This is a genomic window from Rhodococcus sp. PBTS 1 (assembly GCF_001620025.1).
GTDB classification, from domain to species: domain Bacteria; phylum Actinomycetota; class Actinomycetes; order Mycobacteriales; family Mycobacteriaceae; genus Rhodococcoides; species Rhodococcoides kroppenstedtii.
Map to the genome: position 1 here is coordinate 3,376,002 of NZ_CP015219.1, position 112,105 is coordinate 3,488,106.

Genomic DNA, 112,105 nt, shown 5'->3' on the forward strand with positions numbered 1-112,105 from the left:
GTTCCTCCTGTTCCAGAAGCTGAACGGGCGAGTGCGGATCGGCGTGATCGGCGCATCGCTCTGCGCAGCACTGGCTGTGGCGAGAGTGCCGACGGTCACCGCACGTCTGGCCGGGTCGTTCGGGGCGTCCGACGCCGGCAGCAGCGACCGCGCTCGCGCGCTCGCCGATTTCGTTCCCTCGATGGAGGGTCGATGGTGGTTCGGGCGAGGGTGGGGCGCGAAGGAACTGCTCGACGAGATCGCCGGGTTCCAAGCCAACTACGTGGCCAACGCTCCATTGCTGGCCGTCTATCGCGGCGGCGTCCTGGTGGGAATCGTCTTCACTGCCCTCCTCGTCGTCGGATCCGTCGCGGCGTACCGACGCCTCCGAACGCCACTCTGGACCAACGGGATCATCGGGGCGTCGTTCCTGGCCTTCGTCCTGGTCGCGATGCAACTCGACTTTCCCGTGGTGACCAGTCCGCCGGTCACCATGGCTTTCGGTGTCCTACTGGCTGCCGTAGTGAGCGCACCAGCAGTGGCGGACGAGCCCGAACGCCACCCACAGCCCGTGACAACCGGAGGCGCCTCATGACGGAAACCGGACGAAGTGCTCCCGTGACCGCGCCGCCCACTCAACGAAAGGCGTGGATTGCCGGACTCGAGGGTCCTCGGGGGTTCGGAGCCCTGTGCGTGGTCCTCGGGCACGTGGCCGTGGTCTTCGCGCCCTGGATCGTGGCCGACGCCCGCATCGACTATCTCGGTCAGGCCCTGACGTTCTTCTTCGTCCTGTCGGGGTTCCTGCTCTATCTCCCCTATGTGACCCGCGCGGACAACGGGCGCGGCAAACCGGTGGCGTCCACGTACTTCGCCAGTCGAGTGCGACGGGTCTTCCCTGCGTACCTCGTCATCTTCTGCATAGTGAATTTCGGGCTGGGCGCGGCGTACACGGTGAATCCCGTCATGACGGGCTGGGAACGAGCAGACGACGGAACCGGCACCATTACCGAGCCGGCTCGATTGCTCACTCACCTGACCCTGACCCAGAGCCTCTTTCCGGAGACTTTGCAGACGGGTATCAACCCGGCGTGGTCGCTGACGACCGAATGGGGCTTCTATCTCGTTCTTCCCGTGGCAGGTTGGCTGTTGTTCGCCCTCCGCGGCACCCGACCGATTGTCGCAGCCATACTCCCACCGGGAATTCTCCTGGTGGTCGGATGGGCCGGCAATGCGGCCGTGTCCTTGCTCCAGTCCTCGAGCGGGCTCCCGGTCCAACAGCAGAATTGGGGGCCGAACTGGTACGCGATCCTGGCGCGAAGCTTCTTCGCATTCGCCGACACGTTCGCGTGGGGCATGATAGCTGCAGTCCTGTACGCGGCGATCCTGCGCGGCGCGTTCCCCGGAGTGAGCACTGCACGTTTGCAATTGGCGTTCGGCACACTGTGCATGTCGGCCGTGGCCGTGTCCATGGTTCTGTTCCTGCACGCACCCCGCTGGACGGCCTCGGTCTTCGCGGTGGCCTCGCTCGGTTTCATTCTCACCATCGTGTCCCCTTTGGGGCGAGGCGAGCAGTCGAGGCTCGCGGTGATCACCGACTGGTTGCCCTTCCGCTACATCGGGACCATCTCCCTGTCCGTGTATCTCTGGCACTACCCGGTCATCATCGTGACGGCGCGACTCGACGTCCCCATACCGGCCACTGTGTTCGGTCTGCTCTGGGGTACCGCCTTGATTCTGGGCGTCTCCGTGCTGCTGGGAACGATCACCTACTACACGATCGAACGCCCGGCCATGCGATGGCGAGCCTGACCACCTGATATCCCGGTGAGCCGTCCTCCTCGGATCGGGCGCGGGCCGGTGCAGCCGGGATGCTCTTGCCTTGATGTGGCACCCCTGTACCACCGGTGTCGGGATCGACCCGGTTCACCGACGCGGTGTCACCGCTCGAAAACAGGGTGTGAGCGGTAGTGGTTCAGTGACGATTCAATTCCTGATCGGTGATCCATTCGTTTCGAGCGACCGGCGCGCGTAATTGCGAATCGGGGTGTCGTGCGAACGGACTACCTGGACCGCGAAACTGGGCAGGGCGACCACCTGGTTGCTAACGTTCGCCGACTCGATACACGGACCACAGGAAGTGAAATTGTGAGATCGTCTAGGTGGCTTACATTGATTGCCGCATTTGTCACAACAACTGCGGTTTGCGTCACTCAACCGGCAGTGGCGAATGCGGATGCAGTCAGCCCCTTCGAGCTGGCCGCAGGAACTGGATATAACGGCTACGGCGGACTGAACGTCTGGACCGAGCAGGGTGGAGTCGTGAAGGTTCAGTTCATCGGACGCTCGGTTTCGGTCAACTCCGGTATGCCGGGCGACGGAACCTGCGCGCTTCGACTTTCCGGACCCGACGACTACGGCGCAACGGTACCGCTCGATTCGTTCGGAAACGGGGGGCACACTTTCCCTCCCGCTCAGAACGGCGACTACCTTCTCGAAGGATCGTGCGCCGACCTGGCGAACGGGAGATCGAAGGTCACGAGTCAGCCGATACGTATCACTATCGATGGCTCGGGAACCGCTGCCAGTCCTCGATACTCACCACCCGAAGGTGTCGAACAGTCTTTGTCCGCTTACTGCGATGAGCAAGTCGCCGCAATCGGCGTCGTTGGGCTGAGTGCAATGCTGGTACCCGCGGCAGGGCCTCTGATCACCGCACTCACCTTTGCTGCCGCTGCATTCATTCGCGGCACCTGCATTTTAGTCGGTGACTCCTCGACCAAAGCAAATCAAATTTGTCGCACTGTTCAGGACACCGTAGTCGGCGTAGCGGAGGCCGCCACGAAAACCGCGCCCTTGGGCCTGGCGGTTCCCTCATTCTGCGGTGCGGCTTAGCAGCGGAGCCCGGAGTTCGTTCGAGAACGCATGACGACACGCCGCAGCGGCCGTGTGGTGAGCGGAGGCCTCCTGTCGGGGAAACCCGGTGACGACCCCGGCAGCGTACGACCGCGCTCTGGTGCTGTCTCGGCATGACCGGATTCTGAAAGGGTCGCCAGTCCTGTGACCGCACGAGAAGTGGCGTCGATGATGGTGTCGACGTCCCTCCGCCGGGCTCGAACCGGTCGGTAGGTATTGTGACCGAGTACGAACGCCCCGCCGCGAGAGGTCCCCCGTGCTCGACACCGCACTCCGCCTGTTCGTCCCGGAGGGCTACCGCCTCCGCGTGTTCCGAAAACTGGTCGAGTCCGGGCGAGTAGAGGTGGGGGCACACACGTACGGGACCCCGGAAGTCCGTCTGTTCGAGCACGACGACACCCGCATCAGAATCGGTCGCTACTGCTCCATCGCCGAGGACGTCCGATTGATCGCGGGTGGAAACCATCCGACCGACAGGCTCTCCACCTTCCCGGTCCGGATGCGTCGAGGCCTCCCCGGTGCAGGGTCGGACGGGCACCCCTCGTCGAAGGGCGACATCGTCATCGAACACGACGTGTGGATCGCCACCGGGGTGACCATCGTGTCCGGTGTGACGATCGGTACGGGCGCCGTGGTCGGCGCTGGGAGTGTGGTCACGCGGGATGTTGCTCCGTACACCATCGTGGCCGGCAACCCGGCTCGGCTGGTTCGACCGAGACTGGATCCCGACGTTGCACAGGAGATGCTCGACATCGCCTGGTGGAACTGGCCGGACGCGGACGTCGAACGGTTCGCCGACGAGCTCGTCGCGAAAGACACACGCACAGCGTTGGTTTCGTTGCGCCGGCACGCCGCCTCACTGTCGTCCTAGTCTCCACCACCCGAGGCAGTCGGGCGTCGTAACCCCCTACCCCACCAACCCCCGCCCGTTCTCCCGCACCACGTCCCGCGCCCAGTCGTCACCGAGCCCGAGTTCCATGACGGCCCGGAGGGCGTCGGCGTAGGGGTACGGGATGTTGGGGAAGTCGCTGCCGAACAGGATGCGCTTCTGCAGGTCGAGCAGCCTCGGGCGCAGATCCACCGGGAAGGGCGCGAGCCGCTCGGTGAACGCGGTGAACACCATGGTGGTGTCCAGCCGCACCCTCTCGTACCGGTCGGCGAGGTCCAGGAACTGCGCGTACTCCGGCATGCCCATGTGCGCGATCACCAACGGCAGGCGCGGGTAACGACGCATCAGGGCTTCGACGGGGTCGGGACCGGTGAAGCGACCCGGCTCGGGGCCGGACCCGCAATGGATCACCACCGGGATGCCGGCGTCCTGGATCGCGCCCCACACGTCGTCGAGAAGCGGGTCGTGGACGTCGTAATCCCCCACCTGCACATGGCATTTCAAGATGCCCACGCCGTCGTCGATCGCGGCCCGGACGTACGACGCCGCCTCGGCCTCCGGATAGAACGTGCCGGTGCGGACGCAGTCCGGCGTTCGATCCGCGAACTCCCCCGCCCAGCCGTTGAGCCACTGCGCCATGCCCGGCTTGTGGGGGTAGAGCAGGGAGGTGAACCGCTCGACGCCGTAGGCGCGGAGCCGCTGGGTCCGCGCGTCCTCCTCGGTGCGGTACTCGATGGGCCAGGGCTGACCCAGCCGCGGCTCGACCGCGTCGAAGTAGCCCCACACCTTGGCCAGCACGTTGTGCGGCATGAAGTGGGTGTGGATGTCCACCATCGACTCCAGCCCCAGGTCGCCGAGGAGCGCGCGGACGCGGGCGACGTCGTGATCGAGTTCCGGCACGCCCCCACTATGGCACCCGCGACCGAACCGACCCCAGGGGTGCTCCGATGGCCTCGGAGGAGTAGAGACATACGCATGAAAGCAACGTTCATGTACGCAGCCGGGGACGTCCGTGTCGAGACCGTGCCCGACCCTCGGATCCTCGAACCGACCGACGCCATCGTCCGCGTGGTCCGCGCGTGCGTGTGCGGCTCCGACCTGCACCCCTACCACTCGCTGAAACCCCGCACCGAGGGAAGGCCCATGGGCCACGAGCTGATCGGCGTCATCGAGGACCTCGGCACCGAGGTGACCGGACTGCGCAAGGGCGACTTCGTCATCACCCCGTTCACGTACTCCGACAACACGTGTGCGTTCTGCCGGGAAGGGCTGCACACCTCGTGCGTCCACGGCGGCGGCTGGGGCAGCGTCGAGACCGGCGGACTGCAGGCCGAATACGCCCGCATCCCGCAAGCGTCGGGAACGTTGGTGGCGGTGCCGGGTGTCGACGAGCACTCGGACCTGCTGCCGTCGCTGCTCACGCTCTCCGACGTCTACCTCACCGGCTACCACGCCGCCGTCATGGGCCGCGTCGAGCAGGGCAAGACCGTCACGGTGATCGGCGACGGCGCGGTGGGGCTGTCCGCGGTGCTGGCCTCCCGGCAGCTCGGCGCCGAGCGCATCATCCTCATGGGCCGGCACACCTCCCGCACCGACCTCGGCCGCGAGTTCGGGGCCACCGACGTGGTGGCCGAGCGCGGCGACGAGGGCATCGAGAAGGTCAAGGAACTCACCGGCGGGGAGGGCAGCCACGTGGTGCTCGAAGCCGTCGGGCACATGCCGGCGTACGAGCAGGCCTACGGCATCGTCCGTCCCGGCGGCGTCATCTCGCGCGTGGGTGTACCGCAGTACCAGGACGCGCCCGTGGGGTGGGCCTCGCTGTTCGGCCACAACGTGACGCTGACGGGCGGCGTCGCTCCCGTCCGCGCCTACCTCGAGCAGGCAATCCCGCAGGTGCTCGACGGGACCATCACGCCCGGCAAGGTGTTCGACCGGTCCGTGCGTATCGACGACGTCCCGGACGCGTATCGCGCCATGGACGACCGTGAGGCCCTGAAGGTGATGATCGACTTCGGATGATTCGTCCATTCCGGGCCAATCCCCCGTGTCGTTCGTTCGAAGGACAACGGTTCCGCTGTTCTTGCGACCGAAACCGGGATACGGAACACTCCCGGTATGGCGAAGAGGACCTCCACTGTTCGTGACCCCCGGAAACCGCGACCGCTCGAGGCCGCGCTGCTCGGTGTGAGCGGCGTGGTCCTCGTCGGTCTGCTTGCGCTCTGCGCGGCGAAGGGCCTGCTGTAACCACGCGCGCTACACGCGCGTGAGCAGCGTGTTCTCGGTCTTGGACTCGAACCACACCAGCTCGAGGTAGGCGCCGGCGCGATCGGTCTCGGACCGCTCGTCGGCCCGGCGAATGGCGTAGCCCATCTTGACGCCGAGCACGACGGCCCCGACGGTCCACACCGCGAGAACGGCCACCGCGACGATCAGCCACATCATGTGACCCATTCGACACCGGTGCGGGAATGGATCGCCCGGCCCGGAATCCGGATCACGTGCGCCGTGCCGCAGGTCCCCACAGCTGATACGCCGACCCGACGGCCACGATGGGCCAGCACACGATCGCGATCCACACGCTCGCGGCGCGCTCACCGATCGACAGGTCGTAGATCGCGAGGATGGTGAGCGCGGCTCCCACCACGAACGTGAACACGTTCAGCTTTCTGCGGTTTTCCTCCGAGATGGCCATGACCGGGAAACTACGACACCCCTGCGGTGCCCGCTACTCGAGTTTTCCCCGCATTGTTGGATTTCGTCACCGCTGGACGTCGAAAACCTGCTTCTGAATTCCGTTCGAATACACCTCGTGCTCCACCAGAGTGAGCTTCTGCAGATCCTTGTCCGTCTCGCTGAACAGCCGCCGGCCCGCGCCGAGCAACACCGGGAAGACCAGCAGGTGATACCGATCCACCAGTCCCGCGTCGGCGAGCGACTTGCCCAGCGTCGCGCTGCCGTGGACCGCGATGGGCCCGCCGTCGCCCTCCTTGAGCGCGGCCACGTCGTCGACGGAGCGGAGCACGGTGGCCGGCCACCGCTCGTCGTCACGCTCCAGAGTCGTCGACACCACGTACCGCGGCATCGCGTTGTACTCGGCGAAGTCCTCCATGGTCGGCCAGACCGGCGCGAACGCCTCGTACGACGTGCGACCCAGCAGCAGGGCCGTCGTTTCCGACTGCTCCCGGCCCTTGATCTCGTACGCGGCCTCGTCGAATTCCACGGCCTGGAACGTCCACCCGGAGTTGCGGTAGCCGGGCTCGCCGCCCGGCGCCTCCATCACTCCGTCGACGGACACGAACGCGGTGACGATCAACTGGCGCATGACTTCTCCTCCATGAACGGGCTGGTACCTCTTCCGACTCGCGTCGTCACGAAAACTCACCGCGGCGCGCGTCAGGGCGCGGCGAACCCGGCATTCTCCAGCACCGCACGACCCTCCGGGCCGGTCAGCAACTCCTCGAATGCCCGTGCCGCCGCGGCGTTTCGCGACTCCTCGAGCACCGCGACGGGGTAGGTGTTGACGGCCTGCGTCGACTCCGGGAACGGGACGGTCGTGACGGACTCCCCCGCGCCCGACGCGTCGGTGACGTAGACCAGACCGGCGTCGGCCTCGCCCGCGGTGACCTTGCCCAACACGTCGGTGACGGCCGACTCCTCGCTGACCGGGGTGATGTCGACCCCTGTGGCCGACTCGAGCTTGGCCGTCGCGGACCCGCACGGCACCTGCGGCGCACAGACGACGACCTTGGCGCCGGGGGTCGCGAGGTCGGCGAACGACGTGATGCCCGCCGGGTTGTCCGGCGGGGTGACGATGGTGAGGGTGTTGGTGGCGAAATTCGTCGGCTCACCGGAGATCAGCCCGGCGTCGACCGCCTTCGTCATGTTGGCGGTATCCGCGGAGGCGAACACGTCCCCCGGTGCGCCCTGGGTCAGCTGGGTGACCAGATCCGACGACCCGGCGAACGTGAAGGTGACCGTGGTGCCGGGGTGCGCGGCCTCGAACTGCGCCCCGAGCTCGGTGAACGTCGCCTTCAGCGACGCGGCCGCGAACACCGTGATCTCCCCGGTGATCGCGCCGTCCGCGCTTCCGGTGGCGCCGTCGGTGTCCGACGACGAACAGCCGGCCAGAACGAGGGACGCGGCGGACAGTGACGCCGCAGCGACGCGGAACGTAGTGGTCACGGCAAGAAGGCCTTTCGGGTGAGGAGCGGGCTCTCCCGCCGTCGGCGACGATACGGGGCGCGGGGAGCCTCAGCGCGCCCCGTCCACCATGCGTCGCAACGCGACGGCGTCCCACGGCGCGTGACCCCGCGCGTCGTTGTCGAAGTACACGTACACCGCCGCGCCGCCCGCAGCCCACGCCTCGACGCGCACGGCCCACTCCGCCAATGCCTCGTCGGAGTATCCGCTGGTGTAGAGCTCGGTGTCCCCGTGCAGGCGCACGTAGACGACGTCGCTGGTGACCTCCGCGAGCATCGGGAACCGGCCCGCGGTGTCCGCGACGACGCACCCGACGTCGAACTCCCGCAGCAGCGCGTACGCCTCCGGCGAGTCGAAGCTGGGATGCCGTGCCTCCAGGCAGTGCCGCAGCGGCGCGTCGTGCTCCACGCCCAGGAACACGCGGTCCGCGGCCAGCTTCTCGTCGTGACGGGCCCCGAGCGCCGCCGCCTCCGCCGTGGACCGCGGGAGGGAGGCGAAGAACGTCGCCAGCCGGCCCGCGTCGAACGCCGAGACCGCCGGCAGCTGCCACAGGATCGGGCCGAGCGTCGGACCCAGCGCCAACAAGCCCGACGCGACGAAGTTGGCCACCGCCGTCTCCGTCCCCACCAGTTTCTTCAGGTGCGTGACGTAGCGCGGCCCCTTGACCGCGAACACATAGTCCTCGGGCACCGACGCCCGCCAGCGCGCGTAGCTGCTCGGCCGCTGCAGCGAGTAGAACGAGCCGTTGATCTCGACCGACGACGACGCCCGCGCCAGGAATTCGAGTTCTCGGCGCTGCACCAGGTCGTCCGGGTAGAAATTCCCCCGCCACGCCCGGTAGCGCCACCCGGAGGTGCCGATTCTCGGTGGGATCATCGGCCCGCCTTTCCGCACTTCGGCGTCCGTACCGACCGGAACGACGACGCTATTCGGACCCCATATCCACCACGGGCTCTGGTAAACGTTTTGTCGTCCGAATATGCTTGCGTCAACGAATCGGCATCACCTGTTGGATGCCACCCGGGGTCGGGCCGGGTGGCCCCGGCGATGGAGCGTGGAATCGATGTTGCGCACCCCGGCACCCGTGCCGACCCGCGATCGGATCACCCGATCGTCGCGTCGTGCCGTCGTGATGCTCATCGTCGTCGTGGGATCCGCCGGAACCTTCTCCGCTCTGTCCGGCGAACTGCGCCCCGGCGGGCTCTGGGTCGTCGCCGCGGCATCCGCGACCACCATTCCCGTCGCGTACGCCTGGCGGCGGTGGTTCCGACGGTGGGACGCCATGGCACCCCTCTTCATCCTGTACTCCGACATCGGCATCACCGCGGTGCTGTTCAGCTTCGAGTCCTCCTGGGACGCCCTGCCCGGAGCCGTGCTGCTGATCCTCGTCTCGCTGTTCGGCGTGGTGTTCACGACCAGCCGGGTCCTCCGGATGCACATCGTGTTCTCCGTGGTGGTCACCCTGGTCCTGGCCGCCATGGCCGCCGACGAGGCCGACCCCATGCTGCTCGCCGCCCGCACCGTCACCATCCTGGGCGCCAGCACCACCCCGTTCCTGGTGCAGCTCTACGTCGCGTACCTGCGCGATCAGGTGTCGACCTCGCGCCGCGACACCACGACCGGTCTGCTGAACCGCCGCGGCCTCGAAGCCGCCATCGGCCAGGTCCAACAGTTGCGGACCGCCGACCTCACCATGGGCGTCGCCCTGATCCACGTCGCCCTCGAGGACATCGACGCCCGTCACGGGCGCACCACCGCCAAGGAAGTGGTCGCCGAACTGACCGGGGCCTTGCGCGAGAGCGCCCCCGGCGCGCTGATCGCCCGCATTCGGCACGCCGAGTTCGCGTGCGTCGTGCTGGGCGGCGCCGACCGCGTGGCCGAGGACCTCGATGCCCTGCGTGACGACGTCGAATCCCTCCGGCTGCGCAGCGCGCCCACTCCGCTGACATGCACGACGTCCCGCGCGCACCTCGGCGACGGCGCCTCGCGCCTGGTGGTCCTGGGCCGGCTGATCGCCTCGGCCTCCCTGGCGCGGTACTCCGGCACGCTCGAAGGCGACGAACGACGCCCCGAGCACGACCACCTCGTCGACCTCCTCGCCGACGGCGGCCCGACCATCGTGTTCCAACCCGTCGTCCGCGTGGCCGACGGGACCGTGGCCGGGTACGAGGCCCTCTCCCGCTTCCCCGCCGGCCACGGCACCCCGCAGACGTGGTTCGCCGACGCCGCCGCGGCCGGTCTGCAGACCCCCCTCGAGCTGGCAGCCGTGCAGCGCGCCGTGCTCGCCTCCCACCACCTCGAGCCGGACGCGTTCCTCGCCATCAACGTCTCCGCCGGCACCATCATGGCGGCGGACCTCACTCGGCTGCTGCTGCCCCTGGCCACGCAGCGGCGGGTGATCGTCGAGATCACCGAACACGACCTGGTGCGCGACTACCACCAGCTCACCCTCGCCCTCGACGACCTACGCGCCGCGGGCCTGTCCATCTCCGTCGACGACGTCGGCGCCGGCCATTCGGGCCTACGTCAGCTGGTCGAGATCAAGCCGGACGTGGTCAAGCTCGACGCCTCCATCGTCCGCGGCCTCGACCACGACCCCATGCGCCGCGCCGCCGCGAAGGCCCTGACCTCCTTCGCGAACGACATCGGCGCGGAGTGCATCTACGAGGGCATCGAGACCGAGGACGAACTCGAGGCGGCCCGCGCCCTCGGCGCTGCCCTCGTGCAGGGCTTCCTCCTCGGCCGGCCCACCGCCGTCCCCCTGTCCGTCGAACACACTGCCTGACCCGCACCTACGCTGACCGTCGTGACCTCCCGAGTGGCCGCGCAATACGACGCCATCGCCCACGACTACGCCGCCGCCTTCCCCACCCTCGCGCCGTTCGATCGCGGGGTGCTCGCGTCGTTCGCCCGCTCGGTGACCGCGGCCGGCGGCCGGACGGTGCTCGACGTGGGCTGCGGCCCGGGCACCGCGGCGCGCGAGCTGGCGGCTGCGGGGCTCTCGCCGGTGGGGCTGGACCGGTCGGCGGCGATGGTGCGGCTGGCCTCGCTGGAGCGCGCGGTGATCGGGGATCTGGGGGCGCTGCCCGTGCGGGACGGAGCCGTGGACGCCGTCTGTGCCTGGTACTCGCTGGTGCACACCCCGACGGCCGAGCTGCCCGCCGTGCTCACCGAGGTCCGCCGGGTGCTGCGCGACGACGGGTGGCTGCTCCTGGCGTTCCAGACCGCCGCGCCGACACTAGAAGTGCGCGAGGCGTGGGGGCACGAGGTTTCGCTGGACTTCCTGCGTCACGACGTCGACGAGGTGCAGGAGATGCTCATGGACTGCGGGTACGTGCTGCACCGGGACGCCCTGCGCTCCGCCGACAAGCGGGCAGGGGAGAGCGCGGCGCAGGCGTTCGTGGTGGCGCGGTCGCGGGATCACCTGGAGCTGCGGCCGGGGCGGGGGTGTTGAGCGGGCGCCAGTGCACACAGGTCGCCGGATTCGGCGGGATCCCGTCGAATCCGGCGAGTTGTGGGCAACCAGGCCCGGTCTACCGCGCCGCCACCAGGCGCGGGGCGCTGCGCACCCGACGCCCCCACCGTTGACCGCGCAGCAGGATCGCGGCAAAGGCGGGGACTCCCACGAGCGCGGTGACCACCCCCACGGGGATCTCCTGCGGGCTGAAGATGCTGCGCGCCAGCGTGTCCGCCCACACCATGAACACCGCACCCATCGCCATGGTGGTGGGCAGCAAGCGGCTGTGCCGGGGCCCCACCAGCAGCCGCGCGGCGTGCGGAAGAACCAGCCCGACGAAGCCGATGGCCCCCGCCGCGGCGACGATGGTGGCGGTCATCAGCGCCGTCACCCCCAGCAGGATCACCTTCAACCGCAGGATGGGCACGCCGAGGGCGGTGGCGGTGTCGGACCCCAGGGTCATCGCGTCGAGGGAGGGCGCCGCGATCACGCACACCACCATGCCGAGTCCCACGGCCCCGGCGCAGGCCCACACGTCGGCCCAGTCCGCGCCGGCGAGGGAGCCGAGCAACCAGAACAGCACTCCCCTGGTCTGCTCCGCGTCCGCCGAGGACAGCACGATGAACGACGTGAGCGCCGAGAACAGTTGCGTCCCGGCCACTCCCGCGAGGATGACCGGTCCGGTGCCGCCGCCCGCACCGGTCGCCAGCATCATCACCAACACGAAGGACACCAACGCCCCGACGAACGCTCCGGATGACAGGGACAGCACGCCGGCGCCGATCCCCAGCACCGCCACCGTGACCGCACCCGTCGAGGCCCCGGACGAGATGCCGAGCACGAACGGATCCGCCAGCCGGTTGCGCAGCATCGACTGCATCACCGCCCCGCACAGGGCCAGGCCCGTCCCGCACAGTGCCGCGAGAACCGCACGGGGCAAGCGCATCTCCCACACGATGCCGTCCTGGATACGGCTCACCTCGGCGGCCGGGCCCCCGAGGTGAGCAACGACGACGGCCACCACGTCGGCGGTGGTGAGGTTCGCCGGGCCCACCGTGATCGACACCGCGATCGACGCTAGGACGGCCCCCAGCACACCGATAATCACTGCGGCGTGCATCACGCCGTGCCCCACTCCTTCAGTGCCGCAGCCACTTTCTCGATCCCGTCGACGGTGCGGATCGACGGGTTCAGATCCGCACCGTTGACGACGACGTAGCGACGGTCGATCACCGCCCGCATCCGGCTGGTGACGGGGTTGGCTTCGAGGAACGCGATCTTGCTCTCCAGCGCATCCCCGTCGATGGTGCGGCGGGACAGGTCGGCGAGGACCAACACGTCGGGATCGCGGTCGGCGACGGCCTCCCACCCGATCTGCGGCCACTCGTCGGTGGTGTCGGCGAAGACGTTGCGCGCCCCCACCGCCGACGAGATGACGCCCGACGCCCCGCAGCACCCCGCCATGTACGGCGCGGCGACGTCCGAGAACCAGTACGCGACGGTGGGGTCGCCGGGCGGGACGCCGTCCGCGGCGCGCTGCGCACGCTCGGTGAGGTCGGCGACCAGCTGCTCGCCGCGCTCCCGAACGTCGAAGATGGCGGCCAGGTCCCGGATCTCCTGGTACACCGTCTCGAGACGCAGCGGCTCGGCGCGGGCGCCGTCGGCGTTGACGCTCGTGGCCGCCATGCCGACGCAGTCCGTCGGCGACAGGTAGGTGGGAATGCCGAACTGATCGAACCGATCTCGATCGGCCACTCCGCCCGGGCCGAGCGTGCCGCCGAAGGAGGCGCTCACGAAATCGGGGTCGGCGTCGGACACCACCTCGAGCGAGGGCTTGTCGTCGGCGAGGCGGGGAACGCGGGCGTTGTCCTCGGCGAGGTTCTCGCGGACGGGGTCGGTCCACGTGGCGGTGCCCACCAGTCGGTCCGCCAGTCCGAGGGACAACAGGATCTCGGTGGAGCCCTGGTTGAGCGACACCGCGCGTTGCGGCGGGGCGTCGACGGTGACCGTGCGGCCACAGTTCTCGAGGGTGAGGGGGAAGCCGTCCACGGTGGGAGCGGCGGCGTCGGAGGTGGACGCGGAGCACCCCGCGGCCAGCACCAGGGCTGCCGCAGCGGTGAGTGCGGTGAGTCGTGACATGTTCTGTTGTGCCGTCCTGCTACGGGCCCGTGCGCGGAGCCCCGAGGGTGGTGTCGGCCGGCGAGCGATCGGACTTCGGACCCCACCCGGGGTCCGTCACCGTTGCGCGCCAGTCCCGGATTCCCACCGGGTTCCCTCGCCGGACGACGCGTGCCCGCTCACCCTAACCCGGACAGCTCAGCTCACGAACGGCACGTTCACGAAGCTCGGCCGGGTCGGGTCCAGCTGGATGTGCTGCGGCGCGAGACCCGAATCGGCGAGCATGGGCCCCAGCGGGAGGTAGCGGGGAACGGATGCCGCCATGACGTCGAGACGCAGCCGGTGGCCGGGTTGGATCACGGCGTCGGTGGGCAGCAGGCCGATGTCGACGGTGGTGGGCTCGCCCGGCACGACCGTGCGGCGGGTCTCCAACGTGAGCGCGGGCGTCGCGTCGACGTAGTCCCCGTTGGCGCTGCGGGTGCTCCGTGCGTCGTCGATCGCGCGCAGCGATGCGGTGATCGCACCGTGCGTGAGCGGGGTGGACGTGCCGTCGGGGGCGACGTCGTTCAGCGTGGCCACCCAGAACCCGTCCGGGCGATCGAGGACGGTGTTCAGCCGGACGTTGGTGGCCCCCGAGATCTGCGTCGGCGCGGTCACCGGTGCCCCGGTGAACGTCAACGCCTCGGCCTCGGCGAACCGTGAGTCGCGGGTACATACCGACCCCAGAATGGCGGCGGCTCCGGCGGTTCCGAGCGCGGCGTCGCGGGAGCACAGCCCACGCAGACCCGGCGCGACGGTGAGGCGGGCGGTGTCCGGCACCGGCGCCTCGGTGAGGCTGCCGTCGTACCGCGCGTGACCGGCGGTGCCGCTGGGCGCGGCCGAGAGATACACCCTCTGCGACTCCGCGCCCGCCCGCGGGAACTGCGAGGTGGTGGTCCAGCCGCCGCCCTGCTGGAAGAGCGTGACGGGGCCGTAGTTCTCGATTCCGTTGTCGATTCCCTTGAGCCAGCGGTCGAACCACGCGCGCTGCAGGGCGTCGAGCCGCGGCGGGTTGCCCGGGCGACCGAAGCCGGCACCGGGGTTCACGTGGTAGCCGTCGCCCATGACGAGTTGCTTGCTGCCCGGCTGGAGCGAGATGTCGTTGTAAATGCGCGGAACCGAGCCGGTGAAGATGTCGTGCCAGCCGCCGTAGAGCAGGGTGGGCACGGTGACGGCCGTCGCGTCGGCGCTGCGGTCCGCGTAGAACTGCCCGTCCTGCGCCACGGACAGCGTCTCGGGCCGAACCTGATCGATGGTCGGCGCAGTCAGTGCGTTGATCAGCTCCGGCACGAGAATCGCGGGGTCGTCCAGCCGGGACTGCAGCCAGGCCGGATCGAACCGGCCCTGCAGGATGGACTGCACGTCCGGCACGAACTTCAGCGCGTTGACGAGCACCAGCCAGAGCGGCATGAACCCCACGCCGAGCGCACCGCCGGTGCCGACGATGTCGCGCAGCAGGTCGGTACTGGGCTCGACGGGGAAGATCGCCTTCAGGGCCGGCGGTTGCAGCGCGGCGGCCTGCACGGAGTTGATGGCGGAGTAGGAGATTCCGCTCATCCCGACCTTGCCGTCGGACCACGGCTGCCGGGAGATCCAGTCGATGATCTCCACCGAGTCCTGCTGCTCACGCGGGCCGAGGACGTCCCACGTGCCCTGCGAGAAGCCGGTGCCGCGAGCGTCGACCACCACCTGCGCGTAGCCGTTCTGCACGAGGTTGCGGTTCACGCCGAAGATGCGGAGCCCGCCGCCGTCGACGGCCTGCGTGAGCTCGCTGATGCCGTCGAAGGGCGTGCCCGCGAAGTTCAACCCGGCCAGGAAGTCGAGCACCGGCTCGCTGACCCCGGGGATCTGCTGGATCGAGTCGATCAGATTGCCGGCGAGCTTGGTGTAGGGCGTGATGTTGAGAACCGTCGGCAGATCGGTCTCCACCGGGCGGCCTTGCGCATCGGCCGGACGATAGACGTTGACCTTCAACACCGTTCCGTCGCTCATGGTGACGGGGACGTCCCAGTCGATGGCCACCTGCGGGTACTGGGGCGGCGCGTCGGCGGCGGCGGTCCACGCGACGGCGGCCGCTCCACCCGTGGGATCGGCGGCGACGGGGGTGGCCGCCGCTCCGATCAGGACCGTGAGTGCGGTGCCGAGCACCGCAGCGGCCCGAACGACACGCGAGAACCCCACCGAAACCCCCTGATGGTCCGTGCCCGACCCCCGAGCACCCGCCGGCGAGAGCGGTGCCCGGGAGCCTAGCCCAGCGGTCCGACACTCACGCTCCGAACAGCAGATACAGCCCGAGGAAGGTGTAGAGCACCATCACCATCATCAGCGCCAACTCGCCCGTCAGCACGTGGCGCTTCGGCAGGATGCGCAGCGACGCGTCGTGCGCCAGGGTGACGCCGACGATGTGGCCGATCACCACCGCGAGCACCGTGATGCTCGCGAGGACCGACGGGTGCGAGGACAGGGTGTAGTTCACCGACGCGTCGGCGATGCCGAGGGGATTCCAGCCGCGGTCGAACGGGTCGAACAGCGTGAAGACGCTCTGCTGCCCCTTCTCGACCAGATAGGTCAGGTAGTGGGCCACGAAGTAGCCCACCACGATCGGGATCAGCGAATGTGCCAGCAGGCCCGGTAGTTTCGCACGCTCCTCGCGGGTGACGCCGCCGGTGGCGCGTGCCGCGAGCCAGAACGCCGTGCCCACGATCGCGATGCAGGCGAGCAGGCCCAGCGTGCGGGCGACCACCGGGTCACCGGCTCCGCGGGCCAGGTCCTTCCAGAACGGTGTCTGCGCCAGGGAATCGAACGCCGTCGACCCGAGCAGCGTCGCGATCACGGCGACGGTGCCGCGACGGACCGGCAGCGACGAGGCGTTGTCCAGCGGGCTCACCGCCGCGAGCTGCCCCGACTCCCGGTCACGGCGGAGCCAGGACAGGCGGGCCACGACGCCGGAGAACACCTCGAACGGATCGGCCGCAGCGAACCACCGATCACCGAACACCAGCGCACCGACCAGCAGGACCAGCACGTAGACCAGGCACCAGAGCCGCACCGCCGCAACCAAACCCGGATCCGACGACGCCAGTTCGAGCCACACGAAGGCGAACAACCCCACGACCGCGGGCACCACCCCGACGGCGGGCAACGTCGCCACCCCGCGAGAGGAGTTGCGGCGCAGCAGGACACACACCCCGCGGTGCAGGGCGCGCACCGGCGAGACCACCCGCCACACCGGGCCGGCGATCAGCGAGGCCGGTACCAACCCCACCCAGACGAGGACGTAGAACACCCCCATCAGGGCGTTCGACGAGTCCTGCGGACCGAGCACGGACGCCGCGCCCACCCAGGCGGCGAGGGCGACCGACAGGACGCCGACGACGCCCCGGACCACCGGGGAATCGACCACCCGCGTGAGACCCGGCAGCACGCGGCGGACCCGACTCGCGTCGAGACGCGGAGTCTTCCACGCCACCAACAGGATCGCGAACGACGCGGCGAGCGCCCACGCCCCGCCGATGAGCGCGTAGGTGACGGGGATCGGCAGGTCGGTCGACCCGCCGAGGCCGTGCGCGAGAAGGTCGGTACGGCCCTGCGTCACGGCCGCGGTGTGGCTCGGTGTCACGGCCGCGGTGTGGCCGAACGTCACGGCCGGACGAGCACCGTGGCGACGGTGACGCCCGCGTCGTGCAGTTCGATGTCCACCGAGCCGGGAACGTCGACGGTGAAGCGGAACTCCTGGTCCTCACCGACCGCGACGGGGAAGGTGTACTCGGGCACGGAATGCACGTGGAGCTCGTCGACCGCGTCGCTGTCGACGGTCAGCACGATCTCCCGGCCCACGGTGCCCTCGACCCGCTCGTCGGTGGGCGTGACCTCCCCGCCGGCGATGCTGACGTCGATGTCGGTGGAGTCCGTGTCGGTGGCCTGCTCGCTGTCGCTCTGGACGACGGTCGTGTCCACGGTGGACGAGACGTCGTCGGGTGCGCTCGGCGTCTCGCTCTCCGAGCCGCAGCCCGCCACCACCAGTCCCACGGCGGCCAGCGTCGTCAGCAGTCGGCGCGTCCTCGTCGTCACACGTCCCCCTCGTCGGACTTCTCGGGCCGTCCCCGGCCTTCTTCTCGGTCGTTGGCGGCGGCGAGGTCGTCCTGCGCCGCGGCCTCCTCGTTTTCGGCACGCTCCGCACGTCGGTCGCGCACCACGATGAAACCCACGACCCCCGCGATGATCAACGCGGGGACGAACGCCGGCACCGCCAGAATCAGCGGGTGGTCCGCCATCCAGACGGTGCCGGGCGGTGGTTCTGTGACCGTCATACGCGCGTCCGGGGCCGCTCGTCGGTGCTCGCGGTGTTGCCGGGCGAGCGCAGGCTGATGCGCGCCGCACCCCAGGCCAGCGCCCACAGCAGGGCGAGGGAGCAGGCGAGCACCACCAGCGAGGCCGCGGTGAACAGCCAGGCCGGGTGATCGAAACTGCGCTCGCGCTGGAGCAGCTTGGTCTCGTACTCGAGGGGGCGCGTGAACTCCGCGAGCGCGGGCACCTCCTCGGCACCGATGCCCTCGTCGGCAGCCATGAAGATGGGCGCGCCGGCCATGGTGCGGCCGTCCTGCACGCGCAGGAAGGTCTTCCACGTGCCGTCGACGGGCATCGGACGGGTGGAGCGGTACTCGCCCGGTCCGGTGCGTTCGAGGTTGTCGACGACCAGTCCGTTCAGCGTGTCGCCCGCACCCTGCCACGCGAGGAGCGAGACCCACTCGGGGTCGTCGGAGATCAGGTCGGACGGGGAGATCTGCACGGTGGCGTTCACCATGCGGAAGCCGTCCTCCCGCGGGGCGTCGGTGAGCTGCACGGTGGCCTGCGCGTTCTGCGGCACGTCGATCATGAGTCCGTTGGCGACGCTCGCCGAGCAGACCACCACCATGCCGAGCACGATGGAGCGGCGAATCGCGGGGCGGGGCAGTCCGTCTCCGCTGAGGGCCTGCGCGAACAGTCCGGCGGTGAGGCCGACCAGCACGCCCGTCGGGATCGTGGTGGCGAGGGCCTCGAGCCACATGCTCGTCGGCCACGGGTAGAGGTACATGGCCTCGACCCACAGCGATTCGAGGTAGACGCCGACGGTGCCGACGGCGAGACCCGCGACGGCGCCGAAGAGCAGACGGCGCTTGGTGAGGGCGGTCAGGCCCAGGATCTCGACCACGAGGGCCATGCCGAGGTAGAGCGCGAACGTGCTGTGCGGCTCGCCGAGCACGGGCCCGACGATCAGCGCGGTGATCCAGCGGACGACCGCGGCGAACGCGACGGCGAACAGCGCGGCGCCCCGGCCGACCATGAGCACGGCGGCGATCAGGGCGAACGCACCGGCGGCCGTGATGAGCAGTGGCTGGAACACGAGGCGGAACTGTTCGACCCCGAAGTCGTACTCGATCTGGAACACCGAGAGACCGATGACGAGGCCGCCGAACGCCGACGCCCGCATGAACCAGGTGATGACCGCCCGTCGACCGGATTCGACGCCGACGGCGGGACGGGTCTCGGTGTCGCCGGTGGGATCGCCGGCGGACTCGGGATCGGTGGCGACGTTGCCGGCCATCGCGACCCGGCCCTCGTGCTCGAGCAGCAGCACGCCGACGAGGGAGAGCCCGGCACCGCCGATGAGCATGAGGTGCGTCGGGCCCCAGAGGGTGACGTCCTGTCCGAAGATGCGGTGCCAGATGTCGTCGAGCGGGAAGCCGATGAGCGCGTACAGGCCCGCGCCGGCGATGAGCAGACCGCCGGTGGGGGCGTACCAGGTACGGGTGATCTTCACGGCCGACGGGCCGGGCTTCTCGTCCAGCGGCAGGATGATCGCGAGACAGCCGGCGATGAAGAGGAAGAAGAGCCCGACGAGGATGAAGTAGTGCGCCGGGTTGGCCAGCGGGCCCTCGTCGCGGCCGCGGCCGATGTGCAGGCTGACGTCCCAGATGAACCCGAAGAACGCCGTGAGGATCGTCGAGATGAACATGACGATCGGCAGCGCCACCCAGCCGGGGCGGTTGGTCTTCTCCCCCGCGAAGTCCGCGAGGCGCTGCAGCCACGTGATGCGGCGGGTGCGATGCATGACCGCGAGATACAGCAGGAAGAGCGAGATCACGCCGGCCGCGGCACTCATGCCGATGACCTGATCCAGCGCGGCTCCGCCGCCCTGTTGTGCGGCAGCGATCAGGTTACTCGAGGTAACACCTACATCGTTCACGACTCGGATTATGTCGGTAACCGGCCCCGAGCACCAGACCCTTCGTCGATTCCACGGCACGAGAACGCCGGCCTCGTAGCCGACCAACGGGTTCTCGTGTGCACACGTGCGAACATATGGGTACTGTCGCGTCCATGTGGACTGTCCTCGGCAACCCGCGATTCCGCCCGCTCTTCGCCGCTCAGGTGGTGGCCCTCGTCGCCACCGGGCTGCTCACCGTCGCCCTCGGCCTGCTCGCCTACGACCTCGCGGGCACCGACGCCGGAGTCGTCCTCGGCCTCGCACTCGCCATCAAGATGGTCGCGTACGTCGTCGTCGCGCCGATCATGTCCGCTGCGGCGCACCGGGTTCCGCGACGCACACTCATGGTGAGCGCGGACGCGGTGCGCGCCGCCGTCGCCCTCGCCCTCCCGTTCGTCGACCAGGTCTGGCAGATCTACGTCCTGATCGCCGTCCTGCAATCCGCCTCCGCGACCTTCACGCCCGCGTTCCAGGCCGTCATCCCCACCGTCCTGCCCGACGAGCGTGACTACACCCACGCCCTGTCCCTCTCCCGCCTCGCCTACGACCTGGAATCCGTCCTCAGCCCCGCCCTCGCCGCGGCCGCGCTCCTGGTGACGAGTTATCACTCGCTGTTCGTCGGCACGCTCGTGGGATTCCTCGGATCGGGACTGCTGGTGTGGCGTGGTCTCGCCCGGCGGGCCGACGCACCCACCGACCCCGCCGACGCCCCGAACCGCCGCGCCCGCGTCACCGCGGGAGCCCGCCTCATGCTGGCCGACCCCGTGCTCCGCGGGCTGCTCTGGCTGAACGCCGTGGTGGCGTCGGGAACCGCCGTGGTGCTCGTCGCCACGGTCACGATCGTCCGCGACGAGCTCGGCGGCGGCGAGACCGCCGTCGCGCTCGCCCTGGCCTGCTTCGGTGCGGGCTCGATGGTCACGGCCCTCGCCCTCCCGCGCCTGCTCGATCGGGTGCACGACGTCCGGCCGGTCATGATCGTCGGCGCCGTCGCGGTGGCGACCGTTCTCGCGCTCGTCGCGGTCGGTTTCACCGTTGGCGGCGGCTGGGCCGTCCTGGCGACCGGCTGGACGCTGCTCGGCGCCGCGACGTCGGCGATCTCCACCCCGACCGGCCGCGTCCTGCGCGATCGCACCGCCGAGGCCGACCGGCCCCTCGTCTTCGCCGCCCAGTTCTCCCTCTCCCACGCCTGCTTCCTCGTCACCTATCCCCTGGCGGGCGTGCTCGCGTCGACACCCGTCGCTGCCCCGGCCACGGCGGCGGTGCTCGCTACACTCACCGCAGCAGCAGCGGCGCGGACCTGGCCGCGCACGGTGGCCGAGCCGGTCCCCGTGTGACTCCGACGAGCAGGGTGGTGACGGCGATGGCCGGCGAGCAGGACCGCACCCGTCCACCGTCGCTGGTTCATCCCGTCGACCCCGACACCGCGCGACTCGACGCCGCCACCAACACCTTTCGCATGCTGGCCGACCCCACCCGCCTGCACATCCTGTGGACTCTGACCGACGGCGAAGCCGACGTGACCGCCCTCGTCGACGCGTGCGGCGCGTCACGCACGGCCGTCAGCCAGCACCTGGCGAAGCTGCGCTTCACCGGACTGGTGGACACGCGCCGGGAGGGACGACGCGTGGTCTACCGCATCCGCGACGGGCACCTCGCACGGTTGGTGCGGGAAGGCATCAACCACGCCGACCACGTCGTCACCGGCGAGCCGCCGCACGAGTGACCGGCGGGCCGCCGCACGAACGACACTGCGTCACCAGCGTTCCCAGTGCACCGCGTCTGTCAACGGTCGCCGGGGCCGCCAGCCGAACCGCTCGAGATCGGGCACGTCCTGCAGCCTCTCGACGGGCCCGACGCACAGCCACGCGACCGGACGCGACGACCCGCCGACACCGATCAGATCGGCTAGGAACGGCTCGTCGTAGAACGACACCCACCCGACCCCGATCCCCTCGGCCGTCGCCGCGAGCCACAGGTTCTCGATCGCCAGCGCCACCGACAGCAAGCCGGTCTCCCGCACCGTCGCTCGGCCGAGCACGTGCTCACCGCCGCGCGCGTCGTCGTAGGTGACGACGACGCCCGTCCCGCTCGTCTCGATGCCCTCGATGCGGATCGGGTCGAACGTCGCCGCCCGCTCCGGCGGCAACGACGCCGCGAAGTCCGCCCGACGCGCGGCGACGTGCTCGGCGAACCGGCGCAACGTGGCCCGCTCCCGCACGACGACGAAGTCCCACGGTTGGGTGTTGCCGACGCTCGGCGCCCGGTGGGCGGCCTCCAGAACGCGCCACAGCACGTCGTCGGGAACGACGTCGCCGGTGAATTCGCGACGCACGTCACGCCGTCGGGCGATCGCCTCGAACACGTCCATGTCCGAAACGGTGCCAGACGGGGCATACAGTGTCGGCAATCGTCTCGAGAAAAGGGGCAAGGTGGTGTCTTCGGCGACGCCCGGACGCGGTCAGCTGACCCGTACGGTCATTCTCCGCGCCGGTATCGACTTCATCGATCGCCACGGTGCGCGCGATCTGACCATGCGTCGGCTCGGATCCAGCCTCGGCGTCGAGGCGATGGCGCTCTACCACTACTTCGCCGGCAAGGACGATCTGCTGGACGGCATCGTCGAGCAGGTCATCGACGATCTGGACAGCGACCCGCACGTGCTCGCGGAGGGCGCGGACGGGTGGCGGGACTATCTGACCCGGCTGGCCCACGGAGTACGCCGCATGGCCCTGGCCCACCCGCAGGTCTTCCCCCTCATCGCGACCCGCCCGCCCGCGGCCCCGTGGGTGCGGCCGCCACTGCGCAGTGTGCGATGGCTCGAGAACTTCCTCGCCAGTCTCATGGGCTTCGGGTTCGACGCTCCGGCGGCGGCATCGGCCTACCGCTCGTACACCAGCTTCCTGCTCGGTCACCTCTTGCTCGAGGTCGCTGGAACCGGCGACGTCGACTCCGCCGAGTCCGGTTCCCTGGATCCAACGGAGTTCCCGACGGTGGTCCGGTTGAAGACCGAACTGTCGCGCGATCCGGGCACCGCCGACTTCGACGCCGGGCTGCAGAGCCTGCTGACCCGACTGGATCCGTTCGTGCACGGACACAGATCCCGTGGCGGTGAAACAGTTCGCCGACGTGAGGGCTCGCCATGACCGCAGGACACGAGTTCAGCGCCACCGGTGAGGTGCTCACCGCTCTCGCCGAGGCGATCAAGGACCTCGACGCCGTGGTCCGGTCCTTCGACTCGCCCGAGGCGAAACTCGCGTCGATCTGCACTCGCGTCGTCGCTGCTGTGCCCGGCGCGGACGCTGCGGGGGTGACCGTTCTGCGTGCCGGGTCCACCACCACCGCCGCCACCACCGAGGCGTTCGTCCTGGCCATCGACGCAGCGCAGTACGAGCAGCAGGAGGGTCCCTGCATCGACGCGGCGGTCACCCGCACCATCGTGCGCGCCGACCGCACGCAGGCCGCCGAGCGGTGGCCTGCCTTCGCCCGCGCCATCGAGCTCGTGGACGTCACGAGCTTCCTGTCCGCCCCCATCACCGCCGGCGAAGAGTACGTCGGCGCCCTCAACCTCTACGGCCACCACGGGCATGATTTCGACACCGTGGACGAACAGGCCCTGCGCGTCTACGTCCGGGCCGCGCAGTCCGTCCTGTCGGCCGACGAGCGCGCCGTGCGGGCCGCTCGACGCGTCGAGGGGTATGCCGCCGCCATGGAATCGCGCGCCGCGATCGAGCAGGCCAAGGGCGCGTTGATGGTCACTCTCGGCGTCACCGCCGACACGGCGTTCGACCTACTGCTCTGGCGGTCCCAGACCACCAACGTGAAGGTGCGCGACCTGGCCGAGCAGTTCGTCACCGACCTGGCGAAGCTGGACACGGCGCCCGGCGCGTTCGCCGACGAACTCGGCAAGCTGCTCATGACGGTCCACCAGCGCGTGCTCGAGCAATAGACGGGTCCTCGCCGCGTCGGAGCACTCAACCGCCGGTGGAGTCCGAGGTGTCCTGCCCGCGGTGGAAGCGCGCCCGCCGCTCGGTGACCTCGACGGCCAGGTCCTCGACGGGCCGGCGCGCCGCGTAGGCGGCCGCGCGCAGACGCGAGAGGGCCTCGTCCGGCGACACCGACAACTGCACCATGATCATGCCCACGGCCATGTCGACGTGCGGGCGCAGCCGGGGGAAGCCCGGATCACCGGACTCGCTGCGGGCCACCATGTCGAGCAGGGTCCGGGCGATCTGGGCGGCACAGTGGTCCACTGCGTCGAGCTGCCGCGCCGTCAACGCCCCTGCCCCTTGGCGGTGCAGCTCCAGCACCCCGATGGGCGCCCGCGCCGCGGAGAGCGGCACGGCGACGATGCTGCCCACGCCGATGCGCGTCGCGTCACCGGAGAATCCCGGCCAGCGGCTGTCCGCTCCCCGCGCCACGTCGTCGACGAGGACGGGCGACCCCGTGCGCAACGCGTCGAAACACGGGCCGTGACCGGTGGCGAATTGCAGATCGTCGAGGGCCAGCGCGACCTCGTCGGTGGCGTAGAGAAGGTCGTGCGCGGCATTGCTGATCAAGGCCACCGACGCACCGTCACAGGCGGTGTAGCGCACCAACGGCCGACAGAGATCGGCGAGCGCACGGACCGCGTGGGCCCCGTCGGTGCGCCACATAACCGTGCTCCCAGTCCTCGACCGCCTCGTCGACCATCGAGTGCCCCCACGGCGACCTTCTCAACCGGGACGACGGCATCCGATCGACCGGCAGTCGACGACGCCGGGTCAGTACGCACCGTCGCTGGATGCGACCGCCTTGATGGTCTTGAGCACGATGAGCAGGTCGCCGGTCATCGACCAGTTCTCGACGTAGCTCAGGTCGAGGCGAACCGCTTCCTCCCAGGACAAGTCCGACCGACCGCTGACCTGCCAGAGGCCGGTGAGGCCCGGCTTGACCAACAGGCGTCGTCGCACGTCGCCGTCGTACGTCTCGACCTCGCGGCGCAGCGGCGGACGGGGACCGACGATGGACATCTCGCGTCGCAGAACGTTGAACAGCTGCGGCAGCTCGTCGATGCTCAGCCGACGCAGGACGCGTCCGACCGCGGTGACCCGCGGGTCCTCTCGCATCTTGAACAGCACTCCGCCGTCGCTGTCGTTGAGGGCGAGCAGATCCTCGATCCGCGCGTCCGCGTCCTGCACCATCGAGCGGAACTTGATCATCTGGAACGGCGTGCCGTCGAGGCCCATGCGCTCGGACCGGTAGAAGACCGGACCGCGGCTGGTGACCTTGATCAGCACCGCGACCACCAGGAACAACGGCAGGACCGCGAGCAGCGCGGCGCAGGCGAACACCAGGTCGAACGCCGTCTTCCCGAACCGGCTGGCGCCGTTGTACTGCGGCTTCTCGACGTGGATCAGCGGCAGGCCGGCCACCGGCCGCATGTGCAGGCGCGGACCCGCCACGTCGACCACGCCGGGCGCGACCACCAGGTCGACGTTCTTCTTCTCGAGGTCCCACACCATGCGACGGATGCCCTCGTGGCCGATGTGGTCGGTCGCGGTGACGGCAACGGTGTCCGCGCCCGACGCCTCGATGGCCGCCAGCACGTCGTTCTCGTCGCCGAGGATCGGCAGCGACAGCCCGTCCACCGACAGCTGCTCGTCCGCCACCTGCTGGGTGCGCGGGAGGCAGACGCCGACCACGGCGTAGCCGGCCGACGCGTCGCGAGCGAAGGACCGGGCCATCGCATGGGCGGACGCGTGACTGCCGACGATGACCACCGACGTCGTGAACCGGCCCTCGCGCCGCTGCCGGGCGAGGTGACGGCGGAACAGCCAGCGGGAGACCAGCAGGCCGGCCAGGCCGAAGGGCAGCGCGATCGCGAGATACCCACGGGCGAACTCGATGCGCAGAAGCAGCGAGACGATGGCGACGAGGCCGAACAAGCGGAACGTGGCCGAGAGAATGCGCCGGTACTCCTCGGCGCCACTGCCCAGCACGCGCGGCGATCGCGTCCGGAAGATGGACAGGAACGCGAGCCACGTCCCGGCGAGCACGACGGACACCACCGTGTAGTCGATCGATGCGATGGACGCGAGGTGGGGTGCGCCGAACCGCACCACCTGCGCGCAGACGACAGCCGCGATCACCACCACGGTGTCGATCAGTCGCACGCGGTCGATCAGGCCGCGTTCCCACTCACGGCGCGACGTCACTCGGCGGGGGCGGCGAATTCGTCCGGAGGTCGACGAATTCTCGCGCGAAGTGTCGCCGAGCGACACACTTTCCGCGAAGTTGGGTGCAGACACGCGCGAACCTTTCGAGCCGAGAACGGGCACGGCCGGTTCATCGATCCGACTCGTCAGTCCGTTACCTTATTGCCTGTTCGCAGGACCTGCACAGTGGAGCACAGTGGTCGCGCTCACATAGTTGGATCTCACGAAAAGCAACCGATCGAACGACGCGATCGCCCAATTCAGTTCTTTCGCCCGCTGACGAAGAAAACGATTCGGGAGGCGACATCCACGATTTGATCGGCATATCGCTCGAAATACCGTCCCAGTAACGCCACGTCGACCGCATTGACGACGTCCGGTCCGTCCTCGGCCACCACCCGATCCACGACGACCGACTTCAGTTCGTCCACCCGATCGTCCATCCGATCGAGGTCCTCGACGTGTTCGAGTTCGCTCGACTGCAGCGCCGCCACGATGCGCTCGCACATCTCCAGACACAGCCGCGCCATTTCCTCGAACGGCTCGATCAGATCGGTGGGAACAATCGGCTCGGGAAAGCGGCGGCGCGCCGCCTCCGCGATGTGAACGGACAAACCGACCATTCTCGCGAGGTCGCTGCTGATTCGGACCGCGGAGAAGACCCGGCGAAGATCCGCGGCCACCGGCGCCTGAAGGGCGAGCACCTTGACGGCCTCGTCCTCGCACCGCGTGCCGAGTTCGGCCAGCGCCTCTCCGCGCGCGATGACCTCCTCCGCGGCCCGCAGATCCGCGTCGAGCAGCGCCCGACTGGCCTGCCGCATCGCCTCCTCGGCGCCGATGGCCAGTTCGCACAGATCGGCGTTCAGGTTGCCCAACTGGGCGGTGTACGCATTTCTCATCGTCGACTCCCGACTGTCGAGACCACGACTCCTCGCCCGGCGTGGGATACGCCCGGCTCGGGTCCGCGGTGCCCGTTCACGCGGCAGCCACGTTTCCTCGAGCCGCTGACGTCTGTCCGTTCCGCACGCCGAGGCGCGCCCCGATCACACGAGACCGAGAGCGCGCACGTCGGCCGCGGGCACAGCGCGAGAGTAGAGGAAACCCTGGACCAGCGTGCACCCATTGTGCCGCGCCGACCTCGCCTGTTCCTCCGTCTCGATCCCCTCGACCACCACGCTGCGCTCGGTCACCGAGGCGAAGCCCGTCAACGCGCCCACCAAAGTGTCGCCGTCCGGCGAGCCCATGCGGTGGCTCAGGGCCTTGTCCACCTTGAATCCGTCGACGGGCAGCTCCATCAGACGCTCGAGGCTCGAATGACCGGTCCCCAGATCGTCCAACACCACGCGATAACCCCGCAGTCGGAGATCCCGCACGAAGGCCACCGCCCGCGGCGAGTCCGTGTAGGACCGGGTCTCGGTCAATTCGAAGACGACGCGCTGCGGCGGCACCGCCGACGCGGCGACGATCTCGTCGAGCTGCTCGACGGACCTGGCCACCCCGAGATGCCGAGCGCAGAGGTTGACGTGGAGATCGAGCGTCGGCACGTCGGTCAGCCATTCAGCGAACGCCGCCAGCGCGCCGGCGAGCACCGTGTGATCGACGTCGATCTCGAGGTCGGTGTCGGCGACGGCGGAGAAGAAATCCTCCGGCGGCACCACGTCGACACCGGTACGCGTCGGCCGCAGCAGACGCGCCAGCGCCTCGAACGCGACGACGTCCCCGGAGTCGAGATCGACGATGGGCTGGAACCACGGGACGATCTCGCCCTCGCCCAGGACCGCGCCGGGACCTCGGGGCGCCCACGTCGACCGACCGTGCCCGCGGATCGCGTCGAGGTGCGACTCCACCAGGCGCGCGAAGTCGGACAACGTCGACAGGACGTAGTCACCGGCGGGATGCGGCTCGGTGTCGACGACGCACAGCGTCCCGATCACCAACCCCTCCCGCCCCACGAGCGGTACGGCGACGTAGGACCGGTACTCGAGTCGCACCAGGTTGGCCGCCGCGGCGGCGGCCAACGGGTCCGTCGACCGCGCCTCCCGACGGCTGTCACTGATCGCGACGGACCGACCCGCGTCGACGACGAGGGCGCAGGTGGCGTCGTCACGGGGCATCACGGTCGGACCTCGATCGCCGTGCTGGGCGACGGTGTACTGCCGGTCCTCGTCGATGATGTTCACCATGGCGGTGGCGAAGCCCAGGGTGGTGGCCGCCAGCGACAGCAGGGTGTCGAGCGAGGGGTCTTCGACGGAGAAGTCGACGTAGTTTCGTGCCGACTCGCTGCGACGGCGCTGTGCCGTTCTGAACATCGGCCGCTCCGTTCCGTCGAGTCGTTCCCTTTGCCTGCCGCACCGGTCACGCGCGCCGATGCGACGTGACCGGGATCACGAGTTCCCTCGCGCATGGATTCGGTACCACTGATGCGAGGTATCGGTGCGGAGAAGAAAAAAGTTTCCACTTCTCCGTCGCCGGTCCAATTTACCTGGTCGTAAACCGTCGTCGTGACCGGTCTGTGACGAACTTCCCGTGGCGGCCGTGTGAGAGAGGGCCCGGCAGTGGGTACAGATCGCGCATGACGGCAGGGCTGGCGCAGCACACGGACACCGCGGAGGCGATGCCCGCCCCCGAATTCGCCCTGGTCGACATCCCGGCCGAACCCCGACGGCTGTCGTCCGTGCGTACCGACGTCCAGCGCTGGCTCGAGACCCACGGGATCGACGACGAGCGATGTCAGGACATCACGCTGGCGACCTACGAGGCGCTGGCCAACAGCGTCGAGCACGCGTATTGCAGCGACGCCGCCCGTGACGACGCCTGCACCGTGACGCTGCATGCCGTGGTCACCGACGACCGCACCGTCGCCGTCGATGTCGCCGATCACGGCCGGTGGATGGACCACGAGGACGATCCGCGACGGGGCCGTGGACTGCCACTCATCCATGCACTGGCCGATCACGCCACCGTCGACACCTCCCCGAGGGGGACCGTCGTGGCGATGCGCTGGCACCTGTAGCTGCCGCGCGAGTTCTGCCACACGATCGAGTCCGCATCCGCGGATCCGCTGATGCCGGCGAGACAATGCGGGAAAACTCGCACGGGCCTAGGACGCGGACGCGAACCGGTGCTGCGCCGACACGGTCCGCGCCGCCAGAACCGCCGCTCCCCGCGCCGCCAGCGACTGCGGCTCCGCGGGCATGACCAACGCCTCGCCCCACTGCTGCGCGAATACGCCCCGCACGAGCGGCAGGTTGGCCGGCCCACCCACCAGCACCACCGTGTCCACGCGGCGTCGGCCGCGAGCCACCACGTCGTACACCCACGACGACACCGCGGTCACCGCATCGAGCACCAGGCGATCGACCGTCGTCCGGAACACCGTCACCGATCCGCCGAGGAACGGGCCACCCACCTGCACCGCACGGTGCACCGCGAGCATCTCCAGAGCCCATTCGACCCCGTCGTCGAGAGTGGCGTCGGCGCTCGGGGTGCGCGGGGCAGAGGTGCCGTAGGCCGAGAGCAGGTGTTCGCGAACGGCTGCGGCCACCGTGGCTCCGCGGAACGCGTCCGACCACTCGGCGTCGTGCACGATCCCGCTGCCGACGTCGACCACGGACACCGACGTCCCGGACTTCCCGATGTCGACCACCGCGATCGTGGACTGAGGTTCCACCAACCCGCGCTGAGTCAGGTAGGTCAGCTGGGCGCCGAGCTCCGACGCGACCCGCACGCACCCACCCTCGTGCAGAACGGTCGCGGCGGACCCGACCCGGCAGCGCGGATCGTCCGGGACGACCAGGACAGCGCTCTCGCGGTTGCCGGCGTGACGTGCGCAGACCGAATCGACGATCTCCACCGCGGCCTCGAGCCGGTCACGCCCCCGAGGAACCGTGACCGACTCGGTGCCGAGCAGCGCACGACCCATCGGGTCCATGATCGCCGCACGAACTGCGGATGCACCGAGAGAGACCCCCACCACTGCTCGCATCTGCCCGCCCCGTGTCGTCGCCCTGCGCCGTCGGGACGAGCTTAAACCTGCACGGCGGATGCACCGTGCCCAATTTGTGGGGTTTTGGTTTGTTTCACTACCCGGCGTTCACTCGCCGTCGATGGACGCGTCGTTCGGCCCCGGGTCGGGCTCGGGTTCGTTCGGGGTGGACGACTCGGTGTCCGTGGGCTCCGCCGTTACGACGGGCGGGTCGACCGTGGTGCTGCCACCACCGGTGCTCGGAGTCCCGCCGCCCGTACCGGGCGAGCCGGTGCCGGGGGTCCCGGTGCCCCCGCCGCCTCCCGCGGTTCCACCGCCGGACGTGCCACCGCTCGAGGCGCCGCCACCGCCCGACGTGCCCCCGCTCGACGAGCCGCCGCCGGACGAGGTGCCGCTGCCAGAGGAAGGCGACCCGCCTCCGGACTGGGGGCGCGGCACGGACGGCGCATCGGGACGCGCCGCCTGCGACCCCGGGGGCGCGGGCACGGCCAGGCGAGGCTCGACCGCTCCGGCAACCCCACCGACTCCGGACTCCGCGTTCTCGCTCTCGGGGGACGACGACGGTGCCGGTGCGCTCGACGGCGGCGTCGCGACGCCGGGGGTCGGCGGGGCGTCGGTGCCCGTCGTTCCGTCCGATCCGTTCGAGGTCGCCGACTCGACCGCACCGGGCGCAGGCTCCGACACCACGCGGGGCGCGGTGGTGGCGGCCCAGACGGTGACGGACGCCGCGATCAGCGCGGCGGCGACGCCCGCTCCGACGACCGCCATGCCGCGCCGCCGCGGCGAGGCGGGCGGCGGCGCATCGGGCGCGTCGGGAATGAGGACGGGGGCGGCGACGGTCGCGCCACGATCCGCCCACAGCGCCGCATCCACCGGCGCGCCGTAGCGACCGTCGGGGTCGACGCTCGACAGACTGTCGAGATCGACGAGCGCGACATCGGCGAGCAGGTGGTGCTCGAGTGCGCGAGACACGCTGTGCCACAGGGACGGATCGCCGAGCGCGACGGCGGTGCGATGCACGCCGAGGTCGGCACGCTTGGCCCGCAACGACATGACGCCGATCGCGGCGGCGACCGCGTCGCCGACGTCCCCGTCGCCGAGACGGGTGGTCCGCTCGTCCACCGGGCCGAGCTGCGGCAGGTCCACGTCGACGAGGGCGGCCGTGACCGAGTCCTCGTCGACGACGACCCCTAGGGCGATGTGCATGCGCGCAGCCTTCCGTGACCGCTGGTGACGATGTCCATGTCAGTGAGTGGGGGTGGTGCGTGGCGTCGTCGGAGCCGACGACGTGCTGGTGCGAACGGTCGTGGTCGCCGCCGGCGGGGATGTGGTCGCCGATGTGCCGGGCGCCGAGGTCGAGGCCGGGGGACGCGGCGTCGGGTGGTCGTCACGGTCGCGGGTGGGCGTGGTGTCCCGGCCACCGCCCCCGTTCGCCGCCGAGGACCGTCCGGGCCCGCTGGGGCCGCCCGCGGCGGGCGCAGTGTCCGGTCGCGCCGACGACGGCGCCGAAGCGGACGGCTGCCGCGGATCCGTCGACGTGGTCACCGGCGGGGGTGAGGTGACGGTCCCGGCGATGTCCGTCGCAGGGAGGGTGGGGGCCGTCGTGGCCGTCGTGGTGTCGGTCGACGTCGGAGCCGGCGCGGCGCCCTGCGGGCGGGTCTGCGCGGGAGTGGCGTCGGGCGTCGACACACCCGAGGTGGCCACGACGCGATCCGTCGCACGGACGTCGACCGGCCCGCGCTCCGACGCCCCCGCTGCCGCGCCGAGGGTGGCGACGGCCACCAGGGCGACGGTACCGGCGACGGCGGCGACCCGCGGGGATCGACGACGCCCGGCCGCGGCGTGGGCGCCGATCGGCGCCGGACCGGTCTCCACCGCTTCTACAGCGGGGCGCTCGACCACCGGAACCCGTTGTGCGGGAATGCTTCGCGGCGTCGCGAAGAGCCGGGCCGACGGGATCACGGTGGACAGGTGGGCGGCGCCCATTGCCGAGAACGCAGCGGGGTGCCGCGGCGCGCGGACCGGGGCGGCGGTGCGGTGGGCGACGACGCCGACCACCGACGTCGATTCCGCGCACCCACCGACCAGCAGCACGACCTGCGCGCCGAGGCGCACCGCGTCGTCGATCAGGGGTTGGACGCGCGCCTCGCAGTCGGCCACGATGGCGTCGAACTCGCTGCGGCGCAGGCGAACCGGGTCGGTCACGAACGGTCCGGACAGATCGACGGCCCGTTCGGTCCCCAGCATGCGCACGGCTCGATCGGCGGCCGCGGCGAGGCCGGCCATCTCGGCGGACCCGCCGCGCTCGGCGGCGCCGTAGGTGGACCAGAGGTACGCGGTGACGGCCATGGTGAGGGCGTCGCCGGAGAACTCGTCGGTGCCGACACTGGAGATCAGACGCCCGGTCAGCGTGTCCAGCACGTGGATTCGCGTGCCCACGCGGCCGACGTCGACCACCGCGATCACCCGCGCGTCGTCGACGCATCCCTCGACTCGGGCCGCCGCGAGGAACGCGTCGCACTCCCCGACCAGCCGCACTCCGCCGCGGCCGACCCAGTCCTCCGGATCGCCGCCGATCGCCATGACCGGCGCGTCGTGACCCGCGGCCGCAGCCAACTCCAGGGCGGCGTCGCACGCGTTGTCCAATGCCCGGTCCATGGACACGGGGCGTTCGGTCACCGCGAGCAACTCGCCGGTCTCGGACACCGTCGCGCCGCGGACGACGCCGGTGCTCATCGTGACACCGAACAATTGGGCTGGCATGAGTCACCACCATCGGTCGTGAATACGGACAGACCGATAGTACGGGCTCAAACCGGGCGTATCAACGTAATGGCCGGATGAAACCGACCGAAAGTCTAGGTTCGGAAGTTCAAGTAGGCCTTCGAGGGCGTCGGGCCGCGTTGTCCCTGGTACTTCGATCCGAGCGTCGACGAACCGTACGGCCGCTCGGCCGGGCTGGACAGCCTGAACAGGCACAACTGGCCGATCTTCATGCCCGGCCAGAGGGTGATCGGCAGGTTGGCCACGTTGGACAGCTCCAACGTGATGTGGCCACTGAAACCGGGGTCGATGAACCCCGCCGTCGAATGTGTGAGGAGTCCCAGACGTCCCAGGCTCGACTTGCCTTCGAGGCGACCCGCGAGATCGTCCGGCAGGGTGATCGCCTCCAGCGTCGACCCCAGCACGAACTCGCCCGGATGCAGCACGAAGGGCTCGCCCTCCCCCGGCTCCACCAACGTCGTCAGATCGTCCTGCTGCTGCTTCGGATCGATGTGGGTGTACTTCGAGTTGACGAACACCCGGAACAGCGAATCGAGCCGCACGTCCACGCTCGACGGCTGCACCATCGACTCGTCGAACGGGTCGACACCCAGTCGCCCGGCCGTCACCTCGGCCCTGATGTCACGATCGGAAAGCAGCACGCGGCCAGGCTACTGACCCGCCGCGACCTCCTGATAGCCTGGGCGCTGCACGGCCCCACCGGTCGCGCGCGCCGATGTAGTTCAATGGCAGAACATCAGCTTCCCAAGCTGAATACGCGGGTTCGATTCCCGTCATCGGCTCCACCGGCCCTCTCACCCGGCCCCGTTCCAACCGCGCCCGTACGCTGCGCGCATGACCGAACGCGTCGTCTCCTCCCGCCTCGATCTCGAGGTCACCGATCCCACCACGCTCGAACTGCAGATCGCGGTGGCTCCACTGCCGGGTGCGGACGTCGTCGACACGTTGTCGATCACCGTCGACGGCGAGCCCGCCGAGGTGACCGAGTTCGCCGGATCCCACGGCACGCGGGTGCACCGACTGCCCGTGGAGAGCGGGAAGGTTCTGGTGCAGTACGACGCCACCGTCACCGGACTCGCCGATCCCGCCCCGACCACCGAGCTCGAACGCGCCATCTACCTGCGGCCGAGCCGCTACGCCGAGGCGGACAAGTTCTTCGGGTTCGCCGCCACCGAGTTCGGCAGCATCGAGGACGACGCGGACGTGGTGACCGCCGTCGCCGACTGGGTGGGTGCCCGGCTCAGCTACGTGCCCGGCAGCAGCGACCCCATCGACGGGGCCGCGGACACACTCCTGGCCGGGGCCGGCGTCTGCCGCGACTACGCCCACCTGGTCGTGGCGATGCTCCGCGCGCTGAACGTGCCGGCCCGACTGGTCGCCGTCTACGCCCCCGGGTGCGATCCGATGGACTTCCACGCCGTCGTCGAGGCGATGGTGGGTGACCGGTGGCTGGTGGTCGACTCGACGGCGCTGGCCCCGCGGCAGACGCTGGTGCGGATCGCCACGGGACGGGACGCCGCCGACACGGCGTTCCTGACGAACTATCGCGGGGCGATGACGCTGAACTCCTCCGAAGTGACCGCCGTGGTGACGGAGGGCCTGCCCGTCGACGACGGAACGGAGGCCGTGGTCCTGCGCTGACCGGACGCCTCGGACGCGGGGTTACTGTTACCCGAGGGACCGAACCCGTCCCTGCCACTCGGGGCCGAGGGAAGCGGAGCGACATGAGCGTCCAGCACGAGGCGGCGGAGCCGAGCACCCCGGACGAGGTGCCGTTCTCCCCGCGGCCGGTGGGCCTGCCGTCGACCGATCCCTTCTACCGCGCGCCGAAGGGGTTCGAGAGCGCGGAGCCCGGTGACGTGCTGCGGGCGCGACGGGTGGAGGTCGGGCTGTTCTCGCTGGTCCCCCAGCGCATCGATGCCTGGCAGCTGCTCTACCGGACGTCCGACCTGCGCGGCGATCCGTCCACCGCGGTGACCACCGTGTTGCTGCCTGCGGGAGCGCGACCGGACGAGACCAGGCCGGTGGTGTCCTATCAGTGCGCCATCGACGCTGTGAGCGAGCGATGCTTCCCGTCCTACGCGTTGCGACGTGGCGCCCATGCGCTGGGTTCGCTGCCGCAGGTGGAGATGGTGGTGGTGCGCTACGCGTTGCGACGCGGGTGGGCCATCACCCTGCCCGACCACGAGGGTGCCGACGGGCGGTGGGGTGCGCCGGTGGAACCGGGCTACATCACGCTCGACGGCGTGCGCGCCACCCTGTCCTTCGAGCCGGCCGGACTCGGCCCGAGCAATCCCGTTGCGTTGTGGGGCTACTCCGGCGGCGGACTCGCGACGTCCTGGGCCGTCGAGGCCGCGGGCACCTACGCCCCCGAACTGAACATCGTCGCGGGTGCGCTCGGCTCACCGGTGGGCGATCCCGCCTCGGCGTTCACACGCCTGAACGGCGGGCTCTTCGCCGCGCTGCCGACGATGGTGGTCGAGGGACTGCGCCGGACCTACCCGGACCTCGCGCGGATCATCGACGAGACGGTGGCCGAACCGGGTCAGGACATCCTGCGCCGCTTGCAGAGTCGGACCACGTTGCACGCGACCCTCGCGCTGATGATGCACGATCTCGATCGCTACACCCGAGTTCCCCTGGCGGACATCATGGCCCGGCCCGAACTCGTGCAGATCTTCCAGGACATCCAGCCGGGCAAGTCGGCGCCGACGTTCCCGCTGATGATCAACCAGGCGGCGTACGACTGGATCATCGCCTGCGACGACGTCGACGGTCAGGTGCAGCGCTACCGCAAGGCCGGGGCCCACGTGCGCTACGACCGCGACCGGCTGGCCGACCACATCTCGCTGCACCCGCTGACCGCATCGGTGGTCATGGAGTGGCTGGCGGATCGGTTCGCCGGGCGGCCGTTGGACGCGCCGTCGGACACCACCCGCTGGTCGACCGCACTGACTCCGAGGGGGCTGCGCGGCCTGCTCGGCCTGGGCGTGTCGACGGGACTGGCCGCCCTGGGCCGCTGACCGCTCTGCCCTGGCCGACGGGCCGACGCGACTCAGCCGGCGTCGTCGGTCTCGGCCGGTGGTACCGAGTAGCCGGGGATGTCGTCCGACTCCGTCCCCGACTCGTCCGGCTCGGCCGCTCCGGACTGCTCCCCCGAGTGCGGGGTGCCGAAGTCCGGTGGGCCCATGGCCTCGCCGTATCCCGACGGGTCCGGTGTCGTGCTCTCGCTCATGGCAGTCCTCTCGATCCGGTGGTCACGCGCCGAGCTTGGCGACGACGTCGGTCAGGGCGGCGGCCGCGCGGGCGACGGCCTCGGAATCGGGCCGGTCGCCGAGCTCGCGAACCAAGGCTGCGCGGGTGGTCACCAGCAGGTCCTCCCCCTCGTCCTCGGTCACGACCACCTCGGACACCCCTCCGGAACCCCCGCCCGAACCACGCAGCACCAGGACGGCGCCCTCGGCCCCGCCGAGCAGGTCGTCGACGTCCTCGGGGCGCACCTGCGGCGTCACGGCCGTGCCTCGTGCCCACGGCGCCCGTGGGTGCGCCGGTCCTCTTTCATCTCGGCCTCGAACACGTGCCGCCGACCGTCCATCAGGCGTTCCCGGATCCGCCGCTCGTGGTCGCGCACGGTGGTCCAGTAGCCGTCGTCGAAGTCCTCGACGATCTGGAAGGTCCACCGACCCTCGAGCACGTTGCGCCCCACCACGTTCCGCTCGAGCTCGTCGGCCTCGTCGGGGTGGCCCGCGTCGCGCAACGCGTCGGCGGCCTCGCCGAGGGTGAGGTCCGCCCGGCCCATCATCTGGTGGAAGTTGTAGAGGGCGCCGCGAGCGCGCTCCACCCATTCCAGCGCCTCGGAGACCGACCCCACGGCCTCGACGGTCTCGTCCGAGACCCCCTCCGGCCGTCGATGATCGGCCAGCATCTTCTCGCGATCGTCACTCATGACGGCCGTGTACCCCCGGCCGAAGCGGTCAAGCCCCGCTGCGCTGCGCAATCTCCGCAGACGCCCCAGAAGAAGACGTCGACCCCGTCCACTCGGAAATCGGGCACGTCCGATTCGGTCGGCGCGAGGTCCACTCCCGGCACGATCGCGGTGTCGAACAGACGACGGCAGTGCCGGCACATCAGGTGATGGTGATCGTCGCCCTCGATCCGAAGCTCGTACAGGGCAGCGGAATCGGCCGGCTCGACCCGGCGCAACAGTCCGACGGCCACCAACGCGTCGAGGTTGCCGTACACGGTCTGCCGGGACAGGCCCCGGTGACGCAGGGTGCGCGCGACGAAGCCGGCGTCGACGTGGGGATGCGAGGCGATGACGCCGAGGACCAGCAGACGCGGCACCGTCACGCGAAGACCGCGCTGGTGCAACACGTCCCGCCACTCGGCGTCGGTCGGCCCCGGACGGGGAGCCTGATCTGGTGTCGGATGAACGTCCACGGGCGCCGAATAACCCCGACGAACGCGACCAAACACCCGTCGGTCAGGTGTTCTCGCGCGTCGCCCGAACCTTGCGTCGATGGCTCGTGTCGCAGAACGGGTAGTTCTTGCTTCGCCGACACGCACAGAGCGCCACCATGAATCGATCCGACCGGACCGAGGTGCCGTCCTCGAGTTCGACGTCGACCGGGCCCTCGACCATCACCGGACCACCGGGCACCACCCGCACCCGGCGTACCTCGCGCCCGTCGGACCCGTCAGGCACGGCGAGCTCGCACGACCACCAATTCCTCCGACCGGCGGCCCGGCTCCAGCTTGCCCGACGCCTCCAACCAGGCGGCGCGAGAATGCATGACGGGGCCGAACGCGATGCGACGGCGGGCCGCGACGTCCGCGACGGCACCCGCCGCGGTGAGACGGCGCAGCGTCTCCGGTACGCCGGAGAACTCGGAATGGACGATCAGCATGGTTCCGTCCGGCGTGAGCAGCTCACGGACGGCGTCGCACAGCGGGTCGAGGACCACGCGGCCGTCGTCACCGGCGTCCCAGGCGCGGTGAATCCCGACGCCTTCGGGCCGGTTCGGCGACGGCACGTACGGGGGATTGGAGACCACCAGATCGAACGGCCGCTCGGCGAGCGCGTCGGTCAGGGTGCCGCGCCGGGCGTCCACCTCGGCACCGATCCGTCGGGCGTTGTCGGCGGCGCAGGCCACGGCCCGAGGGTTGATGTCGTAGGCGAGAACCTCGCGCGCGCCGAGCAGCGCGGCCTGGATTCCCAGGACTCCGGTCCCGGTGCACAGATCGAGAACGCGGGCGTCCAGCGGAGCCGCGGCGACCGCCATGACGTCGCAGAGAAAACGCGAATCGTCCTGCGGTGCATACACACCGGGGTGGGCACGGACAAGGTCCATCGCATCGTGGCGAACTGTGGTCACAGAGCTGCCTCTCGTCGGTCTCGCCCGGCGACCGTCCGCTCGGCGGCTCGTGCCGCCGCCCGCTCCCGGTCCGCACCCTTTGCTCGAGTCCGTTGATGGGCATGTCCGCCCCTGGGCCGGGGCGGGTCACCCACGGGATCCCCCCTGGGCGTCACACGCATGCCCCGACCCCGGGGGCTCGAAACCGGCGACGCCGGAAAATGCGCCGACACGGATCTGGCACTCTCCACCCGAGAGTGCTAATCTCGGTGCTGCACAGCTGGTAGGAGCCTCCACGCGGGGTGGAGGCCGCTGATGTGACGGAGGTGAGTGCTGTGCTTCGCTTCGATCCCTTCTCCGACATCGACTCGGTGGCCAAGCAGCTGCTCGGTGCGTCCGCAGGATCGCCGCGCGTGCCCCGGTTCATGCCGATCGATCTCTACAAGTCGGGAGACCACTACGTCCTCAAGGCCGATCTGCCGGGCGTCGACCCGGGTTCGGTGGACGTCGACGTCGACAACGGCATCCTGACGCTGCGGGCGGAGCGCACCGCACCGAGCGATCAGGGCGTGCAGTGGATTACCTCGGAGCGGTTCTCGGGCAAGTACATGCGTCAGCTGAGCCTGGGCGAGGGCATCGACACCGAGGGCATCGCGGCGACGTACGACAACGGCGTGCTCACCGTGACCATCCCCGTCGCGGAGAAGGCCAAGCCGCGTCGCATCGAGATCGGACGCAGTTCCGACGGGCCGCAGCAGGTGGAGACCGGCGGCCGCACCGAGGTCACCTCGGGGCAGTGAGGTCGAGGCGCGCCGGGGCGGGTCGCCCGCCCCGGCTCCGTCCTCACCACCGACGGAGCTCCGGCTCCGTCCTCACCACCTCCGGGCGATGAGGGTGGCGATGCGCGGAATCTCCTCCGGCGGTAGGGGTTCGAGCCCTACCACCACCTGTCGGGTCAGCAGCCCGTCCACCGACATGGCGAACAGTTCCGCCGACGCGGTGGTGGCGGGGTAGCCCGCCTCGGTCATCTTGTCGACGATGAGCGCGACGAAGGCGGCGAGTTGGCGGTCGAAGACCGCCTTGATCTCCGGCCGCACCAGCCCTTCGCCCAGGAGATGATGCCGGGCGATCACGCGCGCGCGGTGGTCGTCGCTGCACATGTCGGTGACGAATCCGACGATCGCGTCGACCACGGCGTCGAGGTCCCAGCGGTCGAGGGCGAAGTGCGCTGCGGCCACCGCCATGTCGCGACGGAACACTTCCTCGAGCGCGAGGGACAGCAGTGTCGCGCGGTCCGGAGCGTGATAGTTCACAGCGCCGGCGCCGAGTCCGGTGGCCTGATCGACGGCGCGATGGGTGAATCCTCGTGGCCCACGCTCGGCCAGAACGGCGACGGCGGCCCGGGCGATCAGCGCGCGACGGTCGGGTTTGGACACGGCCGTCGCACCCTCGTCTCGGCCCCGCGTGATCACGGCCGTGACTCTACGGTCCTGCACGGTGATGCGGGCGCGCACGTCGCATCTGCAACCCGAGTGTGACCCGCAGCGACGGGGACGACCTGTCGGCCGTCACCGCCGCTCCCCCGACTGCAACCCGCCGCCCCGGTCCCGGAGACCGATACGGACCGGGGCCGTCGACGACCCCCGTCACCGGCCGGCGAACCGGCTGACCTGGTGAATTACCCCAAATCCACCGCGGGGGTTTGACAGTGCGAAACCCTACGCCGTCTCCTTGACAGATGTTGAGAAACCGCGTCATCGGCCGCCGCGCCGCGCTGGGCCTGGCCGCCGCGGCGGGCCTGGGCGTCGCCTCCACCACCGTCACCGGCGGCCGTGCCGCTGCCGCACCCCTGCTGCCCCCCACCTGCGCCCCGCGTTATCCCGGATACCGGGACGTGGACTTCGCGAAGCCCTACGCGAAGTACTTCGAGCCGCGGACGGCGCCGCCGCAAGCCGTCGTCCAGCAGGCCTACGCCGGCCCGGCACTCACGCCGACGGCCGTGCCCCGCTTCGAGAGCCTGACCCGCGATCTCGGCCCGACCGGCCTGTCCCCCGTCGAGACCGGCTACGGCCGCTCGCCCGACGGCGTGGTGTTCGTCGCCGTCCGCACCGAGATGCCGCGCGTCACCGCGGCCATGTGGGACTGGTGGTTCGGCTGGCATTCCACGGAGGCGGCCCGCTACAAGCTGTGGCACCCCGACGCCCACCAGTTCGCGGCGCTCGCCGAGGACCGCACTGGCCGGCCGATCCCGGACAAGCAGAAGTACATCGGCAACACCACGTTCGTCGACGAGTACGTGGGACCGAAGCTGCAGCAGCTGGCCATCAACTTTCGCGATCCGGTGGCGCACGGGTTCACCGTTCCCGCCGATCAGACCATCGTGTTCGGCCGCGTCGGCAGCAGTATCGCCCCGGTCGACCTGGGCTGGCTGGCGCATCAGGTGCGTCCGATACCCGGCGGCGCCGAGATGCGAAGCCGGTTCTTCCTCAACATCCGCGGGCTGAAGGTGCCCGACGTGGTGCAGGCCGCGTGCGCCGTCGCCCGCGGACCGGCCGTCGATCCGAGCGACCTGGACCTCTCCCTCGAGCTGGGCCGGGATCTGCTGTTCCACTGCGGCTCGGAGATGAACCACCTGGCGCGGTTCCTGCCCGAGATCCACGCCGAGTTCTCCTGAACACCGGTTGAGCCGGTGACGAGGGGGTATGCCGCAAGTTCCTCCTGAAAGGCATCTGCGTGCGCATTCTCGTCACCGGCTCCACCGGGTACATCGGGTCCCGGCTCGTTCCGATCCTCCTCGCCGACGGCCACGACGTACTCGCCGCGATGCGCGACGACGGCAAGGCCGACTCCTTCAGCTGGGGTGACCGCGTCACACCGGTGCACTTCGACATCACCGACACCGACTCGATCGATGCGGCTCTGCGCACCGCCGACGCCGTCGTCTACCTCGTGCACTCGATGGACGACGGCGATTTCGTCCGGAAGGACCGCGAGGCCGCCGAGGCCGTGGCCCGCGCCGCCGAGAAGCACGGCGTCGACCGGATCGTCTACCTCTCCGGCCACGTGCCCGACGATCACACGGAACTCTCCGATCACATCCGCTCGCGCCTGCAGGTGGAGGAGGTCTTCACCGAGTCCTCGGTCACGTCGACCGTGCTGCGTGCGGCCATCGTGCTCGGCTCGGGTTCGACGTCGTTCGAGCTGGTACGACGCATGGTGGAGCGGCTTCCCGCGACCCCGGTGCCGTCGTGGATGGTGAACAAGGTCCAGCCCATCGCCACGGCCGACGTGCTCCAGGTCATCGCAGCCGCGCTCGGCGAGCGGCCGATGCCCGGCTCCTTCGACATCGGCGGCACCGAGGTGATGACGTATCCCGAACTGCTGCAGCGGTATGCCGCGGTGGCCGATCTCGCCCGGCCGCAGTTCCGGGTGCCGTTCGTGCCCACCCCGGTGGTCGGGCGCGCCGTCGCCGCCATCACCGGTATGCCGCGCGGAACGGTGATCTCCCTGGTGGACAGCCTCCACCACGACATGGTCGCGCGGCGCGGCAACGCCGTGACCAGTGACTTCGCCGACGCCGTGGGGGACCCGATCGGCGTCGACGACGCCATCCGTCGCGCGCTGACGGTGACCGCGCACGACGGCACGGACGCCGAGGGCACCACGGATCCGCAGGCCGCCGCCGAGTCGGATCCGTCCTGGGCGGGCGGGTTCGTGTCCATCGAGGACGGTCGGGTTCGGCACGACGCGTCGGGACTCGCGGCGGTACTCGCGCGCAGGCGCTGACCCGGGCGATCGCGGTTCCCGCGCCGATCCGCGGGTACTCGGCCCGGCATGACCGACGACGCCACCGCATCCTCTCGCCCCCTCCGCGACCCCGTCCACGCCTACCCGGCACCGGACCGCGCTGCGCAACAACCGATTCCGCATCCCGGTCTTACCCGTGACCTGGTCACCACGCCGGACCACGGCGAGTCGTCGTACCGCGGGTCCGGTCGACTGACCGGCCGACGCGCCCTGATCACCGGGGCCGACTCCGGCATCGGCCGCGCCGTCGCTCTCGCGTTCGCCCGCGAGGGCGCCGACGTGGTGCTGAGCTACCTCGCGGACGAGGAGGAGGACGCGCAGGAGACGGCACGTCTGGTGGAGGAGGCCGGCCGCAAGGCCGTCCGTGCGCCGGGCGACATCCGGTCGGAAGACTTCTGCGCCGAGCTGATCGACACCACCGTCCGCGACCTCGGCGGCATCGACATCCTGGTGAACAACGCGGCGTATCAGATGGCGCAGAGTGGCGGCATCGCCGACATCACCACCGAGCAGTTCGACCGCGTACTGAAGACCAACCTCTACGCGCTGTTCTGGCTGTCCAAGAAGGCCGTCGCCGTCATGGAGCCGGGGTCGACGATCGTCAACACCTCGTCGGTGCAGGGCGTCAGTCCCTCCCCCGAACTGCTCGACTACGCCACCACCAAGGCGGGCATCATCAACTTCTCGAAGGGCCTGGCGCAGGACGTCGCGTCCCGCGGCATTCGCGTCAACGTGGTGGCGCCCGGCCCCATCTGGACCCCGCTGATTCCCGCCACGATGCCGCCGGACAGCGTCGAGGGATTCGGCGACCAGGCCCCGCTGGGCCGCGCCGGGCACCCCGCCGAGCTCGCCCCCGCCTACGTCTATCTCGCATCCGACGACAGCATCTACGTCACCGGCCAAGTCATCGGCGTGACCGGTGGGTCGCCGATTCTCTGACCGCATCCGCATCGCAGCGGACCACCACCGCACCGGACCACGAACCCGAGGAGTCGATCCCATGAAGGCAGTCACCTGGCACGGCAAGCGCGACGTCCGCGTCGACACCGTGCCCGATCCCCGCATCGAGCACCCCACCGACGCGATCATCGAGGTCACGTCCACCAACATCTGCGGATCCGACCTGCACCTCTACGAGGTGCTGGGCCCGTTCATGAATCCCGGCGACATCCTCGGGCACGAGCCCATGGGCATCGTGCGGGAGGTCGGCAGCGAGGTCACCGAGCTGTCGCCCGGCGACCGCGTCGTGATCCCGTTCCAGATTTCCTGCGGCAGCTGTCACATGTGCGACAAGCTCCTCTACACCCAGTGCGAGACCACGCAGGTCCGCGACACCGGTATGGGCGCAGCGCTGTTCGGCTACTCCGAGCTCTACGGCTCGGTGCCCGGCGGCCAGGCGCAGTACCTCCGCGTTCCGCACGCGAACTTCACCCACATCAAGGTCCCGGACGGACCGGCCGACCAGCGCTTCGTCTACCTCTCCGATGTGCTGCCGACGGCGTGGCAGGCCGTGCAGTACGCCGACGTGCCCGACGGCGGCACGCTGGCCGTGCTGGGTCTCGGTCCGATCGGTGACATGGCCGCGCGCATCGGAACCCACCTGGGGTACCGCGTGATCGCTGTCGACCTCGTGCCGGAACGCCTCGCCCGGGCGACCGCGCGGGGCATCGAGACCGTCGATCTGCGCGACGCCAAGGGCCGGGTCGGCGACGCGATCCGCGACCTGACGGACGGTCGCGGCACCGATTCGGTGGTGGACGCCGTCGGCATGGAAGCCCACGGATCGCCGGTGGCGAAGGTGACGCAGCAGCTCGCCGGGCTGCTTCCCGACGCGCTGAGCAAGCCGATGATGCAACGCGCCGGAGTGGACCGGCTCGACGCGCTGTACTCGGCGATCGACATTGCCCGGCGCGGCGGGACCATTTCCCTGTCGGGCGTGTACGGCGGCGCCGCGGACCCGATGCCGATGCTGACCATGTTCGACAAGCAGCTCCGGCTCCACATGGGCCAGGCCAACGTCAAGCGGTGGGTCGACGACATCCTGCCGCTGCTGACCGACGACGATCCGTTGGGCGTGGACGACTTCGCCACCCACACCGTTCCGCTCGACGACGCGCCGCGCATGTACGAGGTCTTCCAGAAGAAGCAGGACGGCGCGGTCAAGGTCGTGCTCACCCCGTAGCGGCCACGGTCGCCGACCCGGCCCCGCACACAGCGACGCCCCCGCCGTTCGGCGGGGGCGTCGTGATCTCGTCCGTCAGCGCACGCGCGGGACACGCGGCGTCAGCGCGGTGCCAGTTCCGCCGCGTCGGCGACCACCGGAACGCTGCGGTCCAGGCCGAGGATGGTCAGCGTCCGCATCACGCGAGGTGACGGCGCGATAACGGCCTCGATGCCGCCGGGCAGGTCACGCAGCACGTTCTCCAGAGCGGTGACGCCGGCGCTGGAGAAGAACTCGACCCCGGAGAGATCGAGACGAACGGTGGTCGAGGCTGTCACCGCACCGCGGACGGTGTTTTCCAGCCGCGGTGCGGTGACAAGATCGATGTCGCCTGACACGTGGACGATTCCGTCGGAAACACGCAGGTCGAACGGGGTGTCCACCGGGTCGGCGAGCAGGGTGGCGAGAGAAGCGGGAGAGTCCTGGGTCATGTCGAGTCTCTCTTCTTGCACCCGGCGGCGGCGCTGCCGGGCGTGACGCGTCCGGCCCGTCTCTGGACCGCCTTGCCTGCAATCCTGATCGACCGGAGTCTCGTCCCGACCGCCCTGGATGTCACGAAAAGGTCACGACAGATCACGAAAAGGTCACGGTGGTGATGGGGCCGAAGCGACCGGAGATGATGTGGAGCATGTCACGAACGAGCGTTCTCGAAACCTTCCTGGCCGACCACCCGGCGTCCACCGCCGACCGGGCCGTCACCGACTACGCCGGCCTGCAGGCGTGGTCCGTCGCCGACCCGGCAGCGTTCTGGGAGTCGGTGCGGTCGTTCTTCGACATTCGACTGGGCGGCGACCTCGAGGACGCCGTGATCACTCGGTCCGACGATCCCCGCGTCTTCTCCGGCCGGCAGTTCTACCGCGGCACCACCCTCAACTACGTCGAGACGGTCCTGCGCCACGCCGACGCGCGGCCGGACGCCGTCGCGATCGTCGACGACGCCGAACCGGGTGGCCCCGACACCCGCACCGTGACCTGGCGCGAGCTGGTCCACGAGGTGTCGGTGATCGCCGACGCTCTGCGCTCGCTCGGCGTCGGACGCGGTGACCGCGTCGCCGGCTACGTTCCCAACACCGCCGAGGCCGCGATCGCGTTCCTCGCCACCGCGTCCCTCGGCGCCGTGTGGACCTCGTGCGGGCAGGACTACTCCCCGGCCGCCGCCGCGGACCGTCTCGGTCAGACCGAACCGGTGGTCCTCGTGACCGCCGACGGGTACCGCTTCGCCGGCAAGGACCGCGACCGCCGCGACGCCGCGGCGGAACTGCGCGACGCCGTCCCGAGCCTGCGCCACGTCATCGCGTTCTCCCGTCTCGGCACGGACGTGCCCGGGGCCACGTCCTGGACCGACCTGATGCGCGACGGCGACGACGTCTCCACCGTGGTTCCCGAGCCGGTGCCGTTCGACCACCCGCTCTGGATCCTGTTCTCCTCCGGCACCACCGGCAAGCCGAAGGGCATCGTCCACGGACACGGCGGGGTGGTGCTCGAACACGTCAAATCCGCTGCGCTGCAATCGGACATCGGACCCGAGGACGTGTTCTTCTGGTACACCTCGCCGAGCTGGATGATGTGGAACTACCTCCTCGCCGGGCTGCTGTGCGGAGCCACCGTGGTCTGTTACGACGGCAGTCCCGCCTCGCCCGCGACGGGCACGCTGTGGGAGCTCGCGGCCCGGCACCGGGTGACCGTGCTGGGCACCAGTCCCGCCTACCTCGCGCAATGCGAGACCGCCGGACTCGAACCGGGACGCGACCACGATCTCCGCCTCGTCCGCATGCTGGGCGTGACCGGATCGGTGATGCCCGCGTCGGCCCACACCTGGGTGGAACAGCACGTCGGCGACCACGTCCACGTCGCGTCCATCTCCGGCGGCACCGACGTGGTGAGCGCGTTCGTCTGCGCGCCCACCGACGTGCCGGTCCGACCGGGCGAGATCCCCGCCGTCGCCCTCGGCGTTGCTCTGGAGGCGTGGAACGACCACGGCGAGAGCGTGATCGGCGAATCCGGCGAGATGGTGATCACGGCGCCGATGCCGTCGATGCCCGTGGGGTTCTGGAACGACGAGACCGGCGACCGCTACGCCGACGCCTACTTCTCCACCTACCCCGGGGTCTGGCGGCACGGGGATTCCATCACCGTGACCGAGCGCGGGGGCGTGATCATTCACGGCCGGTCCGATGCGACGTTGAATCGCAACGGCATTCGCATGGGCAGCGCCGACATCTACTCCGTGGTCGAGCATCTCCCCGACGTCGAGGAAGCCCTCGTGGTGGGAGTCGAGCGCGCCGACGGCTCGTACTGGATGCCGCTGTTCGTCGTCCCCGCACCGGGCCGCGAAGTCGACGACACGCTGCGCGAGACCATCGCGACGGCGCTGCGGACCGAGGCCTCGCCCCGCCACGTTCCCGACGACATCGTCGCCATCCCGGCCGTCCCGCACACCCGCACCGGCAAGAAGCTGGAGATCCCCGTCAAGAAGGTACTGCTGGGCGCGGACCCCGCCGTCGTCGCGGACCCCGAATCGATCGACGACCCCGACGCTCTGCGGTGGTTCGGCGAGTACGCGGCACGGACGCCGGCGGCGTCGGGCGGCGCCTGACCGCCGGATCGACGCTCTACCGGCGTGGCCCGGCGGCGCTCAGCCGACGGCGGCCTGCAGGGCTTCCGCCGCGGTCAGGGGCGCGCGGCCCAGCACCCGCGCGAGATCGTCCGAGTCCGAGAACAGGTCGCCGCGGGCGATACCGGCGTCGGCGTTCACGAGCAGGTCCACCACCGGCGCCGGCAGTCCGGCGCCGGTGAGCACCTCGGCGTGCTCGGACGAGGTGACGTTGCGGTACGCGACCTCGGCGCCCGACACCCGAGCGATGGCATCGGCCAGCTCGGAGTAGGTCACGGCCGGTCCGGCGAGTTCGAGCACGGTGCCGTCCTTCACGTCCGCCGAGCCGTCCGGTGCGCTGATCACCAGGGCCGCGGCCTCGGCCAGGTCGGCGCGCGCCGCCCCCGCGATACGGCCGTCATCGCCGCTGCCCAGCAGCACCCCGCTCTGTGCGGCGGACTCGATCGAGGACGCGTAGTTCTCCCAGTACCAGGTGTTGCGCAGGACGACCGCCGCGACGGGCGAGTCCGCGAGCATGCGCTCGGTGGCGACGTGCTCGGGCGCCAGTCCGATGGTGCTGGTGTCCGCCTTCAGCAGGCTGGTGTAGGCGATCAGCGACACGCCGGCGGCCTCGGCGGCCGCGATGACGTTGCGGTGCTGAGCTTCTCGCTGTCCGACCTCGGATCCGGAGACCAGCAGGAGACGGTTCACTCCGTCCAGTGCCGTGCGCAGCGCGCCGGGATCGGTGTAGTCGGCGACTCGCACGGCGACACCCTGCGCGGCGAGGTCCGCTGCCCTGTCCGCGTTCCGGACGACGGCGACGACGCTGTCCGCCGCGACACCGCGGCTCAAGAGCGTGCGCACCGCCGCCGCGCCGAACTGTCCCGTTGCTCCGGTGACCGCAATGACCGTCATGATCGCTCCCTGTTCGTGGCGCCAGGGCCGAGCGCCCTGCCGGCGACCACTATGCACTTACTTTTCGTGTGGTGCAAGCACGAACATCAGTACACGCTCAGCAGTCAGCGGCGGGCGTAGACTGGCGCGGTGACCGACCCCCAGTACGCCGTCGACGTGTTCTCGCGTCGATGTCCCTCGCGCGAGACGATGCAGGACATCACCAGCCGGTGGGGCGTGCTCGCCCTGGCCGCGCTGCACGACGGCCCACACCGCTTCGGTGAACTGCGCCGCCGAGTGGACGGAGTCAGTGAGCGCATGCTGGCGCAGACGCTGCAGCGCCTCGAGCGCGACGGGTTGGTCGCCCGCACCGTGCTGACGCAGATCCCCCCGGCCGTGGAGTACACCCTGACCGATCTGGGGCGAGCCACCGCCGCCCCTCTGGTCGCCCTCATCGGCGTGGTCGAGCACCGCATCGACGAGGTGATGACCGCCCGCGCGGAGTACGACCGGCGCACCGCCGGAGCCGGCTGATCAGGACCGCCGGCGGGGCGGATGATCAGGACCGCCCGCAGGCGGCTGATCGCGACCGCCGGCGCAGGCGGCTGATCGCGACCGCCCGCGCGGGCGGGGTGATCAGGACTGTCCGCGTCCGGTCTCGTTCTGGAGCTCGTCGATCTTCTGCGACGCCTCCGCCTTGGTCAGCCCGTCCGGCACCGTCTCTCCGGCTTCCTGCGCGAGCGTCTCGAGGTAGCTGCGCTGCGCTCCGGTGATCGGCTCGTCCCCGGTGACCCAGTCGGAGGGGTCCTTCTCCGCGTTCTGCTCGACCGGCGTGGTGTCGTTCTGCGTGTTCTCGCTCATACGTTCGACATACCCGTCCTCGTCATCGGGCAAACACCGACAAGATGGCGACCGTGTGGTATGTAAATGCGTCCACGCCGTTCTCCTTTCGAGACAAAAGGTGAATCGGGGCACCGAATTCGAAACGAACGCGCGAATTGTCAGTATTTATTCAGCAAGCGGTGCTAGAAACGATCCCGTGATGGTCCTTCTGATAGTCCTCGGCGCCTGGGTAGTGCTGGGCGCGGCCGTCGCCGCCGTGCTAGGGCGTTCCGTGCGGCGCGCGGACCAGGAAGAACTGGGCTCGGATCGACATTGGGACATCACGGCCATCGAGGACACTCGGCACCGTTCCGCCTGACCCGCACGCCGCTACAGGAACGGCGCGGTCACAGCACCATGCGCGGCGATCCCGCCGCCGGATCGAGCGTCCGATAGGCCGACGCCAGTCGACGTACCGCCTCCGTAATGCGGTCGCTGCTCTCGGTGAACGGCAGTCGCACGTAGTGCTCGAACGCCCCCTCCACCCCGAACCGCGGTCCCGCCGCCACCACCACCCCGTGCGCCGGAGCCACCGCCGCGAGCGCCGTCGACACCGGTGCCGGCATCCGCAGCCACATCGACAGACCGCCCGGGGGCGAATCGACCCGCCAGTCCGGCAATTCCTCGCCCACCGCGTCGAGCAACGCACCACGACGACGCGACAGGACGTCGCGGCGCGGCGTCAGGACGTCGTCGTGACGCGCGATCAGTTCCCCGCACGCCAATTGATCCATGATGGGCGTGCCGATGTCCTCTGCCGCACGAGACGTCGCGAGTCGGGAGACGAGCGTCGGCGACGCCCTGATCCACCCCACGCGCAATCCGCCCCAGTACGACTTGGACGCCGAACCCACCGTCACGACACCGTGGCCGTGGGTCGCCGCGGCCACCGGCGGCGGCGGTGGCGCGTCGAGCCACAGGTCGGCCATGGACTCGTCGACCACCAACGTCGCGCCCGTGCGGCGCGTCATGCTCACCAGCTCGCTGCGGTCCTCGCGGCTCATCACCGCACCCGTCGGATTGTGGAAGTCCGGGAGCACGTAGACGAGCGACGCGCCGGTCTGCCGGATCGCATCGTGCATCGACCCCAGATCCCACCGGCCGGGAGACGCGTCCGCCGGCAGGAGCGGAACCGGCACCGCACGGGCCGCGGTGCGCCGAATCGCTTCCAGCGCATTGGGATACGTCGGATGGTCCACGACCACCCGATCTCCCGGTGACCCCAGGACCTCCAGCAGCAGGCGCCAGGCCTGCTGTGCGCCCGAGGTCACCATGATCTGGTCGACCTCGGTGGGCACCCCGCGCTCCTCGTACCGGCGCGCGATGGCGCGGCGCAGCACCGTCAGCCCCACGGGGTCGATCCCGTGGCCCGAGTAGTAGGCCGGAAGCGCTTGCAGTGCAGCCTGATACGCCGCGGTCACCGCCTCGGGCGGGGCCGTGACGGCAGCGTGGGTCATGTCGATCGCGGCCGCACGGGTCGTGCCGGTGAGCGTGGAGGTCGGGCCGAACGATGCTGCTCCGGCGCTCGGCGGAACCGACGCCCACCCCTCCGGCCGCGGCGGCAGCGCCACCGTGCTGCGCGACCCCTGGCGCGACTGCAGGTAGCCCTCCTCGCGCAACGCGGCGTAGGTGTTGGTGACCGTCGTCCGCGACAACGCGAGCACGCCGGCCAGGTCCCGCTCACTGGGCAGAGCCACACCCAGCGGGATACGGCCGTCGTTCACCAGGAGGCGGATGCCGTCGGCGAGGGCACGGTAGACGGGACGGTTGCGCGACGTCGGGCGCCACTGACCCAGGTCACGAGCGAGCGTCGACGCTCCCAACACACGGGCCACCGACCCCACCGTAGTGGGACGCGGCCGCTCAGCCCATCAGGAAGGCGCCCACACCGGGGAGCCAGCCCACGGTTCCGCCCTCGAACGAGTTGTAGCGACCGTGACCGGTGGGGGTGCGCTTCTCGTTGCTGAGGGGGTAACCGAGCGTGCCACTTGGTCCGCCGTGGGCCAGATACCAGGCCAGGATCTCCCCGTGCACCTCGTGGGCGCCGCCGTCGGGCAGCGCGAACACCGTGGCGTGTTGGAACTCGAGCAGGCCGCCGCCGCGCGGGGCGAGCATGAGGTCACCGGTCCGGCGACCGATCCACGGATGCTCCAGGGCGAACCGCTCGAACTGGCACTCGAAGACCTCGAGACCCGCGTAGGTCTCGGACGAGTTGACGGCGCCTTCAACGCTCACGGTGGCCTCCAGTGACCCCGGTCCCGACCAGGCCGAACCCGACAGGGTGGTCTCTTCGGGACTCTGGGCCACAGTATGCGCGCTGCCGTGAGATTTCACAGCCGGAACGCGACAAGTCGGACCGTGTCGCGTTTCGGCGCGCAGCGCAGCGGGGGGAGTTCAGCCCAGAATGTCTCGCCGCACGATCGTCTGATCGCGGCCGGGGCCGACCCCGATGTAGGACATGTGCGCCCCGGACAACTCCTCGAGCCGCAGCACGTACTTCTGCGCGTTGATCGGCAGGTCCTCGAAGGTGCGGGCGCCCGAGATGTCCTCCCACCAGCCCGGCATCTCCTCGTAGATCGGCGTCGCGTGGTGGAAGCCGGTCTGCGTCATGGGCATGTCGTCGTGACGTTCGCCGTCCACGTCGTACGCGACGCAGATGGGGATGGTGTCCAGCGACGACAACACGTCGAGCTTGGTGAGGAAGTAGTCGGTGATGCCGTTGACCCGCGTCGCGTACCGGGCGATGACCGCGTCGAACCAGCCCGTCCGGCGGGCACGACCGGTGGTCACCCCGACCTCACCGCCCTGCTTGGCCAGGTACTCGCCCGACTCGTCGAACAGTTCGGTGGGGAACGGTCCGGACCCGACACGCGTCGTGTACGCCTTGAGAATGCCGAGCACCGTCTCGATGCGACCGGGGCCCACACCCGAGCCCACCGCGGCGCCGCCGGCGGTCGGGTTCGAGGACGTGACGAACGGATACGTGCCGTGGTCGACGTCGAGCAGCGTGCCCTGCGAGCCTTCGAGCAACACGGTCTCGCCGCGCTCGAGCGCCTGGTTCAGCGCGAGCCGCGTGTCGGCGATGCGGTGCTGGAACCCCGCCGCCTGGCCGAGCACCTCGTCGACCACCTGCGCGGGGTCGAGCGCCCGGCGGTTGTAGATCTTGGCCAGCACCTGGTTCTTGAATTCCAGTGCGGCTTCGACCTTCTGGGTGAGGATCTTCTCGTCGAGCACGTCGGCCGCACGCACTCCGACGCGGGCGATCTTGTCCTGGTAGCACGGGCCGATGCCGCGGCCGGTGGTGCCGATCTTGCGGGCGCCGAGGAAGCGTTCGGTGACCTTGTCGATGGCCACGTGGTACGGCATGATCAGGTGCGCATCGGCGCTGAGCAGCAGGCGAGAGGTGTCCACGTCCCTCTTCTCGAGCCCGTCGAGCTCGGTGAGCAACACACCCGGGTCGACCACCACACCGTTGCCGATCACGTTGTTCACGCCGGGGGACAGAATGCCCGACGGGATCAGGTGCAGCGCGAACTTGTCGCCGCTGGGGAGCACCACGGTGTGGCCGGCGTTGTTGCCGCCCTGGTACCGGACCACCCACTGCAGACGCTCACCGAAGAGGTCCGTGGCCTTGCCCTTGCCCTCGTCGCCCCACTGGGCGCCGATGAGGACGATTGCCGGCATGTGTGCTCCTACGACTCGGGTGTGCAGCCGGATGTCCCGGACTGCGGCCGGCGAGCGAGAAGCGTGCCGCGAAGAAGCAGGCTCCACCGACCGTGGCCGGTGACACAGTGTAGCCGCCCCGGTTTTCCCTACCTCACGGTCTTCTGTCGCGACGCTCGAGTCGAAGCGACACGCAATCGAGACCACCGTGCCCTGTTTCCGGTCCGTCGACGCACCGGGTGCGCATCTATGGTGGACGCACCTGCCCGACCGACAAGGAAACCACCGCGTGACTCCGTTCGTCCTGCAGTGCGGCCAGACCCTGGTCCCCATCGCACTGTCGTCGCTGGCCCTGATCACGGCCTCCGTCGTCCCCACGCGATCGGACTGCGACGCCGCGCTGTCGGAGATCGACGGGATCGCCGACGCCCGCATCGTCGTGCTCGGCACCGACGCCGCTCTGGCCGCGGTGCTCACGCGTCTCATGCGCAAGGACCGACTCGACGTCGAACTCGCGTACGTCCCGGAGACGGCGTCGGAGGCGAGTCACCTGTACCGCATCGGCACCGGCTCCCGCGCCGCCAAGGTCGCCCTGTCCGGTACCGCGACGCCGGTGCCGTTGATTCGCGACGACCTCGGGACCGCCGTCGTCGGGCGCGCCACGCTGACCGGGCCGTCGGGTGTGCTCACGGGCGAGGCGTACGTCGACGACACCCGCCTGTTCTCCGGCTCGGTCCCCGGCGTCGAGGTGACTCCCACCCTCGAGATGCCGGGACTGCGCGCCCGCGTGCAGGGTCGACGCGGGTTGTTCCGGGCGAGGTGGGTGAGCGGGCGCGCGATGCAACTGGGCACGCCCGCAGCACGACTGACCAAGGACGGCGTGGCATCGACGCGCGACGCGGTGCGCTCGACGATCTACCGCCACCACGAACAGTGGCTGTTGGTGCGCTGAGAATCCTGTGCAGAAATCCGCGCCGGCCGCGGACTACTGCACACGACCGGCGGTGAGGGCGCGCCGCAACTCCGCCGCGTTGCGCGGCCGGACGTCCGGGGGCAGCACCCCGTCCGCGGCTAGCTCGGCCGCCAACGCGAGCGGCCACGGCACGTGCAACCGGGCCCGGGCGAGCAGTTCGGCGTCGGACAGGACCGTCACCGGATCGCCCTGCACCACCGTGCCGTCCACCACCACGGCCACCGAGTGCGCCCAGTCCAGGGCGAGGGCCACGTCGTGCGTCGAGAGGACGACGGTGGTGTGCGCGCTCTCGAGCCGGGAGACGGCGTCGAACATCTCGACCTCCGCGCGCGGATCGAGCCCCGCCGTCGGTTCGTCCAACAGCAGGACGCACGGACGCATGGCCACGGCCCCGGCCGTCGCGACGCGCTTGCGTTCGCCGTAGGAGAGCTGGTGCACCGGGCGACGACTCAGCCCGTCGATACCCAGCAGGGTCAGGGCGGACTCGACGCGCTCGCGCACCTCCGCCGCGGGCAGGCCCAGATTGGCCGGCCCGTACGCGACGTCGCGGTAGACGTCCGCGGAGAACAGCTGATCGTCCGGGTCCTGCAGCACCAACTGCACTTCCTGCCGGTGCGCGCGCAGCCCGGACCTGGTGTGCCGCAACGCCTCTCCGTCCAGTTCCACCGCACCCGACGCCGGCGTCACGGCCCCGGCGAGGCAGCGCAGCAACGTGGTCTTGCCGGACCCGTTGGCACCGAGGATCGCCGTCCGACGCCCGGCGGGGACGTCGAGGCTCGCGCCGCGCAGGACATCTCGACCGTCGTAGCCGACCGTGATCGCCCGTGCCGCGAGAGAGCGATGACTCACGAGACCCCCAGGGACACCACGACGACGACCACCATCACCGCGACCGCCGCGGTCAGGAACCGCGGCGAGCTGCGCGGCGGCGGAACGGCATCCACGGGGTCGGCCACCCCGAACTCCCGGCCCGCGAGACCGTCCTCGAGCCGGGACGCCCGATCCCACGCCGAGGTCAACACCGCGGCGGTGAGCAGCGCAGCGGACTGCATCGACCGGCGCGGGGTGGAGTACCCCAGCCGGGCGACCTGGGATCGGCGGACCGACCGCAGCGAGGTCAGGAGCACGAACAGCAGCCGGTAGACCAACCCCGCGACGTCGACGCACGCCTGCGGGACGCGGGCGCGCCGCAGGCCGGCCAGGATGTCCACCATCGGCGTGGTCACCGCGAGCAGGATCATCGCCGACGTGCCCGCGACGGCGTGCGCGGTCACCTCGAGCGCCCGGCGCACGCTCTCGTCGGTGACACCGACGCCCCAATCCGGCGCGCCGCGCACCGTGATGGCCACCGAGACGCCTCCGATCACGACGAAGGCGGCCGGCGCCGCGAGAGTGCGCAGCAACAGCGGCCACGGAGTGCGGGCCAGTGCCGTGGCGGCGGTCAGCGCGACCACCGTCACCAGCACCGAACCCGGCCAGGCGGGCAGCACCGCCGCACACAGGACCAACCCGAGCGCGAGCACCGCCTTGTCGACCACCGCGCGCCCGCGCCACGCACTGGCCCAGGCGGCGTCGTCGACGGCGAGACCCTGCACGTCAGGAACCGTCCGGCGGCGCCTGCACCCGCTCCACCGCGCGACGGGCCCTCAGGGTGGCGATCACGTACCCGAGCACGATGCCGCCGAGGGCCGCCTGCAGCGCGAACAGGCCCGACTCGACCTCGCCCGACGTGGGCGCGAACACCGACTCGAACCACGGCTCGTAGTCCGGATGGTCGGCCTCGATCCGTTCCGTGGCCGCGGTGTCGGTCCCGACGAAACGGTCGCCGTCCACGCTGCGGCCCGAGTCGATCGCCAGCGCGATCCCGACGATCGCCACGATGGCCGCGACCAGAGCCAGGTTCACCCACCGGCTGCGGCGAGCATCGCGCCCACGGCCGGATTCACCGGGCTGGATCTCACCGGACATCGACGGCCTCCTTCCGAGCGAAGAACCGGAACACGCCGAGGTCCCGCAGTTCCGGCGTCGCCACCGACCGCAGGACGCGGAACACCAGGACGCCCAGCAAACCCTCCGCGATCGCGAGCGGAATCTGGGTGATCGCGAAGATCGACAGGAACTTCACCACCGCGCCGGCGATGCCGCTCTGCGGATCGGGGAACGCGAGGGCGATCTGCACGCTCGTCGTGCAGTAGGTGGCCAGGTCGGCGAGGGTCATCGCGCAGAACACGGCCAGTGAGATGCCGCCACCGAGCCGTCCGACCAGGACGAACGCGCCGTAGCCCACCCACGGGCCGACCACCGCCATGGAGAAGGCGTTGGCGCCGAGCGTCGTCAGACCCCCGTGCGCCAACAGCAACGCCTGGAAGAGCAACACCACCGTGCCGAGGAAGGCCATGACCGGAGGTCGGAACAGCACCGCGCCCAGCCCGGTACCGGTGGGGTGGGACGAGCTGCCGGTGACCGACGGCATCTTGATGGCGGACAACACGAACGTGAACGCCCCGGCGGCGCCGAGGAGGAGCCGGCTGCGGGGGTTCTCCCGCACTTGATGGACGACGGCGCGGGCGCCGTGGACGACGAACGGTGCAGCGGCGCAGGTCCAGACCGCGGCGTGCACCGGCGGCAGAAAGCCTTCGGCGATATGCATGGAGACGGACAACCCTTCTCGGATGACGCGTCCGAGGTCGACGGGACACGTGCCGGGACGGCGATCCGACTCACGACCGGCGCCCGCGGAGAGAGGCCCGTTCGCTCACGGTGGCGCGACCGTCCCGGAGTCTCACCGGGTTTCCCGCACCAGCACGGCGCAGGGCCGGGGTTCGGTCCTGCGCGGTCATCGTGGCACAGAACGTCCCGCGGCAGAACTACCAGGTCATCTCGTCACGGCACACCGCACCGTGCGCCGCCGGCTCGATCTGCACGGTGGCGTGGTCCAGGCCGTAGGTGGAGAGCAGGTCCTTGCTCCGGGCGAGGAGCACGGAACTCGACCCGTTCGAGGTCAGGTGGACCGTGGCGACGTCCATGCCCGTGGTGAGCGTCCAGACGTGCAGATCGTGGACGTCCTCCACACCGGGCAGGGCACGCAGGTCGGCCTCGAGGGTGACGACGTCGACGGACGACGGGCTGGCCTGGGTGAGGATACGCAGCGACGCCCCGGCGAGGCGGACCGCACGCGGGACCACCCAGAGCGAGATGGCGACACCGACGACGATGTCCGCCCACGACCAGCCGACCAGTGTGAGGGCGCCTGCGATCAGCACCCCGACACTGCCGACGGTGTCGGCGAGGACCTCGAGGTACGCGCCCCGGACCGCGAGCGAGTCCTTCGCGTCGGCGCGGATGAGCAGCATGACGACGACGTTCGCGGCGAGTCCGGCGGCGGCCGTCGCCATCATGATGCCGCCGGGCAGATCGGGCCGCTCACCGATGCGGCGGATCGCCTCGACGAAGACGAACACGGCCACCCCGAGCAGCAGCACGGCGTTGACGACGGCGGTGAGCACCTCGGCGCGATGCCACCCGAAGGTGCGCGCAGCGGACGACGAGCCCCGCTGGGCGAGGGTCAGCGCGGCCAGACCCAGGGTCATGCCGACGATGTCGGTGAGCATGTGGCCGGCGTCGGCGATGAGGCCGAGCGACCCGATGGCCAGGCCGACGGACAGTTCGAGAGCGAAGAACGCGACCAGGACGACCCAGGCGATGCCCATGCGTCGCAGGCGCCCGCGCGTCGGCGTCTCTCCCCCGGTGTGCACTTGACCGTGCCCGTGCCCCGCTCCCATGCCGACGACCATACATGCACAGTTCTGCATGTGTGTAGTCGACGAAGCCTAGTCGTGCCGCTCCGGGGGTACCGCCGGGTTCGGCACCGTGGGCGGCAGCGTCGCCATCGCCGAGATGCGCGAGAGCCCGGCGACCTGCAGCAGATCGACCACGATCGACCGGATCTGCGCCAGGACCACCGTCGCCGACAGACCGGCGTCGCGCATCAGCTCGGCCTTCGCGCCCACCGCGACGTGCCGCAACACCCGCGCGGCCTCGGCCTGATCCGGTTGCTCGCCTGGATCGGCCAGCATCATCTTCCGCAGCACCTCGGTCGATTCGGCCAGCTGCTCGACCAGCTTCACCAGCCGCGGGTCCAGGATCTCGTCGTCGCGCACCAGGGACAACGACCGCCGGGCCAGAACGCGGATGTTGCGCACCGCGTTGTCCAACGGGTCCGCCGTCGCGGCCAGCCGCGCGAGCCGCTGACGCGAGTTCCAGTACAGCGGCGAGATCCGGCTGATCTCTCGGCCGCCCTTGAGGTCGGTGCGCAGCATGTCGATCGCCGGCTGCGTCGCCCGCGCCGCCTTCAGCGCCTTCTCGATGGACTTCGGATCCTGCGCCGAGAGCCCCTCGGCGACCAGTCCGAGCACCCGTCCGGCGGTCTCGATCACCGTCGCCGCGTCGCCGCGAGCGCGCCGGACCGGATGGGTCGGCACGACCGCCACGACGGCCAGACCCACCAGACCGCCCACCAGCGCGTCGACCATGCGGTTGTACCCACCGGCGTCCCCGGGCGGGATGAGCGTCGCCACCAGCACCGCCGACGACCCGGCCTGCATCGCGATGATCGCGCCGCTGTCCAGGAACACCGCGGTGCCCATCGCCAGGGCGACCACCAGCGCGATCTGCAGCGGGCCCGTCCCGATGAGCGCGATCAGCGCGTCGCCCACCCCGATGCCCACGGTCACGCCGGCGACCAGCTCGAAGGACCGCCGCATCCGGGCGCCGAGGGAGACCCCCAGGGACACCACGGCCGCGATCGGCGCGAAGAACGGCGTGACGTGCCCGACGATCTCCGTCGCCACGAACCACGCGATGCCCGCCGCCAGCGCGCACTGGACCACCGGCAGGCCGGAGAGTTTCAGCCGGTCGACGGACGCCTCGAACCGCGACCGGCCACGACGACGCAGCCGCGCCGCCTCGAACGGCGACCGCTCGCCCCGGCGCAGGCCGAGTGGACTCACGGCAATGACCGTCTCATGTGCGCCGGCGCGACCTAGCCAACGCCGAGCTCGTCCGCGGCGCGCGGATCGCAGTCCTCGAGCAGGTCGAGGCAGCGCGCGTACTCGTCGGTTTCCCCGATGGCCTGCGCGGCGCGGGCGAGGACCGCGACGCAGCGGAGGAACCCGCGGTTGGGCTCGTGGCTGTAGGGGACCGGACCGAAGCCCTTCCACCCGTTGCGACGCAACTGGTCCAGTCCGCGGTGGTACCCGGTGCGGGCGTAGGCGTAGGCGGTGATCGTGCGCTCGTCCGCGAGCGCGGCCTCGGCGAGATACGCCCAGGCGATCGACGCCGTCGGGTGGGCGGCCGCCACCTCCTCGGGGGCGGTGTGGTTCAGCAACAGCGACTCGGCCTCGTCGTCGCCGGGGAGCAAGGTGGGCTGCGGTCCGAGCAGGTCTCCGAAGGACGTCATGGGTGCAGTCTTCCACGACACCCGTCGGCGACGAGCGCGCGTGCACGGCCGTCGGCACCGTGAAAGTTAAGCTGCGGGGCGTGTCGCCCAGCACCCCGCCACCGGCCCGGCCGCAGTACATCCCGCCGCGCGAAACCGCACGCGAGCCGCGAACGCGACGGCCGATCGGCCGATGGGTTGCAGCGCTGGTGATCGCCGCGCTCGTCGTCGGCGGCGTCGCCGCGTTCGCGCTGCTGCGCGGCGGGACCACCGCGACCGGAGCGTCCGACGAGGACCGCATCCGCGTGGCGATCGACGACTTCACGACGGCGCTGCGCGACGGCGACCTCGCCGGCCTGCGGGCAGGCACCTGCGGCCCGCTGGCGTCGTTCTACGGCGGCATCTCCGACGAGGACTTCGCCGCCACGCACGACGCCGCGGTGGCGTCGGGCTCGATCCCCGAGATCCTGAGCGTCGACACCATCCAGATCACGCCGGCCGAAGCGCCCGACGTCACCACCGCGATCGCGCAGGTGACGGCCCGCGGGGGGAACGAGACCGCTCCCTCCCCGCGGACCTTCGACCTGGCACTCGAGGACGAGACCTGGAAGGTCTGCGCCTGACCCGTGCGCCTTTTGCACATCCAGGGATGCGCAAAAGGCGCACGGGCGCGAAGCGCACTACGCGGAGACGCTGCGCCCGGCCGACTTCAGGTCGTTGCACGCCTCGACGACACGCGCCGACATGCCGGCCTCGGCCTTCTTGAGGTAGCTGCGCGGATCATAGGTCTTCTTGTTGCCCACTTCGCCGTCGACCTTGAGGACGCCGTCGTAGTTGGTGAAGAAGTGCCCGGCGATGGGGCGCGAGAACGCGTACTGGGTGTCGGTGTCGACGTTCATCTTCACCACGCCGTACTCGAGGGCCTCCTCGATCTCGCTCTTGGCCGAGCCCGATCCGCCGTGGAAGACGAAGTCGAACGGCTTGGAGCCGGCGGGCAGACCGAGCTTGTCGGTGGCGACCTTCTGGCCGTCGGCCAGCACGGACGGCTTCAGCTTGACGTTGCCCGGCTTGTACACACCGTGGACGTTGCCGAAGGTGGCGGCCAGCAGGTAGCGCGACCCGGCGTCACCCGCACCGAGGGCCTCGACCGTCTTGAGGAAGTCCTCGTTGGAGGTGTAGAGCTTGTCGTTGATCTCCGCCTCGACGCCGTCCTCCTCGCCGCCGACCACGCCGATCTCGATCTCGAGGATGATGCGCGCGGCCGCGGCCTTGGCCAGCAGGTCCTTGGCAATCTCGAGGTTCTCGTCGATCGGGACCGCCGAGCCGTCCCACATGTGCGACTGGAACAGCGGGTTCTTGCCGGCGTCGACACGCTCCTGCGAGATCGCGATGAGCGGACGCACGTAGGTGTCCAGCTTGTCCTTGGGGCAGTGGTCGGTGTGCAGCGCGATGGTGACGTCGTACTTCGCCGCGACGACGTGCGCGAACTCGGCCAGCGCCACCGCGCCCGTCACCATGTCCTTCACCCCGAGTCCCGACCCGAACTCCGCGCCACCGGTGGAGAACTGGATGATGCCGTCGCTGCCGGCGTCGGCGAAGCCCTTGATGGCGGCGTTGATCGACTCGGATCCCACGCAGTTGATGGCGGGGAAGGCGAACGAATGTTCCTTGGCGCGGCCGAGCATCTCGGCGTAGACCTCGGGAGTGGCGATCGGCACGGAAGAAACCTCCACGGTGAGCGGGGGCACCTCGGGTCGGGTGCCTCGGTAGCAGTATGGCAAGACCGGACGACGCGGGTTCGCCCTGCGCCCGACCTACCCGCCGGTAGAGCACGCGAGGGTGCCGGGAGCCGCGCCGAGAGTCCGGGCGCGCAGCGCTGAGAGTCCGCGCGCGCAGCGCTGAGAGTCCGCGCGCGCAGCGCTGAGAGTCCGCGCGCGCAGCGCTGAGAGTCCGCTGTGAGTCCACGCGCGGGGCGCTGTCGGCCGCACACGCCGGTAGGGTTGTCGCCGTGCATACCCTGGCCGCCTCCACGACCGACCTCGCCCTGCTGCCGGGGTTCCTCGACCCGGTCAACCTGCTGAACTCGTTCGGCACCTGGGTGTTGGTAGGCCTGCTGCTGGTGGTCTTCATCGAGTCGGGACTGCTGTTTCCCCTGCTCCCGGGCGATTCGCTGCTGTTCACGGCCGGTCTGATCGCGGCGTCGAAGTCCACGGAGGTGGCGCCGTTCGCACCGCTGTGGGTGCTGATGGTGACCATCCCCATCGCCGCGATCCTCGGCGACCAGGCCGGCTACTTCATCGGCAAGAAGGCGGGCACCGGCCTGTTCCACGACGACGCCCGATTCCTCAAGAAGAAGTACATCGACGAGTCGCACGCGTTCTTCGAAAAGCATGGCCCGATCACCATCTTCCTGGCCCGCTTCGTCCCGATCGTGCGCACCTTCGCTCCGGTGGTCGCCGGCGCGTCCGCCATGCGCTACCGGGTCTTCATCACCTACAACATCGTCGGCGGCATCGTGTGGGGTGCGGGCGTCACGCTGCTGGGTTACCTGCTGGGGCAGATCGCGTTCATCCGCGACAACGTCGACATCATCTTCCTGCTCATCGTGGCCGTCTCGGTGCTGCCCATCGCGTGGGAGGTGGGCAAGCGCATGATCTCGTCGCGCCGGACCCCGCTCGGTGAAGCCGTCGACGCGTTCGACGGGCAGCTCGACGGCAAGGTCGAGCCGTCCAAGTGGTCGTCCACCGAGACGACACGGCCGCAGTCGCAGTCGCCGGCCCGTCCCGACGGCGCGAGCTGACCGACTCGATGACGCACGACGTTCTCGCCTCGGGCGGGCTCGGATTCCTCGAGTCGGCCGGGCCGGCCCTGGTCTGGTTGATCGTGGTGTCCTTCGTCTTCCTCGAATGCGCCGTGATCCTCGGACTGTTCCTGCCGGGCGACTCGCTGCTCATCACCGCCGGAATCGGGCTGGCCGGGCACGCCTCGGGGGTCTCGCACGTGTGGGCGCTGTCGCTGGGCGCCTTCCTCGCCGCCATCGTGGGCAACCAGGTGGGCTACGTGATCGGCAAACGCACCGGACATCGCCTGGTCGCGCGCAAGAACGGCAAGTACATCAACGTCGAGAACCTCGAGAAGGTCAACCGCCTGCTCGAGAGGCACGGATTCTGGGCTGTCCTGGTGGCCCGGTGGATTCCGTGGGTCCGCACGCTGTGCCCGATGGTGGCCGGCGCCGGCAACATGAACCACCGCCGCTACACGATCGCCAGCACGCTCGGCGCGCTGATCTGGGCGCCCGTCCTGCTGCTGCTCGGGTTCTACTTCGGGTCCTGGCTGGACCGGGTGCCGTGGCTGTTCCCGACGGTGCTCACCCTGATGATCGTGTCGATCGTGCTGGGGACAGCGTTCGGCATTTACCAGTACCGCAAGGAGATGCGACGGCCGGCGGTGACGACCGAGGTCCACGACATCGACGCGTGAGGGGTTCTCAGGGGTCCACGCGGGCCGCGGCCTCGAGCACCATCCATCCGCCGAGTTGCACGGACAGGTCGCGTTCGGGGACACCTGACGACAGCACGGTGCCGCCGGCGAACCGCGCGATCGGTGCGCCGTAGGACGGCAGCGTCGCCACCGACGTCCAATCGTGCCCGAAGAGCGGTAGTCCCTCGATGGAGAGGCAGTTCTGCCACGCGGCGTCCGCGGAGGCGAGCACGATGTCGCGGGCGGTGGCGCGGGCCCGCTCGTCGTCGTCGGTGTCGCCCGGCAGCGACGTCGCCACGAGGGACAGGTAGCGGGCGAGGATGCCGTTGAACAGCCCCCCGTCTCCGCCGCCACCGCCGGTGATGACGCCGCGTTCGGTGAGATGGTCGGCGACCGCGTCGACCAGCCGGTGCACGCGCTCGCGGTGGCGATCGTCGCCGACGCGCACGGCCAGTTCCGTCTCGGCACCGAGGACGACGCCCTGGCAGTAGCTGTAGACAGGTGTCTCGAGGCGCCCGTCGGCGTGGATGCCGTCGAGAATCAGGTGGGTGTCGGGGTCGACGAGGGTGGCGTCGATCCAGTCGGCCATCGCCTGCGCGCGCCACGGTTTCCCGGTGCGGGCGAGGAAGATCGCCGCCGGGCCGTTGGCGGGCACGTTGTAGAAGTCGCTCTTCTTCGCCCAGCGGATGCCGCCGCCGTGGGCGGGGTCCCAGGCCTCGAACAGTTCGGTCTCGAGGTCGGCGATGGCGCGGCGGTTGTCCACCAGGTGGAGCCGCTGCGCACGTTCGAGCGCGAGACCGAGCCACGCCATGTCGTCGAAGTAGGAGTTGGTCCAGCCGGTGAGGTTGCGAACGCGGTGCGCCCGCGCGACCCGGGTGAGACGACGGCGGCGCCGCGCGGTGGGCGCGCGCTCCTCGGCGTCGACCAGGTTGTCGATCAGGTGCGCCTGCCACCAGTAGTGCCACCGGGCGAAGACGCGTTCCCGGCGGACGGGCGGCCAGGCCACCACCCCCAGCGCGGTGCCCGGCAGTCCCCACAGCCGACGGACGTGGCGGGACATCACGGCCTCCTCGGCGGCGTCCGCGCGGAGGGACCAGCTGTCGTGCATGCCGTCGATCTTGCCAGCCCGGCCGGAGTCGGTCGGCTACCAGGCGCGGCCGAGGTCGGCGTGCTGCCCGACCCAGGCGTGCATCGCGATTCCCGCGGCGACACCCGCGTTGATGCTGCGGGTCGAGCCGAACTGCGCGATGGACACCGTCAGACGCGCACCCGCGCGGGCGGCGTCGGTGACCCCGGGGCCCTCCTGTCCGAAGAGCAACAGGCACCGCCGCGGCAGCTCCGTCGTCTCCAGCGGAACGGCCCCCGGCACGTTGTCCACGGCCACCACCTCGAGGTCGTGCTCCGCGGCGTACGCGACGACGCCGGCCACGTCGTCGTGGTGACGGAGGTGCTGGTAGCGGTCGGTGACCATCGCGCCGCGTCGGTTCCACCGTCGTCGTCCGACGATGTGGACGGCCGCGGCGCCGAACGCGTTGGCCGTGCGCACCACCGTGCCGATGTTGGCGTCGTTCTCGAAGTTCTCGATGGCCACCTCGAACGGGTGCCTGCGCGCATCCAGGTCGGCCACGATGGCGTCGCGACGCCAGTAGCGGTAGGCGTCGACGACGTTGCGACGATCACCGTCGTCGAGCAACTCGGGGTCGAACCGCGGATCGGTGGGACGAGGGCCGTCGCGCGCCTCGTCCCAGGGCGGCGCGCCGCGCGGGTGCTCGCCCCACTCGGTGGCGCCGGGAGCGTCGGGAGGGGTGTCCGGCACCGATCAGGTGTGCGACAGGCGGCGGTTGACCTCGCGGGTGAGCCAGACGGGCGAGAAGCGAGACCCCATGGACAGGGCCTTCGACGGCAGACCCACCGGGAAGTGCACCTTGTGGTAGATCCGCTTGGCCGGCTGCGTCGACTTGTAGATGGCGTCGGCCACGTCCTGCGCGGTGAGCTTCACACCCAGCGAACCCGTGGTGCCCGTGCTCACGCCCTCGGTCATCGCCGTCTGCACGAACAGCGGCCACATGGCCTTAACCGCAATGTCGTGCTTGTGCCACTCGAGGTCGAGGGCCTCGGTGAGACCGCGCACGGCGAACTTGGTGGCGCCGTAGGTGGCGAGCTCCGGCTGGCCGTAGATGGCCGACGCCGAGCAGAGGTTGACCACCTGCGCGCCGCGCGTCTTCTTCAGGTACGGAAACGCCTCGTGCAGACCGTGGATCACGCCCATGACGTTGATCTCCACCTGCTGCCGATGGATCTTCAGGTCCTGATCGGCGAACTCACCCGCGCGCAGGATGCCCGCGTTGTTGATCAGAACGTCCAGCCGGCCGCCCGACGCCTCGTCGAACTCCTGCAGCCGCGCCGCGAACTGCTCCGGATCGGTCACGTCCAGCGACCCCGTGGTGGAGGTCGAGCCCTTCGCGGCGATCTCCTTGGCCAGCGAGGCGAGGCCCGTCTCGTCGATGTCGTACGCCCCGACGTGGAAGCCTCCGGCGGCGTACGTCAGCGCGGTGGCACGGCCGATTCCGGCAGCGGCGCCGGTGATGAAGACAGTAGGTTGGGACATGGTTCCGAACAATAGAGGGTGCGCGGCACGGGCGACAGAGCTCCGCCCGAGAAACCTACTGCCGAGTAGCACCGGTCATCACCGGGAGGGGACGAGTGCCGGTCCACACCATCGTCGAGTCTCCGATCGGTCCGCTCACCGCCGTCCGTGACGGCGCCGCGATCACCGGGCTCTACTTCCCCGCGCATGCTCCCGCCCCGGCGCCCGCCCGGCTGGGCGAGCGTGACGACGCCGGGTTCGACGACCTCCGCGACCAGCTCGCGGAGTACTTCGCCGGCACGCGCCACGCCTTCGATCTCCACCTCGCGCCGTCGGGAACCGACTTCCAGGTCGACGTCTGGGGCGCGCTGCGCACCATCCCCTACGGGACGACGTGGACCTACACCGAGGTGGCGACGGCCGTCGGTCGGCCGGGGTCGGTCCGCGCCGTCGCCGCGGCCAACGGTCGCAATCCGCTGTCGATCGTGGTGCCGTGCCACCGGGTGATCGGGGCGTCGGGCTCCCTCACCGGCTTCGCCGGGGGTCTCGAGCGGAAGCGGTTCCTCCTCGACCTCGAGAGCGGCGACCGGTTGTTCTGAGGGGCTCCGACAGGCCCCGCACCAGCCGCCATTGCGCCGCCGCGTAGGTGACGAGCACCGCGGCTTCCAGGGCGTCGGCGTACCGGGGCGAGCCGGCCCGGCGGGCGAGCACCAGGGCGTCGGAGATCAGGAACAGGGTCGAGCCCACGGCCGCGTCGCGGGAGCCGTCGGCCCCCAGCGTGGCCGTCGTCGCCACCAGCCCGCCGTACGTGGCGGTGACGGGCAGCATTCCGGGAACCCGTCGTCGGGCGATCGCGACACCGCCGGCCCACCCGGCCGCACGGGTCGCCGCGACGACCGGCCGAACCCGAGAACCGGTGCGCCACAACCTTCTCGACCACGCGGACTGCATCACGGCGAAACAGGCGGCGCCGAGACGGACCCGACGGTCGTCGTCGGGCTCGATCATCGCGACGTCGCCCAGCGTGGCCGCGGCGAGCCCGAGCGCGAGAGTCGGATCGCCGGTCGCCCGTGTCCGGAAGGCGAGGATCGGCATCATCGCCGGCTTGGCGACGTACTGCAGTCCAGGTCGGTGCGTGACGGCGCCGACCACGGTCGCGGCGGTCGCGGCGACGTACGCGAGGGCGGTGCGGTCCCGATCCGACATGGCGTCACCGTACGCGGAGGAATATCATTAGCATCGGTAACGTTATGCCGTCTCGTCCCGTCGATCGAGGAGAGGAAGCCGTCGTGCACGGATCGGTGAACCAGGAGCAACAGGGCAGCCTGCTGCAGCAGCCGCGGGCGGTCTGGGCCGTCGCCTTCGCGAGCGTCATCGCCTTCATGGGCATCGGGCTCGTGGATCCGATTCTCAAGCCCATCGGCGAACAGCTCGACGCCACGCCCAGCCAGGTGTCACTGCTCTTCACCTCGTACATGCTGGTCACGGGCATCGCCATGCTCATCACGGGCGTCGTGTCCTCGCGCTTCGGGCCCAAGCGGACGCTCATCGCGGGGCTCGCGATCATCATCGTGTTCGCCGCCCTCGCGGGATCGTCGTCCACCATCGGGCAGATCGTCGGCTACCGCGCCGGCTGGGGCCTGGGCAACGCCCTGTTCATCGCGACCGCCCTCGCCGCCATCGTCGGCGCCGCGAGCGGCGGAGTCGCCCGCGCCATCATCCTCTACGAGGCCGCCCTCGGCATCGGCATCGCCACCGGTCCGCTGGTCGGCGGACTGCTCGGCAGCATCTCCTGGCGCGGACCGTTCTTCGGCGTCGCGGTTCTCATGGCCGTCGCGGTGATCCTGCTCGTCGTCATGCTGCCCGATACGCCCGCACCCGCCCACCGCACCTCGCTGGCCGATCCGTTCCGCGCCCTGCGGCACCGCGGTCTGCTCACCGTCGGCATCACCGCGCTGCTCTACAACTACGGCTTCTTCACCCTGCTCGCCTACACGCCGTTCCCGTTGGACCTCGGCACCTACGCGGTCGGGTTCATCTTCTTCGGGTGGGGTCTCGCCCTCGCGGTGGCGTCGGTGTTCCTCGCCCCGCGTCTGCAGCGCCGCTTCGGCACTTTGCCGATGATGATGGTCGCCCTCGCCCTCTTCGCCGCCGACCTCGCCGTCATGGCAGCGTTCACGGAGTCGAAGCCCGTCCTGATCGTGTGCGTGGTCCTAGCCGGGCTCTTCCTCGGCGTCAACAACACCCTCATCACCGAGACGGTCATGGTGTCGGCGCCCGTCGAGCGGTCCACTGCCTCCGCGGCCTACAGCTTCGTCCGCTTCGTCGGCGGCGCCGCTGCCCCGTACCTGGCCGGCAAGCTCGGGGAAAACCATGCGTCCCTGCCGTTCTGGATCGGCGCGGCCTGCACCGTCGCCGCCATCGCGGTCCTCTCCACCGGCCGCCGCGTCCTCGCGCACGTGGACGAGCACGAGCCCGCCCCGCACAGCATCGACGAGGCGCGTGCGGTGACGGTGGGCGACTGAGGGTGTTGCGCGCGATCGTGGAACCTCGGCATCGAATTCCGGTGCCGAGGTTCCACGGTTCACGCGACGAGGCGGTAGCGGTGAAGAGCCGCGCCGCTGGGGAACTGCCGGAGTTCGAGCGGCTCGAGCCGCTGCGGCGGGGTGCCGTCGAACAGCCGGGCACCCGATCCGCGGGCGTAGGGCTGCACGAACAAGCGCACCTCGTCGACCAATTCCGTCGCCAAGAGAGCACGGCACAGCGAGATGCTGCCGGTGCAGACGATGTCCGATCCGGGACCGTTCTTGATCTCCCGCAGGTCCTCGCGCCAGGTTGGTCCCAGCACGGTGGAGTTGCCCCAGCCCGGGTCCGTGAGCGTCGAGCTGACGACGAACTTCTGCACCGCATTCAGATGCGCGGTGACGCCCGTCGTGTCGTCGGCCTTCGGGCCCCAGTAGTCGCGCATGCCCTCGAAGGTGATGCGACCCACCAGGAACCCGTCGGACGCGTCACGCTGGGCGGCCAGAGCCGCGTCGGTCTCCGGATCGGAGCCGGCTCTGCCGAACCAGTCGTCCGTGGCCTCGACGACACCGTCGACCGTGATGTTCTGGGTGATCACGACAGTGCGCACCGGAACAGTCTGTCCGATCTTCGCAGCTACTGGGTCCGATCGGGGTTCTCGGCGTCACAACAGTCACAATGGCCTCACCGTTCCCTTTGGTAACCATTCGATGACGATGTAATCCTCGGGTAAAGGTTTACCCCGACCGGCAGGTACGTTTCCTCGTGGTCGGGGGACCACGCACACACCGTGCCCGTAGAACCGAGGACCCACTTCATGTCGCAGTCGACACTCCGCTCACGGCGTCGCCGTCTCGCCGCTGCCGGCGCACTCGCCGTGTCCATCGCCCTCGCTGCGCCCAGTGTCGCTGCGGCGCAGGAGACTCCGGACTCCACGACCACTACGTCGTCCGCTACTTCCGCGCCGGAGAGCACCTCGAGCGAGACCCCCGCGCCCGCCGCCGAGACGCCGGCGCAGACCACCACGCCGACCACCACCGAGGCCGCTCCGACCCCGCCGGTCACGGGCGCCGTCGTCGTCGACGAGGACGGCAACACCACCATCACCATCGACATCCGCCCGCAGCTCACCGACGAGCAGAAGGCCGCCCTCGACAACGCGGGCAAGGCCACCAAGGCCGCCGCCGAGGCGCTGGCCAAGGCGCGCGCCGCGTTCGAGGAGGCCGTCGCCGCCCTGCGTGACGCCGCCGATCCGGCCGCCGAGGCCAAGGCAGAGGACGCCAAGGCCGAGGTCGAGAAGGCGGAGACCGAGGAGGCGAAGTCGATCGCGGAGCAGGAAGCGATCGTCGCCGAAGGCCTTGCCGCACAGGCCGAAGAAGACAAGAAGGCGGCCGACGAGAAGGCCGCCGCCGCGCAGGAGGAGGCCGACAAGGCCGCCGCCGACGCCGAGGCCGCCGCGAAGGACGCGGACGAGAAGGAGTCCGACGTCGAGGCCGGCACCGGTGACCCCACCGCCGCCGAGGCCGCCCGCGCCGACGCCGACGCCAAGGCCGCTGCAGCCGAGGAGGCCCGCACGAAGGCCGACGAGGCCGTGAAGGAGGTGCAGGACGCCGCCGCAGCCGTGGGCGACGCCCTCGCCACCCTCGACGCCGCCAAGATCACCGAAGCACTGCAGTCGGCACGCGCCAAGGTCGCGGCAGTCGTCTCCGCCGCGGTGAAGGCCGCGTCCGCGCAGGTCGCCGCCACCGTCGCCGAGGAGCGCGCGAAGGCCCTCGAGGCCACCGCGAGTGCGGAGGAGAAGGCCGCCGCCGAGAAGGACGCCGCCGACGCCAAGGCCGCCGCCGACGAGGCGCAGAAGGAGGCCGACGACGCCAAAGCCGAGCAGGAGGAGGCCGTCGAGAACGGCGAGAAGGAGGAGACCGACGTCGAGATCGGCGAGGAGACCACCGAGGACGTGCCGGTCACCGTCGTCGACGAGAACACCGTCTCCGTCGACGCCACCGGCACCCAGCTGATCGGCGTCTTCACCGAGTCCGACACCGGCCGCACCTTCCGTGCGGTCGACTACTTCACCACCGACGCCGACGGCAATCCTGCTGTGGCAGGGCAGCTTCCGGCGGTCAGCCTCGCGCTGGGCGATGGCTCGTCGACGACGACGGCGGCCGGCTCGTCCGACTCCGACTCGTCGGTGGTCCCGGCCGTCGTCGCCGGTGTCGTGGTGGTCGGCGCCGCCGCCGCCGGCGGCACGCTGCTGGTGCGTCGTCGCCGCTCGGCGCAGTAGATGATCCGACCGGCCGGCGCGACACTCGCGGCACTCGCGTTCGTCGCGCTGGTCGGTTGCGGCACTTCCGAGTCGACCGGTCCGGTGGCCCCACCGGACCGGTCGCCGGTCGCGTCGCAGCTGACGGCGGCACCACCGTCGGAGCCCGCTCCCCCGACGTACCTGGAACTGCGGGGGGCCGACGGCGCCACGTACCTGAGCACGTCGCTGCACCCGGACCCGGTCGTTCGCGACGCCGACGCGGTCCTGAACCCCGTCGACGAGCGGCCGGCGTGGTGGGGCGAGAGCGGTCTGCCCGGCTCGGCGGAGACCGTCGTGATTGCGGGACACAACTATTCGCAGAGCGCGGCGCCGTTCCGCGCGCTGCGGGTAGTGCAGGCCGGGGACCTCGCTCTCCTGGCCACCCCGGCGGGGACCCACACCTACCGAGTCGAGTCGGTGGGACCCGTCGCCAAGGGAGCGCTGTTGTCCGACAACGCCCTTCGCGCCCAGGTGCCCGGCCGGCTGGTGTTGGCCAACTGCGACGTGCGGGACGGGCGCCCCACCGACGACAACTACCTGGTGGTGGCACAGGCCGTCGTCGACTGAGGGGGCATACTGGAGTGTCCGCGTCAGCCTCGACCAGGAGTTCCCCATGCCGACACTCGCCTACGTCATCGCCGGATCCGAAGCCACCGGCGGCGCCGGACTCCAGGCGGACCTGAAGACCTTCGAGCGGCTCGGGGTCTACGGCGTCGGCACCATCACCTGCATCGTCTCGTTCGACCCGAAGGCCGACTGGGGCCACCGCTTCGTGCCCGTCGACGGCGGCGTCATCGCCGACCAGATCGAGGCCGCCACCTCTGCGCACGCACTCGACGTCGTGAAGATCGGCATGCTCGGCACACCGAACACCGTTGCCGTCGTGGCGGACTCGCTGGGCACACAGTCCTGGCGGCACGTCGTGGTCGACCCGGTGCTGATCTGCAAGGGCCAGGAGCCCGGCGCCGCCCTCGACACCGACAACGCTCTGCGTGCCGACATCCTCCCCCGCGCCACCGTGGTCACCCCCAACCTCTTCGAGGCGCAGACCCTGTCCGGCATGGACAGCATCACCACCGTCGACGACCTCGCCGAGGCAGCCCGGCGCATCGCGGACCTCGGGCCGCAGTACGTCGTCGTCAAGGGTGGGGCCGGTCTGCCCGGCGACGAGGCCGTGGACGTGCTCTGGGACGGCACCGACGTGCACGTCTTCCGCGCGCCCAAGGTCGGTGAGGAGCGGGTCTCCGGCGCCGGCTGCATCTTCGCCGCCGCCATCACGGCCGAGCTGGCCAAGGGGTCGTCGGTGTACGACGCCGTGCGGGTGGCCAAGGACTTCGCCCACGCCGGGATCGTCGGCCGGGTCACCACCGCAGCCCCCTTCACCGCCGTCGGGTGGCAGGGGTAGTCGTTCCGTTCTGGCGGCAGCCCGATCCGCGCGTGTTTCAGCAATACGCGTGAGTTGTAGCGAGGGCGGATCGCTGGAAGTCGCGCGGATCGAGGGCGGTCGGCCGTCCGGCCCTATCCGCGCCGGTTTCAGTCGGGCGTAGGCGCTGCAGCCCGACCCCGACCCGATCCGCGCGCGTTCCAGCAGTGAGCACCGCGGCGGAGTCTGATCCGCGCGAGTTCCAGCAGTGAGCACCGCGGCGGAGTCTGATCCGCGCGGGTTCCAGGGATCCGCGTGAGCTGTAGGCCCGGCGGATCGCTGGAAGTCGCGCGGATCAGTGGCAGTCGGCCGTCCGGCCCTATCCGCGCCGGTTTCAATCGGGCGTAGGCGCAGCAGCCCGACCCCGACCCGATCCGCGCGCGTTCCAGCCGAGAACACCGCGGCGGAGTCTGATCCGCGCGGGTTCCAGCGATCCGCGTGAGCTGTAGCTCCGGCGGATGCCTGAAAGTCGCGCGGATTGTCGGCACTCTCGACGCCGCCGGGTCCGGACACCTCGTGGGCAGCGCGCCGCGATCCGCTGCCCGTCCAGTCATCCGCCCGTGTTGCAACCGGCGCGGATGACTGGAGGGAGCGCGGATCAGGCGGGCGGGGTGGGTGCACCCTCGGACGGCGCCGGCGGGGTGGGTGCACCCTCGGACGGTGCGGGCGGGGTGGGAGCACCCTCGGGCGGTGCCGGCGGGGTCGGTGCACCCTCGGGCGTTGCCGCCGGGGTCGGTGCACCTTCAGTCGGTGTCGGCGCACCCTCCGGCGGCGCGGGCGGAGCACCCTTGCCCGGTCCACCCGGCCCACCCGGCCCACCCGGCCCGCACTGACCCGGCCCGGGCGGCGCGGGCGGCGCGGGGTGCTCGCCCGACTGAGGCGCGGGCTGATCCGTACCCGGCGCCTGGTCGGAGCTCGGGGCCTGTTCGGTCGTGGTGGGGGCGGGCGGCGTCTGGCCGGGGCCGTCGGCGAGCGCGGTACCGGTCACACCGAGGGCGAGGCCGCCGGCGAGGGCGGCGCCCACGACGACACGGCGGGAACGCAGTGACAACTTCACGAGCTACTCCTTCTCGGTCGGGCACCCGGTCGGGCGCCGCTGTCGAGAACCGACGATCGGCGGCGAACCTGAAGTGGCCCTGAATTCGGTGCCGTCTTCAGCGAGCCTTCAGGAGCGCACCCGCACACTGGTGAGGTGACGGAACCACGCCCCGCTCCCCGCATCCTGGTCGTGGAGGACAACGACGCCCTCCGCCTGTCCGTGGCGACGGCCCTGGAGAGCACGGGGGCACGGGTCCGCGCGGCGGCGGACGGTGCAGACCTGGAGCGGCATCTCACCGAATTCACCCCGCATCTGCTGGTGCTCGACGTGATGTTGCCGGGCCGCAACGGTGTCGAGTTGTTGCGCGCAGCGCGCTCGCGCCGAGACGTGGCGGTGATCCTGTTGACCGCACGGGACACGGTGGACGACAGGGTCGCGGGTCTGACGGCAGGCGCGGACGACTACGTGGTCAAGCCCTTCGCGATGGCGGAACTCCTTGCGCGCGTGACCTCGGTTCTGCGCCGCTACGACGCGGTGGCCACGACGATCGAGTGCGGGGATCTGGTGGTGGACACCGAGTCCGGTGACGCGACGCGGGCGGGACACACCCTGGATCTGACGGCGACGGAGTGGAAGCTGTTGTCGTACCTGGTCTCTCAGCGAGGGCGCACGGTCAGCAAGACCCAGATCCTCACGCAGGTATGGGGTTACGACGCGTACGACGAGAACCTGGTCGAGGTCCACGTCAGCGCCCTGCGTCGGAAGCTCGAGGAGCACGGCGATCGCATCCTGCACACGCGCCGCGGCATCGGCTACGTCCTCACCGCGAGCCCGACATGACCGGCCTGCGCACCCCGTCGCTACGCCGCCGCCTCGTCCTGTCCGTGATGGCGGTGGTGCTGGCCCTGCTCGTCGGAATCGCCGTGGCCGCAACGCTGTTGCTGCGTCACCAGCTCGAGGCGTCGGCGGGCGACAGTCTGGCCGGACGCGCGCAGACCGCGCAGCGTCTGCTGGACAACGGAGCCGACGCGGCGGAAATCGTCTCGGCCACCCAGGGCGAGAACGTCGCGGCCCAGCTGGTCACCACCGACGGCCGGGTCGTCGGTGACCTCACGCTCCGAGCGACGACGCCACCGCCCGCCCTGCGCCCACCGAACGGCGGCCCGCCCGGACCACCACCACCGGGTGACGACGTGCCGCGGACGGTTGCCACGCGCGTGTCGACGACGACGCTGTCGGACGGATCGGTCCTCACCGTCGCGGTGGACGCGTCGGGTATCGCCGCGGTGCAGCGGCAGCTCCTGCTGGTCCTGATCCCTCTGGTCACCATCGCGGCGTTGGTCGCGGCCGCTCTCCTCACCGTCGTCGTGGGCGCGTCGTTGAAACCGTTGCGCGGCATGACCTCTCTCGCCAGATCGATCACACGCGGTCGCCGCGGTGAGCGGCTCTCCCCCACCAGGACGGACACCGAACTGGGCGAGACCGCTCTGGCGTTCGACGAGATGCTCGACGAGCTCGAGGGCGCGGAGGCCCGTGAGCGTGCCGAAGCGGAGCGCACCCGACGATTCGTCGACGACGCGGCGCACGACCTCCGCACGCCGGTGGCAGGGATGTCGGCTGCGGCGGAGACGCTCCTCCGCGCGTCCGACGCGGACCGGGAGACACGAGAACGGCTGCTGACAGCGATGATTCGCGAATCCCGTCGGGCGTCGGCGTTGATCGACGATCTGCTGACGGTCGCCCGGTCGGCGGACGAGGTGACCCTGGACCGTCGTCCGCACGACGTGCTGGAGATCGCACGTGCGGACGCCGAGCGGGTCCGGATCGGCCGACCGGGAACGACGGTGGTCGTCACCGGGCAGCCCACGACGGCGAGGATCGACGCCCCCCGCGTCGCGCGAATCCTGGCCAACCTCACGGACAACGCCGTCCGGTACGGGCCGCCCGGCGGGGCGGTGACCGTCACCGTCGACCGCGACGGACCCGACGCTCGCATCCGCGTGCACGACGACGGGCCCCCGCTCGACGACGCGCACCGCGAACGCATCTTCGATCGCCTGGTGCGCCTCGAGAGTGCCCGGTCGACAGCGGGATCGGGGCTCGGGCTGACCATTGCCCGCCGCTTCGCGCGCGCCCACGGCGGCGATGTGCGCTACGACGGGTCGGCGTTCGTCGTCACCCTCCCGATCGACGGCCGACCGAGCGACGACCGACCGGGCGGCGAACGACCCGCCTAGAGCCCCAGATCGCCGAGCCCGAGCAGCGACCGGTATTCGAGGCCTTCCGCTGCGATGACGGCGTCGGCACCGGTGTCGCGGTCCACCACGGTGGCCACGCCGACCACCTCGGCGCCGGCGTCGCGCAGCGCACGCACGGCGGTCAACGGCGAGTTGCCGGTGGTGGTGGTGTCCTCGACCACCAGCACCCGCGTGCCGACGACGTTCGGCCCCTCGATCTGCCGCTGCATGCCGTGTGCCTTGGCCGCCTTGCGGACCACGAAGGCGTCGATCGGACGCCCGGGGGCGTGCATGACGGCGAGCGCGACCGGATCGGCACCCATGGTGAGTCCGCCGACCGACGCGAAGTCCCAGTCGGACACCAACTCTCGCATGAGCACGCCGATGAGGGCCCCCGCGCGATGGTGCAACGTCGCGCGGCGCAGGTCGACGTAGTAGTCGGCCTTCTTGCCGGAGGACAGGGTCACCTCGCCGTGGACCACGGCGAGCTCACGGACCAGTCGGGCCAGTTCGGCGCGTTCGTTGCTCACGACCGGTCAATCTACTCACTCACGCCGCGAGCGCCGGGGCGGGCACGTCCGGTACCTCGAGGACGTGGACGGGGGCCGTGGCCGTCTCGACGAACAGGTCGGGGGCGCCGATGCCGAGCGTCCGCACCACCGGCCCGGTCAGCGGTGAGCGCACCAGACCGGACAGGGCCGCGGCGTGCGCGTTGTAGACGCGGACCGCCCCGGCGATCCGCCGCTCGAGCGCGTCGAGTTCGGATGCGGCCGAGGTGAAATCCCACCGGACGCGGCCCGATTCCCGACCCGCGCAGACCAGGTGATGCACCGCGGCGGACAGGGCGTTCTCCGCGGCGGCGCGGGCACCGAGGTCGACGCGGCGCTCGCGCACGATCGCCGACCAGGACCGCGCGCCGACCGCCTGGTTGATCGCCTCGCGGTCGAGTTCGGCGCCGACGGCGGCGCGGGCGAGCTCGGGGACCAGCAGTCGGCGGTGGTCGAGAGCCACCTCGAGCAGATGGAGCCCGGCCACCACCGTGTCCACCGTGCGACGCGCACGACGCACCACGGAGACCAGCCACGCCAGCGTCACGACCAGCGTCGCCGCCACCACCGTCAACACCACAGGAGCCACAGAAGTCACACGACGAACATAAACCGGCCGAACCCCAACCGTCGACCTGAGGTCGAGAGTCAGTGAGATGTACCCGGGACGCCTACGTCCGTCCCCGCGCGCTCCCCACGCTCGAGGCGCTCCGACGTGCGAGCGACCGCGGGATCAGCCGCGACGCCGTCGTGAGTGCCTTGTACTGCAGCCCGGGCACGCTGAGCACCCGCCCCTTGTCGAGGTCGGCAAGCGAGGCGTCGACGACCTGGTCCACCGACAGGTACATGAACGAGGGGATCGACGACATCTCGATGCCCGCCCGCTGGTGGAACTCCGTCCGGACGAAGCCGGGGCACAGCGCCTGAATGCGCACACCGGTTCCCGCGAGGCCCCCGGACAGCCCCTCGGTGAGAGAGACGACGTACGCCTTGGAGGCCGAGTAGGTCGAGCCGCGCCCCGAGAGCAGGCCGGCCACGCTGGCCACGTTGACGATGGTTCCCGACGCCGCCTTCACCATCGACGGCAGCGCGGCGCGGGTCAGCTGCACGACGGCGGTGACGTTGACGTCGAGCTGCGACTGCAACAGTGCGGGGTCGGCGCTCCAGAACTCGCCCGACGTCCCGAAGCCCGCATTGTTGACGAGGAAGTCCACCCCGGCGGCGGCGCGCTCGACGGTCGCGTCCCGGCCGTCGGCGGTGGCGAGGTCGGCCACCAGCACCTCGGAGTCGGCGCCGTGCCGGTCCTTCAACTCCGCGGCGAGGGCCTGCAACCGGTCCTCGTCGCGGGCGACGAGCACCAGATCGTGGCCCCGAGAGGCGAGGCGGCGGGCGAACCCGTCACCGATGCCCGACGTGGGGCCGGTGACGAGCGCGACGGGCTTTCCGGACCGAGAGGGACGCGTCATGAGCTCGACCCTAATCGGTGAGGTTGCTCACTCGTCGGCCGCGGAACGGCTTTCGGAGATCGCACGACGGGGTGGGAGGACGTGGAGGAGTCCCGACAACCGGGTGACGGTGTCGATCGCCGCGTCCCAGTCGCGTCCGGAGCTCTGCAGCGGGAGGGTCCCGAGAGTCCATTCGCCCTCGCTCCAGAGCAGCTGCACCGCGCTCGGGACCGACTCGGTGAACGCCGCCATCCGGCGGTCGCACACCCGACGCGCGACGTCCAGATCCGTCGCGAAGACGATGCGGGGGCCGAGCGCGCCGAGCAACGCGAGATCGGCGTCCTTGGGCGGCGGATCGGTGCGCGAGCGCAGATCGAGGTCGACGTCGGAGCCCACCTCGCGGCGCACCGCGACCACCGTGACCGTGTCCTCGAGGTCGAACAACAGGAACTTCTCGCCCCGGCGCACGCCCTCGACGACGTCGACGGCGGTGAGGAATTCCTGGTTCGCGAGGGCCGCGCGGGAGAACTGCCCGGGCAGCGCGCGATCGGACGGGGTGTAGCGATAACCCTGCGCCTTGGCCCACATCTGACGCACCCGGCCGAGCTGCCCGCGGCGGGCGTGGTCGATGTACAGCAGCGCGATCGCACCCGCGAGCGCGATCAGAGCGAGGCCGAACCACACAGCTGTCATCGCCCGCAGTCTAACGCCCGGGCGACACTCCCCCATCCCGCCGGGCGGCGCTGGCGCGAGCCTTCTCTACCCGTCGGTATACCCGCCGGTAACGCATTCTTCGAGGTCAGTGACCGATCATGACCTCCCGGCGGCGTCGTTGGTTGTACTCGCCAGTACGGTTCGAGGCCGTCACACTGGTCCGCGAGAGTCGACGAGGACACACGACAGCGAGCGTCGGCCAGACCACACCGAGACCCATTCCCTGACACCCGGCGGAGCGCATGTTCACACGTATTGCAGTTGTCAACCGAGGCGAGGCCGCAGTGCGCCTCATCCGAGCCGTACGCGAACTCAACGCCGACGCCCCGGAGCACCCCCTCACGGTGATCGCGCTGCACACCGACGCCGAGCGTCGGGCGATGTTCGTGCGCCAGGCCGACGAGGCCGTGACCCTCCGCAAGTCCGGCCCCGGCAACCCCTACCTCGACCACGCCGAGCTCGAGCGCGCCCTGATCGAGGCGCGCGCCGACGCCGTGTGGGTCGGCTGGGGCTTCGTCGCCGAGGACCCCGCCTTCCGCGAGGTGTGCGACCGACTCGGCATCACGTTCATCGGCCCGACCGCCGAAGCGATGCGCCTGCTCGGCGACAAGGTCGAAGCCAAGATCCTCGCCGAGAAGGTGGGCGTCCCCGTCGCCCCGTGGAGTGGTGGTCCCGTCGAGACGCGTGCCGACGCGCGTCGTCACGCGGCGGCCATCGGCTACCCGCTGATCATCAAGGCGCGCAGCGGTGGTGGCGGTCGCGGCATCCGCAAGGTCTACGCCGAGGACGAGCTCGAGCTCGCGCTCGAGCGCACCCAGGGCGAGGCCGAGCGGTCCTTCGGCGACCCGGTGGTCTTCCTCGAGCGGCTGGTCACCGAGGCCCGCCACGTCGAGGTGCAGGTGATCGCCGACCAGCACGGCAACGTGTGGGCGCCGGGTGTGCGCGACTGCTCGATCCAGCGTCGCAACCAGAAGGTCATCGAGGAATCCAGCTCGGCCGTCCTCACCGCCGAGCAGGCCGACCATCTCCGCGCGGTCTCCGCCGACCTGGTCCGCGCGGCGGGCTACCACGGCGCCGGCACCGTCGAGTACCTCTACCAGCCGGACCAGAAGATCTTCACGTTCCTCGAGGTCAACACGCGCCTGCAGGTCGAGCACCCCATCACCGAGGTCACGACGGGCATCGATTTGGTGAAGCTGCAGATCCGCACCGCCCGCGGCGAGAAGCTCGAGGGCGACTGCCCCGGCGAGTTCGGCCACGCGGTCGAGGCCCGCCTCAACGCCGAGGACGCCGACAACGGCTTCGCCCCGGCCCCGGGCAGCGTGCAGCTGCTCAAGTTCCCCCTCGGCTCGGGTCTGCGCGTCGACACCGGTATCGCCCAGAACGACGTCATCCCACCGGATTACGACTCCATGGTCGCCAAGGTCATCGCCTGGGGACGTGATCGCAGCGAGGCGCTCGCCCGCCTGCGGACCGCCCTGCGCGAGACCACCGTCGTCATCGACGGCGGCACCACCACCAAGTCGTTCCTCCTCGATCTGCTCGACCGCGAGGAACTGATCGACGCGACCGCCGACACCGGCTGGCTCGATCGCACCGGCGCCGGGACGGCCGACGGACCGACCCGTGTCGCCGACATCGCGCTCGTCGCGGCGGCCGTCGACGCGTACGACGCCGACGAGGCCCGCGAGCGCGCCAAGTTCCTGCTCTCCGCCCGCGGCGGACGCCCCCGCGCGAGCCACGACATCGGCCGCACGGTCGAGTTGAACTATCAGGGCCAGGGTTACCGCATCACGGTCGGCCAGATCGGTCCGCACCGTTACCTCGCCGTGGTCGACGGCCAGGAACTCACCATCGACCTCGAGCGGCTCGGCGAGTTCGAACGTCGCGCCGAGGTCGACGGCACGCGGTACTCGCTGGTGACGGTGCCCGGCCCGGCCGGCTACCTCGTCGAGGTCGACGGTGTCAGCCACCAGATCACGCAGGACGAGGCCGGCCTGGTCCGCGCTCCCGCACCCGCCGTGGTCGTCGCCGTGCCGGTCGCCGTGGGCGACGAGGTCGAGGCGGGCGCCACGCTGGTGGTGCTCGAGGCCATGAAGATGGAGACCGCCGTCCGCGCCACGACGGCCGGTCGGGTCACCGAGGTGCTGGCCACGGTCAACGCGCAGGTGGACAACGGTGCGGCACTGCTGCGGGTCGAGCCCGTCGGCGAGCAGGCCGCGGCGTCCACGACTGCGCGGGTGGAGTTCCGCACCCCGTGCAGCGACGTCGACCGCGACGACCGCGCCGCGGCGCTGGCCCTCCTCGACGAGGTGCGCGCGCTGATCGGCGGCTTCGACGTCTCCGCGGCGCGGGCCCACGCCGTGCTCGGCGAGTACGACGCGCTGCGCGGCGCCCTGCCGCGACGCGACGCCGATCTGGTGCGATCCGAGCTCGACCTGCTGACCACGTTCGCCGACGTGTGCGAGCTGACGCGCAACCGGCCGACGATGGACGAGGAAGGCACCGACGAGCGCGTGCACAGCCCGCGCGAGCACTTCCACGCCTTCCTCGGCTCGCTCGACCCCGACGTGCACGCGCTGCCGGACTCGTTCCGCGACAAGCTGACTCGCGCGCTGCGCCACTACGACAAGACCGATCTCGAGCGCGGCCGCGATCTCGAGGAAGCCGTCTACCGGCTCTTCCTCGCCCAGCAGCGCATCGAGAATCAGGTCCCCGTCATCGCCGCCCTGCTCGACCGCTGGATCGCCGACCCGTCGGTGGCACCGGACGCCACCCGTGACGTGGCCGAGGTGCTGGACCGGCTGGTCGTCGCCACGCAGGTGCGCTACCCGGTGATCGGCGACGTCGCCCGGAACCTGCGCTTCCAGCTGTTCGACGAGCCGCAGATCCGCAAGGCCCGCGAGCAGGTGTACGACGGCGTGCGGGGCTCGCTGCAGTACCTCGCCGAGCGTCCCGACGCGGACGATCACCAGGAGCGCATCGACGCCCTGGTGGCCACCGAGGAGCCCCTGGTCGAACTGCTGTCCCAGCGGGTCTCGGATCCGGGCGCGCTGCTCGAGGTCATCACGCGGCAGTACTACGAGATCCGCGACTTCGAGGACGTCAAGGCGTTCGATCGCGAAGGGCGGCACTACGTCTCGGGCACGTTCACGCTCGTCGGCGGCAAGGTCTCCCTCCTCGCCACGATGACCGATCGCGCCGGCCTCGCCGACACGCTCGACGCCGTCGCCACGACGGCCGGGCCGGAGCCGCAGAACCTCGCCGTCGACCTGTACCTCTCGTGGGCCGACGCGCCGGAGGACGGCGACGCCCTGGCCGCCGATCTGCAGACCGCCCTCGCCGCGCACACCGCGGTCACCGGGTGGCGCCGGGTCACCGTCACCGTCTTCGGTCGCGGCACCGGCATCACGCACCAGGTCACCTTCCGCCCGACGGCGGACCGCTCGGCGCTCGCCGAGGACTCGTCGCTGCGCGACCTGCACCCGCTCACCGGGCAGCGTCTGGATCTGTGGCGCCTGAAGAACTTCGACGGCGTCCGCATCCCGTCGACGCCGGGCACGTTCCTGTTCGACGTCGTCGCGAAGGACAACCCGAAGGACGAGCGCCTCATCGCGCTCGCCGAGATCCGCGACGCCACGGTGCAATTCGACGCCGCGGGCAACGTGGTGTCGGTCCCGGCGATCGAGCGCACGCTGTCCGCGTGCCTCGACGGCATCCGTCGGGCGCAGTCGCGTCGCGGCAACCGCCGTCTGGACCACAACCGCGTGGTGCTCTACGTCTGGCCGGTGCTGGACCTGCCGCTCGAGAAGTTGCGCACCGTCGCACGGCATCTCGCGCCGCTGACGGTCGCGGCCGGCCTCGAGGAGATCACGATGATGGCGCGGGTGTCGGTGCGTCCCGGCGCCGAGCCCACCCGCCAGGCCCTGCGGTTCTCCTACCGCCCCGGCACGGGCGTGGTCACCCGGATCACCGAGCCGCCCACCGAGCCGATGCGCCCGCTGGACACCTACACCCAGAACGTGCAGCGGTCCCAGGCCCGCGGCACCGTCTACCCGTACGAGTTGATTCCCGTGCTCACCAAGCGCGACGGATCGTTCACCGAGTACGACCTGGACGAGACCGGTGCCCTGCAGCCCATCGCCCGGCCGTACGGCCAGAACACGGCCGGCATCATCGCGGGCCTGATCTCGACGCCGACGGCGCTGTACCCCGAGGGCATGACCCGCGTCGCGCTGTTCGGCGACCCGACCAAGGCGCTCGGCACCGTCGCGGAAGCCGAGTGCGCCCGCGTCGTCGCCGCCATCGACCTCGCCGAGGAGATGGACGTCCCCGTCGAATGGTTCGCGCTGTCCTCCGGCGCCACCATCTCCATGGACTCGGGCACCGAGAACATGGACTGGGTCTCGCGCGCCCTGCGCCGCATCATCACGTTCACCCAGGCCGGCCACGAGATCAACGTGGTGGTCGCGGGCATCAACGTCGGCGCGCAGCCGTACTGGAACGCCGAAGCCACGATGCTCATGCACACCAAGGGCATCCTGGTGATGACGCCCGAGAGCGCGATGGTGCTGACCGGCAAGCAGTCGCTCGACTACTCCGGTGGCGTCTCCGCCGAGGACAACTTCGGTATCGGTGGGTACGACCGCGTCATGGGCCCGAACGGGCAGGCGCAGTACTGGGCCCCGAACCTCGGTGCCGCCTGCGACGTGCTCTTCGCCCACTACGAGCACGCGTACCGCGCACCGGGAGAACGCTTCCCGCGTCGTGCCGCCACCACCGACCCCGTCGACCGCGACGTGCGGACGTACCCGCACGTGCACCCGTCGAGCGACTTCGAGACCGTCGGCGACATCTTCTCCGCCGAGCGGAACCCGGAGCGCAAGAAGCCCTTCGACATTCGCACAGTCATGCGCTCGGTGGTCGACCAGGACCACGCGGTGCTCGAGCGGTGGGCCGACATGGCCGACGCGGACACCTCCGTCGTCTTCGACGCCCACCTCGCCGGCTACCCGGTGACGGTCGTCGGCATCGAGTCCCGCGCCATCGCCCGTAAGGGATGGTTCCCGACGGACGGACCGGACCAGTGGACGTCGGGAACGCTCTTCCCGCGCTCGTCGAAGAAGACCGCGCGAGCGATCAACGCGGCCAGCGGAAACCGTCCGCTGGTGGTGTTGGCCAACCTCTCCGGCTTCGACGGCTCACCGGAGTCCCTGCGCAACCTGCAGCTCGAGTACGGCGCCGAGATCGGCCGCGCCATCGTCAATTTCGACGGCCCGATCGTCTTCTGCGTGGTCTCGCGCTACCACGGCGGCGCGTTCGTGGTGTTCTCCGGAGCGCTGAACGAGAACATGGAGGTGCTCGCGGTCGAGGGCTCCTTCGCCTCGGTGCTCGGCGGTGCCCCCGCCGCGGCCGTGGTCTTCACCCGCGACGTCAACAAGCGCACCGCCGGCGACCCGTCGGTGCGTGACCTCGAGGCGCGGATGAACGACGCCGAGGACGACGCGGAGCGCGCACGACTGCAGGTCGAGCTGTCGGCGACCCGCACCGCCGTGCGGTCGCAGAAGCTGGGTGAGGTGGCCGCGGAGTTCGAGGCGGTGCACAACATCGAGCGTGCCCGCGAGGTCGGGTCGGTCCACCACATCGTGGCCGCCGCCGAACTCCGTCCGCAGATCGTCGCCGCGATCGAACGGGGTATGGCCCGGAGCTGACGCTCTCCCCTCCCCGGCCCCCGCCGGGCCCCGCCCCGGTGCGGGACGGGGCAGGGCGGGTCGGGGCAGGGCGGGTCGGATCAGGGCAAGTCAGAACCCGCCGCTGACGATGACCTCCGCGGTGATGGTGCCGTTCTCGAGCGGCGACCCTTGCACCACGACGGACGTGCCGGGCCGCAGATCACCGACGGACCCGGCGCCGAGGGCGAGGACCCGCGTCTGCGGGGTGGTCGCGACGGTCACCGTCGACCCCCCGATCGCCTCGAGCACCAGGGTCGTGCCGTCGTTGGAGACGATGCGTCCCACTGTCGCTCCCTGCGTCCCGAGCGCCTCGCCCAGACCACCGGGCAGCTGCTCGAGGCCCGGCACCGACGGCGTCGTCTCCGGTGCCGTGGTGGGCGGAACGGTGGTCGTGGTGGACGGCGCGGAGGACCGCGGCGTGATGGCGGGTGCGGCGGTGGTCGTCGACGACTGCGAGTCGTAGAGCAGCCAGGCTCCCAGCCCGACCAGGGCGATGACCAGGGCGGCGACGACGCCGACGATCAGTCCCTTGTTCGGCCCGCGACCGCCCCCACCGGACCCGTCGAGCGGCGGCGCCTCGCCGTACCGCTCGGGCGGGTACTGGCCGGGCGGGTACTGGCCGGTCGGATACTGCCCCGTCGCGTAGGGATCCGCCGGGTACTGGTCGGGTGGATACTGCCCCGTCGCGTAGGGATCGGGCGGGTACTGCCCGGCGGGCAGGGCCTCGGTGGGTCGGTAGCCGGTCTCGCCCCAGGCTCGGCCCGTTCCCTGCGACCCGTACGCCTCTGTCGGATCGGAGGTGTGGCCGAGGTACTCGGTGGGCTGATCGCCCCGGCCCTCGCGTCCGTCGCGGCCGTCGGAAGTGCTGCTCATAGGGACGAGGGTAGGGAGCCGACGGCCCGACAACCACGTGTCCGGACGGGAATCGGGGCAAATGGGACGACTTCGAGCACCGGCGCGGCGCGAAGAGAGCCGGTGTGGTCGACTCGGATTCTCACCTCTCACCAGGAGTGCCATGTCCACGGACCGGAGCGTCGATCCGCACACCGGATCGCTCGGGACCTCGCTGAAGCCCCGCCACGTCACGATGATCTCCATCGCGGGGGTGATCGGCGCGGGACTGTTCGTCGGGTCCGCGACGGCCATCAACCTCGCGGGGCCCGCGGTCCTGCTGTCCTATCTCTTCGCCGGTGTCCTCGTCGTGCTCGTGATGCGGATGCTCGGGGAGATGGCGACGGCCAATCCCGACACCGGCTCGTTCTCCACCTACGCGCATCGCGCGTTGGGCCACTGGGCCGGCTTCTCGGTCGGCTGGCTCTACTGGTGGTTCTGGGTGCTGGTCATCCCGGTCGAGGCGACGGCCGGGGCGTTGATCCTGAACTCGTGGCTCGGCGGCGAGCAGTGGATCTGGGCCCTGGCGATCACCCTCGCGCTGACGGTGACCAACCTGCTCAGCGTCGGCAACTACGGCGAGTTCGAATTCTGGTTCGCGTTGATCAAGGTCGTGGCGATCGTCGCGTTCATCGCACTCGGCGTCCTCGCCATTCTCGGATTGCTGCCGGGCAGCAGCGTCAGCGGCGTGTCCAATCTGTGGGACAACGGCGGCTTCATGCCGTTCGGATTCGGCGCGGTGATCGCCGCGATGCTCACGACGATGTTCTCGTTCATGGGCACCGAGATCGTCACCATCGCCGCGGCCGAGTCTCCGGACCCGAAGAAGGGCATCACGCGCGCCGTCAATTCCGTCATCTGGCGCATCATGATCTTCTACCTGGGATCGATCTTCGTGATCGTGGCATTGGTGCCGTCGCAGGAACTCGACGCGCGCACCGGGTCGTACCAGTTCGTGTTGAGCGCCATGAACATTCCGCACGCGGACCGCATCATGGACGTCGTCATCCTCACCGCCGTCGCGTCGTGTCTGAACTCGGCGCTCTACACCGCGAGCCGCATGCTGTTCTCGCTGTCCGAACGCGGCGACGCCCCGGCGGCGGTCCGTCGGGTGTCCGGCCGTGGCGTTCCCTACGTCTCGGTGCTGGCGTCGACGGCATTGGGATTCGTTGCCGTCGTGGGCAATTACGTGCTGCCGGAGAAGCTCTTCGGCTACCTGCTCGCCACCACCGGGGCGGTGGCGTTGTTCGTCTACCTCACCATCGCGGCCAGCCAGCTGGTGCTGCGACGCACCCTCGACAGCGAAGGCCGTCGGCCGCCGGTCCGCATGTGGCTGTACCCGTGGCTGACGTATCTCGCGATGGGCTTCATCGTGGCGGTCCTGGTGATGATGGCGATTCTTCCCGATCAGCGAACGGCCATCCTGTTCTCCGGCATTCTGGCCGCCGCCACGGTCGCGGCCGGAGTTCTCCGGCAACGGCACGGAACCTCGTCCGCGGCCGTCGACAACAGCGGCGAAACGACGGCGGCGCGGTAGTTTCGTCGCACCACCCGCGCAGCCCGCGTCGAGGTCAGGCCACCCGAAGCGAGTCCGACGTGATCAGTCAGCGGATCAGCCCCGATCCGGTTCTGTCGTTCCTGGTGATGACACCGAAACCGGCGGAGCGGTCGCGACTGATCATCGCCCTGGTGACCGTCCTCGTCGGCGCGTCCGGTCTGACGCTGCTTCCGGCGGATGCCCTGCGACCGGGTGGGAACGTGGTGGTGATCGTCGCGGCGGCGACCACCCTTCCGGTGGCCGCGTTCTGGATCGCCGGGCGCCGGCCGCCGTGGTTCGAGACGGCCTTCGTCGCCTACGCCACGGTGGGTGTGGTCTCGGTGCTCGCGGTGTACTCCTCACCGTTCTCCGCGATCCCCTCGTGCTCGGCGCTGGTGCTGATCTCGATGTACGCGGCGGCGTTCACCTCGCCGCGCATCCTGCTGATCCAGGTGACGGTCTCGGCCGTCGTCCTGACGGCGTTCGCGGTGGGAGCCCTGACCTCGAACGTCGACCGATGGTTCGTGGTGACGCACCTGCTGTCGGTGGCTGCGCTCTTCGCCGCCCCCTTCGTGATGCGCTACTACGTGGCGTTCCTGCGACGTCAGGTGGACGAGTCGCAGCGCGATCCGGTGACCGGCCTGCTCACCCGGCGCGGGCTCTACAACCGGGTCACCGCCCTCGCCCGCGCGGTCCCGCCGGGACGGGCGCTCGGCGTCGTGACGGCGGAGGTCGTCGCCTTGTCCGACCTCGAGGAACGCTACGGACACGCCGTCGTCGACGATGTCGTGGTGGAGATGGCCGAGCGGCTCACGGCGTCGTCACCCGACGACGCCCTGGTCTCGCGTCTCGACGCCGACCACCTTCTCTCGGTCTTCCCGGTGACCGAGAATCGCGCCGAGTCCGCCGTGCAGCACGTCGCGGCGACGGTGACGACGACTCCGCTGCGCAGCGCACCCGCCGGCGTCCGTGTCGGGTCGGTCGTCGAACCCTTCACCGCCGCCGAGGATCCCGGCACACTTCTGCATCGCGCACTGTCGCGGGCGCAGGCCGCGATGCATCGAACCGCGCCGTCCCGGTCCGACGGCGACGTCCACCGCGCCGTGTCGACGTTGGTGGCCGACGGCGGGCCGCGCATCGTCTTCCAACCCGTGTGCGCCACAGCCGATCTCGCGATCGTCGGCTACGAAGCGTTGTCGCGCTTCCCCGCCGGCAGCGGATCCCCGGTCACGTGGTTCGCCGACGCCGAGACGGTCGGTCTGCGGGTGCAGCTGGAGATGGCCGCGATCACCAACGCCCTCCGCGACTCGACCGCGTTGCCGGCCGATGCCTTCCTGTCGGTCAACGCCTCGTCGGCCACGCTCGTCTCCAGCGAGCTGGCGGCGGCGATGACCGCCCACCTTCCCGTACGGCGGCTGATCCTCGAGATCACCGAGCACGACCGGATCGACGACTACGCGTCCGTGCGGGCCGCGATCGCGGCTCTGCGGGCGGCGGGGGTGGTGATCTCGGTGGACGACGTCGGGTCCGGGTACTCCGGACTGCGTCAGCTGGTGGAACTGGAACCCGCGGTGGTCAAGCTCGACGCCTCGATCGTGCGCGGGGTCGACCGTGACCCCATGCGACGCGCGGCGGCGGTGTCCATCACCACCTTCACGCGCGAGATCGGCGCGCGATCCGTCTTCGAGGGTGTGGAGACCGAGGCGGAGCTGGCCGTCGCCGCCGAGGTCGGGGCCGACATGGTGCAGGGATACCTGCTGGGTCGACCCGCACCGCCACCCTCTTATCGATAACCATTGTCGATAAGGGTACCGTGCCCCGCATGTCTGCACCCCTCCCCGTCACGGTCCTCTCCGGCTTCCTCGGCGCCGGCAAGACCACCGTGCTCCAGCACGTCCTCACCAACCGCGTCGGACTGCGCGTCGCCGTGATCGTCAACGACATGAGCGAGATCAACATCGACGCGCGCCTGGTCGACGGCAGCGCCGCCGAGAAGGCCACGACGTTGCTGCGGACCGAGGAGAAGCTCGTCGAACTCACCAACGGCTGCATCTGCTGCACACTCCGCGAGGATCTGGTCGAATCCGTCGCCGCCCTCGCGGCCGCGGGCACCGTGGACTACCTCCTGATCGAATCGACCGGTATCTCCGAGCCGATGCCCGTCGCCGCGTCGTTCGAGTGGGAGTTCGCCCCGGACGACGACAGCCCCCTCGCCCGGGGCCTCGACGGCACGAGGCTCGGCGACGTCGCCCGACTGGACACGATGGTCACCGTCGTCGACGCCGTCACCTTCCTCGCCGAGATCTCCCGCGGTGACACCCTCGACAGCCGCGGCGCCGGCGTCGTCCCCGGTGACGATCGGTCCATCGCCGATCTTCTCGTCGACCAGGTCGAATTCGCCGACGTCGTCCTGCTCACCAAGACCGACCTGGTCTCGGACACCCTCGCCGGGGCCACCGAAGCCGCCGTCCGCCGGCTCAACCCGCGAGCCGACATCGTCCGCGTGGTCGACGGCGCCGTCGACCCGGCCCGCGTGATCGACACCGGCCTCTACGACCCGGTGGCGGCTCTGTCCGCCCCCGGCTGGGACGACGAGGTGGCGGGAACGCACACGCCCGAGACCGAGGAATACGGCATCTCCTCGACCGTGTTCCGCGCCGACCGGCCGTTCCACCCCCAGCGCCTCGCCGACGTTCTCGCCGGGCTCACCGGCATCCTGCGCAGCAAGGGCTTCTGCTGGGTCGCCAGCCGCGCCGACCGTGCGGCCGTGTGGTCGCAGGCCGGGCCCACCATGACCATCGACGGCGCGGGACCCTGGACCGAGATCGACCTCGATCCCGGCCAGGAGATCGTCCTCATCGGCATCCGCCTGAACGCCGACGCCGTGCATCGCGCTCTGGCGTCCGCCCTGCTCACCGACGCCGAAACGGCGGCGGGCCCGGACACCTGGCGACGGTGGCCGGACCCGCTCCCACCCTGGACGGTGGAGACCCACCTGCACGCGGTGGGCTGATACTCAGGACACGACGAGCGTGTCGGCATCCGTGTCGACGTTCACGTGCACCGTGTCCCCATCGGTGATCCGCCCGGCCAACAGCGCCTTGGCCAGCTGGTCGCCGATGGACTGCTGGATCAGACGACGCAGCGGACGCGCACCGTACTGCGGGTCGTAGCCACGGACCGCCAGCCAGAAGCGCGCCGACGGCGACACGTCGAGCTCGAGCCGCCGCGCCGCCAGGCGGTGCTGCAGCTGGTCGAGCTGGATGTCGACGATGGACTGCAGCTGCTCCTCCGACAGCGGATCGAAGATGACGACGTCGTCGAGTCGGTTGACGAACTCGGGCTTGAACGCCGCCCGCACCGCCGCCATGACGTGGTCACGATCGCCGCCCGCCCCCAGGTTGGAGGTGAGGATCAGCAGGGTGTTGCGGAAGTCCACCGTGCGACCCTGACCGTCGGTGAGTCGACCCTCGTCGAGCACCGCCAGCAGGATGTCGAAGACGTCGGGATGAGCCTTCTCCACCTCGTCGAACAGCACCACGGTGTACGGCCGACGCCGCACGGCCTCGGTGAGCTGACCACCCGCGTCGTACCCGACGTAGCCGGGAGGCGCGCCGACCAGGCGAGCCACCGAGTGCTTCTCGCTGTACTCGCTCATGTCGATGCGGATCATCGCCCGCTCGTCGTCGAACAGGAAGTGCGCGAGCGACTTCGCGAGCTCGGTCTTGCCGACGCCCGTCGGGCCGAGGAAGAGGAACGATCCCGTGGGCCGGTTGGGGTCGGCGACGCCGGCCCGCGCCCGACGCACCGCGTCGGACACCGCCTGCACCGCCTCGTCCTGTCCGACGACCCGGCGACCGAGCTCCTCCTCCATCCGCAGCAACTTGGCCGTCTCGCCCTCGAGCATGCGTCCCGCGGGGATGCCGGTCCACGACGCCACGACGTCCGCGACGTCGTCGGGTCCGACTTCCTCCTTGAGCATGACGTCGCCCTGCGGGGCGCTCTCGGCGGTCTTCTCCGCGAGCTCCTTCTCGAGGGCCGGGATACGGCCGTACCGCAACTCGGCGGCCCGGCCGAGATCGCCGTCGCGCTCGGCCCGCTCGGACTCGCCGCGCAGCGTCTCGAGCTGCTCCTTGAGGTCGCGCACGGAGTCGATGGCGTTCTTCTCGTTCTGCCACCGGGTGCTGAGCTCGGCCAGCTTCTCCTTGCTGTCGGCGAGTTCCGCGCGCAGCTTCTCGAGCCGCGAGCGGGACGCGTCGTCGGTCTCCTTGGCCAGCGCCATCTCCTCGATCTCGAGCCGCCGCACGACGCGCTCGATCTCGTCGATCTCCACCGGCCGGGAGTCGATCTCCATGCGCAGCCGCGACGCGGCCTCGTCGACCAGGTCGATGGCCTTGTCCGGCAGGAAGCGCGAGGTGATGTACCGGTCGGACAGCGTGGCCGCCGCGACCAGCGCGGAGTCGGTGATGCGCACGCCGTGGTGCACCTCGTACCGCTCCTTCAGGCCACGCAGGATGCCGACGGCGTCCTCGACCGACGGCTCCCCGACCACCACCTGTTGGAATCGCCGCTCCAGGGCGGCGTCCTTCTCGATGTACTTGCGGTACTCGTCGAGCGTGGTCGCGCCGACCAGCCGCAGCTCACCGCGGGCGAGCATCGGCTTGATCATGTTGCCGGCGTCCATCGCGGACTCACCGGTGGCGCCCGCGCCGACGATGGTGTGCAGCTCGTCGATGAACGTGATCACCTGGCCGGCGGAGTTCTTGATGTCGTCGAGCACGGCCTTGAGCCGCTCCTCGAACTCGCCGCGGTACTTCGCGCCCGCGACCATCGATCCGAGGTCGAGCGACACCACGGTCTTGCCGCGCAGGCTCTCCGGGACGTCGCCGGCGACGATGCGCTGGGCGAGGCCTTCGACGATGGCCGTCTTGCCGACGCCCGGCTCACCGATGAGCACCGGGTTGTTCTTCGTGCGGCGGCTGAGCACCTGCACGACGCGGCGAATCTCGGTGTCGCGCCCGATGACCGGGTCGAGCTTGCCGCTGCGCGCAGCCTCGGTGAGGTCGGTCGAGTACTTCTCGAGCGCCTGGTACGTGCCCTCCGGATCGGGGCTGGTCACGCGGGCACTGCCGCGCACCGCGGTGAACGCGTCCCGGAGCGCCTCTTCCGTGGCTCCCTGGTTCCGCAACAGCCGGGCGACGTCGGATTCCGCGCTCGACAGTCCGACCACGAGATGCTCGGTGGAGACGTACTCGTCGTCGAGTTCGGTGGCAAGGTGCTGCGCCGCGGTGATCGCCGCGAGGGCCTCGCGGCCGAGCTGCGGCTGCGTGGTGGAGCCGGTGGCCGTGGGCAGGCGATCGACCAGCGTCTGCGCTTCCTTGCGCACGACGCCGGGATCGACCCCGACGGCCTTCAGCAACGGACCGGCGATGCCGTCCGTCTGGTCGAGCAGGGCCACGAGCAGGTGAGCCGGGCGGATGTCCGGGTTACCCGCTGCGGAGGCCGACTGCAGGGCAGCGGTGAGTGCCGCCTGGGTCTTGGTGGTGGGAGTGAACGAGTCCACCGGTCACCTTCCTTCGTGTCGTGTTCCGTCGACGGGAACAACACTACCGCACCTGAGTCCATTCCACTCAACTTTCCTGCCGTCGCTCCGCGCAGGTGGTGCATCCGCGCACGTGGTGGCCCGCGAGACCGGCGCCCGATAGCATCGTGGTTCGCCACATCCGTAACATTCGGCCACCGTCGGGGGGGTACTCCATGCTCGACGCCCGCGCGCTCGCGGCCGTGCGCGGCGGGCTGTCCGGCGTCCTCGACGACGAGCAGCGGCGCGACGCCGTCGCCCGCTCCTTCTACGCCCGCCTGTTCGCCGAGTACCCCGACTTCCGGGCCTTCTTCCCCGCCGGCATGGACCAGCAGCGACACCGACTGATGCGCGCGATCGCCCACGTCGTCGACCACGTCGAGGACGAGGCGTTCGTCCCGTTCCTCCACCAGCTCGGCCGCGACCACCGCAAACACGGCCTGACCGGGGCGCACTTCCTGGCCGCGTCGAACGCCCTCGCCGCCGCCGTGCGCGAGAACGCCGACACCTGGAATCCCGAGATCGACGCCGCGTGGCGACGCGTGGTGTCGGCCGTGTGCAACGCGATGGCGGTGGGGGCGGACTCGGAAGAACTGCCCCCGTACTGGAGTGCGACCGTCGTCGAACATCACCGCGTACTCGACGATCTCGCGATCGTGCGACTCGAGACCGACGGCGACATTCCCTTCGAGGCGGGGCAGTACCTCAGCGTCCAGATCCCGCAGCGCCCCCGACTGTGGCGGTACCTCTCGCCCGCCATCGCCCCGAACACCTACCGCGGCATCGAGTTCCACGTCCGTCGCGTCTCCGCCGGCTGGGTCAGCCCCGCCGTGGTCTCGGAGACGACGGTGGGCGACCGCTGGTTGCTCGGACCACCGCTCGGCGGCCTGTCCGTCGACACGTCACCGGGCGCCGAGGACGTGCTCATGATCGCGAGCGGCACGGGCGTCGCCCCGCTCCGCGCCCAGCTGATGGCGCTGGCGATGCGGAGCAGCCCACCACGGGTCCACCTCTTCGTCGGCGGCGCCCACCCCAGCGACCTCTACGACCTGGACACCCTGCTGGCCCTGTCCCGCACCAATCCGTGGCTCACGGTCGTCCCCGTGGTCGAGAACACCGAGGAACCGTGGTGGCGCCCACCGACCGGCCGCGAACTTCCCCTCGGCGTCCACCGCATGCTCGTGGGCAAGGTGGGGCCCGTGGTCACCCGCTTCGGCTCGTGGGCCGATCGGCAGATCCAGGTCTGCGGGTCACCGTCGATGGTGCGCAGCACTCTCTACGCACTGCGGAAGGCCGGGACGCCGATGACGAACGTCCAGCACGATCCCCTGGGGTACTAGTCGGTCCGTCTAGGCCGTCGCGGCGCTGTGGGCCAGGCGACGGAGCGGGGGCTCGGTCTTCGGCGGCTGTCGGCGCGGCGGCAATGTCGCGAGCAGCCGACGGGTCGATGCCGTGACCTCCGCCACGGCAGCCTCGAACGGCTCACGGTTGGCCTCGGACAGGGTGCGCAGTCCGCTGACCTTCCGCACGTACTGCCGCGCCGCGGCTTCGATCTCGTCCTCCGTCGCCGCCGGTTCGAGTCCGCGCAGCTCGGTGATGTTCCTGCACATGCTCTCGACGGTAGACCCGCGGCCGCTCGGAGGGAACACCCGAGAATCAGCGAATCACCCGATTTCCGTTCGATTCCGCCGCGAACCGCCCTGCGGTCGAATTCCCGACACTTCGTCCGGCAATTCGGTATTTCTCCCGATTCTCGCGGTCGAAATACGGGCGACGACGCTGCCGTGTGGCTCGTTCAGCCTATTGCGCGATTGTCCTGAATACTCTCCGCGAGCATCCGCTCCGTCACACTCTCCGCGACCATCCGCTCCGGCGCCGACATTCCGCCCCAGACGCCGTACGGCTCGCCCGCGGTCACGGCGTACTCGCGGCATCGCTGCAGCACGGGGCACTGCGCGCACACGCGCTTGGCCTGCTCTTCTCGCGCGGCACGCTTGTGTCCGCGTTCTCCTTCGGGGTGGAAGAAGACCGCCGAATCCATGCCTCGACAGAGGCCGTGCATCTGCCACTCCCACGTGGTGGTCACCGGCTCCGGCAAACGAACGGGCTTGGACATGACACTCCTCGAACTCCGGCACTTACGACGCGCTCGACACAGTGGCAGTATGACATTACGCAGAAACAACTCAGAAGTTAACGGAGAATTCTCCGAAACAATCATCGGAGCCGAATTTCGTCGTCACGGGGTCGACGGCCTCGCCCGGTCGGCCCTCTCCCGATGCGCCACCGACCGCCTCGGTGGCCTAGATTCTGTCCGGTGAGCGCCGCCGACCTCCCCCTGACACTGCGCCGCGCCCTCGTCGGCATCGCGAGGGTGCCTCGACTGCTGGTCGCCTCGGACTACGACGGCACCATGGCGCCGCTGGTGTCCGATCCGCAGAAGGCCTTTCCGCACCCGGAGTCCGTACGCGCGCTCCGTGCGCTCGCCGGGCTCGACCACACCGACGCCGCCGTCATCTCCGGCCGCGCCCTGCGCGATCTCGCCATCCTCTCCCGCCTCCCCGTCGAGGTGCAGCTGGTCGGCAGCCACGGGTCGGAGTTCGACGCGGGCTTCGTGACCGAGCTCGGCGACGACGCGAAGGAACTCCTCGACCGGCTGATCGCCGAGCTCCGCAGCATCGCGTCGCAGGGCGCGCACATCACCGTCGAGACCAAGCCCGCGAGCGTCGCGCTGCACGTCCGCAACGCCGAGCCCGAGGTGGGCGAGCGCGCCCTGACCGCGGTGCGCGACGGCGTCGCGCAGTGGGACGGCGTGCAGGTCACCGAGGGCAAGTCGGTGATCGAGCTGGCCGTCATCGTCACCGACAAGGGGCAGGCGCTCGACATCCTCCGCCACCGCGGGGGCGCGTCCGCGGCGATCTTCTTCGGCGACGACGTCACCGACGAGAAGGCGTTCCGTCGTCTGCACGGGCCCGACATCGGCGTCAAGGTCGGCCCGGGCGACTCCCTCGCCGAGTACCGCGTCGAGAGCACCGAGGACGTCGCGGCCGCACTCGCCTTCCTCACCGAGGAGCGTCGTCGGTGGCTTTCCGGCGCCGACGCGCCGCGCATCGAGCGACTCACCATGGTGGCCAGTCCGCGGTCCGTCGGACTGCTCACTCCCGACGCGTCCCTCACCTGGCTCTGCCACCCGGAGCCCGACTCGGCCGCGGTCTTCGCGCATCTGCTCGGCGGCGACGAGGCCGGCCACTTCACCGTGGGCCCGGCGCGGCCGTCCCTGCCGCTGAGTCAGCAGTACCTCGACAGCACGATGACGGTGCAGACACGCTGGGCCAGCCTGCAGGTCACCGACTACCTCGCGCACGACGTCGCACCGGGACGCACCGACTTCACCCGCGTCGTCACCGGGACGGCGAAGGCCGTGGTGACGTTCGCGCCGCGGCCCGAATTCGGCCAGGCGCGCATGCGTCTCGAACCGGAGGACGACGGACTGCGCATTCACGGCACCAACGATCCGATGGTGCTGCGGGCTCCGGGTCTCGACTGGTCCATCACCATCGAGCACGGCCAGGAGACCGCACGCGCCGAGATCGATCCGTCGGCCGGGCCCGTCGTGTTCGAACTGCGCTGCGGCAGTGAGGATCTTGGCCCCTCCGAGGTTCCGGAGGCGGAGCGCCGCGCGCAGGCGGAGGCGTACTGGAGCGACTGGGCGGCCGGCCTGTCCCTCCCGCCGCTCAAGCCGGACCTGATGAAGCGCTCGGCGCTGACGCTGCGCGGCCTGGTCCACGCCGATTCGGGGTCGATCATGGCGGCGGCCACCACCTCGCTGCCCGAGGAGATCGGCGGTGTCCGCAACTGGGACTACCGCTACTGCTGGCTCCGCGACGCCGCCCTCACCGCGTCGGCCCTGGTCTCGCTCGGGTCGACCGCCGAGGCCGAGGCCTACCTCGGCTGGGTGCACGACGTGCTCGCCACCGTCCCGGGCCCCGAACGCCTGCACCCGCTCTACACCCTGTGGGGACAGACGCTGCCGCCCGAGGCCGTCATCGACGTCCTGCCCGGTTACGCCGGGTCACGCCCGGTGCGCGTCGGCAACGCCGCCAACCAGCAGGTGCAACTCGACGTCTTCGGCCCGATCGTCGACCTGATCCACACCCTCGCGACCACCCGCACCGCGGCCGGCGTCACCGACGCCGCCGAGGCCCTTCCGGACCGGGACTGGGAGTTGGTGCGTGCCATGGTCGATGCCGTCGAGCGGCGCTGGTCCGAGCCGGACCACGGCATCTGGGAGATCCGCGGCAACCCGCGGCACCACGTCTACTCGAAGGTCATGTGCTGGTTGACCGTCGACCGCGCTCTCACCCTCGCCGACGCCTACGGCCGCGAGGCGCAACTCGGCTGGACCACCCTCCGCGACGTCATCGCCCAGCAGGTCCGCGAGGAGGGTTGGAACGACGAGGCGCAGTCCTACACGGCGGCCTACGACGGCACCGACCTCGACGCCGCCACCCTGCACATCGGCCTGTCCGGCCTCATCGACCCGGACGATCCCCGGTTCCACGCCACCGTCCTGGCCACGGAAGCCGAATTGCGCAGCGGCGCCACGGTCTACCGCTACCACCACGACGACGGCCTGCCCGGCGGCGAGGGCGGTTTCCACCTCTGCGCGGCCTGGCTGGTCGAGGCGTACCTGCTGATCGGGCAGCGGCAACCGGCGGAAGCCCTCTTCACCCAGCTGGTCGCGGCCGCCGGACCCACCGGACTGCTCAGCGAGGAATACGACCCCGTGGCCGAGCGATCCCTGGGCAACCACCCGCAGGCGTACTCGCACCTCGGGTTGCTGCGGTGCGCGCAGCTCCTCTCCGCGGGGCGCTGACCGGTCAGGAAGCGCGGGGCGGCCCGAGCGTGCGCCCCGGCACCAGCGTCGTCGGCAGGTGCTCGGTGCGGTCGACGCCGGAATGGCTGACGCCCAACACGATCTCGCCGACCAGGCGACCCTTCTCGACGACGGGCTGACGGACCGTCGTCAGGCCCGCCCGTTCGGCGTCGTCGACGCCGTCGAAGCCGGTCACCGACAGCTCGTCGGGTATGGAAATGCTCCCCGCGGCGCAGTGATCGAGTGCGCCGAGGGCGAGCACGTCCGACGTGCAGATCACGGCGGTGGCGTCGGGGACGGCAGCGAGCGCCTCGGCCGCGGCGGCCCGCCCGGCCGGGCGGGTGTTCTCGAAGCGTTCCACGACGGTGAACTCCGCGGACACGCCCGCGGCGACGGCGGCGTCGCGCACCCCGGCGATACGCTCGCGTTGGACGTGAAAGGTGATCGAGGACAGTCGATCTGCGTCGACCACGCCGTCGTGGCGGTCGCGGCGCAACCGCATGCACAGCACAACGATGCGTCGGTGACCCCGCGCGAAGACCTGATCAGCGAGTTCTCGCATGGCCGTGCGGTCGTCGATACCGACGAGCGAGGTGTCGGCCGCGTCGCGCGGCTGGTCGCACACCACCGTCGGCAGGTGTCGCTCTCGGACGGCGGTGAGGTGCGGATCGTCGTCGGAGACCGAGTAGACGACGAAGGCGTCGACCCCCGCCTGTTGCACCACGGCCGCCGCGTCCTCGGGTGTGGCCGCGGGGCCCGCCGGGATGAGGAGCAGTCCGCGGCCCGCCGATTCGCACTCCTCGGCGAGACCCGTCAGGAACCGCACGGCGGCGGGGTCGCTGAAGGAGTAGCTGAGCGCCTCGGTCAGCACCAGGCCGACGGCTCCGGCCCGCCGGGTGCGCAGCGACCGCGCGACCGGATCAGGACCGGGATATCCGCGCGCACGGGCGGCGTGCAGGACCCGTTCGCGCATCTCGGGCGAGAGCTGATCGGGCCGGTTGTAGGCGTTGGACACCGTGGTCCGCGAGACGTTGAGCTCGGCGGCCAGCGACGCGAGTGTCGCCACTCGTCGCGGTTCCTTCGACCTCGCCATGATGCGACGGTATCCGGTGCCCGGGCCCTCGTCACCAGGGGCGCGGATTCGTGATCGGGGCCGGGTCGGGGTTACAGTTGCGACAACGATTCCCATTAGCAACTGAGCCTGCCAGGAGTACCCCCGTGTCCGCATTCTCGCCCCGCACCGGCATCGCTGCGATCGCGCTGACCGCTGCCGCCACCACCGTTCTGGCCGGCTGCAGCTCGTCGGAGTCGTCCGGGTCGTCGGGCGGCGAGACCGGCGGTCGCCCCACCGTCGTCGCCTCCACCAACGTCTGGGGCTCGGTGGCCGAGGCCGTGGCGGGCGACCGTGCCGACGTCCAGGCCATCATCGCGGATCCGTCGGCCGACCCGCACTCCTACGAGGCCAGCCCGGCCGACGCCGCCGCCCTGTCCCGCGCGTCGCTCGTCGTCTACAACGGCGGCGGGTACGACGAATTCGTCGACGACGTCCTGGCCTCCGCGTCCGACGTCCCCAGCGTCGACGCCTACTCGTTCCTCGGGGACCACGGTCACGACCACGCCGACGAGACGAGCGAGGCGAGCAGCGACCAGGCCGACGGAGACCACGCCGGGCACGACCACTCCGGTGAGAACGAGCACGTCTGGTACGACCCCGAGGTCGCCGCCGCCACCGCCGAGGCCGTCGCCGAGCAGCTCGGCACGATCGATCCCGACAACGCGTCGTACTACACCGCCAACGCCGAGTCGTTCCACGACGACATGCACCAGGTCTCCGACATCACCGACCGGATCGCGCAGCAGCGCCCCGGCGCCCCCGTCGCGCAGACCGAGCCCATCGCGCACTACCTCCTCGAGAACGCCGACCTCGACGACCGCACCCCCGAGGACTTCGAGAACGCCATCGAGGAGGGCAACGATCCCTCCCCCGCCGCCATCGCTGCGACCCGCGACCTGTTCACCTCGCGATCCGTGGACGTGCTCGTCTACAACGTGCAGACCGAGGACAACGTGACCGCCGACGTGCGACGCGTCGCAGAGGAGAACGGCGTCCCCGTGGTCGAGGTGACCGAGACCCTGCCCGAGGGCGTCACCTACCTGGAGTGGCAGCGCGGCGCCGCGCAGAGCCTCGCCGACGCGCTCGGCGTCGCGTAGGGCACTCTGTATCGGTGACACGCTCGTGCTCGACGACGGAGGCCCGGTGACCGCGGTTCGACTCCAGGGCGCCACGCTGGCCTACGGGGAGCGGGTGCTGTGGTCCGATCTGGACCTCGAGGTCGCCCCGGGCGAGTTCGTGGCGGTGCTCGGACCCAACGGCTCGGGCAAGACGTCGCTGCTGAAGGTGCTGCTCGGCCAGAACCGGTTGACGTCCGGGACCGCCGAGATCGGGGGCGGACGCGCGTCGGTCGGCTACGTGCCGCAGCAGAAGGCAATTGACGAGGGCGTCCCCCTGCGCGGACGCGACTTCGTGGGTCTGGGCTGGGACGGTCATCGCTGGGGCATCGGCCTGCGGGGCCGCGCCGCCCGTCGGGAGGCGGTCGACGCCGCCATCGCCTCGGTAGGTGCCGAGCTGTTCGCCGACGCCCCGCTCGGGCAGTTGAGCGGCGGCGAGCAGCAGCGGCTGCGCGTCGCCCAGGCGCTGGTCGGCGACCCCGCGGTCCTGCTGTGCGACGAGCCGCTGCTCAGTCTCGACCTGGCCAACCAGCAGGTGGTGGCCCACCTCATCGACCGACGACGACGCGCCCACGGCACGGCCGTGGTGTTCGTGACGCACGAGATCAACCCGATCCTGCCGATCGTCGACCGCATCGTCTACCTCGTGGACGGCAAGTTCCGCATCGGCACCACCGACGAGGTCATGACCTCCGAGGTGCTCTCCGAGCTCTACGACACCGACGTCGACGTGCTCCGGGTGCGCGGCCGCCTGGTCGTCGTCGGCACGGGCGACGCCATGGACGCGCTCGGCGCCGCGGGAGCCCACCACCCGACGGAAGAGATCTGACGTGGACAAGGTCCTCGACGCGCTGAGCAAGGCGTTCGACTTCGGCACGACGGCCGACCTGCTGACCTACGACTTCGTCCAGCAGGCGTTGATCGCTGCCGCCGTGCTCGGCGTGCTGGCGGGGGTCCTCGGTCCGCTGATCGTGAGTCGGCAGTGGTCCTTCGCCGTCCACGGCTCGTCCGAGCTGTCCCTGACGGGTGCGTCCGCGGCGCTGCTCGCCGGCCTCGCCGTCGGAGTCGGCGCCATCCTGGGCTCGGTCATCGCCGCGGTGCTGTTCGCGCTGCTCGGTCGCCGTGCGCGCGAGCGCGACTCGGTCATCGGCGTCATCATGAGCTTCGGCCTGGGCCTGTCGGTGCTGTTCCTGTGGGCGTACCCCGGCCGCACCGGCACCTCCTTCTCCCTGCTGGTCGGCCAGATCGTCGGGGTCGGCAGCACCGGCCTGGGGTTGCTTCTCGGCGTGGCCGTGGTGGTCCTGCTGGTGCTGCTCGTCGTCTACCGCCCGCTGCTCTTCGCCAGCACCGACCCGGAAGGCGCCGAGGCTCGGGGCGTCCCCATGCGTGCACTGTCGATCGTCTTCGCGGTGCTGGTGGGCGTGGCCTGCGCGCTGGGCGTGCAGATCGTCGGGGCGCTGCTGGTGCTCTCCCTCCTCATCACCCCGGCCGCGGCGGCCTCCCGAGTCACCGCGAACCCCGTCACCGCCACCGTCCTGTCGGTCGTGTTCGCCGAGGTCGCCGCGGTGGGCGGAATTCTGCTGTCCCTGGCGCCGGGGGTGCCCGTCTCCACCTTCGTCACCACCATCTCCTTCGTGATCTACCTCGTCTGCCGGGCCGTCGGGCGTCGGACATCGGCGCGGGTGCCGGCGGCGGCCTGACCCGCCCCCGCCGTCGTTCCCGCGCTGCGTGTTCGCTCGGGCGCTGATAGTTCGCAGCGCGCGAGCACATCGGCAGCGCGCGAACCTCTAGGCTCGGATCATGGTGGACCTCAATGCGGATCTCGGTGAGGGCTACGGCACCTGGACCCTCGGTGACGACGCCGCCATGCTCGCCGTCGTCACCAGCGCCAACATCGCGTGCGGCTTCCACGCCGGGGATCCGGCGACGCTGCTGCGGACCTGTCGCGAGGCGGTGGCCACCAACGTGCGGATCGGCGCCCAGGTGGGCTACCACGATCTGGTGGGGTTCGGTCGGCGGTTCGTGGACGTCACAGCCGAGGACCTCACCGCCGACGTGATCTACCAGATCGGCGCGCTCGACGGGCTCGCCCGGGCGGCTGGCGGACGGGTGTCCTACGTCAAACCCCATGGCGCGCTGTACAACACGATCGTCCGGCACGAGGCGCAGGCACAAGCGGTGGTCGACGCCGTGACGGCGTACGACGCGTCCCTTCCGGTCCTGGGTCTGCCCGGCTCGGAGTTCCTGCGCCGGGCCGAGACGGCCGGGTTGCGCGCTGTCCCCGAGGCGTTCGCCGACCGCGCCTACACCCCGGAGGGGACCCTGGTGTCCCGACGGGAACCGGGCGCGGTGCTGCACGACGTCGACGAGGTCGCTCGCCGCGTCCTGCAGCTGGTGACCGACCGCACCGTCACCGCGGTGGACGGGAGCGAGGTGGTCGTCGACGCCGCGTCGGTGTGCCTGCACGGGGACACCCCGGCGGCCGTCGACATGGCCCTGGCGGTGCGAGAGCTGTTGCAGCGCCACGGTATCGAGCCGGCCCCGTTCGCATGAGGATCCACCGCGTCGGCGACCGCGCACTGCTGGTGGACCTCGACGACACCCGCGACGTCGCCCGTCACCACGCCGGCTGGGCCGTCGGCCACACGGGCATCGCCGAACTGGTCCCCGCCGCCGCGACGGTGCTCGCCGTCCTCACCGACGACGCCGACCCCGCGGTCGTCGCACGGTGGCTCGAATCGACCCCACCCGTGGACTCCGCCGACACCGCGGGAAACCTGGTCACCATCGACGTGGTGTACGACGGGCCCGACCTCGAGGCCGTTCGAGACGCCACCGGGCGCGACGTCGTGGCGGACCACACCGGCTGCGTCTGGACCGCCGCGTTCTGCGGCTTCTCCCCCGGATTCGCCTATCTGGTGAGCGATCTGGCTCTGAACGTGCCGAGACGACGCGACCCCCGCACCTCCGTCCCGGCCGGCTCCGTCGCGCTCGCCGGCGACTTCTCGGCCGTCTACCCGTCGTCGTCACCCGGTGGGTGGCAGTTGATCGGGACGACCGATGCCGCACTGTGGTCCGTCGACCGCGATCCACCCGCGCTCGTCGTCCCCGGCACGCGAGTGCAGTTCCGGCAGGTGGGCTGACGTGGCGTCGCTGACCGTCGTCGCCGCCGGCCCGTCCACGACGGTGCAGGATCGCGGGCGCCCCGGGTGGGCGTCACTCGGGGTCGGCCGGTCCGGCGCTGCCGATCGCTGGTCCCACGACGCCGCGAATCGGTTGGTGGGCAACGACGTCGACGCTGCCACCCTGGAGGTCACCCTCGGCGGACTCGTCGTCCGCACCGACGCCGCCCTCCTCGTCGCGCTCACCGGCGCACCCGTCCCGTGGTTCGTCGACGGCGTACGCCAGGGGCCGGGGACGGCGGTCGTCGTCCCGGCCGGTGCCGAGATCCGTCTCGACGTCGCCCCGACCGGACTCCGTGCCTACGTCGCCGTGCGCGGGGGCATCGATGTGCCGCGCGTGCTGGGCAGCCGCGCCACCGACGCGCTGTCCGGGATCGGACCACCGCCCGTCGCCGCGGGAGACGTGCTGGACGTCGGAACGGACCATGCCGACGAGCCCGCCACCGACCTCAACCCGTACGCCCTGCCCGACCGGTCACTGCGCCTCGTCCCCGGCCCGCGCGCCGACTGGTTCGCACCCGACGCCCTCGACCACCTGCTCGGTACCGCATGGACGGTCACCGCCGACAGCAACCGCGTCGGTGCCCGGCTGACGGCCGACGAACCCCTTCGCCGCAGCCGCGACGACGAACTCGCCAGCGAGGGCATGATGCCGGGCGCACTGCAGGTCCCGCCGTCGGGCATGCCCGTGCTGTTCCTCGCCGATCATCCCGTGACCGGCGGTTACCCCGTGATCGCAGTGGTCGTGGCCGCGGACGTCGACCTCGCCGCGCAGGCCCGCCCCGGCGGCGTTCTCCGCTTCACCCGCTGACCGGCTCCCCGGTTGCGCAGCGGCTCCCCCGATCGAGGGTGCCCGATCGGAACCGGGGAGCCGCTCGCGTCTACCGCACCACCGAGTACTCCGCGCACACGAAGTCCTGATTCCTCACCACGTCGACAAGCGCGAAATCTTGCAGGCGCGGCAGGAGCGGACGCCCGGCACCCAGGGTCACCGGCGCGTACTGGACCAACATCCGGTCGAGTTGACCGGCGTCGGCGATCTGACCGGCCAGGTCGCCTCCGCCCACCACCCAGATCTCCCGGTCACCGGCCGACGCGGTCACGTCCGACCACCAGGAATCGACGCTCCCGGACACGAACCGCACGTCGTTCTCCGTCGGAGGGAACTGTCGGTGGGTGACCACCCACGTCGGCACGGTGTACGCCCAGGGCTCACCGGTGCGCTCACCGTGATCGACCACCCACCCGTAGGTGGTCGCGCCCATGACCAGGGCGCCGACGCCCGCCATGAAGGCGCCGTGATTCATGGGGCCGTCCTCGTCGATGCGCTGGCGGAACAGCCAGTCGAGCGAGTCGTCCTCCGTCGCGAGGAATCCGTCGAGGGAACAGGCGGTGTAGTACGTGACGCGGTTCATGCCGTCAGTGTGCGACGGGGGTCCGACAGACGACGGCTTGCTACCGACCCCGGCGCTGCCGCGCTACCGTCCGCGGCGCTGCCGTGCGATGTCCGCGAGGACAACGCCCGCCGCCACGGATGCGTTCAGCGACTCCACCTCACCGGCCATCGGGATCGACAGCACGTGGTCGCAGGTCTCGCGAACCAGTCGCGAGAGTCCTTTGCCCTCGGACCCGACCACGACGACCACCGGGCCGGAGCCGTCGTACGCGTCCAGCGAGGTGTCGCCGCCCGCGTCGAGCCCGACCACCTGCACGCCCTGATCGGCCCAGCTCTTCAGCGTGCGGGTCAGGTTGGTCGCGCGGGCGATCGGCAGACGCGCGGCGGCGCCGGCGCTGGTGCGCCACGCGACCGCCGTGACGCTGGCGCTGCGCCGCTGCGGGATGACCACGCCATGGCCCCCGAACGCGGCGACCGAGCGGACGACGGCGCCGAGATTGCGCGGGTCGGAGATGTTGTCCAGCGCCACGAGCAGCGCCGGCTCCTGCCGACTGCGGGCCTGCGCGAGCAGATCGTCGGGGTGGGCGTAGCGGTACGGCGGGACCTGCAGGGCGATGCCCTGGTGCATGCCGTTGGCGCTCATCCGGTCGAGGTCCGTGCGGGAGACCTCGAGGATCGAGATGCCGTTGTCCGCGGCGATCTGCACGCTCTCCTTGAGCCGATCGTCCGCCTCGGTGCCCGACGCCACGTACAGCGCGGTGGCCGGCACCCCGGCGCGCAGGCATTCGAGGACCGGGTTGCGACCCAGGACGTTCTCGGGACCGTCCTCGGTCTTGCGCACGGGCGGACGGCCCCGGCCGCCGGACGCCGCCGGCCCGGTCGCCTTGGCCGCGGCCCGCGCCCGACGCGCCGCGGGATGCTTGGTGCGCTCGGATGCGGGGGGCGTCGCGCCGCGGCCCTCGAGCCCCTTGCGGCGCTTGCCTCCGGAGCCGACGACCTGGCCCTTCTTGGTTCCCGACTTGCGGACGGCGCCGCGTCGAGCCGAATTGCCTGCCATTACTTCTCCACATCCTTCGCCGCGATCGACCACTCGGGGCCGTCGGGGGTGTCGGTGATCTGCACGCCGGCGTCGGCCAGGCGATCCCGGATCCGATCCGCGGTCGCCCAGTCCTTCGCGGCCTTGGCCGCCGCGCGCCGATCGAGGTCGTCGGCGACGAGCGCACCCAGCGCGGCGTGCTCCGCCGAGGTGTCGGTGCCGGGACCACGCCAGTGCGGATCGAGGGGGTCGACGCCGAGCACGGCCGCCATCGCGCGGACCGACGACGCCGCGTCGACGGCCGCGGGGAGGTCACCGGCGGCCAGCGCCGTGTTGCCCTCGCGGCGCAGTCGATGGATCTCCGCCAGCGCGCGCGGGACCGCAAGATCGTCGTCGAGCGCCTCGGCGAACGCGTCCGTCCACGTGCCGACGGGGACGTCGCCGGCACGCTCGGCGGTGCGGGTGACGAAGGCCTCCACGCTCCGGTACGCCGAGGCCGCTTCCTGCAGGGCCTCGAACGAGTACTCGAGCATCGACCGGTAGTGGGCACTGCCGAGGTAGTACCGAAGTTCCTGCGGGCGAACCGATTCGAGCATCGTCGGGATGGAGACCACGTTGCCCAACGACTTGGACATCTTCTCGCCGCTCATGGTGACCCAGCCGTTGTGCAGCCAGTACTGGGCGAAATCACTTCCCGCGCCGCGTGATTGAGCCAACTCGTTCTCGTGGTGCGGGAACACCAGATCGAGACCGCCGCAGTGGATGTCGAACGCCCGGCCCAGATACGCCTCGGCCATCGCCGAGCACTCCAGGTGCCAGCCCGGACGGCCGGGCCCCCACGGGGTCGGCCACGACGGCTCACCCGGCTTGGCGGCCTTCCACAGCGTGAAGTCGCGGGGATCCCGCTTGCCCTCGGCGGCGGACTCGCCCTGATGCACGTCGTCGAGCTTGTGCCCGGAGAGCGCGCCGTACGCGGCGTAGCTCTGCACGTCGAAATACACGTCGCCCGCTGCGGCGTAGGCGTGTCCCGCGTCGATCAAGCGCTGGATCAACTCGACCATCTGCGTGATGTGCCCGGTCGCACGCGGCTCGGCGGACGGCGGGAGCACCCCCAACGCGTCGTACGCGGCGCCGAACGAGCGCTCGAAGGTGGCGGCCCACTCCCACCACGGCCGGCCCGCGGCCGCGGCCTTGGTGAGGATCTTGTCGTCGATGTCGGTGACGTTGCGGACGAAGGCCACGTCGAAACCCGTTGCCGTCAGCCATCTCCGGAGGACGTCGAACGCGACACCGCTGCGAACGTGGCCGATGTGCGGATGGCCCTGCACCGTCGCGCCACACAGATACACCGAGGCATGTCCGTCGGCCAACGGAACGAAGTCCCGAACGGCCCTGGTCGCGGTGTCGTAGAGGCGCAGGGTCACGACGGCCGATTCTACCGGGAATCCGGTCCGTCCAGGACCAGGGCGGTGGCCACGGCCGCGATGCCCTCGCCGCGGCCGGTGAGTCCCAATCCGTCCGTCGTGGTGGCCGAGACCGACACCGGCGCTCCCACCACCGCCGAGAGCACCTGCTGCGCCTCCGCCCGACGGGGGCCGATCTTGGGGCGGTTGCCGATGATCTGGACCGCGGCGTTGCCCACCCGGAACCCGTGCTCGACCAGCAGCTCACGCACGTGCGTGAGCATGGTCGCGCCGCTCACTCCGTCCCACTCGGGCTTGCCGGTGCCGAACACCGAGCCCAGATCGCCGAGCCCGGCGGCGGACAGCAGCGCGTCGCACAGCGCGTGCGCGGCGACGTCGCCGTCCGAATGGCCCGAGCACCCGTCGGCGTCGTCGAACCGCAGCCCGGCCAACCAGCAGTCCCGGCCCACCTCGATCGGGTGGACGTCCGAACCGATTCCCACGCGCATCTCAGCGACTCTCGCTTCCGACCGGGTGCCGCGCCGCGAGCACCGCGCGGGCCAGCACCAGGTCCATCGGGGTGGTGATCTTGAAGGCTTCGGGATGACCGGCGACGGTGGTCACCGGGACACCCAGCCGCTCCACCAGGCCGGCGTCGTCGGTGGCGTGGTCCGCGGCCGCATGCGCACGCCGCAGCACGTCGGCGTCGAAACCCTGGGGCGTCTGCACCGACCGCAACGACGCGCGGTCGACGGTGCCGGTGACGACGCCGTCGGCATCCACGGACTTCATGGTGTCGACCACCGGCAGCACGGGCACCACCGCGGGCGACCCGGCGATCACGGCGTCGACGACGCGGGCGACGGTCTCCGGCGGGGTCAGGCACCGGGCGGCGTCGTGCACCAGGATCACGTCGGCCCGGGCGGCGGCACGTAGACCGGCACGCACCGAGTCGGCGCGCTCGGCGCCCCCGACGACGACGTCGATCGGCAGGTCGCCGGACACTCGCGCGCAGATGTCCCGGGTGCGGTCCACCAGCCGGTCGGGGACCACGACCACCACATGCGACAGGGCGCCGGAGGCCAGCAGGCCGTCCAGCGCCCAGTCGAGAAGAGTGCGTCCACCCAGATCCACGAACGCCTTGGGGAGATTCTCGCCGAGGCGGAGCCCCATCCCCGCAGCCGGAACCAGAGCAGCGACGGACGCCATCAGCGGTACTCGGTGCAGCTCGCGGTCAGGACGCCGCGGCCAGAACCTCGTCGAGAATGGTGTCGGCCTTGACCTGGTCGGTTCCCTCGGCCAGAGCCAACTCGCCCACCAGGATCTGACGGGCCTTGGCGAGCATGCGCTTCTCACCCGCGGACAGGCCGCGGTCCTGCTCACGACGCCACAGGTCGCGCACGACCTCGGCGACCTTGTTCACGTCACCCGAGGCCAACTTCTCGAGGTTGGCCTTGTACCGACGCGACCAGTTGGTGGGCTCCTCGGTGTGGGGCGCACGCAGAACCTGGAACACCTTGTCCAGACCCTCCTGGCCCACGACGTCCCGCACACCCACGTACTCGGCGTTGTCGGCCGGAACTCGAACGGTCAGATCACCCTGCGCAACCTTGAGAACGAGGTATTCCTTCTGCTCGCCCTTGATGGTTCGTGTTTCGATAGCTTCGATCAGCGCCGCTCCGTGGTGCGGGTAGACGACGGTGTCTCCGACCTTGAAAATCATGTGTTCGTAGCCCCTTTCGATATGGCCAGTTTAACACGCCCTCCGATGGGCTTCCGGCCAACGGTGCAGGTCAGAGCATGCAGGGGGTTTGCCGTCGGGGTTGACACCACCTCGGATCCGTGTATCGAGGGGGCCCGGGAGTGCCCCAGCGGGAAACGCGGGGGGTTCGGCTACTACGCTCTCCCGTAGTGGACGCGCAGCGCCGCGACGGCGAGTATCGGCCGACGGTGCTCATACATGGAGGACGAACCCAGTGACCGCAACGCTTCGCCCCTTCCGCCCGGCTCGCGTCGCGGCCGCCGCCGTGGCCGTCGGTGCCGCCCTGTCACTGTCCGCGTGCGGCGCCGGACAGATCGCCCAGACCGCCACGCAGGTCGCCGCCATCAACGGCAACGGTGCGGACCAGGCGAACATTCAGTTGCGCAACGTGCACGTGCTCTTCCCCACCAGCTCGGAGTTCCGCCTCGAGGAGGGTGGCCGCGCCGAGCTCGTCTTCACCGCGATCAACACCAGCGCCACCGAGGCCGACCGCCTGGTGTCCATCGAGACCGAGGACGCGGCCGACGTCGTCCTCGAGGGCGCGCCCGCCGGGGGCGTCGAGATCGCCCCGCAGGCCTCGGTCACCGGCGGCGTCCCGGCCGGCCAGATCACCGACCCGGAGAGCGACGAGCTCACCGTGATCCTCGAGGACCTCAGCGATCAGGTCCGCCCAGGCCTCACCGTGCCCGCCACGTTCGTCTTCGAGAACGCCGGCGAGGTCCGCGTGGACGTGCCGGTCGACGCCGGCCCGGTCACCCCGCGCGCCGAGTAGTCTCCCGGCTCGCGCCCGGTCCTGTCGGACCGGCCCCCTAGGGTGCGGTCCGTGGCCAAGACTCGCACCAGCTATCGCTGTTCCCACTGCTCGCACGTCGTCGCGAAATGGGTGGGCCGCTGCCCGGAGTGCGAGACCTGGGGCTCCATGGACGAGGTCACGCTCGCCGTCCCGGTGACCGGCCGGGCCGGCTCCAGCGCCGCGAAAGTCGGTGCGGGATCGATGATCCCGACGTCGCCCGCGCGGCGGATGACCGAGATCTCCAGCACGTCGTCGGTCGCGCGCCCCACCGGCGTCGCGGAGCTCGACCGCGTGCTCGGCGGCGGCATCGTGCCCGGCTCGGTGGTGTTGCTCGCCGGTGAGCCCGGCGTCGGCAAGTCGACCCTGCTCCTCGAGGTCGTTCGACGCTGGGCCGAACGCAGCCCCGAGGACGTCGCGCTCTACGTCACGGGCGAGGAGTCCGCGGGCCAGGTACGCCTGCGCGCGGACCGCACCGGGGCGGTTCACGAACGGGTCTACCTCGCGGCGGAGAACGATCTGGCGACGGTCTTCGGTCACGTCGAGCAGGTGTCCCCGACCCTCGTGATCGTCGACTCGGTACAGACCATGCAGGCCTCCGACGTCGACGGGGTGATCGGCGGCGTCACGCAGGTACGGGCCATCACGTCGGCGCTCACGTCGCTGGCCAAGGGCCACGGGGTGGCGGTGATCCTGGTCGGCCACGTCACCAAGGACGGCGCGGTGGCCGGGCCGCGGTCGCTCGAGCACCTGGTGGACGTGGTGCTGCACTTCGAGGGGGACAAGCACTCCACGCTCCGCATGGTCCGCGGCGTCAAGAACCGCTTCGGCGCGGCCGACGAGGTGGGGTGCTTCGAGTTGCGCGAGGGCGGAATCGAGGGCATCGGCGACCCGTCCGGCCTGTTCCTCCACCACCGATCCGACTCGGTCCCCGGCACGGCGGTGACGGTCACCATGGACGGCAAGCGCGCCCTGCTCGCCGAGGTCCAGGCGCTGGTCGCCCCCACCCAGATGCCGACGCCGCGCCGTGCGGTCAGCGGCCTCGACGCAGCGCGGGTGGCGATGAACCTCGCCGTACTCGAGCGGCGATGCGGCATCAAGGTCGGCAGTCACGAGGTCTACGCGGCCACGGTGGGCGGCATGCGGACCACCGAGCCGGTGGTCGATCTCGCGGTCACCCTCGCCGTGGCGTCGGCGGTTCTCGACGTCGCCCTGCCGCCGGACACCGTCGTGCTCGGCGAGGTCGGACTGGCCGGGGAGGTCCGCCGAGTGGCGGGCGTCGACCGGCGGTTGGCCGAGGCCGCGCGCCTCGGTTTCACGCGGGCGGTGGTACCGCGCGACACCGCGGGCGGCGAGCGACCCACCACGGCCCCGCGCGGGATGCGCCTGCTGCCGGTCGGCACCGTGGCCGAGGCCCTGGCCGCCACGGTCCGTTCTCGACGCGGCCGAGCCGACCCGTCGTCGGACGCTCGTCGGCCGTCGGACCGTCGCGCGGAGACCGGGGAGTCCGTGGCGGTACCCTGAGCGGGAGAAAACCGGCGCCAGGAGGGAGTACGGGTGACCGAGACCGTGTCCGTGCCTCCGTTCGCGGGCCCGACCGACGACGATCGGCCGCGGGTGTCCGCCACCCTGCGCGACGCCATCGCCGACCTGGCGCCGGGCACAGCTCTGCGCGACGGACTCGAACGCATCCTGCGCGGCCGTACCGGCGGCCTGATCGTGCTGGGGTACGACGCCGAGGTGGAGTCCATCTGCGACGGCGGCTTCGTCCTGGACGTCGAGTTCGCCCCCACCCGCCTGCGCGAGTTGTCCAAGATGGACGGGGCGGTGGTGCTGTCCACCGACGGGACGCGCATCGTTCGCGCCAACGTCCAGCTCGTGCCGGACCACACCATCCCCACGGTGGAATCGGGCACCCGGCACCGGGCCGCCGAGCGCACCGCGATCCACACCGGCTACCCCGTGGTGTCGGTGAGTCAGTCGATGAGCATTCTCAGCGTGTACGTCGGCGGGACTCGGCACGTCATCGAAGGGTCCGCCACGATTCTCTCGCGCGCCAATCAGGCCGTCGCCACGTTGGAGCGCTACAAGGCCCGGCTGGACGAGGTGAGCCGTCAGCTCTCCGTCGTCGAGATCGAGGACTCGGTGACCCTCCGCGATGCCCTCACGGTGGCGCAGCGACTCGAGATGGTGCGTCGGGTGTCGGTGGAGATCGAGCAGAACGTCCTCGAACTCGGCACGGACGGGCGGCAATTGGCGCTCCAGCTCGAGGAGTTGGTGGGCGACAACGACATCGCACGCCAACTGGTGGTGCGCGACTACCTGGCCGGCACCGAACCGCCCACCACGGCCGCCGTCGAGCGAGCGCTGGCCGCCCTCGACCGCCTCACCGACGTCGACCTGCTCGACCTGACCGTGCTCGCGCGCGCCCTGGGGTACCCCGGCACCATCGAGGCCCTCGACGCGCCGATGAGCCCCCGCGGCTACCGGCTGCTCACGCGGGTTCCCCGGCTGCAGTTCGGTCAGATCCACCGGCTGGTGACCTCGTTCGGCACGCTGCAGACCCTGCTCGCGGCCACGGCGGCGGACCTGCAGTCGGTGGAGGGGATCGGCGGACTGTGGGCCCGCCACATTCGAGAAGGCCTGTCGCGCATGGCCGAGGCCAGTATCTCCGGACCCTTCGACTGACCCTCCCCGACCCGCTGCGCAGCGCACCTCATCGCGCGCTGGCTGCAACACACGCGGATCCGGCTGCGCTGCGCACCGCGCGCGGGGAACGGGTTCAGGTGAGGTTGAAAGGCTCCGGGGCGCTGCGCAACTGGCCCAGCTGGCCGACCACCGAGTAGGCGCCGGCGCCGACGGGTTCGCGCGGGGCGGTGCAGCCCGGCTCGGAGGTGGTGCCGGACCACTTCACCGTGAAGGGCGCCTGCTCGCCCGGGCGCAGAGTGCGCAGGTCGGCCGCGCCGGCGGGGAAGCAGTCGGTGTTGGACCACAGCCGACGGCCCTCGAGGGTGTACACGAGGACCTGCTGCAGACCCGATCCGAGATCCCGCTCGCACGCGGTGGTCCCGATGTTGGTGACCACGACCGTGAACCCCGGTTCCTGACCCGCCGGATAGGACGGCTGATCGGGCGTGGCCCGGACCGCCAGGGAGGAATCGGGGCACTGGCCGGGCGGAACGGGCGTGGACGACGTCGTGGTGGTCGTCGTGGTTCCGCTCGAGGATGCGTCGTCGTTCGCCGCGGCCCCACCGCCACCGCCGCCCGAACCGCCGGAACCTTGGTTGGATCCGGTGGCCGAGGCGTCGGGACGGTAGGTGGTGGCCGCGGACGGGGCCAGCGAGGCGGAGGCGGCTGCGGACTGCGTGTCCGACGATCCGCCGCCGGTCAGCGAGACGACGAGCCAGACGACGAGCCCGATGACCACCACCGCGCCGCCGATCGCCAGCGCACGACGGCGCCAGTAGATCTCGGGGGGCAAAGGTCCATTGGGCTCGAGCACATTACAACCGTAGGTGCAGCGTCGCGACGAACCCCGAAACCGGCGCGGCGTGTCGGGGTCCGCCCTTCACGCGTCAGGCGTTCGCTGTGGCCCGTCGCTCGAACCCGCCGACGCCGGTCTCCCCGACGTCACCGATGGCGCCCTGGAGTTCGATACGCCCGTCGGACAGCTTGTAGGTGGCGCCGACGATCGCGAGCTTCCCGGATTCGATGCGGCGCTCGATGATCGGGGAACGCTGCGTGAGCAGGTTGCCGGTCTCGAGGACGTGGCGGGCGACCACCTCGTCGACACCGTCGATGCCCTCACGACGGGCCTCGAGCACCGACGGGGTGACACGCTCGACGATGTCGCGGATGAACCCGCCGGGGACGGTTCCGGCCTCGAGCGCATCGATGGTGGCCTTCACGGCGCCGCAGCTGTCGTGACCGAGCACAACGATGAGCGGGGTGTTCAGCACCTCGACGCCGAACTCGATGGAGCCGAGCACCGCGGAGTCGACGACGTGGCCGGCGGTACGCACGACGAACATGTCGCCGAGGCCCTGGTCGAAGATGATCTCGGCGGCCACGCGGGAATCCGCGCAACCGAAGACGATGGCCGAGGGGTGCTGACCGCCGACCAGCGAGGCGCGATGGTCGATTCCCTGACTGGGATGCTCGGGGGTGTCGGCGACGAAGCGCCGGTTCCCTTCGACGAGTGCGGTCCAGGCTTCGCGGGGACTCGTGTTCGACATGCTTACAGTGTGACCGACGCATGGGTTACCCGCACGTAGCCCTCGGCGCATTCGACATCGTCACTGCCCAGGGGAGGTCTTTCGGTGACCGGTTCCGGTTCGTCCGGTGTGCTCACGGAGACGCTCGTCGACTGGTTCCGCACCGACGCGCGCGATCTGCCGTGGCGCCGTCCCGGCGTCACCGGCTGGCAGATCCTGGTCAGCGAGGTCATGTTGCAACAGACCCCCGTTGCGCGTGTCGCCCCGATCTGGCAGGAGTGGATCGAGAGGTGGCCGGTGCCGTCGGCGATGGCGGCCGCCGGACGCGGCGAGGTCCTGCGGGCGTGGGGCAAGCTCGGCTACCCGCGCCGCGCGATGCGCCTGCACGACTGCGCCGCGGTGCTCGCCGAGCAGCACGGCGACCGGACACCCGAGGACGTCGAGACGTTGCTGACGCTGCCGGGCGTCGGTGCCTACACCGCCCGCGCCGTGGCTTGTTTCGCCCACGGTCAACGAGTTCCCGTCGTGGACACCAACGTTCGCCGCGTG

The 112,105-nt window shown here is 70.6% G+C and carries 116 protein-coding genes and 1 tRNA gene (2 of these 117 only partly in view); 51 read left to right on the top strand and 66 right to left on the bottom strand.

All coding sequences use genetic code 11. The annotated features are described in order from the left end of the window. The 4 genes from A3Q40_RS20355 to A3Q40_RS21060 all read left to right on the top strand — a co-directional run. Positions 1 to 574 carry the 3' portion of an O-antigen ligase family protein gene (locus tag A3Q40_RS20355; RefSeq protein WP_157889621.1) on the top strand. It extends 488 nt beyond the left edge of the window, so 574 of the gene's 1,062 nt are visible here — the last part of the coding sequence; its start codon lies beyond the left edge, outside the window; the stop codon is at positions 572 to 574. Between the two features lie 23 nt (positions 575 to 597). Beyond that, complete coding sequence (locus A3Q40_RS20360) at positions 598 to 1,788, top strand: acyltransferase family protein (RefSeq protein WP_157889622.1); 1,191 nt, start codon at positions 598 to 600, stop codon at positions 1,786 to 1,788. Positions 1,789 to 2,298: 510 nt separating this feature from the next. Further along, the gene (locus A3Q40_RS20365; RefSeq protein WP_235606326.1) at positions 2,299 to 2,871 is read left to right on the top strand and encodes a hypothetical protein; all 573 of its coding nucleotides are present in this window, start codon (positions 2,299 to 2,301) and stop codon (positions 2,869 to 2,871) included. Between the two features lie 277 nt (positions 2,872 to 3,148). Then, positions 3,149 to 3,763, top strand: coding sequence for a CatB-related O-acetyltransferase (locus A3Q40_RS21060; RefSeq protein ID WP_068103439.1), 615 nt, complete (start codon positions 3,149 to 3,151; stop codon positions 3,761 to 3,763). A 36-nt stretch (positions 3,764 to 3,799) separates the two neighbouring features. On the opposite strand, the gene A3Q40_RS15365 is transcribed toward A3Q40_RS21060, so the two are convergent. Then, positions 3,800 to 4,615 (bottom strand): amidohydrolase family protein, encoded by an 816-nt coding sequence (locus A3Q40_RS15365; protein WP_068106367.1) that lies wholly within the window; start codon positions 4,613 to 4,615, stop codon positions 3,800 to 3,802. A gap of 141 nt (positions 4,616 to 4,756) precedes the next feature. Here A3Q40_RS15365 and A3Q40_RS15370 point away from each other — a divergent pair, with 141 nt between their 5' ends. Further along, on the top strand, positions 4,757 to 5,800 hold the full coding sequence (locus A3Q40_RS15370) for a zinc-dependent alcohol dehydrogenase family protein (RefSeq protein ID WP_201132870.1): 1,044 nt from the start codon (positions 4,757 to 4,759) through the stop codon (positions 5,798 to 5,800). A gap of 96 nt (positions 5,801 to 5,896) precedes the next feature. Beyond that, positions 5,897 to 6,025 (top strand): hypothetical protein, encoded by a 129-nt coding sequence (locus tag A3Q40_RS21035; RefSeq protein WP_256365867.1) that lies wholly within the window; start codon positions 5,897 to 5,899, stop codon positions 6,023 to 6,025. Positions 6,026 to 6,034: 9 nt separating this feature from the next. Here the strand turns inward: A3Q40_RS21035 and A3Q40_RS15375 are convergent, their stop codons facing one another. The 5 genes from A3Q40_RS15375 to A3Q40_RS15395 form a co-directional block, all read right to left on the bottom strand. Beyond that, on the bottom strand, positions 6,035 to 6,223 hold the full coding sequence (locus A3Q40_RS15375) for a hypothetical protein (protein WP_068103441.1): 189 nt from the start codon (positions 6,221 to 6,223) through the stop codon (positions 6,035 to 6,037). A gap of 52 nt (positions 6,224 to 6,275) precedes the next feature. Next, positions 6,276 to 6,473, bottom strand: coding sequence for a hypothetical protein (locus A3Q40_RS15380; RefSeq protein WP_068103443.1), 198 nt, complete (start codon positions 6,471 to 6,473; stop codon positions 6,276 to 6,278). Between the two features lie 66 nt (positions 6,474 to 6,539). Continuing rightward, complete coding sequence (locus A3Q40_RS15385; RefSeq protein ID WP_068103445.1) at positions 6,540 to 7,103, bottom strand: dihydrofolate reductase family protein; 564 nt, start codon at positions 7,101 to 7,103, stop codon at positions 6,540 to 6,542. 71 nt (positions 7,104 to 7,174) lie between these two features. Next, positions 7,175 to 7,963, bottom strand: a complete 789-nt coding sequence (modA, locus tag A3Q40_RS15390) for a molybdate ABC transporter substrate-binding protein (RefSeq protein ID WP_068103446.1) — start codon at positions 7,961 to 7,963, stop codon at positions 7,175 to 7,177. A gap of 69 nt (positions 7,964 to 8,032) precedes the next feature. Then, positions 8,033 to 8,857 carry a DUF72 domain-containing protein gene (locus tag A3Q40_RS15395; RefSeq protein ID WP_068103448.1) on the bottom strand — a complete coding sequence of 275 codons (825 nt, stop codon included), beginning with the start codon at positions 8,855 to 8,857 and terminating at the stop codon, positions 8,033 to 8,035. 187 nt (positions 8,858 to 9,044) lie between these two features. Here A3Q40_RS15395 and A3Q40_RS15400 point away from each other — a divergent pair, with 187 nt between their 5' ends. Both A3Q40_RS15400 and A3Q40_RS15405 read left to right on the top strand, forming a co-directional pair. Then, on the top strand, positions 9,045 to 10,766 hold the full coding sequence (locus A3Q40_RS15400) for an EAL domain-containing protein (protein WP_157889624.1): 1,722 nt from the start codon (positions 9,045 to 9,047) through the stop codon (positions 10,764 to 10,766). A gap of 21 nt (positions 10,767 to 10,787) precedes the next feature. After that, the gene (locus A3Q40_RS15405) at positions 10,788 to 11,435 is read left to right on the top strand and encodes a class I SAM-dependent methyltransferase (RefSeq protein ID WP_157889625.1); all 648 of its coding nucleotides are present in this window, start codon (positions 10,788 to 10,790) and stop codon (positions 11,433 to 11,435) included. A gap of 79 nt (positions 11,436 to 11,514) precedes the next feature. Here the strand turns inward: A3Q40_RS15405 and A3Q40_RS15410 are convergent, their stop codons facing one another. The 7 genes from A3Q40_RS15410 to A3Q40_RS15440 all read right to left on the bottom strand — a co-directional run bounded on the left by A3Q40_RS15410 (position 11,515) and on the right by A3Q40_RS15440 (position 19,821). Beyond that, a complete protein-coding gene (locus A3Q40_RS15410; protein ID WP_068106375.1) occupies positions 11,515 to 12,558 on the bottom strand; it encodes a FecCD family ABC transporter permease in 1,044 nt (347 codons plus the stop codon). Next, positions 12,558 to 13,577 (bottom strand): ABC transporter substrate-binding protein, encoded by a 1,020-nt coding sequence (locus tag A3Q40_RS15415; protein WP_068103452.1) that lies wholly within the window; start codon positions 13,575 to 13,577, stop codon positions 12,558 to 12,560. Before A3Q40_RS15415 ends, A3Q40_RS15410 begins: the two co-directional genes overlap by 1 nt. A 177-nt stretch (positions 13,578 to 13,754) precedes the next feature. Then, positions 13,755 to 15,776, bottom strand: a complete 2,022-nt coding sequence (locus A3Q40_RS15420) for a CocE/NonD family hydrolase (RefSeq protein WP_157889626.1) — start codon at positions 15,774 to 15,776, stop codon at positions 13,755 to 13,757. Between the two features lie 85 nt (positions 15,777 to 15,861). Continuing rightward, entirely contained in the window at positions 15,862 to 17,190 is a 1,329-nt protein-coding gene (locus tag A3Q40_RS15425; protein ID WP_157889742.1) for a hypothetical protein, read from the bottom strand. Positions 17,191 to 17,234: 44 nt separating this feature from the next. Continuing rightward, entirely contained in the window at positions 17,235 to 17,666 is a 432-nt protein-coding gene (locus tag A3Q40_RS15430) for a hypothetical protein (RefSeq protein ID WP_068103456.1), read from the bottom strand. Further along, positions 17,663 to 17,905: a hypothetical protein gene (locus A3Q40_RS15435; protein WP_068103458.1), complete on the bottom strand. Its 243-nt coding sequence runs from the start codon at positions 17,903 to 17,905 to the stop codon at positions 17,663 to 17,665. Before A3Q40_RS15435 ends, A3Q40_RS15430 begins: the two co-directional genes overlap by 4 nt. Further along, a complete protein-coding gene (locus A3Q40_RS15440; RefSeq protein ID WP_068103459.1) occupies positions 17,902 to 19,821 on the bottom strand; it encodes a hypothetical protein in 1,920 nt (639 codons plus the stop codon). Before A3Q40_RS15440 ends, A3Q40_RS15435 begins: the two co-directional genes overlap by 4 nt. A 134-nt stretch (positions 19,822 to 19,955) precedes the next feature. Here A3Q40_RS15440 and A3Q40_RS15445 point away from each other — a divergent pair, with 134 nt between their 5' ends. Beyond that, the gene (locus A3Q40_RS15445) at positions 19,956 to 21,176 is read left to right on the top strand and encodes an MFS transporter (protein WP_068106381.1); all 1,221 of its coding nucleotides are present in this window, start codon (positions 19,956 to 19,958) and stop codon (positions 21,174 to 21,176) included. Positions 21,177 to 21,202: 26 nt separating this feature from the next. Continuing rightward, on the top strand, positions 21,203 to 21,565 hold the full coding sequence (locus A3Q40_RS15450; RefSeq protein ID WP_068103461.1) for an ArsR/SmtB family transcription factor: 363 nt from the start codon (positions 21,203 to 21,205) through the stop codon (positions 21,563 to 21,565). 30 nt (positions 21,566 to 21,595) lie between these two features. Here A3Q40_RS15450 and bluB read toward each other — a convergent pair whose 3' ends face one another. After that, complete coding sequence (gene bluB / locus A3Q40_RS15455; RefSeq protein ID WP_068103463.1) at positions 21,596 to 22,210, bottom strand: 5,6-dimethylbenzimidazole synthase; 615 nt, start codon at positions 22,208 to 22,210, stop codon at positions 21,596 to 21,598. Here bluB and A3Q40_RS15460 point away from each other — a divergent pair. Together A3Q40_RS15460 and A3Q40_RS15465 are read left to right on the top strand one after the other, a co-directional pair. Further along, a complete protein-coding gene (locus A3Q40_RS15460) occupies positions 22,209 to 22,985 on the top strand; it encodes a TetR/AcrR family transcriptional regulator (RefSeq protein ID WP_082833952.1) in 777 nt (258 codons plus the stop codon). The genes bluB and A3Q40_RS15460 overlap by 2 nt on opposite strands. Further along, on the top strand, positions 22,982 to 23,788 hold the full coding sequence (locus A3Q40_RS15465; RefSeq protein WP_068103465.1) for a GAF and ANTAR domain-containing protein: 807 nt from the start codon (positions 22,982 to 22,984) through the stop codon (positions 23,786 to 23,788). Before A3Q40_RS15460 ends, A3Q40_RS15465 begins: the two co-directional genes overlap by 4 nt. Before the next feature lie 25 nt (positions 23,789 to 23,813). Here the strand turns inward: A3Q40_RS15465 and A3Q40_RS15470 are convergent, their stop codons facing one another. From A3Q40_RS15470 to A3Q40_RS15485, 4 genes are all read right to left on the bottom strand, one after another. After that, complete coding sequence (locus tag A3Q40_RS15470) at positions 23,814 to 24,494, bottom strand: GAF domain-containing protein (protein WP_068103467.1); 681 nt, start codon at positions 24,492 to 24,494, stop codon at positions 23,814 to 23,816. Between the two features lie 108 nt (positions 24,495 to 24,602). Then, positions 24,603 to 26,036 carry a sugar transferase gene (locus tag A3Q40_RS15475; protein ID WP_068103469.1) on the bottom strand — a complete coding sequence of 478 codons (1,434 nt, stop codon included), beginning with the start codon at positions 26,034 to 26,036 and terminating at the stop codon, positions 24,603 to 24,605. A 260-nt stretch (positions 26,037 to 26,296) separates the two neighbouring features. Beyond that, on the bottom strand, positions 26,297 to 26,935 hold the full coding sequence (phoU, locus tag A3Q40_RS15480) for a phosphate signaling complex protein PhoU (RefSeq protein ID WP_068103471.1): 639 nt from the start codon (positions 26,933 to 26,935) through the stop codon (positions 26,297 to 26,299). 144 nt (positions 26,936 to 27,079) lie between these two features. Beyond that, positions 27,080 to 28,345 carry a sensor domain-containing phosphodiesterase gene (locus A3Q40_RS15485; protein WP_068103473.1) on the bottom strand — a complete coding sequence of 422 codons (1,266 nt, stop codon included), beginning with the start codon at positions 28,343 to 28,345 and terminating at the stop codon, positions 27,080 to 27,082. Between the two features lie 263 nt (positions 28,346 to 28,608). On the opposite strand from A3Q40_RS15485, the gene A3Q40_RS15490 reads away from it, so the two are divergent. After that, positions 28,609 to 29,049, top strand: coding sequence for an ATP-binding protein (locus tag A3Q40_RS15490; RefSeq protein WP_068103474.1), 441 nt, complete (start codon positions 28,609 to 28,611; stop codon positions 29,047 to 29,049). 87 nt (positions 29,050 to 29,136) lie between these two features. On the opposite strand, the gene A3Q40_RS15495 is transcribed toward A3Q40_RS15490, so the two are convergent. The 4 genes from A3Q40_RS15495 to dcd all read right to left on the bottom strand — a co-directional run bounded on the left by A3Q40_RS15495 (position 29,137) and on the right by dcd (position 33,446). Next, on the bottom strand, positions 29,137 to 29,958 hold the full coding sequence (locus A3Q40_RS15495; RefSeq protein WP_157889627.1) for an Hsp70 family protein: 822 nt from the start codon (positions 29,956 to 29,958) through the stop codon (positions 29,137 to 29,139). A gap of 171 nt (positions 29,959 to 30,129) precedes the next feature. After that, positions 30,130 to 31,227, bottom strand: coding sequence for a hypothetical protein (locus tag A3Q40_RS15500; protein WP_068103478.1), 1,098 nt, complete (start codon positions 31,225 to 31,227; stop codon positions 30,130 to 30,132). A 39-nt stretch (positions 31,228 to 31,266) separates the two neighbouring features. Continuing rightward, complete coding sequence (locus A3Q40_RS15505) at positions 31,267 to 32,784, bottom strand: hypothetical protein (protein ID WP_157889628.1); 1,518 nt, start codon at positions 32,782 to 32,784, stop codon at positions 31,267 to 31,269. A 95-nt stretch (positions 32,785 to 32,879) separates the two neighbouring features. Continuing rightward, on the bottom strand, positions 32,880 to 33,446 hold the full coding sequence (gene dcd, locus A3Q40_RS15510; RefSeq protein ID WP_068103481.1) for a dCTP deaminase: 567 nt from the start codon (positions 33,444 to 33,446) through the stop codon (positions 32,880 to 32,882). Positions 33,447 to 33,516: 70 nt separating this feature from the next. On the opposite strand from dcd, the gene A3Q40_RS15515 reads away from it, so the two are divergent. From A3Q40_RS15515 to A3Q40_RS15525, 3 genes are all read left to right on the top strand, one after another. Beyond that, positions 33,517 to 33,590: transfer RNA gene (locus A3Q40_RS15515), tRNA-Gly, on the top strand. A gap of 49 nt (positions 33,591 to 33,639) precedes the next feature. Beyond that, complete coding sequence (locus tag A3Q40_RS15520) at positions 33,640 to 34,446, top strand: transglutaminase-like domain-containing protein (protein ID WP_068103483.1); 807 nt, start codon at positions 33,640 to 33,642, stop codon at positions 34,444 to 34,446. An 83-nt stretch (positions 34,447 to 34,529) separates the two neighbouring features. Then, positions 34,530 to 35,828: a lipase family protein gene (locus A3Q40_RS15525; RefSeq protein WP_068103485.1), complete on the top strand. Its 1,299-nt coding sequence runs from the start codon at positions 34,530 to 34,532 to the stop codon at positions 35,826 to 35,828. Positions 35,829 to 35,860: 32 nt separating this feature from the next. On the opposite strand, the gene A3Q40_RS15530 is transcribed toward A3Q40_RS15525, so the two are convergent. The 6 genes from A3Q40_RS15530 to A3Q40_RS15555 all read right to left on the bottom strand — a co-directional run bounded on the left by A3Q40_RS15530 (position 35,861) and on the right by A3Q40_RS15555 (position 38,156). After that, entirely contained in the window at positions 35,861 to 36,040 is a 180-nt protein-coding gene (locus A3Q40_RS15530) for a hypothetical protein (RefSeq protein WP_068103486.1), read from the bottom strand. 22 nt (positions 36,041 to 36,062) lie between these two features. Further along, entirely contained in the window at positions 36,063 to 36,317 is a 255-nt protein-coding gene (locus A3Q40_RS15535; RefSeq protein WP_068103488.1) for a hypothetical protein, read from the bottom strand. After that, positions 36,314 to 36,751, bottom strand: a complete 438-nt coding sequence (locus tag A3Q40_RS15540) for a hypothetical protein (protein WP_068103489.1) — start codon at positions 36,749 to 36,751, stop codon at positions 36,314 to 36,316. Before A3Q40_RS15540 ends, A3Q40_RS15535 begins: the two co-directional genes overlap by 4 nt. After that, entirely contained in the window at positions 36,748 to 37,155 is a 408-nt protein-coding gene (locus tag A3Q40_RS15545; RefSeq protein WP_235606328.1) for a Fur family transcriptional regulator, read from the bottom strand. Before A3Q40_RS15545 ends, A3Q40_RS15540 begins: the two co-directional genes overlap by 4 nt. A gap of 133 nt (positions 37,156 to 37,288) precedes the next feature. Beyond that, positions 37,289 to 37,447: a CDGSH iron-sulfur domain-containing protein gene (locus A3Q40_RS15550; protein WP_068106384.1), complete on the bottom strand. Its 159-nt coding sequence runs from the start codon at positions 37,445 to 37,447 to the stop codon at positions 37,289 to 37,291. A gap of 55 nt (positions 37,448 to 37,502) precedes the next feature. Continuing rightward, on the bottom strand, positions 37,503 to 38,156 hold the full coding sequence (locus A3Q40_RS15555) for a HemK2/MTQ2 family protein methyltransferase (RefSeq protein WP_157889629.1): 654 nt from the start codon (positions 38,154 to 38,156) through the stop codon (positions 37,503 to 37,505). A gap of 338 nt (positions 38,157 to 38,494) precedes the next feature. Here A3Q40_RS15555 and A3Q40_RS15560 point away from each other — a divergent pair, with 338 nt between their 5' ends. After that, the gene (locus A3Q40_RS15560; protein ID WP_068106388.1) at positions 38,495 to 38,959 is read left to right on the top strand and encodes an Hsp20/alpha crystallin family protein; all 465 of its coding nucleotides are present in this window, start codon (positions 38,495 to 38,497) and stop codon (positions 38,957 to 38,959) included. A 72-nt stretch (positions 38,960 to 39,031) separates the two neighbouring features. Here the strand turns inward: A3Q40_RS15560 and A3Q40_RS15565 are convergent, their stop codons facing one another. Then, positions 39,032 to 39,631: a TetR/AcrR family transcriptional regulator gene (locus A3Q40_RS15565; protein ID WP_162269855.1), complete on the bottom strand. Its 600-nt coding sequence runs from the start codon at positions 39,629 to 39,631 to the stop codon at positions 39,032 to 39,034. 266 nt (positions 39,632 to 39,897) lie between these two features. Here A3Q40_RS15565 and A3Q40_RS15570 point away from each other — a divergent pair, with 266 nt between their 5' ends. From A3Q40_RS15570 to A3Q40_RS15585, 4 genes are all read left to right on the top strand, one after another. Continuing rightward, positions 39,898 to 40,833, top strand: a complete 936-nt coding sequence (locus A3Q40_RS15570; protein WP_157889630.1) for a DAPG hydrolase family protein — start codon at positions 39,898 to 39,900, stop codon at positions 40,831 to 40,833. A 59-nt stretch (positions 40,834 to 40,892) separates the two neighbouring features. Further along, positions 40,893 to 41,945 (top strand): NAD(P)H-binding protein, encoded by a 1,053-nt coding sequence (locus tag A3Q40_RS15575; RefSeq protein ID WP_068103497.1) that lies wholly within the window; start codon positions 40,893 to 40,895, stop codon positions 41,943 to 41,945. A gap of 48 nt (positions 41,946 to 41,993) precedes the next feature. Next, the gene (locus A3Q40_RS15580) at positions 41,994 to 42,905 is read left to right on the top strand and encodes an SDR family oxidoreductase (RefSeq protein WP_068103499.1); all 912 of its coding nucleotides are present in this window, start codon (positions 41,994 to 41,996) and stop codon (positions 42,903 to 42,905) included. A 61-nt stretch (positions 42,906 to 42,966) separates the two neighbouring features. Further along, the gene (locus A3Q40_RS15585; RefSeq protein WP_068103501.1) at positions 42,967 to 44,148 is read left to right on the top strand and encodes a zinc-dependent alcohol dehydrogenase; all 1,182 of its coding nucleotides are present in this window, start codon (positions 42,967 to 42,969) and stop codon (positions 44,146 to 44,148) included. 101 nt (positions 44,149 to 44,249) lie between these two features. On the opposite strand, the gene A3Q40_RS15590 is transcribed toward A3Q40_RS15585, so the two are convergent. Then, on the bottom strand, positions 44,250 to 44,618 hold the full coding sequence (locus A3Q40_RS15590; RefSeq protein WP_068103504.1) for an STAS domain-containing protein: 369 nt from the start codon (positions 44,616 to 44,618) through the stop codon (positions 44,250 to 44,252). A 197-nt stretch (positions 44,619 to 44,815) separates the two neighbouring features. Here A3Q40_RS15590 and A3Q40_RS15595 point away from each other — a divergent pair, with 197 nt between their 5' ends. After that, positions 44,816 to 46,783 carry an acetoacetate--CoA ligase gene (locus A3Q40_RS15595; protein WP_235606329.1) on the top strand — a complete coding sequence of 656 codons (1,968 nt, stop codon included), beginning with the start codon at positions 44,816 to 44,818 and terminating at the stop codon, positions 46,781 to 46,783. A 39-nt stretch (positions 46,784 to 46,822) separates the two neighbouring features. Here A3Q40_RS15595 and A3Q40_RS15600 read toward each other — a convergent pair whose 3' ends face one another. Next, positions 46,823 to 47,695 carry an NmrA family NAD(P)-binding protein gene (locus A3Q40_RS15600; RefSeq protein ID WP_068103508.1) on the bottom strand — a complete coding sequence of 291 codons (873 nt, stop codon included), beginning with the start codon at positions 47,693 to 47,695 and terminating at the stop codon, positions 46,823 to 46,825. 189 nt (positions 47,696 to 47,884) lie between these two features. Here A3Q40_RS15600 and A3Q40_RS15605 point away from each other — a divergent pair, with 189 nt between their 5' ends. Further along, positions 47,885 to 48,208 carry a winged helix-turn-helix transcriptional regulator gene (locus tag A3Q40_RS15605; protein ID WP_082834179.1) on the top strand — a complete coding sequence of 108 codons (324 nt, stop codon included), beginning with the start codon at positions 47,885 to 47,887 and terminating at the stop codon, positions 48,206 to 48,208. A 102-nt stretch (positions 48,209 to 48,310) separates the two neighbouring features. Here A3Q40_RS15605 and A3Q40_RS15610 read toward each other — a convergent pair whose 3' ends face one another. Beyond that, complete coding sequence (locus tag A3Q40_RS15610) at positions 48,311 to 48,535, bottom strand: DUF3072 domain-containing protein (protein WP_068103512.1); 225 nt, start codon at positions 48,533 to 48,535, stop codon at positions 48,311 to 48,313. A gap of 181 nt (positions 48,536 to 48,716) precedes the next feature. Here A3Q40_RS15610 and A3Q40_RS20520 point away from each other — a divergent pair, with 181 nt between their 5' ends. Next, positions 48,717 to 48,875 (top strand): hypothetical protein, encoded by a 159-nt coding sequence (locus tag A3Q40_RS20520; protein WP_162269832.1) that lies wholly within the window; start codon positions 48,717 to 48,719, stop codon positions 48,873 to 48,875. A 28-nt stretch (positions 48,876 to 48,903) separates the two neighbouring features. Here A3Q40_RS20520 and yczR read toward each other — a convergent pair whose 3' ends face one another. From yczR to A3Q40_RS15625, 3 genes are all read right to left on the bottom strand, one after another. Continuing rightward, positions 48,904 to 50,391, bottom strand: coding sequence for a MocR-like transcription factor YczR (gene yczR, locus A3Q40_RS15615; RefSeq protein ID WP_068103514.1), 1,488 nt, complete (start codon positions 50,389 to 50,391; stop codon positions 48,904 to 48,906). A 28-nt stretch (positions 50,392 to 50,419) separates the two neighbouring features. After that, entirely contained in the window at positions 50,420 to 50,791 is a 372-nt protein-coding gene (locus tag A3Q40_RS15620) for an LGFP repeat-containing protein (RefSeq protein WP_068106393.1), read from the bottom strand. A gap of 159 nt (positions 50,792 to 50,950) precedes the next feature. Further along, on the bottom strand, positions 50,951 to 52,240 hold the full coding sequence (locus tag A3Q40_RS15625) for an adenylosuccinate synthase (RefSeq protein WP_068103516.1): 1,290 nt from the start codon (positions 52,238 to 52,240) through the stop codon (positions 50,951 to 50,953). A gap of 268 nt (positions 52,241 to 52,508) precedes the next feature. Here A3Q40_RS15625 and A3Q40_RS15630 point away from each other — a divergent pair, with 268 nt between their 5' ends. Further along, on the top strand, positions 52,509 to 53,171 hold the full coding sequence (locus tag A3Q40_RS15630) for a hypothetical protein (protein ID WP_068103518.1): 663 nt from the start codon (positions 52,509 to 52,511) through the stop codon (positions 53,169 to 53,171). Between the two features lie 33 nt (positions 53,172 to 53,204). Here the strand turns inward: A3Q40_RS15630 and A3Q40_RS15635 are convergent, their stop codons facing one another. The 7 genes from A3Q40_RS15635 to A3Q40_RS15665 form a co-directional block, all read right to left on the bottom strand. Further along, entirely contained in the window at positions 53,205 to 54,041 is an 837-nt protein-coding gene (locus A3Q40_RS15635) for an energy-coupling factor ABC transporter ATP-binding protein (RefSeq protein WP_068103521.1), read from the bottom strand. Further along, on the bottom strand, positions 54,038 to 54,787 hold the full coding sequence (gene cbiQ / locus A3Q40_RS15640) for a cobalt ECF transporter T component CbiQ (protein WP_068103523.1): 750 nt from the start codon (positions 54,785 to 54,787) through the stop codon (positions 54,038 to 54,040). The genes A3Q40_RS15635 and cbiQ overlap by 4 nt, the downstream gene beginning before the upstream one ends. Before the next feature lies 1 nt (position 54,788). Next, positions 54,789 to 55,160, bottom strand: a complete 372-nt coding sequence (locus A3Q40_RS15645) for an energy-coupling factor ABC transporter substrate-binding protein (protein WP_082833954.1) — start codon at positions 55,158 to 55,160, stop codon at positions 54,789 to 54,791. Next, on the bottom strand, positions 55,150 to 55,842 hold the full coding sequence (locus A3Q40_RS15650; RefSeq protein ID WP_068106398.1) for an energy-coupling factor ABC transporter permease: 693 nt from the start codon (positions 55,840 to 55,842) through the stop codon (positions 55,150 to 55,152). Before A3Q40_RS15650 ends, A3Q40_RS15645 begins: the two co-directional genes overlap by 11 nt. Positions 55,843 to 56,059: 217 nt before the next feature. Next, a complete protein-coding gene (locus A3Q40_RS15655; protein ID WP_068106400.1) occupies positions 56,060 to 56,974 on the bottom strand; it encodes a cation diffusion facilitator family transporter in 915 nt (304 codons plus the stop codon). Between the two features lie 48 nt (positions 56,975 to 57,022). Then, entirely contained in the window at positions 57,023 to 58,147 is a 1,125-nt protein-coding gene (locus A3Q40_RS15660) for an FUSC family protein (protein WP_068106403.1), read from the bottom strand. A gap of 86 nt (positions 58,148 to 58,233) precedes the next feature. Further along, positions 58,234 to 58,650: a DUF3151 domain-containing protein gene (locus A3Q40_RS15665; protein WP_068103525.1), complete on the bottom strand. Its 417-nt coding sequence runs from the start codon at positions 58,648 to 58,650 to the stop codon at positions 58,234 to 58,236. 2 nt (positions 58,651 to 58,652) lie between these two features. On the opposite strand from A3Q40_RS15665, the gene A3Q40_RS15670 reads away from it, so the two are divergent. Beyond that, positions 58,653 to 59,252: an Rv0361 family membrane protein gene (locus tag A3Q40_RS15670; protein WP_157889631.1), complete on the top strand. Its 600-nt coding sequence runs from the start codon at positions 58,653 to 58,655 to the stop codon at positions 59,250 to 59,252. A gap of 57 nt (positions 59,253 to 59,309) precedes the next feature. Here A3Q40_RS15670 and fbaA read toward each other — a convergent pair whose 3' ends face one another. After that, positions 59,310 to 60,347 (bottom strand): class II fructose-bisphosphate aldolase, encoded by a 1,038-nt coding sequence (gene fbaA / locus A3Q40_RS15675; protein WP_068103528.1) that lies wholly within the window; start codon positions 60,345 to 60,347, stop codon positions 59,310 to 59,312. Between the two features lie 290 nt (positions 60,348 to 60,637). Between fbaA and A3Q40_RS15680 the strand changes: the two genes are divergently transcribed. Together A3Q40_RS15680 and A3Q40_RS15685 are read left to right on the top strand one after the other, a co-directional pair. Further along, a complete protein-coding gene (locus A3Q40_RS15680; RefSeq protein WP_157889632.1) occupies positions 60,638 to 61,429 on the top strand; it encodes a DedA family protein in 792 nt (263 codons plus the stop codon). Positions 61,430 to 61,437: 8 nt separating this feature from the next. Next, positions 61,438 to 62,109 carry a DedA family protein gene (locus A3Q40_RS15685; protein ID WP_068106405.1) on the top strand — a complete coding sequence of 224 codons (672 nt, stop codon included), beginning with the start codon at positions 61,438 to 61,440 and terminating at the stop codon, positions 62,107 to 62,109. 7 nt (positions 62,110 to 62,116) lie between these two features. Here the strand turns inward: A3Q40_RS15685 and A3Q40_RS15690 are convergent, their stop codons facing one another. The 3 genes from A3Q40_RS15690 to A3Q40_RS20380 are packed head-to-tail and all read right to left on the bottom strand — an operon-like array spanning position 62,117 to position 64,717. Next, positions 62,117 to 63,217, bottom strand: a complete 1,101-nt coding sequence (locus A3Q40_RS15690) for a glycoside hydrolase family 76 protein (protein ID WP_068103530.1) — start codon at positions 63,215 to 63,217, stop codon at positions 62,117 to 62,119. A 36-nt stretch (positions 63,218 to 63,253) separates the two neighbouring features. Beyond that, the gene (locus A3Q40_RS20375) at positions 63,254 to 63,925 is read right to left on the bottom strand and encodes a TrmH family RNA methyltransferase (RefSeq protein ID WP_068103531.1); all 672 of its coding nucleotides are present in this window, start codon (positions 63,923 to 63,925) and stop codon (positions 63,254 to 63,256) included. Positions 63,926 to 63,928: 3 nt separating this feature from the next. Further along, entirely contained in the window at positions 63,929 to 64,717 is a 789-nt protein-coding gene (locus A3Q40_RS20380; RefSeq protein ID WP_068103534.1) for an SDR family oxidoreductase, read from the bottom strand. 95 nt (positions 64,718 to 64,812) lie between these two features. Between A3Q40_RS20380 and A3Q40_RS15705 the strand changes: the two genes are divergently transcribed. After that, entirely contained in the window at positions 64,813 to 65,295 is a 483-nt protein-coding gene (locus A3Q40_RS15705) for a methylated-DNA--[protein]-cysteine S-methyltransferase (RefSeq protein WP_068103536.1), read from the top strand. Here A3Q40_RS15705 and A3Q40_RS15710 read toward each other — a convergent pair. After that, a complete protein-coding gene (locus tag A3Q40_RS15710; RefSeq protein ID WP_068103538.1) occupies positions 65,222 to 65,902 on the bottom strand; it encodes a lysoplasmalogenase family protein in 681 nt (226 codons plus the stop codon). The genes A3Q40_RS15705 and A3Q40_RS15710 overlap by 74 nt on opposite strands. A gap of 44 nt (positions 65,903 to 65,946) precedes the next feature. On the opposite strand from A3Q40_RS15710, the gene A3Q40_RS15715 reads away from it, so the two are divergent. Beyond that, positions 65,947 to 67,221, top strand: a complete 1,275-nt coding sequence (locus A3Q40_RS15715; RefSeq protein ID WP_082833956.1) for an MFS transporter — start codon at positions 65,947 to 65,949, stop codon at positions 67,219 to 67,221. Positions 67,222 to 67,280: 59 nt separating this feature from the next. Here A3Q40_RS15715 and A3Q40_RS15720 read toward each other — a convergent pair whose 3' ends face one another. Continuing rightward, a complete protein-coding gene (locus A3Q40_RS15720; RefSeq protein ID WP_068103542.1) occupies positions 67,281 to 67,829 on the bottom strand; it encodes a dihydrofolate reductase family protein in 549 nt (182 codons plus the stop codon). Positions 67,830 to 68,036: 207 nt separating this feature from the next. Between A3Q40_RS15720 and A3Q40_RS15725 the strand changes: the two genes are divergently transcribed. From A3Q40_RS15725 to thiD, 3 genes are read left to right on the top strand one after another with little or no spacing between them, the layout of a single operon-like run. After that, complete coding sequence (locus A3Q40_RS15725; RefSeq protein WP_068103544.1) at positions 68,037 to 69,500, top strand: hypothetical protein; 1,464 nt, start codon at positions 68,037 to 68,039, stop codon at positions 69,498 to 69,500. Beyond that, entirely contained in the window at positions 69,501 to 70,088 is a 588-nt protein-coding gene (locus tag A3Q40_RS15730) for a class F sortase (RefSeq protein ID WP_068103546.1), read from the top strand. Between the two features lie 46 nt (positions 70,089 to 70,134). Then, the gene (gene thiD / locus A3Q40_RS15735) at positions 70,135 to 70,926 is read left to right on the top strand and encodes a bifunctional hydroxymethylpyrimidine kinase/phosphomethylpyrimidine kinase (RefSeq protein WP_068103547.1); all 792 of its coding nucleotides are present in this window, start codon (positions 70,135 to 70,137) and stop codon (positions 70,924 to 70,926) included. Between the two features lie 616 nt (positions 70,927 to 71,542). Here the strand turns inward: thiD and A3Q40_RS20385 are convergent. Beyond that, positions 71,543 to 72,001: a hypothetical protein gene (locus A3Q40_RS20385; RefSeq protein WP_157889633.1), complete on the bottom strand. Its 459-nt coding sequence runs from the start codon at positions 71,999 to 72,001 to the stop codon at positions 71,543 to 71,545. A gap of 135 nt (positions 72,002 to 72,136) precedes the next feature. Here A3Q40_RS20385 and A3Q40_RS15745 point away from each other — a divergent pair, with 135 nt between their 5' ends. Beyond that, complete coding sequence (locus tag A3Q40_RS15745; protein WP_068103551.1) at positions 72,137 to 72,823, top strand: response regulator transcription factor; 687 nt, start codon at positions 72,137 to 72,139, stop codon at positions 72,821 to 72,823. Continuing rightward, the gene (locus A3Q40_RS15750; RefSeq protein WP_068103552.1) at positions 72,820 to 74,220 is read left to right on the top strand and encodes a sensor histidine kinase; all 1,401 of its coding nucleotides are present in this window, start codon (positions 72,820 to 72,822) and stop codon (positions 74,218 to 74,220) included. Before A3Q40_RS15745 ends, A3Q40_RS15750 begins: the two co-directional genes overlap by 4 nt. Here the strand turns inward: A3Q40_RS15750 and pyrE are convergent. From pyrE to A3Q40_RS15770, 4 genes are all read right to left on the bottom strand, one after another. Continuing rightward, positions 74,217 to 74,750 carry an orotate phosphoribosyltransferase gene (gene pyrE, locus A3Q40_RS15755; protein WP_068103557.1) on the bottom strand — a complete coding sequence of 178 codons (534 nt, stop codon included), beginning with the start codon at positions 74,748 to 74,750 and terminating at the stop codon, positions 74,217 to 74,219. The two genes, A3Q40_RS15750 and pyrE, sit on opposite strands and share 4 nt — an antisense overlap. 19 nt (positions 74,751 to 74,769) lie before the next feature. Then, positions 74,770 to 75,366 (bottom strand): hypothetical protein, encoded by a 597-nt coding sequence (locus A3Q40_RS15760; RefSeq protein ID WP_157889634.1) that lies wholly within the window; start codon positions 75,364 to 75,366, stop codon positions 74,770 to 74,772. Between the two features lie 73 nt (positions 75,367 to 75,439). After that, on the bottom strand, positions 75,440 to 76,234 hold the full coding sequence (locus A3Q40_RS15765; RefSeq protein ID WP_068103560.1) for an SDR family NAD(P)-dependent oxidoreductase: 795 nt from the start codon (positions 76,232 to 76,234) through the stop codon (positions 75,440 to 75,442). Between the two features lie 27 nt (positions 76,235 to 76,261). Beyond that, entirely contained in the window at positions 76,262 to 76,906 is a 645-nt protein-coding gene (locus A3Q40_RS15770; protein ID WP_068103562.1) for a hypothetical protein, read from the bottom strand. A gap of 263 nt (positions 76,907 to 77,169) precedes the next feature. On the opposite strand from A3Q40_RS15770, the gene A3Q40_RS15775 reads away from it, so the two are divergent. Next, on the top strand, positions 77,170 to 82,638 hold the full coding sequence (locus A3Q40_RS15775; protein ID WP_068103564.1) for an ATP-binding protein: 5,469 nt from the start codon (positions 77,170 to 77,172) through the stop codon (positions 82,636 to 82,638). Between the two features lie 90 nt (positions 82,639 to 82,728). Here the strand turns inward: A3Q40_RS15775 and A3Q40_RS15780 are convergent, their stop codons facing one another. After that, positions 82,729 to 83,532 (bottom strand): hypothetical protein, encoded by an 804-nt coding sequence (locus tag A3Q40_RS15780; protein ID WP_068103573.1) that lies wholly within the window; start codon positions 83,530 to 83,532, stop codon positions 82,729 to 82,731. 142 nt (positions 83,533 to 83,674) lie between these two features. Here A3Q40_RS15780 and A3Q40_RS15785 point away from each other — a divergent pair, with 142 nt between their 5' ends. Genes A3Q40_RS15785 through A3Q40_RS15795 form a run of 3 tightly spaced genes read left to right on the top strand, consistent with a single transcriptional unit; the run spans position 83,675 to position 88,100 of the window. Beyond that, a complete protein-coding gene (locus tag A3Q40_RS15785; protein ID WP_068103575.1) occupies positions 83,675 to 85,087 on the top strand; it encodes an amino acid permease in 1,413 nt (470 codons plus the stop codon). A gap of 59 nt (positions 85,088 to 85,146) precedes the next feature. Further along, the gene (locus A3Q40_RS15790) at positions 85,147 to 86,880 is read left to right on the top strand and encodes an EAL domain-containing protein (protein WP_068103577.1); all 1,734 of its coding nucleotides are present in this window, start codon (positions 85,147 to 85,149) and stop codon (positions 86,878 to 86,880) included. A 29-nt stretch (positions 86,881 to 86,909) separates the two neighbouring features. Continuing rightward, complete coding sequence (locus tag A3Q40_RS15795; RefSeq protein WP_068103579.1) at positions 86,910 to 88,100, top strand: GTP-binding protein; 1,191 nt, start codon at positions 86,910 to 86,912, stop codon at positions 88,098 to 88,100. Positions 88,101 to 88,103: 3 nt separating this feature from the next. Here the strand turns inward: A3Q40_RS15795 and clpB are convergent, their stop codons facing one another. Further along, on the bottom strand, positions 88,104 to 90,650 hold the full coding sequence (gene clpB, locus A3Q40_RS15800; protein WP_068103580.1) for an ATP-dependent chaperone ClpB: 2,547 nt from the start codon (positions 90,648 to 90,650) through the stop codon (positions 88,104 to 88,106). Positions 90,651 to 90,844: 194 nt separating this feature from the next. On the opposite strand from clpB, the gene A3Q40_RS15805 reads away from it, so the two are divergent. Beyond that, positions 90,845 to 92,008 carry a globin domain-containing protein gene (locus A3Q40_RS15805; protein WP_068103583.1) on the top strand — a complete coding sequence of 388 codons (1,164 nt, stop codon included), beginning with the start codon at positions 90,845 to 90,847 and terminating at the stop codon, positions 92,006 to 92,008. Positions 92,009 to 92,017: 9 nt separating this feature from the next. Here A3Q40_RS15805 and A3Q40_RS15810 read toward each other — a convergent pair whose 3' ends face one another. After that, positions 92,018 to 92,278, bottom strand: a complete 261-nt coding sequence (locus A3Q40_RS15810) for a DUF2277 domain-containing protein (RefSeq protein WP_068103585.1) — start codon at positions 92,276 to 92,278, stop codon at positions 92,018 to 92,020. Between the two features lie 185 nt (positions 92,279 to 92,463). Further along, positions 92,464 to 92,784, bottom strand: coding sequence for a WhiB family transcriptional regulator (locus tag A3Q40_RS15815; protein ID WP_068103587.1), 321 nt, complete (start codon positions 92,782 to 92,784; stop codon positions 92,464 to 92,466). Between the two features lie 201 nt (positions 92,785 to 92,985). On the opposite strand from A3Q40_RS15815, the gene otsB reads away from it, so the two are divergent. Next, a complete protein-coding gene (gene otsB / locus A3Q40_RS15820; RefSeq protein WP_068103589.1) occupies positions 92,986 to 95,544 on the top strand; it encodes a trehalose-phosphatase in 2,559 nt (852 codons plus the stop codon). A 4-nt stretch (positions 95,545 to 95,548) separates the two neighbouring features. Here the strand turns inward: otsB and A3Q40_RS15825 are convergent, their stop codons facing one another. Further along, positions 95,549 to 96,637: a LacI family DNA-binding transcriptional regulator gene (locus A3Q40_RS15825; RefSeq protein WP_068103591.1), complete on the bottom strand. Its 1,089-nt coding sequence runs from the start codon at positions 96,635 to 96,637 to the stop codon at positions 95,549 to 95,551. A gap of 125 nt (positions 96,638 to 96,762) precedes the next feature. Here A3Q40_RS15825 and A3Q40_RS15830 point away from each other — a divergent pair, with 125 nt between their 5' ends. From A3Q40_RS15830 to A3Q40_RS15855, 6 genes are all read left to right on the top strand, one after another. Next, complete coding sequence (locus tag A3Q40_RS15830) at positions 96,763 to 97,755, top strand: metal ABC transporter solute-binding protein, Zn/Mn family (RefSeq protein WP_235606330.1); 993 nt, start codon at positions 96,763 to 96,765, stop codon at positions 97,753 to 97,755. Between the two features lie 46 nt (positions 97,756 to 97,801). Continuing rightward, on the top strand, positions 97,802 to 98,602 hold the full coding sequence (locus tag A3Q40_RS15835) for a metal ABC transporter ATP-binding protein (protein ID WP_068106408.1): 801 nt from the start codon (positions 97,802 to 97,804) through the stop codon (positions 98,600 to 98,602). Between the two features lies 1 nt (position 98,603). Next, positions 98,604 to 99,473 (top strand): metal ABC transporter permease, encoded by an 870-nt coding sequence (locus A3Q40_RS15840; RefSeq protein ID WP_068103594.1) that lies wholly within the window; start codon positions 98,604 to 98,606, stop codon positions 99,471 to 99,473. A gap of 100 nt (positions 99,474 to 99,573) precedes the next feature. Next, on the top strand, positions 99,574 to 100,326 hold the full coding sequence (locus A3Q40_RS15845) for a LamB/YcsF family protein (protein ID WP_068103596.1): 753 nt from the start codon (positions 99,574 to 99,576) through the stop codon (positions 100,324 to 100,326). Further along, on the top strand, positions 100,323 to 100,916 hold the full coding sequence (locus tag A3Q40_RS15850; RefSeq protein WP_068103597.1) for a 5-oxoprolinase subunit B family protein: 594 nt from the start codon (positions 100,323 to 100,325) through the stop codon (positions 100,914 to 100,916). The genes A3Q40_RS15845 and A3Q40_RS15850 overlap by 4 nt, the downstream gene beginning before the upstream one ends. Position 100,917: 1 nt before the next feature. Continuing rightward, a complete protein-coding gene (locus A3Q40_RS15855; protein WP_068103599.1) occupies positions 100,918 to 101,766 on the top strand; it encodes a biotin-dependent carboxyltransferase family protein in 849 nt (282 codons plus the stop codon). Positions 101,767 to 101,836: 70 nt separating this feature from the next. Here A3Q40_RS15855 and A3Q40_RS15860 read toward each other — a convergent pair whose 3' ends face one another. From A3Q40_RS15860 to carD, 6 genes are all read right to left on the bottom strand, one after another. After that, complete coding sequence (locus A3Q40_RS15860; RefSeq protein ID WP_068103600.1) at positions 101,837 to 102,370, bottom strand: dihydrofolate reductase family protein; 534 nt, start codon at positions 102,368 to 102,370, stop codon at positions 101,837 to 101,839. A gap of 63 nt (positions 102,371 to 102,433) precedes the next feature. Further along, positions 102,434 to 103,408, bottom strand: coding sequence for a 23S rRNA (guanosine(2251)-2'-O)-methyltransferase RlmB (gene rlmB, locus A3Q40_RS15865; protein ID WP_068103606.1), 975 nt, complete (start codon positions 103,406 to 103,408; stop codon positions 102,434 to 102,436). Further along, on the bottom strand, positions 103,408 to 104,811 hold the full coding sequence (gene cysS / locus A3Q40_RS15870) for a cysteine--tRNA ligase (protein WP_068103608.1): 1,404 nt from the start codon (positions 104,809 to 104,811) through the stop codon (positions 103,408 to 103,410). The genes rlmB and cysS overlap by 1 nt, the downstream gene beginning before the upstream one ends. Before the next feature lie 11 nt (positions 104,812 to 104,822). Further along, on the bottom strand, positions 104,823 to 105,299 hold the full coding sequence (gene ispF, locus A3Q40_RS15875) for a 2-C-methyl-D-erythritol 2,4-cyclodiphosphate synthase (RefSeq protein ID WP_068103610.1): 477 nt from the start codon (positions 105,297 to 105,299) through the stop codon (positions 104,823 to 104,825). A gap of 1 nt (position 105,300) precedes the next feature. Continuing rightward, positions 105,301 to 105,999, bottom strand: a complete 699-nt coding sequence (gene ispD, locus A3Q40_RS15880) for a 2-C-methyl-D-erythritol 4-phosphate cytidylyltransferase (RefSeq protein ID WP_068103611.1) — start codon at positions 105,997 to 105,999, stop codon at positions 105,301 to 105,303. Positions 106,000 to 106,024: 25 nt separating this feature from the next. Next, entirely contained in the window at positions 106,025 to 106,513 is a 489-nt protein-coding gene (gene carD, locus A3Q40_RS15885) for an RNA polymerase-binding transcription factor CarD (protein ID WP_068103613.1), read from the bottom strand. 253 nt (positions 106,514 to 106,766) lie between these two features. Between carD and A3Q40_RS15890 the strand changes: the two genes are divergently transcribed. The 3 genes from A3Q40_RS15890 to disA all read left to right on the top strand — a co-directional run bounded on the left by A3Q40_RS15890 (position 106,767) and on the right by disA (position 110,030). Next, entirely contained in the window at positions 106,767 to 107,324 is a 558-nt protein-coding gene (locus A3Q40_RS15890; protein WP_068103614.1) for a copper chaperone PCu(A)C, read from the top strand. A gap of 51 nt (positions 107,325 to 107,375) precedes the next feature. Further along, a complete protein-coding gene (gene radA, locus A3Q40_RS15895; protein WP_082834181.1) occupies positions 107,376 to 108,866 on the top strand; it encodes a DNA repair protein RadA in 1,491 nt (496 codons plus the stop codon). A gap of 93 nt (positions 108,867 to 108,959) precedes the next feature. Next, complete coding sequence (gene disA, locus A3Q40_RS15900) at positions 108,960 to 110,030, top strand: DNA integrity scanning diadenylate cyclase DisA (RefSeq protein ID WP_068106412.1); 1,071 nt, start codon at positions 108,960 to 108,962, stop codon at positions 110,028 to 110,030. 94 nt (positions 110,031 to 110,124) lie between these two features. On the opposite strand, the gene A3Q40_RS15905 is transcribed toward disA, so the two are convergent. Beyond that, positions 110,125 to 110,844, bottom strand: coding sequence for a hypothetical protein (locus A3Q40_RS15905; protein WP_068103615.1), 720 nt, complete (start codon positions 110,842 to 110,844; stop codon positions 110,125 to 110,127). A gap of 73 nt (positions 110,845 to 110,917) precedes the next feature. After that, on the bottom strand, positions 110,918 to 111,577 hold the full coding sequence (locus A3Q40_RS15910; protein WP_068103617.1) for a carbonic anhydrase: 660 nt from the start codon (positions 111,575 to 111,577) through the stop codon (positions 110,918 to 110,920). Positions 111,578 to 111,661: 84 nt separating this feature from the next. Between A3Q40_RS15910 and A3Q40_RS15915 the strand changes: the two genes are divergently transcribed. Then, positions 111,662 to 112,105, top strand: partial view of an A/G-specific adenine glycosylase gene (locus A3Q40_RS15915; protein WP_371831351.1) — the 5' end (the start) only. Its footprint extends 456 nt past the window's final position; 444 of the gene's 900 nt are visible here — the first part of the coding sequence; its start codon is at positions 111,662 to 111,664; its stop codon lies beyond the right edge, outside the window.

Excerpts from the sequence above, each read along its gene's own strand:
- A3Q40_RS15365 (WP_068106367.1), bottom strand. The coding sequence starts at position 4,615 with ATGGTGGACATCCACACCCACTTCATGCCGCACAACGTGCTGGCCAAG.
- A3Q40_RS15370 (WP_201132870.1), top strand. The coding sequence starts at position 4,757 with ATGAAAGCAACGTTCATGTACGCAGCCGGGGACGTCCGTGTCGAGACC.
- A3Q40_RS21035 (WP_256365867.1), top strand. The coding sequence starts at position 5,897 with ATGGCGAAGAGGACCTCCACTGTTCGTGACCCCCGGAAACCGCGACCG.
- A3Q40_RS15375 (WP_068103441.1), bottom strand. The coding sequence starts at position 6,223 with ATGATGTGGCTGATCGTCGCGGTGGCCGTTCTCGCGGTGTGGACCGTC.
- A3Q40_RS15380 (WP_068103443.1), bottom strand. The coding sequence starts at position 6,473 with ATGGCCATCTCGGAGGAAAACCGCAGAAAGCTGAACGTGTTCACGTTC.
- A3Q40_RS15385 (WP_068103445.1), bottom strand. The coding sequence starts at position 7,103 with ATGCGCCAGTTGATCGTCACCGCGTTCGTGTCCGTCGACGGAGTGATG.
- A3Q40_RS15395 (WP_068103448.1), bottom strand. The coding sequence starts at position 8,857 with ATGATCCCACCGAGAATCGGCACCTCCGGGTGGCGCTACCGGGCGTGG.
- A3Q40_RS15400 (WP_157889624.1), top strand. The coding sequence starts at position 9,045 with ATGTTGCGCACCCCGGCACCCGTGCCGACCCGCGATCGGATCACCCGA.
- A3Q40_RS15410 (WP_068106375.1), bottom strand. The coding sequence starts at position 12,558 with ATGCACGCCGCAGTGATTATCGGTGTGCTGGGGGCCGTCCTAGCGTCG.
- A3Q40_RS15415 (WP_068103452.1), bottom strand. The coding sequence starts at position 13,577 with ATGTCACGACTCACCGCACTCACCGCTGCGGCAGCCCTGGTGCTGGCC.
- A3Q40_RS15435 (WP_068103458.1), bottom strand. The coding sequence starts at position 17,905 with ATGACGGTCACAGAACCACCGCCCGGCACCGTCTGGATGGCGGACCAC.
- A3Q40_RS15445 (WP_068106381.1), top strand. The coding sequence starts at position 19,956 with ATGTGGACTGTCCTCGGCAACCCGCGATTCCGCCCGCTCTTCGCCGCT.
- A3Q40_RS15450 (WP_068103461.1), top strand. The coding sequence starts at position 21,203 with ATGGCCGGCGAGCAGGACCGCACCCGTCCACCGTCGCTGGTTCATCCC.
- A3Q40_RS15460 (WP_082833952.1), top strand. The coding sequence starts at position 22,209 with ATGTCCGAAACGGTGCCAGACGGGGCATACAGTGTCGGCAATCGTCTC.
- bluB (WP_068103463.1), bottom strand. The coding sequence starts at position 22,210 with ATGGACGTGTTCGAGGCGATCGCCCGACGGCGTGACGTGCGTCGCGAA.
- A3Q40_RS15465 (WP_068103465.1), top strand. The coding sequence starts at position 22,982 with ATGACCGCAGGACACGAGTTCAGCGCCACCGGTGAGGTGCTCACCGCT.
- A3Q40_RS15470 (WP_068103467.1), bottom strand. The coding sequence starts at position 24,494 with ATGTGGCGCACCGACGGGGCCCACGCGGTCCGTGCGCTCGCCGATCTC.
- phoU (WP_068103471.1), bottom strand. The coding sequence starts at position 26,935 with ATGAGAAATGCGTACACCGCCCAGTTGGGCAACCTGAACGCCGATCTG.
- A3Q40_RS15485 (WP_068103473.1), bottom strand. The coding sequence starts at position 28,345 with ATGTTCAGAACGGCACAGCGCCGTCGCAGCGAGTCGGCACGAAACTAC.
- A3Q40_RS15490 (WP_068103474.1), top strand. The coding sequence starts at position 28,609 with ATGACGGCAGGGCTGGCGCAGCACACGGACACCGCGGAGGCGATGCCC.
- A3Q40_RS15495 (WP_157889627.1), bottom strand. The coding sequence starts at position 29,958 with ATGGGTCGTGCGCTGCTCGGCACCGAGTCGGTCACGGTTCCTCGGGGG.
- A3Q40_RS15500 (WP_068103478.1), bottom strand. The coding sequence starts at position 31,227 with ATGCACATCGCCCTAGGGGTCGTCGTCGACGAGGACTCGGTCACGGCC.
- A3Q40_RS15505 (WP_157889628.1), bottom strand. The coding sequence starts at position 32,784 with ATGCCAGCCCAATTGTTCGGTGTCACGATGAGCACCGGCGTCGTCCGC.
- A3Q40_RS15520 (WP_068103483.1), top strand. The coding sequence starts at position 33,640 with ATGACCGAACGCGTCGTCTCCTCCCGCCTCGATCTCGAGGTCACCGAT.
- A3Q40_RS15525 (WP_068103485.1), top strand. The coding sequence starts at position 34,530 with ATGAGCGTCCAGCACGAGGCGGCGGAGCCGAGCACCCCGGACGAGGTG.
- A3Q40_RS15530 (WP_068103486.1), bottom strand. The coding sequence starts at position 36,040 with ATGAGCGAGAGCACGACACCGGACCCGTCGGGATACGGCGAGGCCATG.
- A3Q40_RS15540 (WP_068103489.1), bottom strand. The coding sequence starts at position 36,751 with ATGAGTGACGATCGCGAGAAGATGCTGGCCGATCATCGACGGCCGGAG.
- A3Q40_RS15550 (WP_068106384.1), bottom strand. The coding sequence starts at position 37,447 with ATGGTCGAGGGCCCGGTCGACGTCGAACTCGAGGACGGCACCTCGGTC.
- A3Q40_RS15555 (WP_157889629.1), bottom strand. The coding sequence starts at position 38,156 with ATGGACCTTGTCCGTGCCCACCCCGGTGTGTATGCACCGCAGGACGAT.
- A3Q40_RS15570 (WP_157889630.1), top strand. The coding sequence starts at position 39,898 with ATGTTGAGAAACCGCGTCATCGGCCGCCGCGCCGCGCTGGGCCTGGCC.
- A3Q40_RS15580 (WP_068103499.1), top strand. The coding sequence starts at position 41,994 with ATGACCGACGACGCCACCGCATCCTCTCGCCCCCTCCGCGACCCCGTC.
- A3Q40_RS15585 (WP_068103501.1), top strand. The coding sequence starts at position 42,967 with ATGAAGGCAGTCACCTGGCACGGCAAGCGCGACGTCCGCGTCGACACC.
- A3Q40_RS15590 (WP_068103504.1), bottom strand. The coding sequence starts at position 44,618 with ATGACCCAGGACTCTCCCGCTTCTCTCGCCACCCTGCTCGCCGACCCG.
- A3Q40_RS15595 (WP_235606329.1), top strand. The coding sequence starts at position 44,816 with ATGTCACGAACGAGCGTTCTCGAAACCTTCCTGGCCGACCACCCGGCG.
- A3Q40_RS15600 (WP_068103508.1), bottom strand. The coding sequence starts at position 47,695 with ATGACGGTCATTGCGGTCACCGGAGCAACGGGACAGTTCGGCGCGGCG.
- A3Q40_RS15605 (WP_082834179.1), top strand. The coding sequence starts at position 47,885 with ATGCAGGACATCACCAGCCGGTGGGGCGTGCTCGCCCTGGCCGCGCTG.
- A3Q40_RS15610 (WP_068103512.1), bottom strand. The coding sequence starts at position 48,535 with ATGAGCGAGAACACGCAGAACGACACCACGCCGGTCGAGCAGAACGCG.
- A3Q40_RS20520 (WP_162269832.1), top strand. The coding sequence starts at position 48,717 with ATGGTCCTTCTGATAGTCCTCGGCGCCTGGGTAGTGCTGGGCGCGGCC.
- A3Q40_RS15625 (WP_068103516.1), bottom strand. The coding sequence starts at position 52,240 with ATGCCGGCAATCGTCCTCATCGGCGCCCAGTGGGGCGACGAGGGCAAG.
- A3Q40_RS15645 (WP_082833954.1), bottom strand. The coding sequence starts at position 55,160 with ATGTCCGGTGAGATCCAGCCCGGTGAATCCGGCCGTGGGCGCGATGCT.
- A3Q40_RS15650 (WP_068106398.1), bottom strand. The coding sequence starts at position 55,842 with ATGCATATCGCCGAAGGCTTTCTGCCGCCGGTGCACGCCGCGGTCTGG.
- A3Q40_RS15655 (WP_068106400.1), bottom strand. The coding sequence starts at position 56,974 with ATGGGAGCGGGGCACGGGCACGGTCAAGTGCACACCGGGGGAGAGACG.
- A3Q40_RS15665 (WP_068103525.1), bottom strand. The coding sequence starts at position 58,650 with ATGACGTCCTTCGGAGACCTGCTCGGACCGCAGCCCACCTTGCTCCCC.
- A3Q40_RS15685 (WP_068106405.1), top strand. The coding sequence starts at position 61,438 with ATGACGCACGACGTTCTCGCCTCGGGCGGGCTCGGATTCCTCGAGTCG.
- A3Q40_RS15690 (WP_068103530.1), bottom strand. The coding sequence starts at position 63,217 with ATGCACGACAGCTGGTCCCTCCGCGCGGACGCCGCCGAGGAGGCCGTG.
- A3Q40_RS20380 (WP_068103534.1), bottom strand. The coding sequence starts at position 64,717 with ATGTCCCAACCTACTGTCTTCATCACCGGCGCCGCTGCCGGAATCGGC.
- A3Q40_RS15710 (WP_068103538.1), bottom strand. The coding sequence starts at position 65,902 with ATGTCGGATCGGGACCGCACCGCCCTCGCGTACGTCGCCGCGACCGCC.
- A3Q40_RS15715 (WP_082833956.1), top strand. The coding sequence starts at position 65,947 with ATGCCGTCTCGTCCCGTCGATCGAGGAGAGGAAGCCGTCGTGCACGGA.
- A3Q40_RS15725 (WP_068103544.1), top strand. The coding sequence starts at position 68,037 with ATGTCGCAGTCGACACTCCGCTCACGGCGTCGCCGTCTCGCCGCTGCC.
- A3Q40_RS15730 (WP_068103546.1), top strand. The coding sequence starts at position 69,501 with ATGATCCGACCGGCCGGCGCGACACTCGCGGCACTCGCGTTCGTCGCG.
- thiD (WP_068103547.1), top strand. The coding sequence starts at position 70,135 with ATGCCGACACTCGCCTACGTCATCGCCGGATCCGAAGCCACCGGCGGC.
- A3Q40_RS15750 (WP_068103552.1), top strand. The coding sequence starts at position 72,820 with ATGACCGGCCTGCGCACCCCGTCGCTACGCCGCCGCCTCGTCCTGTCC.
- A3Q40_RS15765 (WP_068103560.1), bottom strand. The coding sequence starts at position 76,234 with ATGACGCGTCCCTCTCGGTCCGGAAAGCCCGTCGCGCTCGTCACCGGC.
- A3Q40_RS15770 (WP_068103562.1), bottom strand. The coding sequence starts at position 76,906 with ATGACAGCTGTGTGGTTCGGCCTCGCTCTGATCGCGCTCGCGGGTGCG.
- A3Q40_RS15775 (WP_068103564.1), top strand. The coding sequence starts at position 77,170 with ATGTTCACACGTATTGCAGTTGTCAACCGAGGCGAGGCCGCAGTGCGC.
- A3Q40_RS15780 (WP_068103573.1), bottom strand. The coding sequence starts at position 83,532 with ATGAGCAGCACTTCCGACGGCCGCGACGGACGCGAGGGCCGGGGCGAT.
- A3Q40_RS15785 (WP_068103575.1), top strand. The coding sequence starts at position 83,675 with ATGTCCACGGACCGGAGCGTCGATCCGCACACCGGATCGCTCGGGACC.
- A3Q40_RS15795 (WP_068103579.1), top strand. The coding sequence starts at position 86,910 with ATGTCTGCACCCCTCCCCGTCACGGTCCTCTCCGGCTTCCTCGGCGCC.
- A3Q40_RS15805 (WP_068103583.1), top strand. The coding sequence starts at position 90,845 with ATGCTCGACGCCCGCGCGCTCGCGGCCGTGCGCGGCGGGCTGTCCGGC.
- A3Q40_RS15810 (WP_068103585.1), bottom strand. The coding sequence starts at position 92,278 with ATGTGCAGGAACATCACCGAGCTGCGCGGACTCGAACCGGCGGCGACG.
- A3Q40_RS15815 (WP_068103587.1), bottom strand. The coding sequence starts at position 92,784 with ATGTCCAAGCCCGTTCGTTTGCCGGAGCCGGTGACCACCACGTGGGAG.
- A3Q40_RS15825 (WP_068103591.1), bottom strand. The coding sequence starts at position 96,637 with ATGGCGAGGTCGAAGGAACCGCGACGAGTGGCGACACTCGCGTCGCTG.
- A3Q40_RS15845 (WP_068103596.1), top strand. The coding sequence starts at position 99,574 with ATGGTGGACCTCAATGCGGATCTCGGTGAGGGCTACGGCACCTGGACC.
- A3Q40_RS15850 (WP_068103597.1), top strand. The coding sequence starts at position 100,323 with ATGAGGATCCACCGCGTCGGCGACCGCGCACTGCTGGTGGACCTCGAC.
- A3Q40_RS15860 (WP_068103600.1), bottom strand. The coding sequence starts at position 102,370 with ATGAACCGCGTCACGTACTACACCGCCTGTTCCCTCGACGGATTCCTC.
- rlmB (WP_068103606.1), bottom strand. The coding sequence starts at position 103,408 with ATGGCAGGCAATTCGGCTCGACGCGGCGCCGTCCGCAAGTCGGGAACC.
- ispF (WP_068103610.1), bottom strand. The coding sequence starts at position 105,299 with ATGCGCGTGGGAATCGGTTCGGACGTCCACCCGATCGAGGTGGGCCGG.
- ispD (WP_068103611.1), bottom strand. The coding sequence starts at position 105,999 with ATGGCGTCCGTCGCTGCTCTGGTTCCGGCTGCGGGGATGGGGCTCCGC.
- carD (WP_068103613.1), bottom strand. The coding sequence starts at position 106,513 with ATGATTTTCAAGGTCGGAGACACCGTCGTCTACCCGCACCACGGAGCG.
- A3Q40_RS15910 (WP_068103617.1), bottom strand. The coding sequence starts at position 111,577 with ATGTCGAACACGAGTCCCCGCGAAGCCTGGACCGCACTCGTCGAAGGG.